General features: G+C 56.8%; 94 protein-coding genes and 2 pseudogenes (2 of these 96 cut by a window edge). 47 read left to right on the forward strand and 49 right to left on the reverse strand.

Features of this window, described 5'->3' with window-relative positions; all coding sequences use genetic code 11:
* The 7 genes from PFAS1_RS10980 to PFAS1_RS11015 form a co-directional block, all read right to left on the reverse strand.
* A protein-coding gene (locus tag PFAS1_RS10980; RefSeq protein ID WP_156886715.1) for a hypothetical protein crosses the window boundary here: on the reverse strand, positions 1-135 show its 5' portion. The gene continues 2,400 nt to the left of window position 1, outside the view; the window shows 135 of its 2,535 coding nt (coding positions 1-135); the start codon lies at positions 133-135; its stop codon lies off the left edge, out of view.
* A gap of 3 nt (positions 136-138) precedes the next feature.
* Positions 139-3,735, reverse strand: coding sequence for a hypothetical protein (locus PFAS1_RS10985; protein WP_076029178.1), 3,597 nt, complete (start codon positions 3,733-3,735; stop codon positions 139-141).
* A gap of 1,092 nt (positions 3,736-4,827) precedes the next feature.
* Entirely contained in the window at positions 4,828-5,442 is a 615-nt protein-coding gene (locus PFAS1_RS10995) for an HNH endonuclease family protein (protein WP_076029180.1), read from the reverse strand.
* Positions 5,439-6,881, reverse strand: a complete 1,443-nt coding sequence (locus tag PFAS1_RS29265; RefSeq protein ID WP_083671735.1) for an ATP-binding protein — start codon at positions 6,879-6,881, stop codon at positions 5,439-5,441. The genes PFAS1_RS10995 and PFAS1_RS29265 overlap by 4 nt, the downstream gene beginning before the upstream one ends.
* Positions 6,882-7,040: 159 nt before the next feature.
* A complete protein-coding gene (locus PFAS1_RS11005; protein ID WP_076031519.1) occupies positions 7,041-9,410 on the reverse strand; it encodes a TOTE conflict system archaeo-eukaryotic primase domain-containing protein in 2,370 nt (789 codons plus the stop codon).
* A 179-nt stretch (positions 9,411-9,589) separates the two neighbouring features.
* On the reverse strand, positions 9,590-9,799 hold the full coding sequence (locus PFAS1_RS11010; protein ID WP_076029182.1) for a hypothetical protein: 210 nt from the start codon (positions 9,797-9,799) through the stop codon (positions 9,590-9,592).
* 117 nt (positions 9,800-9,916) lie between these two features.
* Entirely contained in the window at positions 9,917-11,248 is a 1,332-nt protein-coding gene (locus tag PFAS1_RS11015; protein ID WP_076029183.1) for a hypothetical protein, read from the reverse strand.
* A gap of 1,217 nt (positions 11,249-12,465) precedes the next feature.
* Between PFAS1_RS11015 and PFAS1_RS30160 the strand changes: the two genes are divergently transcribed.
* On the forward strand, positions 12,466-12,597 hold the full coding sequence (locus PFAS1_RS30160; RefSeq protein ID WP_257787314.1) for a hypothetical protein: 132 nt from the start codon (positions 12,466-12,468) through the stop codon (positions 12,595-12,597).
* Positions 12,598-12,719: 122 nt separating this feature from the next.
* Here PFAS1_RS30160 and PFAS1_RS11020 read toward each other — a convergent pair whose 3' ends face one another.
* Positions 12,720-13,931: an RES family NAD+ phosphorylase gene (locus PFAS1_RS11020; protein ID WP_232252223.1), complete on the reverse strand. Its 1,212-nt coding sequence runs from the start codon at positions 13,929-13,931 to the stop codon at positions 12,720-12,722.
* A 281-nt stretch (positions 13,932-14,212) separates the two neighbouring features.
* On the opposite strand from PFAS1_RS11020, the gene PFAS1_RS11025 reads away from it, so the two are divergent.
* A complete protein-coding gene (locus PFAS1_RS11025) occupies positions 14,213-15,046 on the forward strand; it encodes a hypothetical protein (RefSeq protein WP_156886716.1) in 834 nt (277 codons plus the stop codon).
* Between the two features lie 12 nt (positions 15,047-15,058).
* On the opposite strand, the gene PFAS1_RS11030 is transcribed toward PFAS1_RS11025, so the two are convergent.
* From PFAS1_RS11030 to PFAS1_RS29905, 8 genes are all read right to left on the reverse strand, one after another.
* Positions 15,059-15,631: a hypothetical protein gene (locus PFAS1_RS11030; RefSeq protein ID WP_076029186.1), complete on the reverse strand. Its 573-nt coding sequence runs from the start codon at positions 15,629-15,631 to the stop codon at positions 15,059-15,061.
* Positions 15,632-15,699: 68 nt separating this feature from the next.
* A complete protein-coding gene (locus PFAS1_RS30220) occupies positions 15,700-16,041 on the reverse strand; it encodes a ubiquitination-like system serine protease family protein (protein ID WP_076029187.1) in 342 nt (113 codons plus the stop codon).
* The gene (locus tag PFAS1_RS11040) at positions 16,038-17,429 is read right to left on the reverse strand and encodes a ThiF family adenylyltransferase (protein ID WP_076029188.1); all 1,392 of its coding nucleotides are present in this window, start codon (positions 17,427-17,429) and stop codon (positions 16,038-16,040) included. Before PFAS1_RS11040 ends, PFAS1_RS30220 begins: the two co-directional genes overlap by 4 nt.
* A complete protein-coding gene (locus PFAS1_RS11045; RefSeq protein WP_076029189.1) occupies positions 17,426-18,532 on the reverse strand; it encodes a multiubiquitin domain-containing protein in 1,107 nt (368 codons plus the stop codon). Before PFAS1_RS11045 ends, PFAS1_RS11040 begins: the two co-directional genes overlap by 4 nt.
* A 267-nt stretch (positions 18,533-18,799) precedes the next feature.
* A complete protein-coding gene (locus tag PFAS1_RS11050) occupies positions 18,800-19,132 on the reverse strand; it encodes a YegP family protein (RefSeq protein WP_076029190.1) in 333 nt (110 codons plus the stop codon).
* A gap of 152 nt (positions 19,133-19,284) precedes the next feature.
* Positions 19,285-19,836, reverse strand: coding sequence for a helix-turn-helix domain-containing protein (locus tag PFAS1_RS11055; protein ID WP_076029191.1), 552 nt, complete (start codon positions 19,834-19,836; stop codon positions 19,285-19,287).
* Positions 19,837-19,845: 9 nt separating this feature from the next.
* Complete coding sequence (locus PFAS1_RS11060) at positions 19,846-20,949, reverse strand: hypothetical protein (RefSeq protein WP_076029192.1); 1,104 nt, start codon at positions 20,947-20,949, stop codon at positions 19,846-19,848.
* A 448-nt stretch (positions 20,950-21,397) separates the two neighbouring features.
* On the reverse strand, positions 21,398-22,534 hold the full coding sequence (locus PFAS1_RS29905) for a hypothetical protein (RefSeq protein WP_232252224.1): 1,137 nt from the start codon (positions 22,532-22,534) through the stop codon (positions 21,398-21,400).
* Between the two features lie 241 nt (positions 22,535-22,775).
* Between PFAS1_RS29905 and PFAS1_RS11070 the strand changes: the two genes are divergently transcribed.
* Together PFAS1_RS11070 and PFAS1_RS11075 are read left to right on the forward strand one after the other, a co-directional pair.
* Positions 22,776-23,198: a hypothetical protein gene (locus PFAS1_RS11070; protein ID WP_076029193.1), complete on the forward strand. Its 423-nt coding sequence runs from the start codon at positions 22,776-22,778 to the stop codon at positions 23,196-23,198.
* A gap of 88 nt (positions 23,199-23,286) precedes the next feature.
* Positions 23,287-23,856, forward strand: coding sequence for a hypothetical protein (locus PFAS1_RS11075; RefSeq protein WP_076029194.1), 570 nt, complete (start codon positions 23,287-23,289; stop codon positions 23,854-23,856).
* Between the two features lie 92 nt (positions 23,857-23,948).
* On the opposite strand, the pseudogene PFAS1_RS11080 reads toward PFAS1_RS11075, so the two are convergent.
* The 12 genes and pseudogenes from PFAS1_RS11080 to dnaA form a co-directional block, all read right to left on the reverse strand.
* Positions 23,949-24,933 (reverse strand): annotated as a pseudogene (locus PFAS1_RS11080) (nuclease).
* Between the two features lie 34 nt (positions 24,934-24,967).
* Positions 24,968-26,641 (reverse strand): restriction endonuclease subunit S, encoded by a 1,674-nt coding sequence (locus tag PFAS1_RS11085; RefSeq protein ID WP_076029195.1) that lies wholly within the window; start codon positions 26,639-26,641, stop codon positions 24,968-24,970.
* On the reverse strand, positions 26,638-28,107 hold the full coding sequence (locus tag PFAS1_RS11090) for a type I restriction-modification system subunit M (protein WP_076029196.1): 1,470 nt from the start codon (positions 28,105-28,107) through the stop codon (positions 26,638-26,640). Before PFAS1_RS11090 ends, PFAS1_RS11085 begins: the two co-directional genes overlap by 4 nt.
* A gap of 88 nt (positions 28,108-28,195) precedes the next feature.
* Positions 28,196-30,559, reverse strand: a complete 2,364-nt coding sequence (hsdR, locus tag PFAS1_RS11095; RefSeq protein ID WP_076029197.1) for an EcoAI/FtnUII family type I restriction enzme subunit R — start codon at positions 30,557-30,559, stop codon at positions 28,196-28,198.
* 264 nt (positions 30,560-30,823) lie between these two features.
* A complete protein-coding gene (locus PFAS1_RS11100; RefSeq protein ID WP_076029198.1) occupies positions 30,824-32,695 on the reverse strand; it encodes a TniQ family protein in 1,872 nt (623 codons plus the stop codon).
* Between the two features lie 79 nt (positions 32,696-32,774).
* Positions 32,775-33,713, reverse strand: coding sequence for a TniB family NTP-binding protein (locus tag PFAS1_RS11105; protein ID WP_198044963.1), 939 nt, complete (start codon positions 33,711-33,713; stop codon positions 32,775-32,777).
* On the reverse strand, positions 33,697-35,667 hold the full coding sequence (locus PFAS1_RS11110; protein WP_076029200.1) for a Mu transposase C-terminal domain-containing protein: 1,971 nt from the start codon (positions 35,665-35,667) through the stop codon (positions 33,697-33,699). The genes PFAS1_RS11105 and PFAS1_RS11110 overlap by 17 nt, the downstream gene beginning before the upstream one ends.
* Positions 35,648-36,106, reverse strand: a complete 459-nt coding sequence (locus tag PFAS1_RS11115; RefSeq protein WP_232252226.1) for a TnsA endonuclease N-terminal domain-containing protein — start codon at positions 36,104-36,106, stop codon at positions 35,648-35,650. The genes PFAS1_RS11110 and PFAS1_RS11115 overlap by 20 nt, the downstream gene beginning before the upstream one ends.
* 1,173 nt (positions 36,107-37,279) lie before the next feature.
* Positions 37,280-39,697, reverse strand: a complete 2,418-nt coding sequence (gene gyrB / locus PFAS1_RS11125; RefSeq protein WP_074872220.1) for a DNA topoisomerase (ATP-hydrolyzing) subunit B — start codon at positions 39,695-39,697, stop codon at positions 37,280-37,282.
* Positions 39,698-39,702: 5 nt separating this feature from the next.
* Positions 39,703-40,805: pseudogene (gene recF / locus PFAS1_RS11130) on the reverse strand (DNA replication/repair protein RecF).
* Positions 40,806-40,825: 20 nt separating this feature from the next.
* Complete coding sequence (gene dnaN, locus PFAS1_RS11135) at positions 40,826-41,929, reverse strand: DNA polymerase III subunit beta (protein WP_008155702.1); 1,104 nt, start codon at positions 41,927-41,929, stop codon at positions 40,826-40,828.
* A gap of 39 nt (positions 41,930-41,968) precedes the next feature.
* A complete protein-coding gene (gene dnaA / locus PFAS1_RS11140; RefSeq protein WP_076029203.1) occupies positions 41,969-43,486 on the reverse strand; it encodes a chromosomal replication initiator protein DnaA in 1,518 nt (505 codons plus the stop codon).
* Between the two features lie 567 nt (positions 43,487-44,053).
* Between dnaA and rpmH the strand changes: the two genes are divergently transcribed.
* The 21 genes from rpmH to glmS all read left to right on the forward strand — a co-directional run bounded on the left by rpmH (position 44,054) and on the right by glmS (position 64,344).
* Entirely contained in the window at positions 44,054-44,188 is a 135-nt protein-coding gene (gene rpmH, locus PFAS1_RS11145; protein WP_003213577.1) for a 50S ribosomal protein L34, read from the forward strand.
* 16 nt (positions 44,189-44,204) lie between these two features.
* Positions 44,205-44,606 (forward strand): ribonuclease P protein component, encoded by a 402-nt coding sequence (gene rnpA / locus PFAS1_RS11150; RefSeq protein WP_031319201.1) that lies wholly within the window; start codon positions 44,205-44,207, stop codon positions 44,604-44,606.
* Positions 44,599-44,844 carry a membrane protein insertion efficiency factor YidD gene (gene yidD / locus PFAS1_RS11155; protein WP_074872215.1) on the forward strand — a complete coding sequence of 82 codons (246 nt, stop codon included), beginning with the start codon at positions 44,599-44,601 and terminating at the stop codon, positions 44,842-44,844. Before rnpA ends, yidD begins: the two co-directional genes overlap by 8 nt.
* 2 nt (positions 44,845-44,846) lie before the next feature.
* Positions 44,847-46,535, forward strand: coding sequence for a membrane protein insertase YidC (gene yidC / locus PFAS1_RS11160; protein WP_076029204.1), 1,689 nt, complete (start codon positions 44,847-44,849; stop codon positions 46,533-46,535).
* Positions 46,536-46,614: 79 nt separating this feature from the next.
* A complete protein-coding gene (mnmE, locus tag PFAS1_RS11165; RefSeq protein ID WP_076029205.1) occupies positions 46,615-47,985 on the forward strand; it encodes a tRNA uridine-5-carboxymethylaminomethyl(34) synthesis GTPase MnmE in 1,371 nt (456 codons plus the stop codon).
* A gap of 550 nt (positions 47,986-48,535) precedes the next feature.
* Positions 48,536-50,434, forward strand: a complete 1,899-nt coding sequence (gene mnmG / locus PFAS1_RS11170) for a tRNA uridine-5-carboxymethylaminomethyl(34) synthesis enzyme MnmG (RefSeq protein WP_008155707.1) — start codon at positions 48,536-48,538, stop codon at positions 50,432-50,434.
* On the forward strand, positions 50,431-51,075 hold the full coding sequence (rsmG, locus tag PFAS1_RS11175; protein WP_008155708.1) for a 16S rRNA (guanine(527)-N(7))-methyltransferase RsmG: 645 nt from the start codon (positions 50,431-50,433) through the stop codon (positions 51,073-51,075). The genes mnmG and rsmG overlap by 4 nt, the downstream gene beginning before the upstream one ends.
* Before the next feature lie 18 nt (positions 51,076-51,093).
* Positions 51,094-51,891: a ParA family protein gene (locus tag PFAS1_RS11180; RefSeq protein ID WP_008155709.1), complete on the forward strand. Its 798-nt coding sequence runs from the start codon at positions 51,094-51,096 to the stop codon at positions 51,889-51,891.
* 9 nt (positions 51,892-51,900) lie between these two features.
* Positions 51,901-52,773: a ParB/RepB/Spo0J family partition protein gene (locus tag PFAS1_RS11185; RefSeq protein ID WP_008027541.1), complete on the forward strand. Its 873-nt coding sequence runs from the start codon at positions 51,901-51,903 to the stop codon at positions 52,771-52,773.
* A gap of 147 nt (positions 52,774-52,920) precedes the next feature.
* Positions 52,921-53,328, forward strand: coding sequence for a F0F1 ATP synthase subunit I (locus tag PFAS1_RS11190; protein ID WP_007948092.1), 408 nt, complete (start codon positions 52,921-52,923; stop codon positions 53,326-53,328).
* A 16-nt stretch (positions 53,329-53,344) separates the two neighbouring features.
* Entirely contained in the window at positions 53,345-54,214 is an 870-nt protein-coding gene (gene atpB, locus PFAS1_RS11195) for a F0F1 ATP synthase subunit A (protein ID WP_074872208.1), read from the forward strand.
* A gap of 133 nt (positions 54,215-54,347) precedes the next feature.
* A complete protein-coding gene (gene atpE / locus PFAS1_RS11200; RefSeq protein ID WP_002555987.1) occupies positions 54,348-54,605 on the forward strand; it encodes a F0F1 ATP synthase subunit C in 258 nt (85 codons plus the stop codon).
* 56 nt (positions 54,606-54,661) lie between these two features.
* Positions 54,662-55,132: a F0F1 ATP synthase subunit B gene (locus PFAS1_RS11205; protein ID WP_008155711.1), complete on the forward strand. Its 471-nt coding sequence runs from the start codon at positions 54,662-54,664 to the stop codon at positions 55,130-55,132.
* A 12-nt stretch (positions 55,133-55,144) separates the two neighbouring features.
* Entirely contained in the window at positions 55,145-55,681 is a 537-nt protein-coding gene (locus PFAS1_RS11210; RefSeq protein ID WP_074872206.1) for a F0F1 ATP synthase subunit delta, read from the forward strand.
* Positions 55,682-55,702: 21 nt separating this feature from the next.
* Positions 55,703-57,247, forward strand: a complete 1,545-nt coding sequence (atpA, locus tag PFAS1_RS11215) for a F0F1 ATP synthase subunit alpha (protein WP_008155713.1) — start codon at positions 55,703-55,705, stop codon at positions 57,245-57,247.
* Positions 57,248-57,297: 50 nt separating this feature from the next.
* Positions 57,298-58,158, forward strand: a complete 861-nt coding sequence (gene atpG / locus PFAS1_RS11220; RefSeq protein WP_074872204.1) for a F0F1 ATP synthase subunit gamma — start codon at positions 57,298-57,300, stop codon at positions 58,156-58,158.
* A gap of 27 nt (positions 58,159-58,185) precedes the next feature.
* Positions 58,186-59,565 carry a F0F1 ATP synthase subunit beta gene (atpD, locus tag PFAS1_RS11225; protein WP_033059678.1) on the forward strand — a complete coding sequence of 460 codons (1,380 nt, stop codon included), beginning with the start codon at positions 58,186-58,188 and terminating at the stop codon, positions 59,563-59,565.
* A 45-nt stretch (positions 59,566-59,610) separates the two neighbouring features.
* On the forward strand, positions 59,611-60,036 hold the full coding sequence (locus tag PFAS1_RS11230; protein ID WP_010465460.1) for a F0F1 ATP synthase subunit epsilon: 426 nt from the start codon (positions 59,611-59,613) through the stop codon (positions 60,034-60,036).
* Between the two features lie 115 nt (positions 60,037-60,151).
* Complete coding sequence (gene glmU, locus PFAS1_RS11235) at positions 60,152-61,519, forward strand: bifunctional UDP-N-acetylglucosamine diphosphorylase/glucosamine-1-phosphate N-acetyltransferase GlmU (RefSeq protein ID WP_074872202.1); 1,368 nt, start codon at positions 60,152-60,154, stop codon at positions 61,517-61,519.
* A 214-nt stretch (positions 61,520-61,733) separates the two neighbouring features.
* The gene (locus PFAS1_RS11240) at positions 61,734-62,510 is read left to right on the forward strand and encodes a DeoR/GlpR family DNA-binding transcription regulator (protein WP_076029206.1); all 777 of its coding nucleotides are present in this window, start codon (positions 61,734-61,736) and stop codon (positions 62,508-62,510) included.
* Position 62,511: 1 nt separating this feature from the next.
* Positions 62,512-64,344, forward strand: coding sequence for a glutamine--fructose-6-phosphate transaminase (isomerizing) (gene glmS, locus PFAS1_RS11245; protein WP_076029207.1), 1,833 nt, complete (start codon positions 62,512-62,514; stop codon positions 64,342-64,344).
* Between the two features lie 108 nt (positions 64,345-64,452).
* Here glmS and PFAS1_RS11250 read toward each other — a convergent pair whose 3' ends face one another.
* Positions 64,453-65,856, reverse strand: a complete 1,404-nt coding sequence (locus tag PFAS1_RS11250) for an MFS transporter (RefSeq protein ID WP_232252228.1) — start codon at positions 65,854-65,856, stop codon at positions 64,453-64,455.
* A gap of 242 nt (positions 65,857-66,098) precedes the next feature.
* Between PFAS1_RS11250 and PFAS1_RS11255 the strand changes: the two genes are divergently transcribed.
* From PFAS1_RS11255 to PFAS1_RS11275, 5 genes are all read left to right on the forward strand, one after another.
* Positions 66,099-67,001: a LysR family transcriptional regulator gene (locus tag PFAS1_RS11255; protein WP_076029209.1), complete on the forward strand. Its 903-nt coding sequence runs from the start codon at positions 66,099-66,101 to the stop codon at positions 66,999-67,001.
* A gap of 131 nt (positions 67,002-67,132) precedes the next feature.
* The gene (locus PFAS1_RS11260) at positions 67,133-67,759 is read left to right on the forward strand and encodes a glutathione S-transferase family protein (RefSeq protein WP_076031521.1); all 627 of its coding nucleotides are present in this window, start codon (positions 67,133-67,135) and stop codon (positions 67,757-67,759) included.
* A 63-nt stretch (positions 67,760-67,822) separates the two neighbouring features.
* A complete protein-coding gene (locus PFAS1_RS11265; protein ID WP_076029210.1) occupies positions 67,823-69,853 on the forward strand; it encodes a pyridoxamine 5'-phosphate oxidase family protein in 2,031 nt (676 codons plus the stop codon).
* A 51-nt stretch (positions 69,854-69,904) separates the two neighbouring features.
* Complete coding sequence (locus PFAS1_RS11270) at positions 69,905-71,101, forward strand: DUF3142 domain-containing protein (protein WP_076029211.1); 1,197 nt, start codon at positions 69,905-69,907, stop codon at positions 71,099-71,101.
* Positions 71,088-73,202 carry a hypothetical protein gene (locus PFAS1_RS11275; protein WP_076029212.1) on the forward strand — a complete coding sequence of 705 codons (2,115 nt, stop codon included), beginning with the start codon at positions 71,088-71,090 and terminating at the stop codon, positions 73,200-73,202. The genes PFAS1_RS11270 and PFAS1_RS11275 overlap by 14 nt, the downstream gene beginning before the upstream one ends.
* A gap of 3 nt (positions 73,203-73,205) precedes the next feature.
* Here PFAS1_RS11275 and PFAS1_RS11280 read toward each other — a convergent pair whose 3' ends face one another.
* Positions 73,206-73,835, reverse strand: a complete 630-nt coding sequence (locus tag PFAS1_RS11280) for a LysE family translocator (RefSeq protein WP_076029213.1) — start codon at positions 73,833-73,835, stop codon at positions 73,206-73,208.
* Between the two features lie 145 nt (positions 73,836-73,980).
* On the opposite strand from PFAS1_RS11280, the gene PFAS1_RS11285 reads away from it, so the two are divergent.
* Positions 73,981-74,457, forward strand: coding sequence for an Lrp/AsnC family transcriptional regulator (locus PFAS1_RS11285; protein ID WP_074872185.1), 477 nt, complete (start codon positions 73,981-73,983; stop codon positions 74,455-74,457).
* A 124-nt stretch (positions 74,458-74,581) separates the two neighbouring features.
* Here PFAS1_RS11285 and lpdA read toward each other — a convergent pair whose 3' ends face one another.
* Complete coding sequence (gene lpdA, locus PFAS1_RS11290; protein WP_076029214.1) at positions 74,582-75,982, reverse strand: dihydrolipoyl dehydrogenase; 1,401 nt, start codon at positions 75,980-75,982, stop codon at positions 74,582-74,584.
* Between the two features lie 212 nt (positions 75,983-76,194).
* Between lpdA and hflK (PFAS1_RS11295) the strand changes: the two genes are divergently transcribed.
* The 5 genes from hflK (PFAS1_RS11295) (at position 76,195) to cfaB (ending at position 83,576) form a co-directional block, all read left to right on the forward strand.
* A complete protein-coding gene (gene hflK, locus PFAS1_RS11295) occupies positions 76,195-78,153 on the forward strand; it encodes a protease modulator HflK (protein ID WP_076031522.1) in 1,959 nt (652 codons plus the stop codon).
* A complete protein-coding gene (gene hflC, locus PFAS1_RS11300) occupies positions 78,150-79,199 on the forward strand; it encodes a protease modulator HflC (RefSeq protein WP_076029215.1) in 1,050 nt (349 codons plus the stop codon). The genes hflK (PFAS1_RS11295) and hflC overlap by 4 nt, the downstream gene beginning before the upstream one ends.
* Positions 79,196-80,254, forward strand: a complete 1,059-nt coding sequence (gene hflK / locus PFAS1_RS11305; RefSeq protein ID WP_074872180.1) for a protease modulator HflK — start codon at positions 79,196-79,198, stop codon at positions 80,252-80,254. The genes hflC and hflK (PFAS1_RS11305) overlap by 4 nt, the downstream gene beginning before the upstream one ends.
* Positions 80,251-82,161 (forward strand): cation-translocating P-type ATPase, encoded by a 1,911-nt coding sequence (locus PFAS1_RS11310; RefSeq protein ID WP_076029216.1) that lies wholly within the window; start codon positions 80,251-80,253, stop codon positions 82,159-82,161. Before hflK (PFAS1_RS11305) ends, PFAS1_RS11310 begins: the two co-directional genes overlap by 4 nt.
* 227 nt (positions 82,162-82,388) lie before the next feature.
* Positions 82,389-83,576, forward strand: coding sequence for a C17 cyclopropane fatty acid synthase CfaB (gene cfaB / locus PFAS1_RS11315; protein ID WP_076029217.1), 1,188 nt, complete (start codon positions 82,389-82,391; stop codon positions 83,574-83,576).
* On the opposite strand, the gene cls is transcribed toward cfaB, so the two are convergent.
* Positions 83,573-85,012: a cardiolipin synthase gene (cls, locus tag PFAS1_RS11320; protein ID WP_076029218.1), complete on the reverse strand. Its 1,440-nt coding sequence runs from the start codon at positions 85,010-85,012 to the stop codon at positions 83,573-83,575. The genes cfaB and cls overlap by 4 nt on opposite strands.
* Before the next feature lie 132 nt (positions 85,013-85,144).
* Between cls and PFAS1_RS11325 the strand changes: the two genes are divergently transcribed.
* Positions 85,145-85,666: a DUF3617 domain-containing protein gene (locus PFAS1_RS11325; protein ID WP_074872171.1), complete on the forward strand. Its 522-nt coding sequence runs from the start codon at positions 85,145-85,147 to the stop codon at positions 85,664-85,666.
* A gap of 23 nt (positions 85,667-85,689) precedes the next feature.
* Here the strand turns inward: PFAS1_RS11325 and PFAS1_RS11330 are convergent, their stop codons facing one another.
* From PFAS1_RS11330 to folE2, 7 genes are read right to left on the reverse strand one after another with little or no spacing between them, the layout of a single operon-like run.
* The gene (locus PFAS1_RS11330) at positions 85,690-86,571 is read right to left on the reverse strand and encodes a His/Gly/Thr/Pro-type tRNA ligase C-terminal domain-containing protein (RefSeq protein WP_076029219.1); all 882 of its coding nucleotides are present in this window, start codon (positions 86,569-86,571) and stop codon (positions 85,690-85,692) included.
* Positions 86,572-86,588: 17 nt separating this feature from the next.
* Positions 86,589-87,926, reverse strand: coding sequence for a dihydroorotase (locus PFAS1_RS11335; RefSeq protein WP_076029220.1), 1,338 nt, complete (start codon positions 87,924-87,926; stop codon positions 86,589-86,591).
* Between the two features lie 2 nt (positions 87,927-87,928).
* Positions 87,929-88,489 carry a gamma carbonic anhydrase family protein gene (locus tag PFAS1_RS11340; protein ID WP_076029221.1) on the reverse strand — a complete coding sequence of 187 codons (561 nt, stop codon included), beginning with the start codon at positions 88,487-88,489 and terminating at the stop codon, positions 87,929-87,931.
* Entirely contained in the window at positions 88,486-89,361 is an 876-nt protein-coding gene (locus PFAS1_RS11345; RefSeq protein WP_076029222.1) for a metal ABC transporter substrate-binding protein, read from the reverse strand. The genes PFAS1_RS11340 and PFAS1_RS11345 overlap by 4 nt, the downstream gene beginning before the upstream one ends.
* A gap of 11 nt (positions 89,362-89,372) precedes the next feature.
* On the reverse strand, positions 89,373-90,239 hold the full coding sequence (locus PFAS1_RS11350; protein ID WP_076029223.1) for a metal ABC transporter permease: 867 nt from the start codon (positions 90,237-90,239) through the stop codon (positions 89,373-89,375).
* Positions 90,239-90,907, reverse strand: a complete 669-nt coding sequence (locus PFAS1_RS11355; RefSeq protein ID WP_076029224.1) for a metal ABC transporter ATP-binding protein — start codon at positions 90,905-90,907, stop codon at positions 90,239-90,241. Before PFAS1_RS11355 ends, PFAS1_RS11350 begins: the two co-directional genes overlap by 1 nt.
* Positions 90,904-91,800 (reverse strand): GTP cyclohydrolase FolE2, encoded by an 897-nt coding sequence (gene folE2 / locus PFAS1_RS11360; protein ID WP_076029225.1) that lies wholly within the window; start codon positions 91,798-91,800, stop codon positions 90,904-90,906. The genes PFAS1_RS11355 and folE2 overlap by 4 nt, the downstream gene beginning before the upstream one ends.
* A gap of 233 nt (positions 91,801-92,033) precedes the next feature.
* On the opposite strand from folE2, the gene zigA reads away from it, so the two are divergent.
* Both zigA and PFAS1_RS11370 read left to right on the forward strand, forming a co-directional pair.
* The gene (zigA, locus tag PFAS1_RS11365; RefSeq protein ID WP_076029226.1) at positions 92,034-93,242 is read left to right on the forward strand and encodes a zinc metallochaperone GTPase ZigA; all 1,209 of its coding nucleotides are present in this window, start codon (positions 92,034-92,036) and stop codon (positions 93,240-93,242) included.
* A complete protein-coding gene (locus PFAS1_RS11370; protein ID WP_076029227.1) occupies positions 93,242-93,892 on the forward strand; it encodes a DUF1826 domain-containing protein in 651 nt (216 codons plus the stop codon). Before zigA ends, PFAS1_RS11370 begins: the two co-directional genes overlap by 1 nt.
* 4 nt (positions 93,893-93,896) lie before the next feature.
* On the opposite strand, the gene PFAS1_RS11375 is transcribed toward PFAS1_RS11370, so the two are convergent.
* Positions 93,897-94,253 carry a hypothetical protein gene (locus PFAS1_RS11375; RefSeq protein WP_008156668.1) on the reverse strand — a complete coding sequence of 119 codons (357 nt, stop codon included), beginning with the start codon at positions 94,251-94,253 and terminating at the stop codon, positions 93,897-93,899.
* Between the two features lie 26 nt (positions 94,254-94,279).
* On the opposite strand from PFAS1_RS11375, the gene PFAS1_RS11380 reads away from it, so the two are divergent.
* Positions 94,280-95,251: a CobW family GTP-binding protein gene (locus PFAS1_RS11380; protein ID WP_076029228.1), complete on the forward strand. Its 972-nt coding sequence runs from the start codon at positions 94,280-94,282 to the stop codon at positions 95,249-95,251.
* A 1-nt stretch (position 95,252) separates the two neighbouring features.
* On the opposite strand, the gene PFAS1_RS11385 is transcribed toward PFAS1_RS11380, so the two are convergent.
* Positions 95,253-95,666, reverse strand: coding sequence for a DUF3301 domain-containing protein (locus tag PFAS1_RS11385; RefSeq protein ID WP_074872152.1), 414 nt, complete (start codon positions 95,664-95,666; stop codon positions 95,253-95,255).
* 119 nt (positions 95,667-95,785) lie between these two features.
* Here PFAS1_RS11385 and pdxY point away from each other — a divergent pair, with 119 nt between their 5' ends.
* Positions 95,786-96,658: a pyridoxal kinase PdxY gene (pdxY, locus tag PFAS1_RS11390; RefSeq protein ID WP_074872150.1), complete on the forward strand. Its 873-nt coding sequence runs from the start codon at positions 95,786-95,788 to the stop codon at positions 96,656-96,658.
* A 162-nt stretch (positions 96,659-96,820) separates the two neighbouring features.
* Here pdxY and PFAS1_RS11395 read toward each other — a convergent pair whose 3' ends face one another.
* Positions 96,821-97,303 carry an acyl-CoA thioesterase gene (locus PFAS1_RS11395; RefSeq protein WP_074872148.1) on the reverse strand — a complete coding sequence of 161 codons (483 nt, stop codon included), beginning with the start codon at positions 97,301-97,303 and terminating at the stop codon, positions 96,821-96,823.
* 58 nt (positions 97,304-97,361) lie between these two features.
* Positions 97,362-97,580 (reverse strand): hypothetical protein, encoded by a 219-nt coding sequence (locus PFAS1_RS11400; protein WP_139273359.1) that lies wholly within the window; start codon positions 97,578-97,580, stop codon positions 97,362-97,364.
* 13 nt (positions 97,581-97,593) lie between these two features.
* Here PFAS1_RS11400 and PFAS1_RS11405 point away from each other — a divergent pair, with 13 nt between their 5' ends.
* Positions 97,594-99,357, forward strand: a complete 1,764-nt coding sequence (locus tag PFAS1_RS11405) for a cation:proton antiporter (protein WP_076029229.1) — start codon at positions 97,594-97,596, stop codon at positions 99,355-99,357.
* A gap of 21 nt (positions 99,358-99,378) precedes the next feature.
* On the opposite strand, the gene PFAS1_RS11410 is transcribed toward PFAS1_RS11405, so the two are convergent.
* The 3 genes from PFAS1_RS11410 to uvrD all read right to left on the reverse strand — a co-directional run bounded on the left by PFAS1_RS11410 (position 99,379) and on the right by uvrD (position 103,220).
* Complete coding sequence (locus tag PFAS1_RS11410; protein WP_008156656.1) at positions 99,379-99,786, reverse strand: SMI1/KNR4 family protein; 408 nt, start codon at positions 99,784-99,786, stop codon at positions 99,379-99,381.
* A 136-nt stretch (positions 99,787-99,922) separates the two neighbouring features.
* Entirely contained in the window at positions 99,923-100,798 is an 876-nt protein-coding gene (locus PFAS1_RS11415; protein ID WP_076029230.1) for a Tim44 domain-containing protein, read from the reverse strand.
* 238 nt (positions 100,799-101,036) lie between these two features.
* Positions 101,037-103,220 (reverse strand): DNA helicase II, encoded by a 2,184-nt coding sequence (uvrD, locus tag PFAS1_RS11420; RefSeq protein WP_074872141.1) that lies wholly within the window; start codon positions 103,218-103,220, stop codon positions 101,037-101,039.
* Positions 103,221-103,478: 258 nt separating this feature from the next.
* Here uvrD and PFAS1_RS11425 point away from each other — a divergent pair, with 258 nt between their 5' ends.
* From PFAS1_RS11425 to PFAS1_RS11435, 3 genes are all read left to right on the forward strand, one after another.
* Positions 103,479-106,352 carry an EAL domain-containing protein gene (locus PFAS1_RS11425; protein WP_076029231.1) on the forward strand — a complete coding sequence of 958 codons (2,874 nt, stop codon included), beginning with the start codon at positions 103,479-103,481 and terminating at the stop codon, positions 106,350-106,352.
* A 135-nt stretch (positions 106,353-106,487) separates the two neighbouring features.
* On the forward strand, positions 106,488-107,354 hold the full coding sequence (gene hexR, locus PFAS1_RS11430; protein WP_008156648.1) for a transcriptional regulator HexR: 867 nt from the start codon (positions 106,488-106,490) through the stop codon (positions 107,352-107,354).
* Positions 107,355-107,490: 136 nt separating this feature from the next.
* Complete coding sequence (locus PFAS1_RS11435; protein WP_076029232.1) at positions 107,491-107,700, forward strand: PA3496 family putative envelope integrity protein; 210 nt, start codon at positions 107,491-107,493, stop codon at positions 107,698-107,700.
* On the opposite strand, the gene PFAS1_RS11440 is transcribed toward PFAS1_RS11435, so the two are convergent.
* Positions 107,642-108,604 carry a LysR family transcriptional regulator gene (locus PFAS1_RS11440; protein ID WP_074872135.1) on the reverse strand — a complete coding sequence of 321 codons (963 nt, stop codon included), beginning with the start codon at positions 108,602-108,604 and terminating at the stop codon, positions 107,642-107,644. The two genes, PFAS1_RS11435 and PFAS1_RS11440, sit on opposite strands and share 59 nt — an antisense overlap.
* 190 nt (positions 108,605-108,794) lie before the next feature.
* Here PFAS1_RS11440 and PFAS1_RS11445 point away from each other — a divergent pair, with 190 nt between their 5' ends.
* Both PFAS1_RS11445 and oadA read left to right on the forward strand, forming a co-directional pair.
* Positions 108,795-110,210 carry an acetyl-CoA carboxylase biotin carboxylase subunit gene (locus tag PFAS1_RS11445; RefSeq protein ID WP_046030798.1) on the forward strand — a complete coding sequence of 472 codons (1,416 nt, stop codon included), beginning with the start codon at positions 108,795-108,797 and terminating at the stop codon, positions 110,208-110,210.
* Between the two features lie 11 nt (positions 110,211-110,221).
* Positions 110,222-112,030 carry a sodium-extruding oxaloacetate decarboxylase subunit alpha gene (oadA, locus tag PFAS1_RS11450; protein ID WP_076029233.1) on the forward strand — a complete coding sequence of 603 codons (1,809 nt, stop codon included), beginning with the start codon at positions 110,222-110,224 and terminating at the stop codon, positions 112,028-112,030.
* Positions 112,031-112,107: 77 nt separating this feature from the next.
* Here oadA and PFAS1_RS11455 read toward each other — a convergent pair whose 3' ends face one another.
* Positions 112,108-114,423 carry an autotransporter outer membrane beta-barrel domain-containing protein gene (locus PFAS1_RS11455; RefSeq protein ID WP_076029234.1) on the reverse strand — a complete coding sequence of 772 codons (2,316 nt, stop codon included), beginning with the start codon at positions 114,421-114,423 and terminating at the stop codon, positions 112,108-112,110.
* Between the two features lie 222 nt (positions 114,424-114,645).
* Positions 114,646-115,343, reverse strand: partial view of an amino acid ABC transporter permease gene (locus PFAS1_RS11460; RefSeq protein ID WP_074872130.1) — the 3' portion only. Its footprint extends 139 nt past the window's final position; the window shows 698 of its 837 coding nt (coding positions 140-837); the start codon falls outside the window, past its right edge — the gene reads right to left on this strand; its stop codon occupies positions 114,646-114,648.

A 115,343-nucleotide genomic window follows, 5' to 3' on the forward strand; every position in this document is an offset into this window, starting at 1 on the left:
AATGCCGGCTTGGGGATCAGCGTCAACCGTCCGCGGCCCGAAGTTTGTTCTATCGATCCAAGACGACGCCTGGATTCTGAACACGGGAGCACAACGTGTAGGAACTGGTTCGTTGCAGAGCAGATGCAGGGTCATCTTCTATTTCTCCCACCAGTCGTCTATGCCGACTGGCTGATCAAGAACCGTGACGATTTCCTCGAAGGTCTGGGTGGGAGCGGCGGCAAGTGTCAGGCGCGGTAACGGATCGCATTCGAGCCGAAAACGTATGCGGAGCAGCAATGCTCCTTTTGGGATACGCACGGGCACGCCCTCGGCGAGAAACAACATTGCGCATTGGCAACCGTCGGGTGACGGCACGATTTTGAGAGAGAAGCGACGGGCAGATTCGTTGTCATAAGAGGTCACAGCGGCAACCTCGACGCGTCGCCAGTCACACGGTTCGGAAGTGCGCAACAGCAGCGCGGCAGGTGCGGCTGCTTGGTCCATAAGGAGGCAGATATCGGAGGGTGTAGGGTGGGCAAACGGCCCCTCGACCAAGGGATAGCATGCACCGGTGAAGATCCGGCACCATTCGAGCAGTTGAAGGAAAGATAAACCGGCTTGCGTGCTCTCGACGCCCACTAAAGACGCGATTGATTTGGGCAAGGCCCAGCCTGTGCCGATCTGCGCAGCGGGCACCGCATCGAGGTCAAACCCGGTGGGGACGGGTGCGGCGACGGCATGTGGCAGACTGCGGCTGCCGAACGGTCCGATCGCCCGCGTTAGAGTGGACGTAGTCCAGAGATGGGCAGAAGGGGAACGATAACCCGAGACGCGATAGGTCCATTGGTCTACGACGTCGCCGATGCCTGAGCCATCGGACGCGGTCCGCCTGACCGTGATCTGGTGAAAACCGGCGTTTTGGGAGAAGGGGAAGCTTAACTCTCGCTCAACCACAACGGGATTTGCTTGTCCGGTTTCAACGCGCCACTCGCCGCTCGACTTGGACCCGGCCGGTGTTCCCTGTTGGCATGGGGTCACCGGGACCTCGACATCGATTGCATCGTTGTCGGTGCGGACAAAAAGCGTAGGGTAGATCTGATGGAGATAACTGACTGACGCGCGCAATTGGCAGAGGTGATCGGGATAATGACCAAAGCCTTGGCCGGCGGGGTTCGGATTCCAGCCACCTGCGTCGGTGCCGAACATCCGCTCATCGCCGAGTGTGGAATATCGAAGATAGGGTCGCAGCGGCGGTGGTACGACATCGAACTCGCGTTCTACGGCCCAGTGACTTGTTGCCGGGGCGCGTTTCCCACGGAAGTTGGCAGAACTCTCTCCTGCTATGCGGAGCCGATAATGCCCTGGAGCCAGCACTTGGGTATCGGGCAAGTTAGTCACAATAGTATCGCCCGCGCTGTAGCCAATTGCGCAAACAAGGTTGAGCCTTTCGCTGCTCACGATGAGTGGTAGCGCAACTTCGGCGGATGTGCGCTCGATTGTGAGCGACCATTCGCCCTGATCATTGCTCACCGGACGAAGCAACGTACAGGCTTGGACATTTCCATTTGTGATCCAGACCCCAGGCGCTCGGTTCTGCGATGCGAGGATACGGAGCTCGCAAGTTTGGACTGCGAGCGTAGCGCGCCCGCCGCTTGCCAGCGAGGTCGAGAACTCGACTTTAAACTGGCGAAGGTTAAGTGCGCGCTGATATCCGTCCGCCCAAGGAACAGCGACAAGCCAGAAGGATTCCGCCGCATAGACGGTCACATCCTCGAAGCGGGCGATCGCTTGCCCGCCGTGTGGTGCTAGATAGGGTCTGGTCGGACCCATGCCGAATGTTTGGAGTCGGAAGCTCTCTAGCCGTCGGCTGGTGCTGGGTTGCGCATAATCAAAGCTTTGTAGCCAGCCAAGCGGATCGTTACACGGAATGGCTAGCCGACTAGAAATGAGCGTTGCCCCATCGGCGGCATTGAGCAGCCAACTCGCGCGCACGTCGGGAACTGTAGAGAAGGCCTTCGTGACCGGATCTTGGCGCTCAATCATCAAGGTCGTGAACAGGTGGTACACGTCGATCCCAGCCTCGACGACATGACCGTCGACCGGGTTTACCACAATACCACTGTCGCCAGCGCGTCGCTGGAAGTCGAGCACGAACATCATGTCCGGCCAGACCTCAGGCTTTGAGGGATCGAGCTGCCCAACAATGCCGCTCGGAGGATGCATTCTCGCGAGCGGCGCGTCAGCTGCAAGCTTGAGCGTTGGCTCTGGCGTAGCAGGCTCTTTGTTCTCATATTCGAAGATTTTAAGAGGAACATGGACGGAACCAAACCGACAGCTGAACTCGAAGTCGACATTCATTTTGAAGATGAGCGGCTTCTTAATATAGAGTTCTGTAGTCAATGAGGCGCTAAGGCTCAGTTTGTCTCCAAAAGCCTTAATCCAGAGGGTGCCGAGAATCACCAGCTTGGCTTCGAGTGCGGCGGGATTCCACCCTATGCCTCCCTGAATATCGAACGACAGATTGTAGCCGCCGGTGAATCCGCCAATCTCCAATTGAGACGCGATTGGGCCCTTGGCACGCGCGGCGATGCCTTGGCTCGGAACCACGCGAGCGCCCCCGGCGAGCGTTACGAAGTCGAATAGCTTCACGCTGCAGCCGTCCATTGCGTAGCCGCCAACCGCAAAATATGTCCGTTTTTGGTCGCTAAGGGAGGCACTTAATTCTAGGCTCCCTTTGGCTATAAACGCGCCCGCGGCCCATGGGATCATGTCCAAAGTCTGTGTGGTCCGGCCGAATATGGACTTTGACCGAAGATCAATGACACCAACCGTTTTGCCGACGTCGATAGAATCCAGGAACCATGTTTCGCCACCGAATATGAGAGTCGGGCCATAGGATAGATAAGTGAGGCCATACCGCCTCAACTCTACGAGCTTGCCCCCAGTCGCCATGTCCGCAAGCAGCGCGGACACGCCGTAGAGACGGATGTCCTCTGGCACCGCGAGCCAGGTGCTGAGATCTTTGGCTGACTGAGCCCAATCGGCGTAACTTCCTGCGTCGGCCTTCGCCAGGTGTTCCAACGCATTGCCCGCCACGGCGCCATCCAGTCTCGGGGCAAAATGCTCACCGTAGAGAATCCCGATCCCTTTCAGCCCAAACCCTGTCGCCCCAAGAGGGATCGCGATCGGCGATTCACCTTGGAGGTCGATTAGCAGTCCGCCTTTGTTTGTCTTTCCGAGAAGACCGAGCACACCAAACCTCGGCTCTTCCCACTTGACGCCCACTAGCACGATCCGGGATTGGGTCTGGATGCTGTCATCCTGAGCGTAGCCCAGTCGGATCTCGTAGCTCTTCTCCTTGCGGAGGTTAAGCTCTATTGAAAAACCCTCGACTCCACGCACGTCAATCAGAGGCGCAGTGTTATCTGTGAGATTGATCCGACGGATGACGATAAAATCAGCGGTCGCCTCACCAATCTTAAGTCCGGGCACGAACGGAACGTCAGCATCGGTAACGCGCACCTGCAGGGTTGCAGTATCCGCCAGCTCATCGAAGTTTGTGACTTTCAGACCCAGGAATGTGTCGCCGGGCCTCGCCGCCTTGAGCTCATCAGAAAATTGAAGCTCGTACTTATGCCTGAGTTTATCAACCAATTGCTGAAAAGCTCGGAGCTCTAAGTCGAGTTGGTTACGGAATAGCTCTTTTAGGATCTCAGGGAAGTCGCCCGGTATTTCCGGTAGATCGGTGGACATAGCGGCCCCCGCTGCTTGTTAATCCAGAACTGAGTAACCGGCTAACTCTGTTATGTAGAACTCTATCCTAGGATTTACGGAGACTTAGAGCGTTTCGCGATCAAATATATTATCAGATGGGGCAATCTGATCCCGCGCAAGGGAAAGTTTAAGTCGATTGCCTTATGTAAGTAGTAACCCACTGCTTCTTGGACATGCGCCCGTGGAGAGGTACCCGATCACTCAAATCCTGCTCAACGGCACTCAAGTCGTCCGTTCGCTCGCGCAGTTGAGCATCCCTCTCGACACCTAGCTCATCGTGCTCTCAGCATTCACGATTCCCCTTCGACATCAACAAAACCCAAAAGATCTCAACCCCTAGTAATGGCATATAGCTATAATGATGATCCACATGCATTGAAGACGCTCTAATGAAACGAATGCTTACTGTTGCACTTATTGGGTTGCTCACTGGTTGCGCAACACCGACTGAGGTCAGAGTCTCGGATAAAGCTCACCGAACACTGGAGCCTAAGGTCGGGTGGACCGATCAGAGCACCGTCAACAAATGCGTGTCCAACATGATTAGTGCGGCTCCTGCAGACGAAGCAGTGGATATTCAGGCTCGTCATATTGGTAGTGGCAAGACAATCACGGTAGATGTCGACGCGACACTTCTGAACGTGGGCCGATTGGCCACCAGCATGGCAGTCGGTTACAGGTGTGAATATCAGAACGGACTCATGGCCAAGGGTTACTGGACTCACGGACTTAAGTGATACCCATGTGTACTGAACCGCCTTCGGGCGGTTCTTTGTCGGAACGGATCACTATCGAGCCCTATGGATGGCCATCAAGGTTGAAGGCACTGCCTCAACCAAACGGTTTCAAGGACAAAAATTGGCGACCCAGATAATGCAGCTTCGCAATCAATCAAGAGCAGGAGCAGGATCTGCCTCAATCGATAGAAGGCGATTACCGACTCCGTCTCTAGATTTCCTGCTCTAGCATTCACCTGGATCATAGCCACTTGAAATATGCGATGCAGGATATATAGAAACTATCGCTTTGGAGTTGCTCATGGCAACTCCTCGGCAGCTATTATTAGTCAATTTATTTGCCAAGTGAATCACTAGCTGATTTTAGTAGCCCCTTTTGCGCAGGAGAAAGATCATTCATATACATTTCCAACAGCCGATCTTTAGCACGCTCCATTGTTGCTCCCGCAGTATCTAACTGCAACTTATCAATTGTCCACAGCCCTTTAGGCGTGCGACTCCGGATGGTAACAGATAACGGACTATCTCCAAGAAACTCTAGATGATCAGACGGATCATCTAGATAAGGGTGGACCACGTGAAATATGCAGTTCTCATAAACATCTTCGACCTTACTAACAGTGTTTATTTCACCCTTTACCGCAAAGCCATTACAATATTCGCAAGCGATAATTAAGTTTTTAGCAAAAAATGTCCACTGGGGGTACTTTGCTTTTGGGGCGATATGATCACGATGAGCCGTACGGCGGCCAAGAGTCCCTACGTTAAGAGTACACCACGCACATTTTTGCTCTTGAATCGCCAGCCCCTGCTTCAGCACTTCATCTTTGAATTTTTTTACGGCTTTTGTCTGGCCGTCCCAGCGACTTGGTCGCTTTTCGACGGGGTATTTATCAAGAGTCGCAATTGTATTGGCATCAATTAAAGCCCACTTCTTGAATCGAATCATTGCCGGGCCTCTAAAGCCTCACTGACCTGCCCAAGTATCACGTTCATTGCAGCATTATCCTTTCCTCGCACCTTTTCCAAGCGTCGATAGATAGCGGAGAGTTCATCTAGGTCGATCGGTACTGCGTTGGAAATCATTCTGAGTGCTCGGTATAAATCACTTTCAACATATGCGTTACCTGCTGTGGCCACACCAAACACCCTATAAAGGATATTTTCAGGTGAGCGGCCATATACAGCTCCATCAAACAACGTGATACCGGTGCCTCCCTCATCACTGGTAGTGACTAGTGAAGAATCACCCTCGCCCAAATCAGAAACCATAAAGTGAGAGTGCGTAGCAATCATAATGTGCATTGCGGACATTGCCGATAGGCAATCTCGCAAGGTCGGAATGTACTTAATTTGCCACTCGGGATGGAGGCTTACTTCAGGCTCATCGATGATAACTAATGAATCAGACTCTAATTCCGCTAACAATCTAGCACTAGTTCCAATTAGCTGTTGCTCACCGGAACTCAAATCTGAAAACACCAAGTTCCTTCCTGATTTGCTCATCAATAGATTGATAGAATGGAATAGACGCCATCTCCTTGCAAGGTCATACCCTTCAAGCCAAGCTATTGCACTCTCTGGCTCAGAGAGCAGGTGGCTCAGACGATAGGCACATGAAGGCCGGCGATCCTCCCTCCAATTAAGATGCCGAATAACCCTGAAGAGGTTCCAGACCTTCAAAGCTTCCTCATGAGCAGCTTCAGGGGTTGTTCTAGCCCTTCCCCCCATACGCCGTTTATCGATGTTGACCATCGTGACCTTAAAATCGTCGAAATTATCAGTCAGTAGATCTCTACTGGCCAACACCATATCAATACCAATATCATTGGAAAAACCAGCTAGATTTAACCACGTTTCAAAACGCGTAGAGAAGCCGGATTGACTAAAGCCAAACAGCAAACTTTGTAATACTTTAGTTTCCAGCGCTCGCGTCGTAGTTAAGTTGGTAGACTGTCGCAATCCAAGATAGCGATAGAAGCTGCTATCTTCTCCGTGTGCAAAGCGAAACCTATCGCTAGGAAGATGCGAGACCGCTGCAATGCGTTTTGGGAAGGGAACATCTCCTATATCAACCCATTCATTATCTACAGTGCACTCTGTCTCATAGCCATTACGTATTATTTGACACTCTTTCCCAGCCAGCCGGTAACGGAGCTTAGCTGTATGTGACGGCAGGCGAAGCTTTCTATTATGTGTAACAGCTCCACCCCTAATTCCATTCAGAAGGCAAAACTCATCCACAACTGCGCTTAATATCCTGCTTTTCCCAGAGCCGTTGGGCCCAATAATTACAGTGACGTTGGGATTTCCTCCAGGTATCTTTTCATCAAACAACGGAATGGAGAATATCGGGTCTTCGTACGACAACAAGCAAAACTGTTTCATCTAAAGCCTTCCGTGCCTGGTTGCTCTCGCTCAAGTATCAATTTTTTGCGCACTCCGGATCAGAGGTTATGCGATTGTGCAAACGTATTTTCAGTATTCTATACAGTCGATGGATCGTCAGCGCTTTTTTACGGAAAATCGGAATTCAAAGGAACCGTATTAGAGCAGGTCCATAGTGCCTAGGGAGTCAGCTATTCGGTAACCCATCGCTTTGTACCCCACCTGGCGCTTATCCCACATCCGAAGCAACGCAACATTCCCCGCGTCAACGAAGTCGATCACTCGCACGTCGGCTTTATCAGCATGGACTCGATGCAATCGGCCTGCGTATTGCTGAAGAATACCCTTCCATGAAATGGGCATTGCCAACACCAAAGTGTCCAAAGCTGGATGATCGAAGCCTTCACCAATTAGCTTTCCAGTTGCTACGAGAACACGTGGAGCATCAGCTGGAAGCGAGTCAAGCTCGTGCATTCGAGAGATTCGCTGTTTTTTGGGTACACGCCCATGAAGAGTAAAAAGGTTTTGCACGCGCCCCTGCAATTCCGCCTCGAGAGCGTCCACATGTTCAGTACGCTCAGTCAGTACCAGGATCTTCCTACCTTGGCTAAAGGCTAGCTCAACCTCAGAGACAATTTTGGCTGTACGCTCGATATCGTCGGCTAGGTGTCGAAACACTTCCTGAATCCCTGAGCCGTCGGGGACGACAATAGGCTTGGAAAGTAATCGGGGCACCACAGACAGATCGTGAGGGGCGCTTGCCGGTCGAGCAGCAGAGTGTCGGATCGGTCCGCACTGCATAAAGATAATAGGTTGTTGCCCATCACGGCGTATTGGAGTTGCTGTAAGTCCCACCACATACCGTGCGGCAACGCTCTTCAATAACGCCTCGAACGAAATCGCTGACACGTGATGGCACTCATCAACAATGATCTGGCCATAGTTTTTTACCTTATCGCTAACCTCACCTTTCCGCGATAAGGACTGCATCACAGCGATATCGATAACCCCTGTAGGTTTTGCTTTTCCGCCACCAATGGTTCCCACGACGCCATTGCCGACGCCTAGAAACGCCTGCAAACGTTCTTGCCACTGCCGTAGCAGCTCAGTCCTATGCACAAGCACCAACGTGTTAACACTGCGCTTCGCTATCAACGCAGCGGCACTCACGGTTTTGCCAAATGCGGTCGGGGCACACAGGATGCCGACGTCATGACTAAGCATCGCGCTGACCGCAACTTCCTGATCAGAACGCAAAGTGCCGAGAAAACTCACGTCGATGGAGTCGCCTGCAAAGCGCTCATCTTGGAATTCAGCGGTGATTCCATTTCCCGCCAAAAGCTCCAGCGCAGCATCCAAGCATCCACGTGGTAACGCGATGTGTTTAGGGAAGTTTTGCGCGCAGCTAATGACCCTAGGTTTGTTCCAGACCGATAGCCGCATGGCCTGAGCCTTATAAAACTCAGGGTTTTGAAATGCTGCAAGCCTGACAAGCTGGTTTGCCAAGGGCTGCGGTAATTCCGATTTTTCGAAGTACACCAGGTTGGCCAGTGTGATACGGAGAGACGCAGGTAACGGACAAGTCAATTTACGCGATCTCGAATCACGATCTTTCCAAGGTTCAGCATCCACCTCGTCCTCGACATACGCGACACCTACGGGATCACGGTCACCCATCGCCCGGATAATCGCCGGCTCAATATCCCCAGGGCTCATCCGCTGAATGGAGGCCAGAAAGGCCCATTGATCGGAATGAGGTTCCAGTGAGTCATCTACAAAAATGCTGTTATTTTTGACCCTGGCACGCTTTTGCAAAGGCAGTGCAATAAGGTTCCCAAAGCCACCCTTGGGCATATAGTCCTGGTTTGGAAACAGTCGATCATAGGAGCTGAGTGCCAATTGTCGGGTACGCTCACAGGCATGACTGATGATCGCGGCACCTAGGCGGCGAGCATCGTAAGCAGAAACATTACAGTCGAAAAAAATCCATGCATGAGCACCATTGCCCGAACGCGAAATCTCCAATGCCACAGGGGCATTTAGCTCATGACACGACTGAACAAAAGCTCGGGCATCATCACGCCATTCAGCCTCATCGAAGTCGACGGCAAGAAAGTAACAGGTGTCATCAGGGAGCAAAGGATAGATACCAACAACCACGTCGCCTGCCAGGTGACGAAAAATCACCTCGTCGGTCAGCGGCAGTAATTGACGGTGGCCACAATCGCTACATTTAATTCGCGGCTTCTCACAAACGCCAGGTCGCCATTCGTTAGCACAGGCAGGTGCGTATCCTGACTTGCCTGTCTTACTTTCCCAACGGATGGGATAAACGTCGGCCCTACCACGAAATAGGCTTCTGAATAAAGCAACCTTGCCGTCAGTGTTAAGTTGCTGCGAAGGCTCAATTTGAGCGACCTGAATCCTTACTGGCTCAGGCAGGCGCCAATCAACTCCATGAGCGTCAAGCAAGGCAATTAACCTGGCGTTCTCAGCTTGTAATTTCGCCAGCAGCTTGGCGTCTGTCACAGCTTTCCACCTCAACCATTCAGAACCAGCACTGCTGACTCCGACCCTGCTTGACCTCCCAAGCCATGGCTTGGGAACGGTACCAACGTTGATGCCGGTTTGGAAACCCATAGCTGAAAGCTCAATCGCGAGCAGGAGCCGTCGGGGGTATACGTAAACGCTGTCCGCTTCTGGCGAAATTAATCTGGTGTCATCATCACCGCGAGCGTCATATTGATAAACTCTTCATTTCGGTCTATCGCAGCAAGCGCGCCGCGAATATTGTCCGCCACATCAGCTGATCCGCGTTTCTCTACCCAATTTGAAAGTTCCATGATGGCGGCTTCCAGTGCGAGCTGATTTTCATTGATCTTGAACAGCAGTGAAGGCAATAGGTCTGAGTTAGGCATTGTGCTTCCTCCATGGAGAGGAGAGCGTAGCTCAGCTTTGGAGCAGGGGACATGGGTCACCAATACAACGCCGGCAGCCCGTTCTAGATCAAATTGCAAGCGGCTGATAGATCAGCTCTAGGCCTTCCGATCCGGCGAGACTGTGGCGGATGATGCGGCTTTGAGCCTCTCAAGCTCTGTAGTTGCCGCTGCCAACCGCGCAAGATAATCCTGTTCAGCTGAATTTTGTTGCACTTGGCGCCATTCACGGAAACTACCAGTCAGCCGGAGGATGTTTTGTTCCAATTCTTCCAGAAAGGAAAGGCCATCCTTTTTCGGCCATGACATTTTTCGCCCCAGCAGCTGTGCTTCCATCACTGCAAGCAAGGAATCGGGTGGCGACATGACCGCTGACGTGTCAATACCCGGGACCAAGCTCGGGTCCGGCGTCGGAAAAAAGCTGCTTTCAAGCAAAGCACCGGCGAGCTGCTGCAACGTCAATCTTTCAAAGCGAATTCGTGATCGCAGACGAAATGGCCAGTCTCCAGAACCACTTCCTGGTATCTGAACGGATGCTCCGTCTGCTATCTCAAAGCTCACGCCTCCGATTCTTCCTCGAGTAAATGTCTCTCCAGAACAGTGAAAATCATATAAAGGTTTAGAGTCGCCGCGCTGGTACGATTGAATGGCAAGCCCGGGCAAATATTCCAGATACCCGACCACCCACCCGCCAGGATCCCAGCCAAGGGTCAGATAAACTTGTTCAATCGCGTGGACAGTCCCGCTGACTACCTTCTCGCTTTCTTCAAGAGTGAGAAGGGCAGGCTCACTGGCGCGGCTGACCGCGCAAAGATAAGCCCAAGGCCAGTACGATGTTGAGGGCGCCAAACTCCTATTCTGCTCCCAAACTCCAGGACTCAGAATGTTCTCGTCATAAGATGCCCACACGCTGTAGGCATCGCGGAAAAACTGCTTGAGCTGGTGACGCTCAACGATGACTGCCAGCTCAGCCCTGAGCAGCTCCCACACCGCCTGGACGGGGGGAAATTGCTCTTCATCGATTTTCGCGGTGGCGCTGAAGAGGTTTGATCCCTCCGTAAGCTGACTGATAGCGCGAGGTCGCGCCATTCCGACCAGCTTTGCAGTTGCCAGTGCTAGCTTTAGATAGTTTTGTGGGTGAGCGCACAGCCGCGGCTCGGCCGTACGTTTACTTTTGTTATTAGGCAGGACGCAAAAGGCGTTTAAGGCATTCACCGGCGCATCCGCGTTGTGGGGGATGCACGACTCGACCACAATTGCACTTTTCGTTACCTTCCGGGCTTTGGCTGCCGTGAGCATGACTCCCAAATTGCGAGCTAGGGTCTTACGCTCATAAAGGGGCATCACTCCCTTATGCTCGTTGATTTTCTTCTCAATGATGAGCGCAAGATATGCGCTGTTTTCCTGCGATGAACCGCCTTCCGAGACCATGTGTAGCGCTCCTGCGATCAATAATAAGGGTTACGGTTAGGCTGCTGTGCCCGGATATACCGCGCCCGGCTTGCACGGGCCCTAGAGACTTTCCCGGTTACAGGAGTCTGAACACGCAGCCAGATTTCGCCCCGATCATCGCGTTCGATACCAATGATTCGCCATACGCAGCCGAAATCAGTGCCTTTCAAATGCACCAGCATTCCGATGGTCAACGCGTGCAAGGGGATTGGTGTTCCTTCGTTCAATCGTCTGCGCATCTTGTTCTCCTCAAAAAATGATATTTCGGAAGAAATTGTGGCGATCAAACAAAACGACATCTCTATGAAAATATTAGATATATGAAAAAACCTACATAGATTTGTGTAGATTATTTACATAGATAATATTCAATTCGTTTCTACTCCAATGGCGTACTCACCGCCTGATTTCGGAGGTCGAGCCAAATAGATAATGCGAACGAAGCTTTTGGTCCGCAGCTCATTGCTTGCCATTGGATCAAGCAACGAGCTAATCTCTACCGCGCTCTGCGTAAGCAGAGGCCGGGCGTTTTCAAGCCCCTAAGTCTGGCCGTTAGGCCCATGCCGAGCAGTAGTCCTCATCCAGTTGAGTTTCTGCACACGGAAGACGCCTTAGCTGTCCGTTTGGACGCAAGGAAGACATCACGGCTCGAGCACTTTGGTGCTGCGTTGCCAAATAAAAAAGCTTGTACGCTTCTAAGGACTAGATCGCGTATCGGCAAGCTCAGAGCTCATGAGGCTCGACGCATTGTTGCCCATTGGGGTGTCAGCAGAGCAAAAATACCGCCCCGACACTCATGACCTCGAGGGCAAGACTGGCAAGTACTAGCCAGGAATTGTGGTGTTGGCTTTGTGCACATGAGCCTTCCCATTTTCTGCCTCCCCCCTTACCTTTCAGGTGAGGTACCCGTAACGGTGTTTGTGCGACCTTTAGACGGTCGAACAAGTGGCAGATCAAATATCGGCGCCGGCAATCGAGGCGCAAAATCAGCTCAGGGCGCACATAAGATTTGTGGCGACTGTAGCAGGCTTCATTAGGCGTGGCTTTGATGCACTGGAGCATTGGCCACAGCCGAAGCGCAATCAATGTCACGGGGATTAACGCCCGTGGCGTATCTGGATCCTGCCATCGGTAGGACCAATAAATATTGGCTGAAACACGCCCGCAAAAGAATGCTCGTCTATTGAGGATCTCTTATGAGCGGATTGCGTGGGCAACCTGATTGGCTGAAAAATATTTTCCCTTCGCTTGTGAAGGAAATTCTGCGTCTGATTTTTCGCAAGCTTGTTGAGTGGGCCTGGGAAAAAATGCGCGAGATGATCAGCTAGCCTTAAAAAAGCGGCCCACCGGGTGGGCCGCTTCCGCCAATGTAAAGTTCATCCAGTTTCTGACGGTCAGACGATCGCGACGATTCTATGACTATGCCCAAAGCTGTTTGTCGACTGAAGCGTCAACCTTCCGCCTTCACTTCACTCATTTCGAAGATCGGGCCTAGGCGCTTGCGGTTCAATTCGCTCATAAACAGGCCGTAGATATGGTCGTACTGCTTGGCCTTGGTTTCAATCGCAGTGACTTTGTGGAACCGGATGGAGTCAGCCACGACGACAAGTTTAGCCGACGGCCCATATGGGTTTTCCGCTGGCACGGCCTTCGGGACAGGACCGTCTGCCGGGTCAGGATTGGCCGGAGGCTCGTAGGAGAGTCGGCTGGCTTCGGGGAAGAGAACCACGTTGGTTCCTGCCTCGCCCGTTTGGACAGAGGGGAACACGAGCCCATCCACGTGCTTGCCGAAACGTAACCGCAAGTACTCGAAAACCACCTGCGTCGACAAATAGCTCAACTCGTCATTGCGCGCCTTGGGTCGGGACATTTTCTTGACCAACGAACCCAGGAAAACCTTCCGATGCAGTGAGTCGCGAAAGCCCTCATCTAGCAACGTAAGATCCGGGGGCTCTACGCGATCCAGCACTGTGAGGTCCAGCAGCTTCAGCTCGCCGATGGGTGTCAGGGCGGTACTGACCACGTGGTCGCCGGTAATGGAGCGGATTTCGCTGAGGCAGGTCTCTCGCTCCAATGCGCAATACAGGGCGGAAATGCCATTCGGGGTCATCCGCTGGCTGCTGGCCAGGTGTTTTGGTGTGGGGCCGAATTGGCCGGCGGGATCGGCGATGATTTCCTCCGCCTGCTTTTGGTTCTGGGCGAGGCGTGCGCGGTAGAGCAATTCGCCCTGGGCGATGGTCCGCATCACTTCCGGTTTGAGCTCGCCGCCGTCGGTCACCAGCAGCGAAAAGACGGAATCAAGGAACTTGTCGGCTCCTGAATTGAAGTAGCGGTGCTTGTAGTGGACATCGTCAACGAACTTCTTCCAACGATCCTCGTAGAGGTTCTGCTCCAACGTACCATCATCGCCGTAGAAATGCGTTTCGTCCCCCGCGTCATCAACCCTGAATTCACGCGGAGCTCCATCGCACAGATCTTCAAAGTAGGGCTCTTCACCGAGATCGAACCACTCCATGAGGACGATATCGATATCCGAAACGGCGATCTCGTCCGATCCGCACTCATACAGCAAGCCGAGCTCGTAATGGGACAGATCATCCTTGCCGGCAACATTCTCCGCAACGCGGTCGTAAATGTAGCCGAACAGAAGATTCGAATCCATCGAGTGCCCCAGTCGGCCGCAATACTTGCAGTCAGCCTCTGTCCCGTGCTTGTCGAACAATCTCTTCAATGGAGCCGGTGTTACGCAATCAACGCAAATCATCGATACTTCCCGAATCTCGCTTTTCTTGACCGTCTACAGATGCGGCGGTGTTTACGTAGCGTCTACAGCAGGTCGTCCGCAACTTCAACCCGTCTATCCTTCGATAGGCATGATTAGCTGGCATCTGGAAGAGGCGCTCAAACCAACGCAGTTTGCATGTGATGACGACCGGAACAGATATGCCACCATCGGACAAGACGCCAGCACTTTCTCCGGATGTATCGGAACAATTAGGGCATCCCCAACAACAGCCTGAGTCAGACGCAATGCCAAATTCGAATACCACTTCACCTCAAGCCGATGACGACTTTCGGGATATTGAACAAGATGTCATCAAGCGATTCTCGATCAAGCTGAACGACCTCGCAATCAAGCGAAACGTTACCTCCTACGCGGGAAGCCCTCTGGGCAGTCAGGACAAAGTGTTTGCAGATTACCTGCTGGCCAGCAATACGCGCTTTTGCCTGATTGAGTTCAAAGCCACCAAGGGTAATCTAAGTTCCGAAAACCAGAAGAAGCTGCGCGTCCAGCTATTTGAGTTGCTGGCCCAGCGCAAGGACGTACTGCGTCGCAGCCTAGATCTGCACTACATGTGCTGGGGAACCGAAAAATCCGACTGGCTACCCGGCATGAGCGAGCCGGTCAGCGAAGAAAACGAGATGCTGGGACAATATGCTCCCTGCGTATCCCCGTACATGAAGGTCAAACCTGAGCTGGAGAAAGCGGAGGAATATCTTCCGGAAGTCTTCGTCGAACATTTTTTTGAAAGCAAGCAATTCGGTGGTGACCTGGGCAGGTTCAAACGATATGTAAATGAACTGGCCAAGCTTGCGACCGACAGCAAGCAAGGCGAAGGTACGCTTGAAGGCGTAGTCTGCGTCTACATTGAAGCCGTTAGACAATTCAAATCGTACCGCTTCAAAGGCCTCCAACACCTCCTCGAATTCCTGAACTCTCCAAGCCAGACGCCCGGTCCCCAGAAGCCTGATCGTTCAATAAGCCCAGGTCCATAGACATGTAGTCCGTTACTGAGGTTTACCCTCCACGATACGTTCGAAATCTTGCTTTTGTTTCGAAGTGGCGTGCTTCCAGTATGTGCTCAAGAGCTTGCTCTGATAGCTTTCAACCTTACGCGCTTCGTACTCAGTGCCGATGCCAAATCCAAAACGCGCGACAGCGTAGGTCAATCCGGATCCTGCCAGGAATGCCAACGCCAATGCCGCAAACCGCCACCGCACACTGCGTTGCATCTTGCGCAGTGCTGCGACGGCGTGATTGGCTTCCGACGTCGCCGTGTTGATTTTCGATACCAGCGCATTGGTTGCCTGCTGCACGCCCGAAGTCGCTGCGTTATGTGCGGCTTGCGCGGTCTCTTTCACCAGTGTGGAATTATTCCCCCAAGCGACACGGGCCTTCTCAACCTCTTTTTCAATGTGACCTGCAATGGCGACCAGATTTTGAACGCTTTTATTGGTCTTTTCGGCTTCGCCCTGAATGATATCTGCTTGATCGGTCAGCCGGTCCAGTTCCATGGTGAAACGTGATGCCGTCATCTGGTAGTGCTTGTAGGTGGCGGTAAATTGCACAGGATTATTCATCGAGAAGGACATTTCCTTATATCAAGCGGAGTTCTTTTACTGCTCAATCCGGTCTGCATCTGTTCAACTCATACCCAAGTCACCCTTCCACGCTTAAGCCAAAAATGTGATTTACAGCCGTTTGTCAGCCACACAGAGGGGGTCAAGCTAGGAAAGCCGTCAGCATCAACTTCGACATCCCATCTCGGTTTGGCTTCTTGGATCACTAGCAGCTCAATGGTTCGGCCGCAGCCACATGGGCACTTCATGCCTACCGACCAATTCTCACCATCATCCCGCGCTAAAACGAGGTCACGAAAGGGCATTTTGGTCGGCAAGGAATCCCCTTCCACAATTACCAGACGGCGAGCCGGGCCAAAGCGGTCACACCGCTTACGAAACCATTGAGCTAGCGACCGAAACAGGTTCATTTTTGATCCTTGGCACGAGGCTCTTTCAAAGCCGGCAGTCCAAGCAAAGGCGCAAGACCTCCTCGGGCAAGTGGGGCTTCGCAGTCGATTTCAAAATTCGATTCAGACTCAAACTCTTCTTCAAGAGCAGCCAGACTGAACGTGGTGCGCGCAAATTTTTCGTTTGCCTCATGGCGGTAGGGAAATGCCCGGGCAACGAATTCGTTCACGCATGCGGAAGCAGCTCGCATGTTAAGCGTGATGACCGAGGGCGCCTCCTCGTGGGTGCCCTTGATGTAGCCTTCAGCCAACTCGCGTTGATGGGCCTCTGGGTTGTTGAAGCGGAGGTACTCAGCTCGAAGGCTTTCTGGTGTGTAGAGCCCGCGGCTTCGAAGGGTGGATCGTCCTGGTTGAACGTAATCGATCCTGCCGATGACATCTGCAACCGCGGTGCCCGACTTTGGACATCTCCTGGTCGGTATCACCACACCTACATCGATGACAGGGATCAGAAAAGCCGCACCGATCAGGTCAGCCATATACCGAGCTTCGAGGGTATCGGCGCAGCAGAAAATCACATCCGCTTGAGAAGCAGCGAGCACACCCTCTCTACTGGAAATTGAACGTGCGATTCCTACGGCCGATCCAACCCCGCGAAATTTTTCGATAGCCTCAACCATCACGTCGGTCTTCAGGCGTTTCGAATCAGCATCCGCGAGTGTGGAGTTAAGGATTCTGTTCAGGTTTTTGTGCTCAACCCGATCAAAATCAATCAGCGTAATCTCCCCAAATCCAAGCCTGGCCAACTGCTCAGTGGTGATCGAGCCGGTACCCGACGCTCCGATGACAGCTGCCGACAGACGATTGAGCTCCCGCGTCATCTGTTCCGTGAATGCCATTGGACGTGCGCCCGGAGAACCGTGCCAATAGTAGTGGAGATCATCACCTGCAATGGTCACCAGCTCGATATCTTCAGTGCAATGACTTGGGGTGTAGAGCCGGGCACAGATACGACCGCTTGGGATCATGATGGCGGAGCCATGCAAATCACCATAGGCGGCGAGCAGAGCAGGAATCGTCTTCGCATCACTAGCATCATCCTGTTCCGAAAACCCAAGCAAACCACCTGGGTGAGAGTGGATCAGGATGGCCACCAGATTCTCAGCCTCGCCTTCATCAATGGCCTGCTCGATGTACTTACCAGGCCACGAAAGAAGATCCTCAGCGCGAATCGAACATTCAGCATGAGGAACAAGGATTAACCGCTTGCCGAGAAGCTTCATCCGAGGACCTGGTGTCCTGCTGCACAAGATGATCGCAGCTGCTTCCAGGCCATCGCCAGGGAACAGGTGTTCCCTGGCGGCAGCGTGCATTGATGCCGGCAGCGCTAAGGTCGACCGGGGCTTCATTGGCCTACCTCCTTGTGAAGGGCGCCCTCCACCAAACCGAGGTGGGTGATCATGTTGTCGGTTGCCGGCTTCCAGGGCGACTGAGGACCGCGATGACGAGACCAACCCTGGTAAACGGTCCCGTTGATAGTCGCCGTAATGTGCGTGCTGGGGATGCCGCCACCGCTCGCGAGATCCAGCGGGGGGTTGAAATAGAACATGTCGATCTCAGCGCCCGGGTAGGAAGGCGGAATATCGAGTGCCAACAGAGTGCTGGAACGGTTGAAACCCACTGGCAGCTGGTAGTCGTGAATCAGGAGCCAACGCCGACCGTCGCTTACGACAGTCTCCCATTTGCAACCCAGGCCATCGAGATGCGCCTCATCCACATCAAGCAGAGCAAACGCACGTTGAGGCTGGACTGCAACTTCGCCATTGATGACCTCCTTTGGAGAGAGGCGCAGCTTTTCAACCCCGTCTTTCGTGAGATCGATAACATCATCCAACCCCATTGCCCGCTTAGGCTCATCCTTCACTTTCAGGAAGATTTGCCAACCTTCTTCGGGGTTGAAACCAGCGTTCGTGATGGCCTCACGAACGCCAACTGTCGGCTTATTGAATGTGAGCAGAACACCTTGAACATTCAGTTCCCAGCGCTGAGCACGGCTGATGAAAGACTCAACACCCTCACCTTCCAGGCTCACCCATTGATGGCGATCGATGATGCGATCCGCTTCATCAGTCATCTGCTGCAGCAGCTGCTTGTCGTCAGGGATCTCGCCCAGCCGGCGCAGAACAGCTCCGGTGATCGATTGGCACGGCCAATCGAAGCGTACGCCGTCGACGGTCAAGCGGAACGAGCGATCGCTTTCCACGATGATGAACTTGCGAGAGTGCTGCAGGCTCGCCACTTCTTCTGGCCTGATGTCTTCAAGCTCACCATTTTCGAGGAACTGGAGCACAACCGCATTTTGCGAAGGTTTGAAACCCGCAGCAGAAGCAAGTTGGGCACCAGTCGGTGTCTTGTCATGGAGCGTGACGGCCTTAAAATTCAAGGAGAGGTCGCTGACCTCGACCTGGAAAGGACCGTTGTGTTGTGTTGCCTGATGATGATTAGTTTCCACTTGGGGAATCTCCAATACAAAGGCGACAAGCGCCTGGTGTTGACCGAAGCCCTATGCCACGGTCAGTTTCATTGGAGGGGACACAAACCTTACCCACTTGACGTCGAGTAAGGCATCGACAAGAATCACATTTGCTAACGTAACAAGTGCCGATGGTCACTGATCGCTTTGTAGTTCCCGCTACGCCGCGATCCCTCCATTTCACATTCAGCTTTCGCTGAGTGTCCTGCCAGCCGGGCTCACACCCGGCTGTTGCTTTCATCCCCCTTAGGTCAAATCCACGATGCCAGCCGTTGGGCCATGGCGCTTGACCGCCTCAATACCGTTGTCACGAGCTTGTGTGCTCGAATACTCCTCACTTACGCCAATGACCTGGTTGTTCGCTGCGCGCAGAGCGAAGTAGGGCAGGTTGCGGGTGGAGGTATACCGAACGTAGAAGCGGTCATACGGCGAATGCTGTTGAGCGGATTGGATGCCGTTTTGGCAGCTGCTCTTGGCTACGTAGCCCTCGCTCTGGAGGATGATCTCGTTATTCGGGGCTTTCAGGCGGAAGTAGTACTGCTGATTGGTACCGCGGAAGATCTCGTAATGTGCGCTCACTGGTTCGCTCCTGTGCGATGTGGTCTACGCAAAATTTCATTCACAAACCTGCTTCTGTAATCCAGTTTAACCAGAGGCTAAAAAAAGAGGCAGGTCAGCTTGCGAATAAGCGTAACCCACCAAGTCTGATTCTGTAAAGCTGTTTAAGCAGATTAGCGAATCGCCGCGTACACGTACTCGATGCCACCTGACTCAGCAACCTCTTCACGGCGCATGATGTAGCCTTCCTCAACGAGCTTTTTCAGCTTGGTGCTGGCGTTCTGAACGCTGATGTCCAGATCGACGGCGACCTGAGCAGTGGTGACCGAAAGCTTCGAGAGGACCACTTCAAGGAGGGCCATGTTGGAAGCACTTGGCTGAGGTCCGAGAATGGTGTACTCACGGCCGGACCATGCCACGATCGGCTGCTTTTTAGCTTCAGCCGCGTAATGGCAATTGTCCCTTACATCTGGGTCATTAAGATCTTGAATGTAAAAGTATTTTTCACCTCGGTAATGCTTAACTACTGAGATGACGGCTTCACGTATAAAGGACGAGTCAGCACTCACGTCGCCAAAAGATATCGCAACCACATATGCTTTGGGCAATGTGTCTAAATGATTAATGAACTTATTGAACGTCTCCCGGCCCAGTGTGTTGCCATAAGGCTGGGCATCGCCGCTTGTGAATTCAATAAGATCTAGTGTGATGGATTTCTGGTTCATATGTTCAGTTTAAGCAGATATTTTGGGTTTTGTCAAGAAGAAATTAAATGTAACGTGAGTTCCAAGCAACTTTGGTAAATCCAATTTAACTTTCGGCGGTCTGACTTTACCATCCCGGAACTGCATCTCAATTTCGAACTTATCCTGCCTAATAATGACATCAGCATTCAAGTTTGCCGCTGACCTACCACTAGTGTGCAGACCGGTACCGCGCGACTCATCATCCATAACCTGGCTGACCCCACCCTCAGTGAAGGCCTTGAAGATCAGGTTAGGACCCGTATTGGGATCATTTGCACTAAATCGCTTGGCTAGCTCTGGATACTTTGAACCCAGCACAGGCAACAGAGTTCCACAGATTCCCAAACCATTGTCGGACACCACCATCATCACTGCAGGCCTAGGACCACGTTCATAGCACTGCAGTCCCGCGAACCCAGGATATGGCGTCCGGGAATGCTCTTCCACATTGCTGACCAATTCACTGATCGCACACTGTACCGCTGTAATATTTATCTGCTGATCAGGCGCACTTTGCTCAAGGCTATTCCTAATCATTTTAGGAACATTCGTACCTGGTTCGCCGATCTTTTGAAGTTCTACGATCTTATAATTTTTACCGTTAAACTTTTCGTCCGTGCTCTCCGGTCGATATGGCTTAACCGAAACATCTGGATGCAGACGCTCAAAGAAATGCGCTCGATTCAAATATGACAGCGTTTCGGTCGAGCCAACTTCCAAAGATACTATTTTTCCTACTTGCACAGCCTGATTGGCCAGCGCCAAAATTTTTGAAATGGCGTCAAGCAATAAACGGCGATCTTTTTCGATCTCTATATTTAAGTACTTACTAGGGTTTTCAATCGGCGACCCGTACTTTTGCAATGCTTTTTCGACGTGATCACTAACAACCCAAGTCGCTCTTTGGGTAGTGATTACAAATTTTAAGTCCTTCGTACGCGTCCATTTGAAATCTTTATCGACTGCGTATTCAGCTGGCATTGAATACAAAAAGGAATTAACTGCTGTTTTGTCAACCCCAAGCTCTTTTGCTAGGTCCTTCGCCTTTGAGCCAGGCGACCGCTTGAGAATTGTTTCGATTCCTTTCTGCATGATTCAAGTAATCCAACCTAAAATTTTCGTCCACCCTGACGTACTAAGGCAAGAATTTAGAGGTCGGATTCTACCAGAATCTTCGATGATGGCGTTTTGGCGCATTGAAAAAATATGCGTGCTGATGAGTGGTTACGCAGCTTTTCTGAGGTCGTGGCTTTCAATTAGGCTGAGATCGGCCCCGCGAGGGGGGGGCATCCCGAAAAGCGCTGGGGGTAACCCCGTTTTCTTTGTTGTAAACCACTGTAGTTAACAGTTAAAAAAACTAGTTAACAGAGGGCGTAACGAACACCGTTGGTTGGTCCAGCCACCGTGCATCTAACGCTGAATGAAAAACTCGTCAGTGTGATTGCGAGTAAAAGGCCAACGCATAGGCGAGCTCTTTCTCCTCGAGGCACGTTAGGCGCACATCGGAGCGACTAACGTGCCTTGCAGAAACACACCTTGCCTAGCGAGGAATCACAATCTCTTCATCTAACACGTCCGCCACGCCCGGTTTGAGGGGATCAAGCCAGTCCGCTTTGGCGTGTCCCCAACGGAGTAGTTCGAGTTGCTCCGTAGAAAGTTTTTGCTGTTCGGCGCTCTGTTCCAATGCATTGAGATACTCTCGAATGGCTTGCGCCCGCCGCCAGTTCTGCGCATCGACTTCAAGCTTCGCCAGCCGCTGTTTTTCCACGTCTTGTCGACGCTTTCGCTCCAGCACCATGTCGCGAACTCGCTGACGCTCCGCGTCTTCAATCACCTGACGTTCATTGCGAACCAGAAACCCGACCGCTCTGGTGGCCATCAGACCAATGAGTTTGTTGAGCTGTTGCTCCACCGAGTGACGATTCGAATCGGTGATTTTGCCGCCATAACCATCGTCGGCCATCACCTGAAGTCGTCCGGAAGGCGTGAATTGCCATTTCGGCCAGTAGCTCCATTCACCCTTGGCTTTTTCAGCTAATTGCGTGGCCGATGGCACGTAATCCGAACGCAAGGACGGTTCATAAAGACGCAACCGCAGCGCATCGCCAAACATCACGACCTCGACTTGGTGTTTCCCTTGCTGAACGATATACCCACGTTTCTCCAAGGCTTTTAGCAGCGTGTCCGCCACCTTTAGTGCGCGAGTTTGTAATGCGGGAGAGACTGCAATATTCAGCCCATTACCGCGCGTCTGCGGCATGCCGCGCTGATCGATGATCGGTCGCCCTAATGCCTCGCGAGCCGTCGCAACCACGGGATGCCACACCTTGATGCGCTCCGGTACTACAATCTGGTTTTCCGGCTGCTGCTCAAAACTCAGCACGCGCTGAAGTCGGCTGTCGACGACTTCAGTGACCGAATCCTGAACAGAGGGTGGTGCGGCGGGGCGATACAAATAACCGTGATGGCCGGTGTATTCGCGCAGCTTGGGGCGCGGGGGCACGCGCTTACCCGCCTTGACCTTGGCCCAATACCCCCGTGGCGGCGTGGGGAGCTGCAGACGCGAACAGAGCTTTTTCAGCCCCACGTCGGACAGGCCGTGGCGGGGCGCCACCACCTGCACGGGTTCGGACCAAACTTCCTCCAGCAGCTTTGCTCGGTCATAGCGTTCCACCATTTAACTCATCCTCGATTATGCGCAGCGCGGTTCGACTCCACTCACCCCGCGCCCGGCGACGCATCGGGGGTAGTGGTCAGGCCCCCTCGGATCACGTGCTGGGCCCAAGCCTACCTCGCCCGTAACAGGGTAAACATCGTATAGCTGTAAACCAAAGTGTTGATGAACAGACGTTGACAGTCTCACATAGCTCAAGTACCGTGCAGACTATATCAACCGTTTACCTAACAGGACATCCCCCATGGTCGACACCATCCAAGCCGCACTAAACCAACTCACCACCGAGGGTGATCTGATCCACGGCACCGCCGCCTTGGTCGAGAGCATCAAAACCCACACCCACCTCTCCTACAAAAAGATCGGCGACGCCGCCGGCGTGACGGAACAAGGTGTACGCCGCTGGCGTGAAAACAACTCGGGCCAAGCCTCACGCGTTCAAGCCCTGGTGAACTTTGCCCAGACCCTCATCACTGCACCGGCGGGGGCTGCCGTTCGACCCGCAGGCAACGCCGCCGATGCCTTGCGCGCCGTGACCCCGCTGGCGGTCCAAACCTGCGTCAAAGAGGGACTGGAGGCCCTGTTGGGCATCGGCCTCAACGCGTGCACTATCGTAAAGCTTGAGACTTTCAATGGTAAAGTCACTATTGAGCTGGCCCTGGAATAACCCCCCGTCGCTCCCAGCCAGGTGACCCGAACACGCTAAAGCACGGACGAACCGTGCGCCCCCCTCAAGACCCTCAAAGGAATGCGCCATGGCCTGTACATTGTTGGATGTCCAACTCGCCCGACTGCTGTATCCGCAGCTCATTGAACTGGCCACCGCCCGGCAGATCCTGACCTATAGCCAGCTGATCGAACGCGCCCAGGCTCGTTACCCGGAGGATCAACGGGTGGCCAACCTGATTCCGGTGCGGATGGGACGAATTCTTTGGGTGATTTATGACTTCGTGGCAGAGCGCAACCTGCCGCGTTTGACCCTGATCATCGTCAGCGCCGGGGATCAATACCCCGGCAGTGCGATGTGGCAACACGATTGCATCGCCGAACAACAACGCTGTTTTGCTTTCGACTGGTCCACGGTCGATCAGGCGTTTGACCTGTACGGCCAGCACAGCGAAAAAGCCGTCACCCCCCTTCGGCGCGTGCCCCGTGAACAAGCCAAGCAGATGATGACCGCCCACTACCACGACCCAGCGAATGTTTACCCGAGCGGCATTCGCGCCCTGCGGGAAACCATTATCGAAAACATCATGAACGGCCTGTCGGTGGAGAATGCGTTTCAAATCGAAGCGCAGCTGTTGATGGCACTGACCCAAGCGTGAAGTCAGGGAAATTGCCACTACGATTAGAGTGCCTCTCCCTTGTATCGTTACTCCAGTGATAGTTGGAAACGCTCTTTCAACCGCTCAATCGTTCAGCGCCATTTTGGAGTGGTCGGGCGACAGACGGTGTTCTGATTACCGAACATACCGACCTCTTTGATGGCTCGTTCGACCGGGACCGTATGTAGCCATTCGACCGGCACAAAGTATTCGGACAGGTCAGGGTCAGCGATGTACTCGGCATGGTAGGTGCCATGAAGGGCCGTTTGCATAACCGGTACATCGATACCGTTCTGTTTTTCGGTGAAGTCCGCCGCAGCGATGGCCAAACCGGTGACTCGGCCAACACCCACATAGCCTTGCTGCGGGATGTTCACCCATACTCGATCGCCTGGTGCGAGCATCTTCAAGCTTTTGCTGTACCAGGTGCCACCGCCGCCACAGATAAAACCAAACGCCTGGGCATCCTGCCAAGCACGCGTGGCGCTGTGGCCGAAAGAGCAGTAGTACTCGCCATTCCAGGGTTCGCTTTGCCCGCCTGCACTACCACTGCTGGCGTTGACCTGAGTTTCTGCCGGGTCGATCAACAAGGAGCGACTGATCAACTGCTGCTCACCGAGCTGGAACACCTGAAAGCACAGCACGTTGATCGCAATATCCCGCTCACTAAGATAGGCCACGATGCGCTCAGTACTGGCGTCCAGCCCGGAAGCAACGATGATGATCTGGTGGCTCTGGTTGAGCGCATCCTCATCCAACGGCAGGCCGAAGCGCATGCGAAAGTCGATAGCCAGATCCGCTCCTATCTTGAAGCGCTTGTAGATAGCAGCAATGTCCTCGGCCTCCAGGCATTCCACCCAAGAGGCATAGTCCAGCGCCTGAGCCACCACATCCCGAGGTGTGCGGTCGCGCTTGAGCTCAATCAACACCAGCGAGGCGTCCGGGGCGATGGCCAACAGGTCGATGCGGCCTCCCAGCCCGATGCTTTCCTGGCGGCCGATCAGCATCCACTCATCCGACAGCACACGCGGTGCGGGGCTGACCGTTTACCGTCCAGATTTGCGTCTTGATGGGCATGGGGCCTTTACCTGAAATCCTTGATGACCGTGTTTTAGGCGACAGCCTGCTCGACCAGAGTGCTGGCCAGTTGTTCGTTAAGTTGGCGGGCTTGCGTGAGGCGAGCTTTTAGTCGATCGCAGAGAGCCATGAGTTGATTGACTTTGGCGACAATGCGGTGTTGTTCCGCTTGCGGTGCAACCGGTATTACCAAAGAAGAGATTGCGCCAAGAAAAAGATTCGCTTGCGCTGACTTGCGCGATTTTGAAACCATTTCAGCTTGCATAATCGGAGAGCGTAAACATTGTGCTATGAACTCTGGAGAAAGACCGATCGAAATAGGCCGTACCATGGCTGCGCTTCGCACCATCACATATGCGTTATCACGATCAACCAGAGCTACACGACCTACGCTACCTGAGCATGAAATTAAGACATCACCTATATTCGGATCGCAACGTTTTCGAATCCGTTCAAATTCGTCCGGGGGTACAAAGTCTACATCTCCAAGCAATATTCCCTCGTTAGTAACGTTTCTAGCAGACAGCAGGTAGTGACCAGATGAGCTCCTACGTGGTGTGGCATGTTCACCGTCAGTAACTTTTGAGCATATCGTGCCTAGCCGTACCCACTCCCAGCTCGCCGGTAGCTTGCAGGGCTTTTCATCTTCGTGCAGTGGATCTAAGGCTTTTACTTTTTTACACAGCCCTTCTACCTCTAACCGCTCACGCTCTTTATTTAGACGTACAAGCAACTTACTGACTGGCTCATCGCTGGAATCTTGCGGTACTAACTTGCCTACCACGGCTAGCTGTAGCAGCGTTTGCTTGAGTATATCAATGCTAGATTCGGTGGTGAACAGGGTGTGGAAGTGTTCTGACAGGCGCTGCCAGCTATCGGCGAAGTCGGTAGCGTCGCTGGCCTGTGTCAGGCTTTCGAGCAATGCTTGTACCAGTCGGGTGTGCGCGCTTTCGGTGTCGGCCTGCTGGGCTTCCAGCCGATCACAGAGTGCCATAAGCTCAACGACTTTTGCGACTATACGCTCTTGTTCTTCTAGCGGTGGAAGCCCAACAGCCTGGGCGAGAAACGGCCCACGGTTAATATGCGCCATAACTAAACCATGAGCATGATCGCTATTAGCAAGCACGCGAATCGTCCACTTGAGAAGCCAAAAAAGGTACTGGTCAAAAACCAATTCGCTTGGCGAGACGCGAAAAATATGTTGATTGAGAACGCCTTGCTCACCGCTCCATACATATGCTTCAAGAGTGGCAGACCAAGAAACTAGAATATCTCCCTCGTTAACGACTACCGATGCATCGACTTCTCTATCAGTACGGTTAAATTCCGAGTTGCGCCCCGAGAGATTTTGAATTCTGATTATTGGCCTTCCGCTGCCTGACCAATCACTTGGTTTAAACGCCAAGCCGTTGATATAGTCGCCAGTATCTACGACGCGACACCAAGCCCAACCGTTAGGTAGCTTAAAAGACTGTTCTTCAAAAACAATCTCTGCTGCCGCCTTTTCTTTCTTTATTTTTCCCTCTGCCATTGCTTTAGCTCGGGCAATTCGAGATGCATTAAGTAGCGGTTCCATTGGTTTGTCGTTGGAGTTCTGCGGGACCAGCTTGCCGCGCACAGCTAATTCGAGAATTAGCTCGCGCAGTTTTTTGATGCCATTGGGCGCGCCGGCCAAGAGCGGTAGGTGAGCGGTGAGCAGCGCAGTCATACTTGGCGCTCCAGGGCTTCGGTCAGCACAGCCTTGAGCTGGTCACGCAGGTCGCTGATTTCTACCTGAAACTGGGCGTAATCACGAAGCAGTTCGTACGGATCGTGGCTGAACTGCTCACCGATGTGTGGATTCTTGCAGTCCAAATTCCAGTTGCGGGCTTTCATCTCCTCGACGCTGACCTTCCAGGCGAACTCACTTTCTACCCGTGTAGCAAAACCATCGGTCTCGCTGCCCCACCAGGCTTCTTCCACCGCAAACTCTTCAATGCGCATAGGGCGTGTCTTGGAGTAATTCTTCACCCCTGTTGGGTACTGGTGCTCGTAGAACCACACCTGTTTGGTCGGCGAGCCCTTGGTAAAAAACAATAAATTGGTCTTTATGCTGGTGTAAGGGTTGAAAACACCATTGGGCAGGCGAACGATGGTGTGCAGGTTGCACTCGGTCAGCAGCTTTTCTTTGATGCGGCTCTTGATCCCTTCGCCGAAGAGGAAACCATCAGGTAGCACCACGGCCGCGCGACCACCGTCCTTGAGCAACTGCATGATCAGCACCAGAAACAGGTCGGCGGTTTCTCGGGTACGAAAGGCTGCGGGGAAGTTGGTTTCGATGCCATCTTCTTCCATGCCGCCGAACGGCGGGTTGGCAACGATGCAATGCACGCGTTCACTTGGCCCCCAACTGATCAGCGGTTTTCTAAGGGTGTTGTCGTGCCGAATCTGGCTGGGGACTTCGATACCGTGGAGGATCATGTTGGTGGTAGCCAACAGGTGCGGCAGTGGTTTTTTCTCCACACCGAAAATGCTCGCCTGCAGCGTGCGCTCGTCTTCGGCGGTTTTTACATAGCGGCTGCGCTTGTGCTCGATGGTGCAGGTGAGGAAGCCGCCGGTCCCGCAGGCCGGGTCCATGACCTTTTCGTCCAGCTTGGGGTCGACCATGCGTACCATGAACTCGGTGACCGGACGCGGGGTGTAGAACTCACCAGCGTTACCAGCATTCTGCAGGTCGCGCAGCAGCTGCTCGTAAAGGTTGCCAAACTCGTGGCGTTCCTGGGCTTTGTTGAAGTCCACGCCTTCCTGAATCTTGTTGATCACCTGGCGCAGCAGTTGGCCCGACTTCATATAGTTGTAGGCGTCTTCGAACACACTACGCACCACGAATGCCGAGGGTGTGGTGCTATATTCTTGGAGGTTTTGCAGCTGCGGGAATAGGTTATTGTCGATGAAATCCTTCAAGGTGTCGCCGGTCATGCCTTCCGGATTGGCAGCCCAGGTACGCCAGCGGCAGCTCTCGGGGATCGGTGAGAGGTAGTGATCGTCCATCAACTCCCATTCCATCTCACGGTCATCGAAAATTTTCAGGAACAGCAGCCAGACTAACTGGCCGATCCGCTGGGCGTCGCCATCCACCCCCACGTCTTTGCGCATGATGTCTTGGATGGACTTGATGGTGCTGCTGATGGACATGGAATTCTCGCTGGCTTACTGCTAATCGGAAGGGGTCAAGGCACAGGCACGAAGTGCTGCCTGTGCCGAAAATGCGGGGGCAGGCAGCTTAACTGGCGTAGAGCTCATCTTCCAGTTCATGGATGGCTTTGTTGTAACCCGCCTTGCCGCCAAACGCCTTGACCAGCTCGATAGGCGCACCGATCTGGCTGAAGGGATCGAGCTGGAGGATCTTGATGTCTTCGATATGCTCGATGCCGGTGTCGGCATACTTGTCGAGCAATGCTTCGAGCACTTGGCGCGCAGCGCCTGAATACTTACCGAAATAGTTGCGTTTTTTCACCTGCTCGGCGCGCTCCATGCGGGAAAGCGCAGGTTGATCGAAAGCCACATGGCAGACGAGGTCGAACGGGTCGAGAGTCTTGCGCTGTTTCTTTTCCACTTCCTCGGCCAAGGCTTCCCACATCACACCCTGGGCGGCCATTTCCTCGATAATGACCTTCTTCTGATCGGCATCGCTCCAGCGACGCAGAAAGTCGTCCAGCGAGGCGAACTGCTTTTGCACGCAGACACGGGTGTAGTTGTGCAGGGATTCAGTGATCAGCCGGCCATCCGGGCCGTAGTACTGCACACGTTCGGCGATGACGTAGATCGGGACGCTGTCGATGATGTATTTGATGCGCTTTTTGTCATCATCACCGGTGAACTCAAGGTCGTCGATTTCTGCCGTGGTGCCAGCGGTGATGCCATCTTCATCCGTCGCCAGGTCATCAGGTGGTACGGGAGACTCTTCACCTTCCGGGGCATAGATCACGACGGGGTCACCATCGAAAGCCGGATCGGCAAACAGTTCGGTGGCCTTCTTGAAGTCCATGATGGTGAACCAGTACTTGCCGAAGTCTTCATTGATGCGGGTGCCACGCCCGATGATCTGCTTGAACTCGGTCATCGACTTGATGTGCTGGTCGAGCACAATCAGCTTGCAGGTCTGGGCATCAACGCCAGTAGTCATCAACTTGCTAGTGGTGGCAATGACTGGGTAACGCTCTTCTGGGTTGATGAAGTTGTCCAGCTCGGCTTTGCCTTCCTGGTCATCCCCGGTAATGCGCATGACGTACTTGCGGTTCTCGGCAATGCGCTGCGGGTTGAGGTTGACCAGCGCCTGGCGCATGCGCTCGGCATGGTTGATGTCGTCGCAGAAGATGATGGTCTTCTGGAACGGGTCGGTGGCCTTGAGAAATTCGGTGACCTTTTGCGCCACCAGTTGGGTGCGCGCCTCAATGACCAGGGTGCGGTCCATGTCCTTGAGGTTGTAGATGCGGTCTTCGATCAGCTCGCCATTTTTGTCGAGCATGCCCTTGGGTGGCCGCCAGCCTTGGAGATCCTTGTCGAAGTCGATGCGCACCACTTTATAAGGTGCGAGGAAGCCGTCTTCGATGCCCTGCTTGAGCGTATAGCTGAACACCGGCTCACCGAAGTAGGTAATGCTGGACACCTCTTTGGTTTCCTTCGGTGTGGCGGTGAGGCCGACATGGGTGGAGCTGGAGAAGTAGTCGAGAATCTCGCGCCAAGCGGAATCCTCGGCGGCACTGCCACGGTGGCATTCGTCGATCACAATCAGGTCGAAGAAGTCTCGGGAAAACTGTTTGTAGACGTTCATTTCTTCTTCAGTGCCCGTCACGGCCTGATAGAGCGACAGGTAAATCTCGTAAGAGGTATCAATCTGACGCTTGGCGATCTTGGTCATCGCCTGGCCGAAGGGCTTGAAGTCGTTGTTCTTGGTCTGGTCGACCAGGATGTTGCGGTCGGCCAGGAAGAGAATTCGCTTTTTCTGCTTGGACTTCCACAGCCGCCAGATAATCTGGAAGGCGGTGTAGGTCTTGCCTGTACCGGTGGCCATGACCAACAGGATGCGTGACTGCCCCTTGGCCACCGCCTCGACGGTACGGTTGATCGCGTTGGTTTGGTAATAACGCGGCATGCGTCCAGAGCCGTCATCGTAGTAGGGCGACTCGACCTTTTTACGGGCATCACCGTTCAAACCTTTCCATTGGCAATAGCGCTGCCACAGCTCGTCAGGAGAGGGGAACTGGTCAAGGCCCAGCTCAGTTTCGACCTGAGTACCGGTGCCGGTACGGTCGTGGAATAGAAAGCCATCGCCGTTACTGGAGAACACGAACGGTACGTCCAGTGACTCGGCATAACCGAGGGCTTGCTGCATGCCAGAGCCGATATCGTGTTTGTTGTCTTTCGCTTCTATGACAGCGATCGGCAGGTTGGCCTGGTGGTAGAGAATAAAGTCGGCACGGCGGGACTCGCCACGGCTGTGCAATTTGCCACGGACGATGATGCGTCCTTTTGTAAAGCTGACTTCTTCGCGTACTTGCTTCTGGATATCCCAGCCGGCTAACTGGATCGCAGGCGCGATGAACTTGGTGCAAATGTCCCGCTCGGTAAGCGACTTTTTGTCCATACCTCAATTCCCTTTCAAGCCGGCATGATCGCTCGATCCCAGCAGTGCTGATCTTATTGATAGGCGTAAATGTACCTTGAATTGCATTGCTAGTGGGCGCTGCGGCTGATCGCCATCCCATGGTGCTTTAAGGTGCCATTTGATCTCTTTGATAATTACCCCAAGCTTGTCGAGGTAGTAGCCCGTGAATCACCAAAGTCCCCTCGGGCATCTGGCTGCATGCACCAACGCGTGGCTATTGGCCGAGGGCTAAGGTGAATCGCTTTACGGACTTACAAATGTGGCAGGAGGCACATCGCCGCCAGCTAGTGGATTATCACTTTCAATAGTTACCCAGTGAACCAGTTTGATGCTTCGCTTCCAAATGTACTGTCTACATGGCGATCTAATAATCGTCGGCCCAGCAACGGGTTTGAAACCGTTGTTCCGAAGCTTTTCCAGAACGTGCTTTGGCGATATTTTCAGCAGATTTGACAGCTCGGTACCCAAAACGTAACCGCGCTTGAATCGCATTACAGCGCGCAACCTGACCATTTTGGCAATGGATCTTCCCGTTGGACAGGTAACGGTGGGCAAAATACTTTCGCGCACCAATGCATAGGCGACCTCTTGTTTGACACCTAGAAGTTCAGCAGCCTCGCAAATCGTCACCAACGATCTTGCGAAGGGGCGCCGGAGGTCATTAGGAATCCAGTTCGCTAAGTCTGCTTTCCGGATAAGCCACTGCCCAACAGATATCTCGTCCAAGTGTTCGCCATATACCTGAACCTCACCCGCTTGAACCGCCTTGATCAACTCAACCAAGCCGCGGCCAGTCGGCAAATAGTGCTTGGCCGCATACGCAAGCGTCAGATAATCATCATCCGTTGGTACTCGGATGGATGGTGGACGTAAAGCGACTAGTGAATCTTGGTCAACAAGCCACTTTTCGCCACGGACTGGAGGCCCGCCGTAAAATTTGATCGTCGACGCGGACAATAATTGGCGAACTCTACTCTCGCTCAGACACAACGTTTGCGCCGTATCCTTCAAGCACTGGGCTTTTTCCATGCGATCAGAAATGGCACGAACCTGGTGTATGTCCACAATCTTTGAAACGCGACCGCTAGGATGAGTAAAAGCCCTGCTATCCAACTTTCCAGATGCCAGCATTCTCTCCACATAAGATTTATGTGTTCCTGCCAAGGCCGCAGCTGCTCCCATCGAAACCCACCGGTGCTGTAAAACTGTCTGTTCACTCAACAAACGATTCCTCTTCGCTAACGGCGCGTCCCAGCTTTTTTGCAAATAATTCTCAAATTCTGCACGAACAAAATCAAAACACTTTGCCTTCAACCCAATGAAAATGTCGCCGTAGAGCGGACCAAGAGCAGAGGTTAGCTTCCAACCGAGCTCGCTTGTCCTGGTTAGGCGCAAATCGTTGAGCAAGTCCCAAAAGCCTTGAGGCCAGTTCATCAAAATCTCACCAGCCGCTTTTGCTAATGGTTGTGCAACTTCAATCGCTCCGGTGCCCGCAACCTTCATCGGCTTCGCACGTTCTGGTCTGACGCTGCGCACGGCGAGCCGTGTCGCTAAAGCATGAAGCTTCTCCAAAGACAATCCTTCTAAACCCTCTGCTTTGGGAGTATCTGGAGAGATTCGCGCCATAAGAGCCGACGTCAGCCATAGGCTTCCTTCATCGGCAGGTGCTTCAATCTGACGAAGCTGGGTCAGTGAGTGGGTACAGGTACTGCAACTGTGGCCCTGCATCGCATCTGAGTTAAGTCGACCGCCACATTCGGGACAGGTACTTTTCAGGACTAGGTTGTGCACTGTGCACGTTGTCACCAATGTCAGATCCCAAGCCTCCCTCCAATAGCCGTGCTCGGCTAAACAGTTCGGGCAGTATTTCTTATCATTTAACGACCAGACCTTAAGGGCTTTAGCTGTAGGACGCCTGAGTTCCGAAGAAACCGGAGCCCAACTTGGAGGAAACCCACCTTGCTCAATCCAGTCGTTTACACATTCATCTTTGCCCCCCAGGAATGCCGCGAATAGGTCTTTACCAAGCAAACCGTTGACTCCTGCCAGTCGGCTTAAATACCCCTGGAGACTTTCATCGGGGGAAGGTTTGAGATTTATCAACAGACCAAACATTTTTCAAAACCCAGAAGTTCGAAACTACAGATTCGTATAGCCGCCCAAGGAGCGCCCGTAGGGCGCTCCTTGGGCGCTTTTATTTATCGTAGTCTTCGAACGGCTCGAAATGACCGATCAACGGTTTGAAGTCGAAACGTGCGCTGAACGGATTACGATCTTCGGGAGCGTTGTTCCACACCTCATCCTGAAAGGCTTCAGAAAGCACCGCCATGGTGATGCCTTGCTCCCCCTTGTCCTTGACCAGCCAAGTGGCCCGATCCAGGATTTTGTCCAGGTAATCGATGACTCCAAATGAAGCATGGTGCAGCCGCTGTACCATCTGCTCAGTCGTGAAATCAATTGCCGGAACCGGCAACAAACCATGAAGCACCTTCAACAGTGTGTAAAAGTGAACCCATTTTGATTCGGTTAATTGAAAGCGATCGTAGTCCAGCGCCGCCGAAAAACGCCTTCTGAACTGTTCGTTAGCCCGTGGCAGTCGCTCAAGTGTCCTTAAACCAACAAGCACATAGGCGATGCTAGTTCGGTTCATCAGACTTTTGACCCAGTCTGCTGCCTCATGAACCCCTGTACTGGTTCGTTTGTGATCAACCAGGTGCTGCGCCTCATCCAAAATCACCATCTCAACGCGAAGGGTCGATAACAGGGAGACGACTCGAGAAAGTTTGAATTCGGCAGAGTGACTTTGTGCATCAGCAAACGGATCATTCAATGCCTTTAGCAAGGCAGCGGCCACCGTCTTTTTGGTCGGCTCGGCTGGGATTTCTACGACCAGTATTGGCAGCTTTTTGCCCGGGACGAATTGATCGCGGGAAACGGCTTTTACGAACTCGTCGATCACGGTGCTTTTGCCCACACCACTCGGGCCCAAGATCAGCAAACCTCTGCTCGTATTCGTCCCTAGCGGATCCTCGTAAATCTCAGTCAACCGTTTGAGTGTCCGATCGGCCTGGGGACTCATTACAAAATGCTGGCGAAGGGACAAGGGCATATGGGAACTAGCTTCGAGGATCATGACCATTCTCCTTGCGAGATACCCGATTGCTCACAGCAAATCCTGCTACTGCCGGAGCGTCGTCGAACAATTTGAGCCAAGACAATTGCGAATCAACGCTGGGGACAAATGAGACATTGGCCGAGCGACCTTCTTTATCCAGTCTCGCCTTTGCCGCTGCACGGCGTTTACGCAGCTTGTGCGAATGCCGAGCCCCTTCTATATCCGTCATGATGTCGCGATAGGCTTGGTGAATCGCGTCGAAGTCAGGCTGGGTGTTACCGCTTTCACGGAGATTCTTTTTGGCCGCTACGTACAGGTCGCGGCTCATACCTATCAGCCGCTTGTCCTTCGCCGAGACTTGGATAAAGACATTCCTCATCTGATCGTGAACCCAAATGTGCCCGAGTTCGTCACGGTAACGAGCCTGGATTTTTTCTCCAGGTTTTAAACGAAGCCGTAGCTCAGCCAATTCAGGGGAGTGGTACATATGCCCTGCGAGCTCAATGCCGTAATGGTGAACATTCACCGATTTTCGACGAGCCAGAACACACTCAAGAGAATCTAGATCAGTGGGTAGCCTAACTTGTCGGCGCGCCTCTTTTGCTAACCAAATCAGGGCTGGTGTACTGTTTGAGAGACCGCGATGGGGACGTTGATGGTAGATATCCACAATCCAACGAACCAATTTCTCCTCTAGATCCGGCAGCGTAAGACATGCGTTGGCTTCAGAAGGGTAATCGCCTCGCTGCTGTACATTAGAAAAGGTCGTCCCTGGGATCTGATGTATCAATCCTGTGTTCAGCGTTCCAAAGAACCGCTCAACGGCTCCTTTCATCTCAGGTCCCCTGGAGCGCGGATACATGATCTCGATCCCTAGCTCATTGAAGCCCGAAATTACATCGTCAGCGTGAAACTCAGCGGCATTATCCGGAACGATGCGCAATGGCATTCCGTGAGCACGCCATTCACTTTTGACCTTGGGGAAACGAGCCACCCATGCAGCTTTAGGTCGAATGGCACGCTCAATGACCCTCAGCACGCTTTCCGTATTGGGCGCCGAGAAGTGCAGCAAAAAACTCATGATCATCCTGGAACACCTGTCCAGAACAACAGTGAGGTAGGGGCGGCCTATAACCAGCCCAGTTTCGGGATCAGTTAGCAACACATCCAAAAGGGTATGGTCGATTTCCCATCGATCGAGAATTCGAGAAACCATGAGCTCTCCCATGGCAATGCGGTGCTTCTTGTTTGCGGCATGCTTGCCGAGGCGAGCCACATCCACCTCATAAGGATCTAGCTTGTCTACGTATCGGCGGATGGTCATCTCACAAGGTTTGCGCATCCTTTGAGACGGAAGACGCTGCGCATTAATAGCATCAATCCTATCGTGGAACTCGGACACTACCTTAATGACGGGCGGACGTTCTAGCTTGAGATATTCCGTGTTTATTACATCCTGAAGCAACTCTTCTAACTCATTAACAAGAAGACTCTTTCTTCCTTTTTTATTATGCTTTGGCACCAACCGTATAACATCATTTCCAATATACCGTGCAAACCACCTTCTGACAGTACTGACGGACGGGGTTCGCGGTTCTCCTAGTTCCAGTGCGACTTTTTTTACTGCTTCAGCAATCACTTCCCGACTAGGTAGTTTTTTCCCGTTTGCTTCCACCAAACAATCCAAATACTTGCGTCGCCTCATCGCTTCGTCTGCATGTAACACAGGAAAGCATGTTAGGTCCGCTTGGACATTTCTGAAATAAGGGATCTCTCCCAGATACGGTTGCTCAGCGCTTATTTCAATCTCTTGATTTTCATAGCCTAGATAAAATTCGCTTTCAGTGAGCTTTAAATACTCGCCGTATTGATCAACAAACAGCAAGCGTCGATCGATTAAGCGTCTATGTAATGTCATCGGATTGCCGTTGATAGCAATCGACAACTGTAATTTAAGAGAGAAAGTCTGCATGACGGTGCCCTCCTGTTAGGAATATCTCTGTCTGAGGCGTGATCGACTGTTCGAGGTCGACACCAACAACACCCAATCCAAGCAAACGCCACGCAGCCGCGTCACCAAAAACCGAGCAAAGCTCACTCAGATCCTTTGGCTGGCTCATCTCAAGCTTTGATTGAGTCTCCAACCGTTCTGGCTGAGTAAGGAAGGGACCTCGACGGTGATAAAGGACCTCTTGCAGGTTCTCTGACAGCGTATCTGCCCAGATCAATTCATCTGTAACGACGGAAAAATTACGATTCGTTTCAGCAAAATGTGCGGTGGCAGCAGCGATTTTTGCCTTAACACTGTGTACGAGCAGACGCTTTTCGGGCTTTACCTCAAACCACCATTCACGACCATCCTCAAGGACCGCACAAATATCAGGAAAGTATTTCACGTAGGAACCATCCATCCTGATCTTCTCTCGGCTAGGCTGAACGCTGTAACTACGGACTAGCGGAGACAGCTCAAGCAAGCGAAAAAAACCGCCTTCAAGCTGAGATTCCCAGGGAACGGGATGGCCATTTTTCAGGGAAGGGAAGTACCCCCTGAAGTGACATGAACTGCGTGTAACAACCGTACGGACTGCCATTGCAACCTCCACAGACGAGCGCCACCGCTGCGCTTGGAATACCAAGCACACTGTGGAACTCAGGGGCTCAATCGACAGGCAACACTGTCCCGTCGAGAGGCCTCGCTAAAGTCAAAGTGATGAGGGAGGATTGACAAGCGCCAAAAAAAAGCAGAAATTGCGGATTCCAAGCCAGCAACATCGCATTTGTAGGCGCGGTCAAAACCCTCAGGTTTTGATCGCGTTTTTACATTTCACACCTCCGATTTTCATTACCCTTATCCTATCCAGTAACCAGGCATCATATGCTTGGCAGCTCACGCTAGTTTTAATTTTCGATATCCTGGACCTCGTACGGTCAACCGTTCACGACGCCTGCTGTACACAGGGGGTTGATGACCTCTACAAGTACTCTAAGACGTTTTTTTTAATTCCGTAGCCCTATAAAAATAACCCTAATTAACCGAGAAATACTAAGCCAGTCAGAAACCAAAATCCACAAAAAACAGCACAAAAACAGCTAAAACTCCTCACCCTCATAACACCAAAACATAATACAAACAGCGAACAAAGTTGCAGCTCCGGTATTATCTTTACGTGTGATGCTGTTAATATAGATCCGCTAGTTATGCGCGGAGCTTCTTAAAAGAAAATAGGTCTCTCTCATATAAATAAAACGAAAAGCTAATATGTATTATTTATATTATGAAAACAGTTTATTTTCGCAATGAAGTCATCGACTGGACACTTAATCGCCGCCCGGTGATCTTGACTATGCCGCTAGCAATTTACCTTTACCGATAGTAGTGACGCCTATTGCATCCTCCAACTCCGGCAAGCAGTTTCATGAATTTGTGAGAGACGTAGATTCTTCCGAGAATCAAATAGGTATTTACAAAATTTGTGCAAAAAAAAGCCAGCGCTCTGCGCTGGGCTCCGGCAGACCCACCGTTATGGTGGGCCTGACTCATTTATTTGTGAGATTTTGCATCTATTTTGTGAGCCGACACTGGATCAGAAGTCCAGGTTGGAAACCGCCAGGGCGTTGCTTTCGATGAAGTCACGACGAGGCTCGACCGCATCACCCATCAGGGTGTTGAAGATCTGGTCCGCGCCAATGGCGTCTTCGATGGTCACTTTGAGCATCCGGCGCTGACTTGGGTCCATGGTGGTTTCCCACAGCTGATCCGGGTTCATCTCACCCAGACCTTTGTATCGCTGGATGGTGTGACGCTTGGTGCTTTCGGCCATCAGCCATTCAAGGGCTTCCTTGAACTCGGTGACCGGCTTCTTGCGCTCGCCACGCTGGATATACGCGCCGTCGTCCAGCAAGGTGCTCAGCTGAGCGCCCAGAGAAACAACAGTCTTGTAATCGTTGCTGCCGAAGAAGTCGCGGTTGAAGGTGACGTAGTTCGACAGGCCATGGGAGATCAGTTCGACCTCAGGCAACCAGACGTTACGTTCACGGTCTTCACGCAGGCTGGCTTTGTAAACCAGGCCGGACTTCTCGACGGTGCGCAGGCGCACTTCGTACTGGGCCATCCAATCCTGCATCGCTGCGTGATCGGAGAGTTGCTCCAGGCTGACGGCAGGCAGGTAGATGAAGTGCTCGGTCAGCTCCTGTGGATACAGGCGCGACAGACGCTTGAGCGTCTTCATTACCAGACGGAAGTCATTCACCAGACGCTCGAGGGCCGGTCCGGAAATGCCCGGTGCTTCCTCGTTCAGGTGCAGGCTCGCATCTTCCAGGGCCGACTGCGTCATGTACTCTTCCATGGCGTCGTCGTCTTTGATGTATTGCTCTTGCTTGCCTTTCTTGACCTTGTACAGCGGTGGCTGGGCGATGTAGATGTAGCCGCGCTCGATCAGCTCCGGCAACTGACGGAAGAAGAAGGTCAGCAGCAGGGTACGGATGTGCGAACCGTCGACGTCAGCATCGGTCATGATGATGATGTTGTGATAACGCAGCTTCGCGATGTTGTACTCATCGCGGCCAATGCCACAGCCCAGCGCGGTGATCAAGGTGCCCACTTCCTGCGAAGAGATCATCTTGTCGAAGCGCGCCTTCTCGACGTTCAGGATCTTGCCCTTGAGAGGCAGGATGGCCTGGGTCCGACGGTTGCGTCCCTGCTTGGCGGAGCCGCCAGCAGAGTCACCTTCCACGAGGTACAGTTCGGAAAGGGCAGGGTCTTTTTCCTGGCAGTCAGCCAGTTTGCCAGGCAGGCCGGCGATATCCAGCGCGCCTTTACGACGAGTCATCTCACGGGCTTTACGCGCCGCTTCACGAGCGCGAGCCGCGTCGATCATCTTGCCGACGACAAGCTTGGCTTCGTTCGGGTTTTCCAGCAGGAAGTCGGAGAAGTACTTGCCCATTTCCTGTTCGACCGCGGTCTTCACTTCGGAAGAAACCAGCTTGTCTTTGGTCTGGGAGCTGAACTTCGGATCCGGCACTTTCACCGAGATGATCGCGGTCAGGCCTTCACGGGCATCGTCACCGGTGGTCGCGACTTTGTGCTTCTTCGCCAGACCTTCAGCTTCGATGTAGGTGTTCAGGTTACGCGTCAGCGCGGAACGGAAACCCACCAGGTGAGTACCGCCATCGCGCTGTGGAATGTTGTTGGTGAAGCACAACAGGTTCTCGTTGAAGCTGTCGTTCCACTGCAAGGCGATTTCCACGCCGATGCCGTCTTCGCGCTGGATGTTGAAGTGGAACACCTGGTTGACCGGGGTCTTGTTGGTGTTCAGGTATTCAACGAACGCACGCAGGCCGCCCTCGTACTTGAACAGCTCTTCCTTGCCACTGCGCTCATCCTTGAGGACGATGCCGACACCGGAGTTGAGGAAGGACAGTTCACGAATCCGCTTGGCCAGGATGTCCCAACTGAAGTGGATGTTCTTGAAGGTCAGGTCGGACGGTTTGAAGTGGATCTGGGTGCCGGTGGTTTCACTCTCGCCGACGATTTTCATCGGCTCTTTTGGAACACCGTGAATGTAGGTCTGTTCCCAGATTTTGCCGCTGCGGCGAACGGTCAAGACCAGTTCTTCGGACAGGGCGTTCACAACCGAGACGCCTACACCGTGCAGACCGCCGGATACTTTGTAGGAGTTGTCGTCAAATTTACCGCCGGCGTGCAGCACGGTCATGATGACCTCGGCTGCCGAGACGCCTTCTTCTTTGTGCACGTCTACCGGGATACCACGACCGTTGTCGCGAACGGTGATGGATTCGTCCGGGTGGATGATGATGCTGATGTCGTCACAGTGGCCAGCGAGCGCTTCATCGATGGAGTTGTCGACTACCTCGAAGACCATGTGGTGCAGACCGCTGCCATCGTCGGTGTCACCAATGTACATACCGGGACGTTTGCGTACGGCATCCAGGCCTTTCAGCACTTTAATGCTCGTTGAGTCGTACGTATTTTCTTCGCTCAATGCCTTCACTCCCGATGGTCGTGGGTCTGGGTGATACGGCCCTGTTCCACGTGGAACAGAGCGACTGGCGTTTCCGTCTGCCAGCCTTCCCTCAATAATTCGTGATCTACACAGGTGATAAACACCTGGCAGCGTAAGTCTTCCAGCAAGCGGCAAAGCGCGCGGCGGTGGTGCTCGTCCAGTTCGGACGGCAGGTCATCCACCAGATAAATACACTGGCCGCGTCGGGCCTGGCTGACCAAGTGCCCTTGGGCAATCCGCAATGCACAGACCACCAGCTTCTGCTGACCGCGAGACAAGATGTCCGCGGCGTTGTGTGCGCCCAATCTAAGACGCAAATCAGCACGCTGTGGTCCGGCCTGGGTATGGCCCATTTGCTGATCCCGCTGAAGGGACCCGGCGAGCACTGCACTCAGCTCTCGGTCTTTGTCCCAACCTCGGTAATAGCTGAGCGTTAAACCCTCGAGCTCAACCAGTTCGCTCAAGGTCTGTTCAAAGACTGGTTTCAAGGCTTTGATATAAGCGCGGCGGTATTCATCAATTTCAGCGCTGGCCTGGCACAGTTCCCTGTCCCAAACTGCTTGCGAAACGGCGTCAAGTGTACCATGCCGCAGCCAAGAGTTTCTCTGGCGCAGGGCCTTCTGCAAGCGCTGCCAGGTAGACATGAATCGTGGTTCCACGTGGAACACACCCCAGTCGAGAAACTGTCGGCGAATCTTGGGAGCGCCTTCCAACAAGCGGAAACTGTCGGGGTTGATCAACTGCAGTGGCAGGATTTCCGCCAGTTGCGCTGCGCTCCGGGCGTTCTGTCCATCGATGCGAATCTGGAACTCCCCTTGGCGGTCGCGGGAGATTCCCAAAGCACTGTGCCCACCCTCGGCCAGCTCCACCTGACCGAACACCGTACAGGCGAGCTGCTCGTATTGGATAACCGGTAACAGGCGGGTGCTACGAAACGAACGGGCAAGCCCCAGCAGGTGAATGGCTTCCAGAACACTGGTTTTGCCGCTGCCGTTGGCGCCGTAAAGAATGTTGATTCGGGGGAGGGGGAGAAGGTCACCGGGTGCAGATTGCGCACCGCGGTGACCGAGACGCGACTTAAGGACATCTAGCTTCTGCTGAGCATGATTACAGACGCATCGGCATGACAACGTAGGCCGAGTCGTCGTTGTCGGACTCTTGCACCAGCGCGCTGCTGTTGGAGTCGGACAGGATCAAACGAACCTGCTCAGTGGTCATCACGCCCAGTACGTCGAGCAGATAACTCACGTTGAAGCCGATTTCCAGATTGCCGCCGTTGTACTCAACGCCGACTTCTTCTTCCGCTTCTTCCTGTTCCGGGTTGTTCGCCTGGATCTTTAGCTGACCATTGGCCAGCTGCAGACGAATGCCGCGGTACTTCTCGTTGGACAGAATTGCGGTACGGCTGAAGGCTTCACGCAGGGCCTGACGATCGCCGAGAACCAGCTTGTCGCCACCTTTGGGCAGAACACGCTCGTAATCCGGGAATTTGCCATCGACCAGTTTCGAGGTGAAGGTGAACTCGCCAGTGGTCGCACGAATGTGGTGTTGACCCAGGACGATGCTGACGATGCCGTCCGGCTCGGTCAGCAGGCGCGCCAATTCAAGGATACCTTTACGTGGCACGATGACCTGGTGACGGTCCGGTTGACCGATATCAGCCTTCATCGAGCACATGGCCAGACGGTGACCATCGGTGGCCACGGCGCGGATGATGCCTTCGGAAACTTCCAGCAGCATGCCGTTGAGGTAATAACGCACATCCTGCTGGGCCATGGCGAAGCTGGTGCGTTCGATCAGGCGACGCAACTTGCTTTGCTCGAGGCTGCACGTCAACGAGCCTGGGCCTTCTTCCACCGTCGGGAAGTCATTGGCCGGCAGGGTCGACAGGGTGAAGCGGCTACGGCCGGCCTTCACCACAAGCTTCTGCTCGTCGACCTTGATGTCGATCAGCGCATCGTTGGGCAAGCTTTTGCAGATATCCATCAGCTTGCGCGCAGGCACAGTGATGGAACCTGGATCGGCAGGCTCTTCGAGTTGTACACGACCGACCAGCTCGACTTCCAGGTCGGTACCGGTCAGCGACAATTGCTGGCCTTCGACAACCAGCAGCACGTTGGAGAGCACCGGCAAGGTCTGTCGGCGCTCGACGACGCCTGCGACCAGTTGCAGGGGTTTCAACAGGGCTTCGCGTTGAATGGTGAAATGCATGGTCTAGTCCCTTGCCTTAATAAGCTGCGCTGGTGTTCATCAAGTGGTCAGTGTACGCAGCAGGTTCTTGTAGTCCTCGCGGATGTCCGCGTCGGATTCCTTAAGTTCGTTGATCTTGCGGCAGGCGTGCAAAACAGTCGTGTGGTCCCGGCCGCCAAACACATCGCCGATTTCCGGCAGGCTGTGGTTGGTCAGTTCTTTGGACAACGCCATGGCAACCTGACGCGGACGAGCGACCGAACGCGAACGACGTTTGGACAACAAGTCGGAGATCTTGATCTTGTAGTACTCGGCGACGGTGCGCTGAATGTTATCCACAGAGACCAGTTTGTCTTGCAGTGCCAACAGATCTTTCAGGGATTCGCGAATCAACTCGATGGTGATATCGCGGCCCATGAAGTGCGAGTGGGCGATCACGCGCTTGAGCGCGCCTTCCAGCTCACGAACGTTGGAACGAATACGCTGGGCAATGAAGAACGCAGCGTCATGGGGCAGATCGACTTTGGCCTGGTCGGCCTTTTTCATCAGGATCGCCACGCGGGTTTCCAGTTCCGGCGGCTCGACGGCTACCGTCAGGCCCCAGCCGAAGCGGGATTTGAGGCGCTCTTCAAGGCCTTCGATTTCTTTCGGGTAGCGGTCACTGGTGAGAATGACCTGCTGGCCACCTTCAAGCAGAGCGTTGAAGGTGTGGAAAAATTCTTCCTGTGAACGTTCCTTGCGGGCGAAGAACTGAATGTCATCGATCAGCAACGCATCCACCGAACGGTAGAAGCGCTTGAACTCGTTGATGGCGTTCAGCTGCAAGGCCTTGACCATGTCGGCCACGAAACGCTCGGAATGCAGGTACACAACCTTGGCATTCGGATTTTTCTTTAACAGGTGGTTACCCACAGCGTGCATCAAGTGGGTTTTACCCAAGCCGACGCCACCATAAAGGAAGAGCGGGTTGTAACCGTGCTTTGGATTGTCCGCCACTTGCCAGGCCGCAGCCCGGGCCAGTTGGTTGGACTTGCCCTCGACGAAGTTTTCGAAAGTGAAGGTGCGGTTGAGGTAGCTGGTGTGCTTGAGCGCGCCTTCCACTTGCACCGTACGCTGTTCGGCACGAATCGGAGCTTGTTGCGAACTGGCTCCGGCCATCGGGTCGAAGCTGTCGCGCGATGGCTCTTCATTAACCTCGGCAACTTTTTGTGTCGCACGCTTGGTCGGAGCGGCGTGGGATGGCGCCGGGGCGCTGACAGGTGCTTGAACGGCTTGCGCCTGAGAAGCAGCAGCGGCCAGCGGAGCATTCGGGGCGGCACGTGGTGCCGAACTGCGTTTGCTTCCTATTAATAAGGACAGCGCCGGCGCCAGGCCATTGCCATGCTCATCCAGAAGCTCAAGAACGCGGCCCAGATACTTTTCGTTGACCCAGTCGAGAACAAAACGATTCGGTGCGTAGACACGCAACTCGTCGCCTTCGGCTTCGACCTGTAGTGGACGGATCCAAGTGTTGAATTGTTGGGCAGGCAGCTCATCGCGCAAAAGCTCCACGCACTGCTGCCAAAGTTCCACTGACACGGATATCCCCTAAGTTGAAAGCCGGTGAGGCAAAAACAAGCGGCCATTGTAGCCGACCAAGCCCCGACTTATCCACACGAAGGTTGTGCACCTCCTATGAAGAATCGGTGATTTATACGAAAAAAAGACGACCAGCGGTCTGTGCATAAGCTCTGTGGATAACCGGGTCTAAGGTCGTTGCACAACTGGGGGGGAAACTCGGTGGATAACCGCCTTGTGGATAAGTAGCTCTTTCACACACAGCTTATCCGACAGCGCAGCACAGGGTTACCACCGTTTTCCACCGTAGTTGTCATTCTCTGTACATCACGGCTTTAAAGGGCTGATGGCAGTTATCCACAGATGATCGTGCCCCTAGCTTTTATAAGCTTTACAGAAAAGCTTTAAATACTTTCCTTCTTAATTTCTATATCTAGCCAAGGAGCTCGACAGGAAAAACGCCCAGAGATCTATTTATAAGGAAACGCTGGTTGGAAATTGACCTAGAGGCTTGCTTTCTCTAGAATCCCCGGTCTCTTAAAACGGGGGCCATTCCGGCCCGTTGTGGACGAACCAGGTAACACGACAATGAAACGTACTTTCCAACCAAGCACTATCAAACGCGCTCGTACCCACGGTTTCCGTGCTCGCATGGCTACCAAGAACGGTCGTGCCGTCCTGTCGCGTCGTCGCGCCAAAGGTCGTGCGCGTCTGGCAGTTTGATAATCCGGCACTGGAGGTGAGTCAGGACTTCAGTCGGGAAAAGCGTCTGCTTACTCCCCGGCATTTCAAGGCCGTCTTTGACTCCCCTACCGGCAAGGTTCCGGGGAAAAATCTCCTGCTCCTTGCGCGCAACAACGATCTTGATCACCCCCGTCTCGGGTTGGTTATCGGGAAAAAGAGCGTAAAGCTCTCCGTCGAGCGCAATCGCCTCAAACGTCTGATGCGCGAATCGTTCCGTCTGAACCAGGACTCACTGGCCGGCTGGGACATCGTTATCGTCGCGCGCAAAGGTTTGGGTGACGTAGAAAACCCCGAATTGATTCAGCATTTCGGCAAACTCTGGAAGCGTCTGGCACGCAGCACGCCGGTACCAGCAGTCAAAACCGAAACTGTAGGGGTAGACAGTCCCGATGCGTAAACTGGCACTCGTTCCGATCCAGTTTTATCGCTATGCCATTAGTCCTCTGATGGCCAGTCACTGTCGTTTCTACCCCAGTTGTTCCTGCTACGCGTATGAAGCCATAGAAAATCATGGTCTTCTGCGCGGTGGCTGGCTGGCCTTTCGTCGTTTAGGTCGCTGTCATCCGTGGAATCCCGGTGGTTATGACCCGGTTCCATCTATCCCTACCTCCCGTTCTTCTTCGATGGCCGAGTAATCATGGATATCAAACGCACGATCCTGATCGTCGCCCTGGCAATCGTGTCCTACGTTATGGTTCTTAAATGGAACCAGGACTATGGCCAGGCTGCCCTGCCGACTCAGAATGTTGCTTCCAGTACTACCGCACCGGGCCTACCGGATACGGCGACTGGCAATAATGCTTCTGTCAGTGACGACATTCCCCGCGCCCCAAGCGATACCAGTGCAACTGCACCTGCTGAAACACCAGTAGCTGCAAGCAAAGACCTCATCCAGATCAAAACGGATGTGCTCAACCTGGCAATCGATCCACAAGGTGGTGATGTTGCGCAGTTGACGCTGCCGCTGTATCCACGTCGCCAGGACCATCCGGAAATTCCATTCCAGTTGTTCGATAACGGCAACGAGCGGACTTATCTGGCTCAAAGCGGTTTGATCGGCACCAACGGTCCGGACGCCAGTCCTGCCGGTCGCCCGGTTTACTCCTCGGAGAAGAAGATTTATCAACTGGCTGACGGTCAGGACCAATTGGTCGCAGACCTGAAGTTCAGCAAGGACGGCGTCAACTACATCAAGCGTTTCACCGTGAAACGTGGCCTGTACGACGTAACCGTTTCCTACCTGATCGACAACCAGAGTGCGCAGCCCTGGTCTGGTGCGATGTTCGCGCAACTCAAGCGTGACGCAAGCGGCGATCCTTCCTCGACCACCGCCACCGGTACCGCGACTTACCTCGGTGCTGCCCTGTGGACAAGTAACGAGCCGTACAAGAAAGTGTCGATGAGCGACATGGACAAGGCTCAGCTCAAGGAAACCGTCACCGGTGGTTGGGTTGCCTGGTTGCAGCACTACTTCGTGACCGCATGGATCCCGGCCAAGGGCGAAAACAATATCGTCCAGACCCGTAAAGACAGCAAAGGCAACTACATCATCGGTTATACCGGCCCGGCAATGAGCGTTGCGCCAGGTGCAAAAGCCGAAACCAGTGCTGTTCTGTATGCGGGTCCGAAAAGCCAGGCTGTGCTGAAAGAATTGTCCCCAGGTCTGGAACTGACCGTCGATTACGGCATTCTTTGGTTCATCGCCCAACCCATCTTCTGGCTGCTGGGACACATCCACGCAATCGTCGGTAACTGGGGCTGGTCGATCATCTTCCTGACCATGCTGATCAAAGGGATTTTCTTCCCGCTGTCGGCTGCCAGCTACAAATCCATGGCGCGCATGCGTGCAGTGGCACCGAAACTGGCCGCGCTGAAAGAGCAACATGGCGACGACCGGCAGAAAATGTCGCAATCCATGATGGAGCTGTACAAGAAAGAAAAGATCAATCCGCTGGGTGGTTGCTTGCCAATCCTCGTGCAGATGCCGGTTTTCCTTTCGCTGTACTGGGTTCTGCTGGAAAGCGTCGAAATGCGCCAAGCGCCGTTCATGCTGTGGATTACTGACCTGTCGATCAAGGATCCGTTCTTCATTCTGCCGATCATCATGGGCGTAACCATGTTCATCCAGCAGCAGTTGAACCCGACTCCTCCGGATCCGATGCAGGCGAAGGTCATGAAAATGATGCCAATCATCTTCACCTTCTTCTTCCTGTGGTTCCCGGCCGGTCTGGTGCTGTACTGGGTAGTGAACAACGTATTGTCGATCGCCCAACAGTGGTACATCACGCGTAAGATCGAAGCGGCTGCCAAAAAAGCCGAGGCGTAACTTACTCTGTGGATAACCACTCAAAACGCCCCCTAGTGGGGCGTTTTGCTATCTGTCACTTTTGTCTGGATACCGCTTTATGAGCGTTCCTCGTGAAACCATCGCAGCCGTCGCCACCGCTCAAGGTCGCGGCGGTGTGGGCATCGTCCGTATTTCCGGGCCACTGGCAAGTGTTGCGGCCAAGGCCTTCAGCGGTCGTGAACTCAAGCCAAGATTTGGCCACTACGGCCCGTTCCTCAGTGAAAACGATGAGGTGCTGGATCAAGGCATCGCCCTGTATTTTCCGGGGCCGAACTCGTTCACTGGCGAAGATGTGCTTGAACTGCAGGGGCACGGAGGGCCGATCGTTCTGGATATGCTGCTCAAGCGTTGCCTGGAACTGGGCTGTCGTCTGGCCCGGCCGGGTGAATTCAGCGAGCGCGCGTTCCTCAATGACAAGCTCGATCTGGCTCAGGCCGAGGCCATCGCCGACTTGATCGAGGCGAGTTCTGCACAAGCTGCACGAAATGCCCTGCGTTCCTTGCAAGGCGCATTTTCCGAGCGTGTGCATAACCTCACCGAGCAACTGATTGGCCTGCGCATCTATGTCGAAGCGGCGATCGACTTCCCGGAAGAAGAAATCGATTTCCTCGCCGATGGCCACGTACTGAGCATGCTCGACAAAGTGCGCGACGAATTATCCACAGTGCTGCGTGAAGCCGGGCAGGGTGCCTTGCTGCGAGACGGGATGACCGTGGTGATCGCCGGGCGGCCAAATGCCGGTAAATCCAGCCTGTTGAATGCACTGGCCGGTCGTGAAGCCGCTATCGTGACCGAGATTGCCGGCACTACCCGGGACATTCTCCGTGAACATATCCACATCGATGGCATGCCGCTGCACGTGGTCGACACCGCAGGTCTTCGAGACACCGATGACCAGGTGGAAAAAATCGGCGTCGAACGGGCGCTGAAAGCGATTGGTGAGGCTGATCGAGTCCTTTTGGTAGTCGATGCCACCGCTCCTGAGGCTCTTGATCCGTTCGCGTTATGGCCTGAATTTCTGGAAATCCGTCCCGACCCGGCGAAAGTTACGCTAATCCGTAACAAGGCAGACCTCACGGGCGAAGCCATTGCCCTGGAAGTCAGCGAGGATGGCCATGTCACCATCAGCCTGAGTGCCAGGTCTGCAGGTGAAGGGTTGGAGTTGCTGCGGGACCACCTCAAGGCCTGCATGGGCTACGAACAGACCTCGGAAAGCAGCTTCAGTGCTCGCAGGCGGCACCTTGAAGCGTTGCGTCACGCCAGTGCTTCCCTTGAGCACGGCCGTGCGCAGCTGACCCTGGCGGGTGCCGGCGAACTGTTGGCCGAGGATTTGCGCCAGGCCCAACACGCTTTGGGTGAAATCACCGGTGCATTCAGCTCCGATGATCTGCTGGGGCGGATCTTTTCCAGCTTCTGTATCGGTAAATAAGACTCTCCGTTGTCCACAGACAGGCCATTCGTGCCTGTCTGTTCCCTCCTTTCTTGAATTCTCTTCCAGTGCCGAGCCGATTCTTTCTGCTTGAGCGGATTTTCCGTGTCCTGGATTTGCTCATTTAGCAGTTTTCTGTGGATTAAGCCCTGTGAATAACTGGCACTAAGGGCAGTTGATAACAGGGCCTCAAAACTGAAGATAACCGCCCCTGTGGATAAGCACCCCTTTCATCCACAGGCTTAAACCGGTTATCCAAGGGCCTCATTGGTACATGACCACAGGGTTTTGAATCTCTGTACACATTGAATATAGAGGCTTGTAGCGATCTATCCACAGAAAGGTGGCTCAGTAGAAATAAACATAAAAACAAAGATTTAATAAATTTCTCTCTTTTTAATTTCTATAAACGCGACTTCTCCACAGCTGGTTAAATTTTGTGCAAAGGGTTCTTTAGGAAGGGCGAAGTCCCTATACTTGCCGACCAGGTCCAAAAACCTGAGACCAACCTATTCCGGATTACCTAACTGAAGCAGGCACGAGGTGCGTGGTGGATTTCCCTTCCCGTTTTGAAGTGATCGTCATCGGCGGCGGTCATGCCGGTACCGAGGCAGCACTGGCCTCAGCACGCATGGGTGCGAAAACCCTGTTGCTGACGCATAACGTGGAAACCCTCGGTGCCATGAGTTGCAACCCCGCTATCGGTGGGATCGGCAAAAGCCATCTGGTCAAGGAAATCGATGCCCTCGGCGGCGCGATGGCCATGGCTACCGATAAAGGTGGTATTCAATTTCGCGTATTGAACAGCCGCAAAGGCCCGGCCGTGCGTGCTACCCGCGCTCAGGCTGACCGGGTTCTGTACAAGGCCGCTGTCCGCGAAATTCTCGAAAACCAGCCGAACCTGTGGATATTTCAACAGGCTGCGGACGACCTGATCGTCGAGCAGGAACAAGTGCGCGGTGTTGTCACCCAAATGGGCCTGCGTTTCTTCGCGGATTCCGTGGTGTTGACCACTGGCACCTTCCTCGGTGGACTTATCCACATCGGAATGCAGAATTTTTCCGGTGGCCGTGCCGGTGATCCGCCGTCGATCGCCCTGGCTCACCGTTTGCGTGAGTTGCCATTGCGCGTCGGTCGCTTGAAAACCGGTACGCCGCCGCGTATCGACGGTCGTTCGGTGGATTTCTCGGTGATGACCGAGCAAGCCGGCGATACACCGATCCCGGTGATGTCGTTCATGGGTTCCAAAGAGCAGCATCCGAAACAGGTCAGCTGCTGGATTACCCACACCAACGCCCGCACCCACGAAATCATTGCCGCCAACCTGGATCGGTCGCCGATGTATTCCGATGCCGGGTTGATCGAAGGCATCGGTCCGCGGTACTGCCCGTCGATCGAAGACAAGATTCATCGCTTTGCCGACAAGGACAGCCATCAGGTCTTCATCGAGCCGGAGGGCCTGACGACTAACGAGCTGTACCCGAACGGGATATCCACATCGCTGCCATTCGACGTGCAACTGCAGATCGTGCAATCGATTCGCGGCATGGAAAACGCGCACATCGTTCGTCCGGGCTACGCCATCGAATACGACTACTTCGACCCGCGTGACCTGAAGTACAACCTGGAAACCAAAGTCATTGGCGGTCTGTTCTTCGCCGGGCAAATCAACGGCACCACCGGTTACGAAGAAGCCGGCGCCCAGGGTTTGCTGGCCGGGGCCAACGCCGCACTGCGTGCTCAGGGCAAAGATGCCTGGTGTCCGCGTCGCGACGAAGCGTACATCGGCGTATTGGTCGACGACCTGATTACCCTGGGTACCCAGGAACCGTATCGGATGTTCACATCCCGCGCCGAATACCGCCTGATCCTGCGCGAAGACAACGCCGACCTGCGCTTGACCGAAAAAGGTCGCGAACTGGGTCTGGTGGATGACGCGCGTTGGGCTGCGTTCTGCACCAAACGCGAAAGCATCACGCTGGAAGAGCAACGCCTGAAAAGTACCTGGGTTCGCCCGGGCACCGAACAAGGCGATGCGATTTCCGAGAAGTTCGGCACGCCGCTGACCCACGAATACAACTTGCTCAACCTGCTGAGTCGTCCGGAAATCGACTACGCTGGTCTGATCGCCGTGACCGGTGGCGGTGCAGAAGATCCACAAGTCGCCGAGCAGGTCGAAATCAAGACCAAATACGCCGGCTACATTGATCGCCAGCAGGATGAAATCGCTCGTCTGCGGGCCAGCGAAGACACAAAACTGCCTGTGGATATCGATTACACGAATATTTCCGGTCTCTCCAAAGAGATCCAGAGCAAGCTCGGTGCGACCCGTCCAGAGACTTTGGGCCAGGCGTCGCGCATCCCGGGTGTGACGCCGGCAGCGATTTCGCTGTTGATGATTCATTTGAAAAAACGCGGCGCGGGCCGTCAGTTGGAGCAAAGCGCTTGAGTTCGTTGGTCACCTCGCAACACGCAGAAGAGTTATCCACAGGTGCTCGCCAGCTCGGTGTCACGCTGACAGAAACCCAGCATGCTCAACTGCTGGGTTATCTGGCCCTGTTGATAAAATGGAACAAGGCTTACAACCTGACCGCCGTACGCGATCCGGATGAAATGGTTTCCCGTCACTTGCTCGATAGTTTGAGCGTGATGTCGTTCGTCGAAAACGGCCGCTGGCTGGACGTTGGCAGCGGTGGGGGCATGCCGGGTATTCCGTTGGCCATCCTGTTTCCTGAGTCCCAGGTGACTTGCCTGGACAGCAACGGCAAGAAAACCCGCTTCCTGACACAGGTCAAACTCGAACTCAAACTGGATAACCTGCAAGTTATCCACAGTCGCGTCGAAGCTTTTCAACCTGCTCAGCCCTTCAACGGGATCATTTCCCGGGCGTTCAGCAGCATGGAGAACTTCAGCAACTGGACTCGCCACCTCGGCGACACCGAAACACGTTGGCTGGCAATGAAGGGCGTTCATCCCGCCGATGAGCTGGTAGCATTGCCGGCAGACTTCCACCTCGATAGCGAACACGCCCTGGCCGTACCCGGTTGCCAAGGCCAACGCCATCTGCTGATACTGCGCCGCACGGCATGATTGGGAACACAAGCAAGAATGGCTAAGGTATTCGCGATAGCGAACCAAAAGGGTGGTGTGGGCAAGACCACCACCTGCATCAACCTCGCAGCTTCCCTGGTCGCTACCAAGCGTCGGGTGCTGTTGATCGATCTCGATCCACAGGGCAACGCCACCATGGGTAGCGGTGTGGATAAACACGGCCTGGAAAACTCGGTCTACGACCTGCTGATCGGCGAATGCGATCTGGCCCAGGCCATGCACTACTCCGAGCACGGCGGTTACCAACTGCTGCCGGCCAACCGCGACCTGACCGCGGCCGAAGTGGTCCTGCTGGAAATGCAGATGAAGGAAAGCCGCCTGCGCAGTGCGTTGGCGCCGATCCGTGAAAACTACGATTACATTTTGATCGACTGTCCGCCGTCATTGTCGATGCTCACGCTCAACGCTTTGGTCGCCGCTGATGGGGTGATCATCCCCATGCAGTGCGAGTACTTCGCGCTCGAAGGCTTGAGCGACCTTGTGGATAACATCAAGCGCATCGCTGAGTTGCTGAACCCGAACCTGAAAGTCGAAGGCCTGTTGCGGACCATGTATGACCCGCGCCTGAGCCTGATGAACGATGTTTCGGCCCAGCTCAAGGAACACTTCGGCGAGCAGCTCTACGACACGGTGATTCCGCGCAACATCCGCCTGGCTGAAGCACCAAGCTATGGCATGCCGGCGCTGGCGTACGACAAATCATCCCGGGGCGCCATTGCCTATCTGGCATTGGCGGGCGAGATGGTTCGTCGTCAACGCAAAAACTCACGCACTGCCGCTGCTCAGGCAACTTAAGGAATCCCCATGGCCGTCAAGAAACGAGGTCTCGGACGTGGACTGGATGCACTGCTGAGTGGTCCGACTGTCAGCTCGCTGGAAGAACAAGCGGTGCAGGCCGATCAGCGTGAACTGCAGCATCTGCCCCTGGACCTGATCCAGCGCGGCAAGTACCAGCCGCGCCGGGATATGGATCCTCAGGCGCTGGAAGAGCTGGCGCAGTCGATCAAGGCTCAGGGGGTGATGCAGCCGATTGTGGTTCGTCCGATTGGCAGCGGTCGCTTCGAAATCATCGCCGGCGAACGCCGCTGGCGCGCCAGCCAGCAAGCGGGCCAGGAAACCATCCCGGCGATGGTTCGCGATGTGCCGGATGAAACCGCGATCGCCATGGCGTTGATCGAGAACATCCAGCGCGAAGACCTCAATCCAATCGAAGAAGCGGTTGCGTTGCAGCGTTTGCAGCAGGAATTCCAGCTGACTCAGCAACAAGTGGCCGAAGCCGTGGGCAAATCCCGCGTGACCGTGGCCAACCTGCTACGCTTGATCGCGTTGCCGGAAGTCATCAAAACCATGCTGTCCCACGGCGACCTGGAAATGGGTCATGCACGTGCTTTGCTCGGTTTACCGGAAAATCAACAGGTTGAAGGGGCGCGACACGTTGTCGCACGGGGGCTGACTGTTCGCCAGACTGAAGCACTGGTTCGCCAGTGGTTGAGCGGTAAACAGGAACCTGCTGAACCGGTAAAGCCGGACCCGGATATCGCTCGACTCGAACAGCGTCTGGCTGAGCGCCTAGGCTCTGCGGTGCAGATTCGCCACGGGAAAAAGGGGAAGGGACAGTTGGTGATCGGTTACAACTCCCTCGACGAGCTTCAAGGTGTACTTGCGCACATTCGCTGAAACATTTCCTCATGTAGCGTGCAGTCGGAAATACTACCTGACAGTTGAATAGGGGCAGAACCGCCCCTATACTCTGCGCGCATTTTGTCGGCACAAATTATGCCAAGTTATTGAATTCCGGCAGCCGATCATTGGGGAGCAAAAACGATGGAGAGCCGCACGCCAAACCGCTTGCCGTTCCATCGCCTGGCAGTTTTTCCGGTCCTACTGGCTCAATTTGTCGTTTTGGTACTGGCCGCTTTGGCGCTTTGGTACTGGCATGGAGTCGTAGCCGGGTACTCAGGACTCTGCGGAGGCCTGATAGCCTTGCTACCCAATGTTTATTTCGCTCACAGGGCTTTTCGGTTTTCCGGCGCCCGAGCAGCTCAAGCCATCGTCCGGTCTTTTTATGCCGGCGAGGCGGGCAAACTGATTTTGACGGCAGTGCTCTTTGCATTGACGTTTGCAGGTGTGAAGCCATTGGCGCCGCTAGCTGTATTCGGCGTCTTCGTGTTGACCCAACTGGTCAGCTGGTTCGCGCCCCTGCTGATGAGAACAAGACTTTCGAGACCTTAGGGCGTTTGAGGCAACCATGGCAGAGACAACCGCTTCGGGCTATATCCAGCACCACTTGCAGAACCTGACCTTCGGTCAGCACCCAACTGGCGGGTGGGGTTTTGCCCATACCGCAGCAGAAGCCAAAGAAATGGGCTTCTGGGCTTTCCACGTCGATACTCTCGGCTGGTCGGTCGCGTTGGGTCTGATCTTCGTTCTTCTTTTCCGCATGGCGGCAAAGAAGGCGACTTCCGGTCAGCCTGGTGCTTTGCAGAACTTCGTTGAAGTATTGGTCGAATTCGTCGATGGCAGCGTGAAAGACAGCTTCCATGGCCGTAGCCCGGTGATTGCACCGTTGGCACTGACCATCTTCGTCTGGGTCTTCCTGATGAACGCCGTCGACCTGATCCCGGTCGACTGGATTCCTCAGCTGGCCATCCTGATCACTGGCGATTCGCACATTCCGTTCCGTGCCGTATCGACCACTGACCCGAACGCTACCCTGGGCATGGCCCTGTCGGTGTTCGCGTTGATCATTTTCTACAGCATCAAGGTCAAGGGCATCGGCGGCTTCATCGGCGAACTGACCCTGCACCCTTTCGGCAGCAAGAACATCTTTGTTCAAGCCCTGCTGATCCCGGTGAACTTCCTGCTGGAGTTCGTGACACTGATCGCCAAGCCAATCTCTCTGGCACTGCGTCTGTTCGGCAACATGTACGCCGGCGAACTGGTCTTCATTCTGATCGCTGTGATGTTCGGCAGTGGTCTGCTCTGGCTTAGCGGCCTGGGCGTAGTTCTGCAGTGGGCGTGGGCTGTGTTCCACATCCTGATCATCACCCTGCAGGCGTTTATCTTCATGATGCTGACCATCGTTTACCTGTCGATGGCGCACGAAGAGAACCATTAAGACCAGTCTCGACTAGTCTGATGTCCCACTCGGTCAAACGAGTGGGTGCCCGAACAGGGCTATGAAACGATTTGTTTTACCGCTTTAAAATCTAAAAAACCTAAACCATACGACGTAAAAGTCGGGAGGAAAGATGGAAACTGTAGTTGGTCTAACCGCTATCGCTGTTGCACTGTTGATCGGCCTGGGCGCACTGGGTACCGCAATTGGTTTCGGCCTGTTGGGCGGCAAGTTCCTGGAAGGCGCAGCGCGTCAGCCAGAGATGGTTCCAATGCTGCAAGTCAAAATGTTCATCGTTGCCGGTCTGCTCGACGCCGTAACCATGATCGGTGTTGGTATCGCTCTGTTCTTCACCTTCGCGAACCCATTCGTTGGTCAACTCGCTGGCTAATTGCTCGAACCTTCGAGTAATTGGTGTGATGTGCAACGAACGAGCGAGGTGTTGGCGTGAACATTAATGCAACCCTGATTGGCCAGTCCGTTGCGTTCTTCATTTTTGTACTGTTTTGCATGAAGTTCGTGTGGCCTCCGGTCATCGCGGCTTTGCACGAACGTCAGAAGAAGATCGCGGATGGACTGGATGCTGCCAGCCGAGCAGCTCGCGACCTGGAGTTGGCCCAAGAGAAAGCGGGTCATCAACTGCGCGAAGCAAAAGCTCAGGCAGCTGAAATCATTGAGCAAGCCAAGAAACGCGGTAACCAGATCGTTGAAGAGGCTGTTGAAAAAGCCCGTATCGACGCTGACCGTGTGAAGGTTCAGGCTCAGGCCGAGATCGAGCAGGAACTGAACAGTGTCAAAGACGCGCTGCGTGCCCAATTGGGTGCACTGGCCGTTGGCGGCGCCGAGAAGATCCTGGGTGCCACAATCGATCAAAACGCGCACGCGGAGCTGGTAAACAAACTGGCTGCTGAAATTTAAGCGAGGGCGATCATGGCAGAATTGACCACGTTGGCCCGACCTTACGCTAAGGCAGCCTTCGAGCACGCCCAGGCCCACCAGCAACTGGCCTCTTGGTCAGCCATGCTCGGCCTGGCTGCAGCAGTGTCGCAAGATGACACCATGCAGCGCGTGCTCAAGGCCCCGCGACTGACGAGCGCAGACAAGGCCGCCACGTTTATTGACGTGTGCGGCGACAAGTTTGATGTGAAGGTACAGAACTTCATTAACGTCGTTTCCGAAAACGACCGTCTCCCGCTGTTGCCGGAGATCGCCGCTCTGTTTGACCTGTACAAGGCCGAACAAGAGAAATCGGTAGACGTTGAAGTCACCAGTGCTTTTGCATTGAACCAAGAACAGCAAGACAAACTCGCCAAGGTTCTCAGTGCACGACTCAACCGGGAAGTGCGCCTGCAAGTCGAGGAAGACAAATCCCTTATTGGGGGCATTGTCATCCGCGCCGGCGACCTGGTAATCGATGGCTCGGTTCGCGGAAAACTCGCAAACCTTGCCGAAGCATTGAAATCTTGAGTTTGAAGGGGCAGCAGAGCAATGCAGCAACTCAATCCTTCCGAAATAAGTGAAATTATCAAGGGCCGCATCGACAAGCTCGATGTGACCTCCCAAGCCCGTAACGAAGGCACTGTCGTCAGCGTATCTGACGGTATCGTGCGGATTCACGGTCTGGCCGACGTCATGTACGGCGAGATGATCGAGTTTCCGGGCGGCGTCTTCGGTATGGCTCTCAACCTGGAGCAAGACTCCGTAGGTGCCGTTGTATTGGGCTCCTACCAGTCTCTGGCTGAAGGCATGAGCGCCAAGTGCACCGGCCGCATCCTCGAAGTTCCGGTTGGTAAGGAACTGCTGGGTCGCGTAGTCGACGCACTGGGTAACCCAGTTGACGGCAAAGGTCCGCTGAACAACACCGAGACCGATGCGGTCGAGAAAGTTGCTCCAGGCGTGATCTGGCGTAAGTCGGTAGACCAGCCTGTACAGACTGGCTACAAGGCTGTCGATGCCATGATCCCTGTCGGCCGTGGCCAGCGTGAGCTGATCATCGGTGACCGTCAGATCGGTAAAACCGCTCTGGCGATCGACGCGATCATCAACCAGAAAAACAGCGGCATTTTCTGCGTCTACGTAGCGATCGGTCAGAAACAATCGACCATCGCCAACGTGGTTCGCAAGCTGGAAGAAAACGGCGCGCTGGCTAACACCATCGTCGTGGCTGCGAGCGCTTCGGAATCTGCAGCACTGCAGTTCCTGGCACCGTACTCCGGTTGCACCATGGGTGAATTCTTCCGCGACCGCGGTGAAGACGCACTGATCGTTTATGACGATCTGTCCAAGCAAGCAGTGGCTTACCGCCAGATTTCCCTGCTGCTGCGCCGTCCACCAGGCCGTGAAGCTTACCCAGGCGACGTGTTCTATCTCCACTCCCGTCTGCTGGAGCGCGCATCCCGCGTTTCGGAAGAGTACGTAGAGAAGTTCACCAACGGCGCAGTGACCGGCAAAACCGGTTCCCTGACCGCACTGCCGATCATCGAAACCCAGGCTGGCGACGTTTCCGCGTTCGTTCCGACCAACGTGATTTCCATCACCGACGGTCAGATCTTCCTGGAATCGGCCATGTTCAACTCCGGGATCCGTCCTGCTGTGAACGCCGGTGTTTCGGTATCCCGTGTGGGTGGTGCCGCTCAGACCAAGATCATCAAGAAGCTCTCCGGTGGTATCCGTACCGCTCTGGCTCAGTACCGTGAACTGGCGGCATTCGCCCAGTTCGCTTCTGACCTGGACGAAGCGACCCGTAAGCAACTTGAGCATGGTCAGCGCGTTACCGAGCTGATGAAGCAGAAGCAATACGCACCAATGTCGATCGCTGACATGGCGCTGTCGCTGTATGCCGCTGAGCGTGGGTTCCTGACTGACGTTGAAATCGCCAAGATCGGCAGCTTCGAACAAGCGCTGATTGCTTTCTTCAACCGCGATCACGCCGATTTGATGGCGAAGATCAACGTGAAGGGTGACTTCAATGACGAAATCGACGCTGGCATGAAAGCCGGTATCGAGAAGTTCAAGGCCACCCAAACCTGGTAAGCCGCAGCGGGAGCCGCAAGGCTCCCGCTTGCTAACCTGATAGGTGTTACATGGCAGGCGCAAAAGAGATTCGCAGTAAGATTGCGAGCATCAAAAGCACGCAAAAGATTACCAGCGCCATGGAAAAAGTGGCGGTCAGTAAAATGCGCAAGGCACAAATGCGCATGGCTGCTAGCCGTCCTTACGCGGAGCGCATCCGCCAGGTTATTGGTCATTTGGCCAACGCCAACCCGGAATATCGCCACCCCTTCATGATCGAGCGTGAAATCAAGCGCGTCGGTTATGTCGTAGTGAGCAGTGACCGTGGTCTGTGTGGTGGCTTGAACACCAACCTGTTCAAGGCCCTGGTCAAGGACATGGCGGTAAACCGCGAAAACGGCGTCGAGATCGACCTGTGTGTTGTTGGTAGCAAGGGTGCGGCTTTCTTCCGCAACTTCGGCGGCAACGTCGTTGCAGCTATCAGCCACCTGGGCGAAGAGCCGTCGATCAATGATCTGATTGGCAGCGTCAAGGTGATGCTGGATGCCTACCTGGACGGCCGTATTGATCGCCTGTCCGTGGTGTCCAACAAGTTCATCAACACCATGACGCAACAGCCTACTGTGGAGCAGTTGATTCCACTGGAGGCGACCGCGGATAAATCGCTCAAGCATCACTGGGACTATCTCTACGAACCGGATGCCAAAGAGCTGCTTGACGGCTTGATGGTCCGTTACGTCGAGTCGCAGGTCTACCAGGCGGTGGTCGAGAACAACGCGGCTGAACAAGCTGCGCGGATGATCGCGATGAAGAACGCTACCGACAACGCCGGTGATTTGATCAGCGATTTGCAGCTGGTCTACAACAAGGCGCGTCAGGCTGCGATCACCCAAGAGATCTCGGAAATCGTCGGCGGCGCTGCCGCGGTTTAACGGTTCAAATATTCAGAGGATCCAGCTATGAGTAGCGGACGTATCGTTCAAATCATCGGCGCCGTTATCGACGTGGAATTTCCACGCGACAGCGTACCGAGCATCTACAACGCGTTGTTGGTACAAAGCGCGGCCGGGACTACTCTCGAAGTTCAGCAACAGCTGGGCGACGGCGTGGTTCGTACCATTGCGATGGGTTCCACCGAAGGCTTGAAGCGCGGTCTGGAAGTCAAGGATTCTGGCGCAGCCATCTCCGTACCGGTCGGTAAAGCGACCCTGGGCCGGATCATGGACGTACTGGGCAATCCGATCGACGAAGCTGGCCCGATCGACACCGAAGAGCGCTGGGGCATTCACCGTCCTGCGCCAACCTTCGCTGAACAAGCGGGCGGCAACGACCTGCTGGAAACCGGCATCAAGGTTATCGACCTGGTTTGCCCGTTCGCCAAGGGTGGTAAAGTCGGTCTGTTCGGTGGTGCCGGTGTAGGCAAAACCGTAAACATGATGGAACTGATCCGTAACATCGCCATCGAGCACAGCGGTTATTCCGTGTTCGCCGGTGTGGGTGAGCGTACTCGTGAGGGTAACGACTTCTACCACGAGATGAAGGATTCCAACGTTCTGGACAAAGTGGCACTGGTTTACGGTCAGATGAACGAGCCGCCGGGTAACCGTCTGCGCGTAGCACTGACCGGCCTGACCATGGCCGAGAAGTTCCGTGACGAAGGTAACGACGTTCTGCTGTTCGTCGACAACATCTATCGTTACACCCTGGCCGGTACTGAAGTATCCGCACTGCTGGGCCGTATGCCTTCCGCAGTAGGTTACCAGCCGACCCTGGCCGAAGAGATGGGTACTCTGCAAGAGCGTATCACTTCGACCAAAAACGGTTCGATCACCTCGATCCAAGCGGTATACGTACCTGCGGATGACTTGACTGACCCGTCGCCAGCGACCACTTTCGCCCACTTGGACGCCACCGTCGTTCTGTCCCGTGATATCGCTTCCCTGGGTATCTACCCAGCGGTCGATCCACTCGACTCGACTTCGCGCCAGCTGGACCCGAACGTAATCGGCCAGGACCACTACGACACCGCTCGCGGCGTACAGTATGTTCTGCAGCGTTACAAGGAACTGAAGGACATTATTGCGATCCTGGGTATGGACGAGCTGTCGGAAGCCGACAAGCAGTTGGTAAACCGTGCTCGTAAGATCCAGCGTTTCTTGTCGCAGCCGTTCTTCGTGGCTGAAGTCTTCACCGGTGCTTCGGGTAAATACGTTTCCCTGAAAGACACCATTGCTGGCTTCAAAGGCATCCTCAACGGTGACTACGACCACCTGCCAGAACAAGCGTTCTACATGGTCGGCGGCATCGAAGAAGCGATCGAGAAAGCCAAGAAACTGTAATCCCGGCGCCCGGCAACGGGCGCTAATTTAGGTTGAGGCAATCAGATGGCTATGACAGTCCATTGCGATATCGTCAGCGCGGAAGGGGAAATCTTTTCCGGCCTGGTCGAGATGGTGGTTGCGCACGGTGCACTGGGTGATCTTGGTATCGCCCTGGGTCACGCGCCGCTGATCACTAATCTCAAGCCGGGTCCTATCCGCCTGATCAAGCAGGGCGGGGAAGAGGAGGTGTATTACATCTCCGGCGGTTTCCTCGAGGTTCAGCCGAACATGGTCAAGGTACTTGCCGACACTGTGCAACGTGCTGCCGACCTGGACGAAGCCTCCGCTCAGGAAGCCGTTAAGGCTGCCGAGAAGGCCTTGCATGAACGAGGTGCAGAATTCGATTACGGTTCTGCTGCCGCACGTCTGGCCGAGGCTGCAGCTCAGCTGCGCACCGTCCAGCAGATCCGCAAGAAGTTCGGCCACTAATAGGCCACCGCTTGTTGTGCGATTGATTAAAAAGGGTAGCCTCGGCTACCCTTTTTTCTTTTTAGAATTCAAAACCTGGTCGCAGCCGCTGACCACCCAGGATTGGTAGCCAGTCATGTCTTTAGAAATCGTTATCCTCGCTGCTGGTCAAGGCACTCGCATGCGTTCGGCACTGCCGAAAGTGCTGCATCCGATTGCCGGCAACTCGATGCTAGGCCATGTTATCCACAGCGCCCGGCAACTTGATCCACAGCGCATCCACGTGGTGATCGGCCATGGCGCCGATGCCGTGCGCGAGCGTCTGGCCGCTGATGATCTGAATTTCGTCCTGCAGGACAAACAGCTTGGGACTGGCCACGCCGTTGCTCAAGCGGTGCCTTTCATTGAGTCCGACACCGTCCTGATTCTTTACGGCGACGTGCCATTGATCGAAGTCGAGACCCTGCAACGTCTGCTCAAGCAAGTAGCGCCGCAGCAATTGGGTTTGTTGACAGTAGAACTGGATGATCCGACGGGCTATGGCCGCATTGTCCGCAACGCCGAGGGCAAAGTGACAGCCATCGTCGAGCAGAAAGACGCCAACGAAACCGAACGTGCGATCACTGAAGGCAACACCGGCATTCTGGCCCTGCCGTTCGCGCAATTGGCTGGCTGGATGAGCCGTCTTTCGAACAACAACGCTCAGGGCGAGTACTACCTGACCGACGTGATCGAGATGGCAGTCAGTGACGGTCTGGTGGTGGCCACCGAGCAACCGCATGACGCCATGGAAGTGCAGGGCGCCAACGACCGCAAGCAGCTTTCCGAGCTTGAGCGTCACTATCAACTGCGCGCTGGTCGTCGGTTGATGGCTGAGGGCGTGACCCTGCGTGATCCTGCTCGTTTCGATGTACGCGGTGAAATCACCGTCGGCCGCGACGTGCTGATCGACATCAACGTGATCCTCGAAGGCAAGGTCGTTATCGAGGATGACGTGGTGATCGGCCCGAACTGCGTGATCAAGGACAGCACCTTGCGCAAAGGTGTGGTGATCAAGGCTAACAGCCACATCGATGGCGCGGTGCTCGGTGAAGGCAGCGACGCCGGCCCGTTCGCGCGTTTGCGTCCAGGTACTGTGCTGGAAGCCCGCGCCCATGTGGGTAACTTTGTCGAGTTGAAAAACGCTCACCTGGGCGAAGGCGCAAAAGCCGGTCATCTGACCTATCTGGGCGATGCCGAGATCGGCGCACGTACCAACATCGGCGCGGGCACCATCACTTGCAACTATGACGGCGCCAATAAGTGGAAAACCGTGCTGGGTGAAGATGTGTTCATCGGTTCCAACAACTCGTTGGTTGCGCCTGTGGATATCTCTTCCGGGGCAACCACTGCGGCTGGTTCGACCATTACGCAGAATGTGGATAACTTGCAGTTGGCCGTGGGCCGTGCGCGGCAGAAGAATATCGACGGTTGGAAACGACCGGAGAAGATTAAGAAAAGCTGAGTTATCCACATATTTGTGACCTGCTTAAGTTATTCACAGGCAGCACCATCGAATTCGCGGGCAAGCCCGCTCCCACATGGATCTCGCAAAACCTGTGGGAGCGGGCTTGCCCGCGATGCTTTTATCCACAGGTCTTTTTATCGCCCCGCGCTTGACGTTGTTTCGCCAATAGGTTTTGATTGCTTCCGCTATCTTTCGAATCGAAACTTAAGCTATGTCGAAACGCAATACACCTCAACGCCGTCACAACATCCTCGCCTTGCTCAATGAGCAGGGCGAAGTCAGTGTGGATGAGCTGGCCAAGCGCTTCGAAACGTCGGAAGTCACGATCCGCAAAGATCTCGCCGCGCTTGAGAGCAACGGTTTGCTGCTGCGCCGTTATGGCGGAGCGATCACCTTGCCTCAAGAACTCGTAGCCGACCTCGGTCAGCCGATATCCAAATACAAACAAGCCATCGCTCGCGCCGCCGTTGGGCGGATTCGCGAGCATGCGCGGATCATCATCGACAGCGGCAGCACGACGGCGGCGATGATCCCGGAACTCGGCCAGCAACCGGGCCTGGTCGTGATGACCAACTCCCTGCACGTCGCTAATGCCTTGTGCGAACTTGAGCATGAGCCGGTCCTGTTGATGACCGGCGGCACCTGGGATCCGCACTCCGAGTCTTTTCAGGGGCAGGTGGCCGAGCAGGTACTACGCTCATACGATTTCGACCAGTTGTTCATCGGTGCCGATGGCATCGACCTGGTTCGCGGCACCACCACCTTCAACGAACTGCTTGGGCTGAGCCGGGTCATGGCAGAAGTCGCCCGGGAAGTGGTTGTCATGGTGGAGGCCGACAAGATCGGCCGCAAGATTCCCAACCTGGAGCTGCCCTGGAGCAGCGTCCATACCCTTATAACCGATGATCGCCTGCCGCTCGAGGCACGGGATCAGATACGGGCCCGCGGAATCAACTTGATCCTAGCGGCTGTCAGTCAGGAGAAATAGCATGTGTGGAATTGTCGGCGCAGTCGCAGAACGTAACATTACCGCCATCCTGCTCGAGGGCTTGAAACGCCTGGAATACCGTGGCTATGACAGTGCCGGTGTGGCGGTCTACACCAATGACGAACAGCTTGTGCGCCTGCGTCGCCCGGGCAAGGTCAGTGAATTGGAACTGGCGCTGGCCGAAGAGCCGCTGGTCGGCCGCCTGGGTATTGCCCACACCCGCTGGGCCACCCACGGTGCGCCGTGCGAGCGCAACGCTCACCCGCATTTTTCCAATGATCTGGCGGTGGTGCACAACGGCATCATCGAGAACCACGAAGCCCTGCGCGAGCAACTGAAAGCCTTGGGTTACGTGTTCACCTCGGACACTGACACCGAAGTCATTGCTCACCTGTTGCACCACAAACTCAAGGATCTGCCTGATCTGACCGTGGCCCTGAAGGCTACTGTCAAAGAGCTGCACGGTGCTTACGGTCTGGCGGTGATCAGTGCTCGGCAACCGGATCGTCTGGTCGCCGCCCGCAGCGGCAGCCCGCTGGTCATCGGTTTGGGGATGGGTGAAAACTTCCTGGCTTCCGATCAGTTGGCTCTGCGCCAAGTCACTGATCGCTTCATGTACCTGGAAGAAGGCGATATCGCCGAAATTCGCCGTGACAGCGTGCAGATCTGGGACGTGAGCGGCCAAGTGGTCGAGCGTGAGTCGGTGCAGTACCGCGATGGTGCCGAAGCCGCTGATAAAGGTGAATTCCGCCACTACATGCTCAAGGAAATTCATGAGCAACCGGTGGTGGTGCAGCGCACCCTGGAAGGTCGCATCAGCCACAATCAAGTGCTGGTGGAAGCGTTCGGTCCACAGGCTGCCGAGCTGTTCGCCAAAGTGCGTAACGTGCAGATTGTCGCGTGCGGCACCAGCTACCACGCCGGCATGGTTGCCCGTTACTGGCTCGAAGAACTGGCCGGCATCCCGTGCCAGGTCGAAGTCGCCAGCGAGTTCCGCTACCGCAAGGTGGTCGTACAGGCCGACACGCTATTCGTGACCATTTCCCAGTCCGGCGAAACCGCCGACACCCTGGCTGCACTGCGTAACGCCAAAGAGTTGGGTTATCTCGCGAGCCTGGCGATTTGCAACGTCGGCATCAGCTCATTGGTGCGTGAATCCGACCTGACTTTGCTGACCCAGGCCGGTCGCGAAATCGGTGTGGCTTCGACCAAAGCGTTCACCACTCAATTGGTCGGTCTGCTGTTGCTGACCTTGTCCCTGGGCCAGGTTCGCGGCACGTTGGCCAACGGCATCGAAGCCACGTTGGTCGAAGAGTTGCGTCGCCTGCCAACCCGCCTCGGCGAAGCCCTGGCCATGGACGGTACCGTCGAAAAAATCGCCGAGCTGTTCGCCGAGAAAAACCACACCCTGTTCCTCGGTCGTGGTGCGCAATTCCCGGTGGCAATGGAAGGGGCGCTCAAGCTCAAGGAAATCTCCTACATCCACGCCGAAGCCTATCCGGCCGGTGAACTGAAACACGGCCCGTTGGCGCTTGTGGATAACGACATGCCAGTGGTCACCGTGGCACCAAACAACGAGCTGCTGGAGAAGTTGAAATCCAACCTCCAGGAAGTCCGCGCCCGTGGCGGCGAGTTGATTGTCTTCGCAGACGAACAAGCAGGCATGACCAATGGCGAAGGCACTCATGTTGTGCAAATGCCGCACATCCACGACATCCTGTCGCCGATCCTCTACACCATTCCGCTGCAGTTGCTCTCGTATTACGTTGCCGTGTTGAAGGGAACTGACGTTGACCAGCCGCGTAACCTGGCGAAGTCGGTGACGGTGGAATAAACGATTTACGCAGGAGCACAACAGGTGCTCCTGCGTAGTTGTTCCAGTGCTGTGCTTTAGTTCTGTGTGAAAGGCAACTCCCGTTTGTAAGTGGCGTACGGGGGCGCGTCAGTGCGCAAACGCTTCAGGGTATTTGTCCAGGTAGGCATCATTGAGCTGCGTATCCGGGGAACGCATGAAAGTTTTGAAATCGGGTACCAGAAAGACCAGCAGAGACAACAGCAGCACCATGACACCCAGCAGCGTGATTGTCAGTGCAACCCCCAGATCGGCGATCAGGGTGTTCATCGCAAAACTGCCCAAGGGGCTGGCCGCCGCAGACAGAAATGAAACCGTGGCAAAAATCCGGTTGCGATGGAGCTTGGGCGTCGCCAGCAGCCTCACTGCGGAGGTGGGGATGTTGATCAACATCAGGCCTACACCGCCGCAGAAAAAGGCCGCGGGTACGATGAACGACGATGAAACGGTGCCGACCACAACCAGATTGCACCCCAGTAATGCAAAACCTGCGGACACACACATGTCACGGGGAACCCGGTCGGATAACCAGCCGATGATCTTGTAACTACCCGCCAGAATGCCCAGCCCGAAACACGAATCCAGCAGACCAATGTATGTGACCGGGTAATGGATGACGTCCTTTACGTACAGTGGAATCAGAATAGTGAAGAACGGAAACAGGGCAAAGTTGATCAACATTGCAATGATGGCCAGGTAAAACTCGACTTTCACTCCGTAAACCACTTTGAAACCGGAATAGATCATGCTGAAGCTGCTGGCATCCCGGGCTTTTTCGCCTTTTCCTGTCGCGCCGATATGGCTCGGGATGGTCGCGATCAACATCCCGGCGATGAGAATCGCAAAAAAATCGGCAGCAAAGGCGAACGTGATACCGAACCCGTAAATCAACCCGCTGGCCAGTAGCGGCCCCAGCAGAATAGAAAAGGACGACATCACGCTTTTGGTTCGAAAGGCCAGGGAGACTTTATCGTCGTTTGCGAACAAAGGAATGATCGAAGCCTGGAGAGGATCGCGCACGCCAACGATCGCACTGCTGATCATCATCAGCGCGCCCACCGCCCAGGGGTTGAACGACCCCGTGGCGGACAGCATCACCATCAACAGCGCTGTCAGCAGGCTGATCCATGAGGCCAGCTTGATGATCAGGACTTTGTTGTACTTGTCCCCCAGCCATCCCAACAGGGGTTTGGCTAACACCTCCGCTGCAATGGAACAGGCAATCATGTTGGCGAAGTAGAGCGCAGAGCCTGTTTCCTGCAAGGCCCACCACGCCACCGCCAGTTGATTGCACCGTCCCCCCAGAACCATCAACAAAAAACTGAATTGCACTTTCAGCAGACGCCGGTCGATGCCGGGAAAGCCCCACGTAATGCCTGAAAAATTTGCACTCATTGACGAACCTTTGATCCAGATAGGGCGACTGTGCAAGTAGAGGCATTCGCCAGATATCGCTCGAACCACCCTTAAGGCGGGCAGTACCGAGTTCTTCATCGTGCTTGATGAAGACTTTGAGCAGAATTAGTTATCCACAGCCACCTGCAGGTGCTCTAGATACTCTGATGACGGTCAGGCTTTAGCGAGATGTTTTTCGCGAGACGCTTTGCAGTATCAAATTTGTCTGCAGAGCGCATGCATTTCTAAACCTAAGCGTAATCTCTGGCTTTGGAATCAGGGCCAACATACTAGGCGCTGGTGCAGGCTGCGAACTTCCGATTTTTACTGAGGACACACCCATGGACCGATTCCAGGAAATGCAGGTCTTCGCTGCCGTCGCCCAAGACCAAGGCTTCTCGGCGGCGGCGCGGCGTTTGGGCCTGTCGGCTGCCAGCGTCACTCGCGCGGTAGCAGCGCTGGAGAAACGCATCGGCACGGTGCTGCTGACACGCACCACCCGCAGTGTGCATTTGAGCGAGGCGGGTCAGCGTTACCTGGAAGACTGTCGGAGGATTCTCGCCGAGGTGCAGGAAGCCGAGGATTCGGCGGCGGGCAGTCATACCCAACCGCGTGGGCAACTGACGATTACTGCGCCGGTGTTGTTCGGTGAGCTGTTTGTCACGCCCGTAATGGTGAATTATCTGACGCAGTTTCCTGAAGTCAGCATCAATGGGTTGCTGGTCGATCGAGTGGTCAGCATGGTCGAGGAGGGGATCGATGTCGCTGTGCGGATCGGTGAATTGCCCGACAGTAATCAGCATGCGATTCGCGTGGGTGAGGTTCGGCGGGTGATTTGCGGCTCGCCGGGGTTCCTGACGGCCCACGGTCGACCTCGACATCCTCAGGATCTGGCTCAGGCGCCGGTTGTTGCGACGTCTTCTATCGGTCAGTCGAGAACCTGGCCGTTCCTCGAAGGGGGAGAGCCGCTGACTGTTCGACCCACGCCGCGCCTGGTGGTGACGGCCAATCAGGCGGCGATTACGGCGGCGTGCCTGGGCTTGGGGTTGACCCGGGTTCTGTCTTATCAGGTCGCGAGCAAAGTCGCTTCCGGTGAGCTGGAAATCGTTCTGGCGGACTTCGAACTGCCGCCATTGCCTATCCATGTGGTCTATCAGGGCGGGCGCAAGGCCCCTGCGCGGATTCGCAGTTTTGTGGATTTTGCGGTGAGCGCGCTGCGTGAGCATCCGTCCTTGCAGGCCTGATGGTTTATTTCGCTGGGTGAAATAATGGATTGCGTTGGCTGGTTATTCTGTTGTTTTGGGTGCAGGTGGAAGATAGCGCCCCATCGGTGCTGAACACTGTTCAACAGCGCCACCACCCAGCGGAGTCGACCATGCAAGCGATCAAACTCTACAACTTCCCACGTTCCGGCCACGCTCACCGCGTAGAGCTGATGTTGTCCCTGCTGCATTTGCCCACCGAGCTGGTATTTGTCGACCTGGCCAAGGGCGCGCACAAACAGCCGGACTTCCTCGCGCTCAATGCGTTTGGCCAGGTTCCGGTCATCGATGATCAAGGCGTGGTGCTGGCCGATTCCAACGCGATTCTGGTTTATCTGGCGCAAAAGTATGGCGACGGACGTTGGCTGCCAACCGATCCGGTCGGGGCGGCCAAGGTTCAGCGCTGGTTGTCGATTGCCGCAGGGCCGATTGCCTTTGGCCCCGCCAGGGCGAGGCTGATCACGGTGTTTGGGGCGGCTTACAACGCTGAAGAAGTGATCGCTTATTCCCACACCGTGCTCAAAGTGATCGATCAGGAACTGGCCGCAACGCCTTATCTGGCTGGCACCGAGCCAACCATTGCCGACGTTTCTGCCTACAGCTATATCGCCCATGCGCCAGAAGGCAACGTGTCGCTGGAGGACTACGCCAACATCCGCGCCTGGCTGGCACGGATCGAAGCCTTGCCAGGGTTTGTCGGCATGCCGCGCACTGTGGTCGGTCTGCAAAAAACCGCCTGATGCTTACGGCCCGTCATTGTCGGGTTGTTCACACTGCGCCGATGGCGCAGGGGAGAAGTCGTTGTGGATCGTTCACCCTGGCACGCCGGCGAAAAACAATTGCAGGTTCATGTGGGCATTGCCGAGCGAATGGAGGTGCTCGGTCGTAAGGTGATTTGTCGCGAGATGCCGGATCAGCACCGCACGTTTTATGAGCAATTGCCGTTCATGCTGTACGGCGCGGTGGATGCCGACGGTAATCCCTGGGCCAGTATTCTTGAAGGGCCACCGGGTTTCGCTCACTCGCCAACGCCGGGTGCGCTGCAATTTAGCAGCCTGCCGGGGGCTGATGATCCGGCGCAATTAACGGACGGCTCGGCGATCGGCCTGCTGGGGATAGAACTGCACACCCGGCGCCGCAATCGTCTCAACGGCCGAGTCGGCGCGATGACGGCGAGCGGCTTCGATGTGGCGGTTGAACAGTCTTTCGGCAATTGCCCGCAATACATCCAATTGCGGCAGTTTCGCTCGGTGCCGTTGGCGGAGCCGTCGACTCGCATCGCGCAACGCCTCAACGGGCTGGATGAAGCGGCCAAATCCCTGATCGCGGGAGCCGATACATTCTTTGTCGCCAGTTATGTCGACGTTGATGGCCAGCGCTCGGTGGACGTTTCCCACCGCGGCGGCCAGGCCGGTTTCGTACAGGTAGAAGGCAATCGCCTGACCATTCCGGATTTCGCCGGCAACCTGTTTTTCAACACCTTGGGCAACCTGCTGCTCAATCCCCGGGCCGGTTTGCTGTTTATCGATTTCAATTCGGGAGACCTGCTGCACCTCAGCGGCCGCACCGAAGTCATTCTTGAAGGGCCGCAGGTCGCGGCGTTTCAAGGGGCCGAGCGCTTGTGGACATTCGAGGTGGAACGCGTTGTGCGTCGGCCCGCCGCGCTTGCTCTGCGCTGGCGCTTCGACGGCGTGTCACCCACCAGTTTGCTCACCGGCACCTGGGAGCAGGCCAACGCCCGTCTGCAAGCCCAGGCCTTGGGCGATCGTTGGCGGCCGCTGCGGGTGGCGCGCATCAAAGAGGAAAGCCACAACATCCGCTCGATTTATCTGGAGCCTGCCGACGGCGCGGGGTTGCCAGTGTTTCAGGCCGGACAGCATTTGCCGCTGCGTTTCAACATTGCTGGCGAGGTGCACATCCGCACGTACAGCCTGTCGAGTGCGCCGTCCGATGATTTTTTCCGCATCAGTGTGAAGCGTGAAGGCTTGGTGTCTTCGCACCTGCATGAACAGGTGCGCGTCGGTGATCTGTTGGAGGCCCGTGCGCCTCAGGGGCATTTCACCGTGGCACCTGATGAGCGTCGGCCGCTGGTGCTTCTGGCGGCCGGTGTCGGCATCACGCCGCTGCTGTCGATGCTGCGCGAGGTGGTTTACCAGGGCCTGCGCACCCGCCGCATCCGGCCGACCTGGTTTTTCCAGAGTTCGAGCACGTTGGCCGATCAAGTGTTTCGTCCTGAGCTGGATCGTTTGCTCGAGGGCACAGGGGATGCGGTCAGGGTATTGCGTCTGGTGAGTCAGCCGGAAGCCGGGGCCTTGGAGGGTGAGGATTTTGACCTGACAGGGCGGATCGACACTGCGCTGCTCACGACCCTCCTTGAAGTGGAAGACTACGACCAGCTGGATTTTGTCCTATGCGGTCCGGGCAGTTTTACCCAAGGGCTGTATGACGGCCTGCGGGAACTGCACATCCGTGATGCAAGGATTCACGCCGAAACCTTCGGCCCCTCGACCTTGCGCCGGGTGCCGGACTCCGACGCGGTGGTCATCGAGCAACCGCCCGCTGCTACCACCTCGGTACCGGTGGTGTTTCAGCGCTCGGCCAAGGAGGCTCGCTGGCAACCGGACGGCGGCAGTTTGCTGGAGTTGGCGGAAAGCCGTGGATTGCGCCCGGAATTCAGTTGCCGCGGCGGTTCCTGCGGGACCTGCAAAACTCGCCTGATCAGCGGCCAGGTGAATTATCCACAGCCGCCAGCCGAAGTGCCGGACGACGGACAGGTGCTGATTTGCTGTGCGATTCCGGCGCAGGGGTCGCAGTCTTTGGTCCTCGACCTGTAGCATCTGCCGAACGCAGCTTCTGGCCGCTGCGACAAAGGATCAGATTCGGTTATGTATTTTTTCGCTCGTCTGTCGGCGTTGATTGCCGCGGTAGTGCTGCTCAACGGTTGCGAACGACAGGACGCGCCACCGCTCGATCAGCAACTCTACGTCTGGCAACGGCAATGGACACCGGCCCACGAATCAGCGCTGAGGGACAGCCGCGCTGACTTTTCCACCCTGCGGGTGCTGGCCTTGCAGGCATTCCCCGAGGCGGGTTGGAGCCGGGCGCGGATTGACCCGGCGCTGCTCAAACGCGATGGGCGACCGCTGATCGCGGTGATTCGTCTCGACGGTCAGCTCAAGTCGCTGGATCGGGACGCAGTCACCGCGCAGATCCGGCAAGTCCTCGGCGATTGGCAAGGGCAGGGGTTGAATCTCTCCGGTGTGGAAATCGACCACGATGCCGGTAATGCCCGGCTACCGGCCTACCGCGAGTTTCTTACGCACCTGCGCGCAGTTCTGCCTGCCTCTCTGCCATTGAGCATTACCGCGTTGCCGGCCTGGCTCGACAGCCCCGAGTTGCCGGCATTGTTATCCACAGTCGACAGCAGCGTGTTGCAGGTACACGCGGTGAGCGATCCGCGTCTTGGCTTGTTCGACCCGGATCAGGCTCGGCAATGGACCAAGGCCTGGAGCCGCATCACTGCCAAACCTTTCTATCTGGCGCTGCCGGCTTATGGTGTGGCGTTGTTTCCGGGAGATGGTGGTGCGCCGGTAGTGGAAAGCGAAGTGCCGATCGAACGAGGCGGCAAGCGCCAGGAATTGCTGGCCGATCCGCAGCAACTAAGCCGGCTCGCGGCCGAGTTGCGCAACGATCCGCCCGCTCATCTTGCGGGCCTGATCTGGTTTCGTTTGCCGCTGGCCAGCGACCGCCGGGCCTGGAGCCTGACGACCCTGGGCGCCGTGGCGCGTGGCGATGCACTCGACAGTCGGCTGGCGCTGAAACTCTCTGTGCAGAACGACCTTTACGACATCAGCCTCAGCAATCAGGGCAACCTCGACAGCGCCTGGCCCGAACGCCTGACACTCGCGGTGCAGGGCTGTGACGGTGCCGATGCGCTGGCCGGTTATGCATTGCAACAGCGGCCGGATCTGCTTACCTTCACCCGCCTGCGCGACGGTCGAATACCGGCGGGTGGGCAGCGCGCCATAGGTTGGGCTCGTTGCGCACATATTGATCAAGGAGGTTCGAATGTTGACCCGTAACTGGCCCCGCCATCTGCTTTGCCTGAGCCTCAGCCTGCCGCTGGGTTCGGCGCTGGCCTGTGGGCCGGATTTCCCGATGCGTCTGCTGGACAACCGCGGCCAGTCGCTGGCGGAACTGCCGGAAGGCAACTTCAGGTTTGAAATCAGTCGCCTCGGACATGCGGTCGCCGGGCTGAAGAACGTCACCGAAACTGCCTATAACATGGAGGCGCCCGACTACGCAGAACAGCGGGACAAGGCTGAACAATCCGGTTTGACGGCTGAGCAGCAAATACTGGTGAAACAGTTACGCAGCCTGACCGATGCGCATCAGGTCGAGATTCAGGGCGCGAGCCTTCCGCCGGAGCTCAAGCTCTATCTGGCCGGCGCGGCGGCATTCAATGCCGGCGATCATGGACTGGCCGCCGAGTACTTCCAAAAGGTGCTGGCATTGCCGGCGGATCAACGGGCATTGCGCAGCACTTGGGCTGCTTATTCGTTGGGTCGGGCGCTGTTTGCCATGAGCTTCGAAGCGGGCGCTGGCCCTGACGTGTTGGCTCAATCGGGAAAGGCCTTCGAGCAGGCCCGTCAACTGAGCATCGACGGCTTTAGCGATCCACTGGAACTGGGCGTCGCCAGCCTTGGCGAAGAGGCCCGCGTCGTCCGCACGGCCGGCGACTGGAACCGCGCCATCGAACTTTATGCCACGCAAAACCTGCAGGGTTCGGCGGTGGGTTACACCTCGCTGAAACTGCTGGTCGCTGATCTGGCGGTGCTGCCGGAGGATCAACTGGCCGTGTTGCTCAAGGGCAAACCAGTGCAGCAATTAGTGACCGCGTCGTTGATCAGCCGACTGGGCTGGTCGTTCGGTGATCAGCCACCGAACGAATTGAAACTGATCAAACTGCTGCAAAACAGCACCCGCGGTAGCCTCGATAACGCTGATCGCCTGGCGGCAGTGAATTATCAACAGGGTGATTACGCCAGCGCCAAGGCGTTCCTCGAACACGCCGGTGATGGCGGACTGGCGTGGTGGCTGCGGGCCAAACTGGCCGTGCGCGATGGCGATAAAAACGCGGCTGCCGCAGCGTACGCCAAGGCTGCCCAGGCCTTCCCGCAGAATGAGTCGTGGGGCGAGCGGCGCACGCCAGACTGGGACTTCGAAACGCTTCAGCCCAAGTGCCGGGTCGAGGGTGAAAGCGCGATCCTGGCGTTGCAACGCGGGGATTACCTGCAAGCGTTCGATCAGCTTTATCGCAGTAAGGATATCTACTGGTTCGACGCCGCCACGGTCGCCGAGCGGGTGTTGACCGTCGATGAGCTCAAGCAATACGTCGACACTCAAGTACCGGCGCCGCCTCCTCTGACTCAGCAGGATCGCGATAACTACGTGCAGTTACCGGTGGCGGCGAAACTGCGCAATTTGCTCGGGCGGCGCTTGCTGCGCGAAGAGCGGTACGAAGAAGCGCCAGCCTATTTCGATAACGCCGAGTTGCAATACAAGGCCACGTGGTACGGGCAATTGCGCCACGACGCCGAAACCAAATGGTGGCCGACCAAACGGGCATTCGCTTACTACCATGCCGCGACACTGGCGCGTTTCGACGGAATGGAGCTGTTGGGCTACGAGCTGTCGCCGGATTACGCGACCTTCGGTGGCAATTACAGCCTCGAAAGCGCTGACCTCAAGGTCGGACCGCTGATGGCCGAGGGTGAAGTGCAGCGCCAGCAAGCCACGGTGGCGCAGCCTGATGAGCGCTTCCACTACCGTTTTGTCGCCACGGCGTTGGCGAGCAAGGCCGCTGATCACCTGCCCCACAGCAGTCAGGCGTTTGCTGCGGTGCTGTGCAAGGCTTCGTCCTGGGGCACCAGCCTGCAAGAGCAGAGCGCGTTCTACCGTCGTTATGTCGAGGAAGGCCCGTATGTGGTTTGGGCTGGCGATTTTGGTCATCAATGCCAGGAGCCGGACTTTCAGAACGCCGATAAGCGCTATGTGACCCAGGTTACCGACGCCGTGCGCTCGCAGCTGCGGCCCTATAAAACACCGTTGCAGATTGGCGGTGTGATCGCGGTCACGGCAGCGGTGCTGTTGCTGGTCAATCGCCGCCGCAGGACTCGGTAAGGTTCAAGCCTGTTGCACAAAGGTCAGCCGCACGGCGAAGCCGATCAACAAGCTGCCGAACAGCCACTGCTGCACGCGCTGGGCTGAAGGACTGCGTTGCAGCCAACGGCCCAGCGCTGCGCCGGTCAGTGCGTAAGCGCTGTCGAACAGCAAACCGACACCGACCAGCACTATCCCGAGGGTCGCAAATTGGGCGAGCACTGGTCCGGCATTTGGATCGATGAACTGCGGCAGCAGCACCGAGCAGAACAGCAAGGCTTTGGGGTTGAGCAGGTTAGTCAGCAAACCGCGCTGGATCGCTGCGCGCCAGCGAGGTTTCTCGGGGGTGGCGTCTGCTCCGTGCAAATTCGGCAGCATGGTGGTTCGCAGGCATTGAATGCCGATCCACAGCAGATACGCGGCCCCGGCCAGGCGTACCACGTCGAACGTCCAAGGCGCAGCCTTGAACAGTGCCGCCAGACCCAACGCTGCCAACGCCACATGGCAACCACGGGCAATGCCCAGACCCACCGCAGTCGCCAGCGCCGCGCCTTTGCCCTGACGAGCGCCGGTCTGCAACAGCAGGATCATGTCCGGGCCCGGCAACAGATAAACCACCGCCAGCGCCATGAAAAACACCCAGAGTCCTGCCACGTTGCACCCCCTTCGTTGTCGATTCGGTACGGCCAGTCTAGGGCCGAAGGGCAGGGGAGGTGGTTGCGTAGTTCGCTTCTAAACTGCTTCGGGTTGGCATAACCTGCCACTCAATTGCATTTGAACCATCAGGATCTGCCAAACCATGAAACTCGACGCCTACGACCGCAAGATTCTCGCCGCCCTGCAACGGGACGGTCGCCTGAGCAATGTGCAACTGGCTGACGAGATCGGCCTGTCCGCCTCGCCTTGCTTGCGCCGGGTACGGATGCTTGAAGAGGCCGGGGTCATACGCGGTTACCAGGCCAATCTTGATCGCGACGAAGTGGGGCTTGGGTTGACGGTGTTTGTCGGGGTCAAGGTCGAACGGCACAACGATGAACAGGCCGAAGCCTTTCGCCTGGCCGTGACCGCGTTGCCCGAGGTGATTTCGGCTTTTCTGGTGTCAGGGGAATCGGATTTTCTGCTGCAAGTGGTGGTGCCGGACCTGCGCGCCTATGACCGTTTTCTCACGGGGCGGTTGCTGAAGTTGCCGGGCGTGAGCGACATCCGCAGCAACTTTGCGATTCATACGGTGAAGACCCCGGGGGCGTTGCCGCTGGAGCATTTACCCGCGAACTAAGATCGTTCCCACGCTCTGCGTGGGAATGCCTCAACGGACGCTCCGCGTTCGGCTTCGGAAGGGACGCGGAGCGCCCCGGGCTGCATTCCCACGCAGAGCGTGGGAACGATCAGGGGCAACACCATTACATCTGCGTCGCCATCCCCTCCACATTCATCGCCGCCTGACGCAAGGCCTCGGAGCGGGTCGGGTGTGGATGGCAGGTCAGGGCGATGTCTTCGGCGGAGGCGCTGAACTCCATGGCCACGCAATATTCGCCGATCATTTCACTGACGCTTGGACCCACCAGGTGCACGCCGAGAATCTCGTCAGTGCGCTCATCGGCCAGCACTTTGGCGAAGCCTTCGGTTTCGTGATTGATCTTGGCCCGACTGTTGGCGGTGAAGGGAAACTTGCCAACCTTGTAGGCGCGGCCTTCGGCCTTGAGCTGCTCTTCGGTCTTGCCGACGCTGGCCAGTTCGGGTTTGGTGTAGATCACGTTGGGGATCAGGTCGTAGTTGACCTCGGCCGCTTTGCCGACAATCTGCTCGATGCAGACCATGGCCTCGTCTTCGGCTTTATGGGCGAGCATCGGCCCGGAGGTCACGTCGCCAATCACCCAGACGCCAGCCGCTTCGGTGCGATGACCCTTGTTGGCGAGCATGCCGCGTTTATCCGTGGCGAGGCCGACGTTCTCCAGCCCCAGGCCTTGGGTGTAAGGCCGGCGTCCGATGGATACCAGCACGTAATCCGCTTCAATCGTTTCGGCCGTGCCACCAGCCGCGGGCTCGACGCTGAGTTGAACGCCGGTGGCGGAGGTTGTGGCGCGGGTGACCTTGCAACTCAATTTGAAGTCGATGCCCTGTTTGCTCAACGAACGTTGCAGGGTTTTGCCGGCTTCACTGTCCACACCGGGGCAGATCCGGTCGAGAAACTCGATCACCGTCACCTGAGCGCCCAAACGCCGCCACACCGAACCCAGCTCCAGACCGATCACCCCAGCGCCGATCACCACCAGATGCTTGGGCACTTCAGCCAGCGACAGCGCGCCCGTCGAATCGAGGATACGTTTGTTGTCGATGTCTACGCCGGGCAGGGGAGTGGGCTCGGAGCCGGTGGCGATGATGATGTTCTTCGCGGTCAGTTCGGTCTTGCCGCCCTGGCTGTCGGTCACCGTGACTTTGCCGGGCCCGTCGATGTGGCCCCAGCCCTTGATCCAGTGGACCTTGTTTTTGCGAAACAGAAACTCGATGCCTTTGGTCAACCCGGCAACGCTTTCATCCTTTTGTTTCATCATCTGCGCGAGGTTGAGTGTGGGTTTGACTTCGATCCCCAGGTTGGCGAATTCCGTGCCCATGGCAGCGTCGTAGAGTTCGGAAGCATGCAGCAACGCTTTTGACGGCATGCACCCGACGTTCAGGCAGGTGCCGCCGAGTGTGGCGCGTCCTTCTATGCAGGCTGCTCTGAGGCCCAACTGACCGGCGCGGATCGCCGCGTTATAACCACCGGGGCCTCCGCCCAGAATCACGACGTCATAGATGCTCATGGTGTACTCCTGGAGTGAATCGGATCGGAATGGGTAACCGTAGTTCCTGGATAAAATTACGAACGTAATATGTGCGTTCCGCAGCGTTCCGGTCAAGGCTTCAGCCAAGCGACAGGTTGAGCCCCTTTAGATGCAGCATTTAAGAACGGAAATTTCACGGCTTTCGTTATATCGTAACGAATTGCGATATGAGCAACGATAACTGGGGTGGTATGCAAGTCGATCTCGATGTCGATGGGACGCAAGTAGCCGGGCTGCCGCGTTTCCAGCAGGCGGTTTTTCAAGGGCGAAGATTGCGTCAGTTCGCAATCGGTCTCGGCGCTCTGGCGGCGATTGGTTGGTTGCTGGCGTTTTTTGTCGGGTTGTTTGCGCCGCAGTCTCTGTGGCCTGCGTTGCTGGTCAATCAGAGTGCCGGTTTGCTGGTGTTGGTCGCCGGTTTGCAATCGGCCTGGTGGGTGACGCAGTGGCGCGCGCGGGCGTTGAACCCGGTTGTGCAGGTCGTCGTTGCTGACGAAGTCGTTGCCCCGGTGGGCTGGTACGAACGGCTGCTGGATCGGCTCAGCCAGCGATGGCTGCGAATGCTGGTGCAGATCGGCGCGCCGACATTGTGGCTCGCGGGTTGGTCGCTGTTGACGTTGGTGAGCATCGAACAGGTCTGGAACCTTGCTCTGCCGCCGGCCACACTGGGAGTGTCCGCCAGTGTCGGTGCGGCGCTGTCCTTGTTGCTGGCCTTCGGTTTGTTGGTGCTGGAGCGACAGCTGGCACAGGAAAACGTCGCGCAATGGCCCGAAGCAGCGTCGTTGGCGCAGCTGACTCGGGTGGCGATCATTTGTCTGGTGCTCAGCGCTTTGTGCCTGTTGCTGGGTGGCGAAACCTCGGTCTGGCCGGTGCGTCTGGCGGTGCTGATCGGCCTGCTGCCAGGGTTGGTCGCCGCCGAGCTGCTGTTGCGCGCCTTGCTGTCGTTGTTCAGTCCGCAGCGCGAGCAACTCGAACCTGCCTTGTTGGCGCGCAGCTTCGTCGCCGACATGCTGCGCTGGCCGCCGCAACCCTTGTTGGCGTTGCAGCATGAATTGCACAACCGCTTCGGCATCGATCTGCGGCAGATCTGGGCCCTCACCTACATGCGCCGGGCATTTTTTCCGGTGCTGCTGGTGGTGGCAATTGTCGGTTGGTCACTCACCGGCATTCACGAAATCCCCCTGCAAGGGCGAGGCATCTACGAGCGATTCGGCAAACCGGTGGAGGTGTTCGGTCCTGGTTTGCACGCGGGTTTGCCTTGGCCGCTGGGTCGAGTGTTGAGTGTCGAGAACGGTGTGGTCCACGAGTTGGCCACCAGTGTTGGCGACACACCGGCGCCGGTCGTGGCCGATCCCGCCGAAGGCCCGGCGCCCGCGATTGCCAATCGCTTGTGGGACGCGAGCCATGTGAATGACAAATCCCAGGTTATCGCCAGCAGTCGAGCCGACAAGCAGAGCTTTCAGATCGTCAACATGGACGTGCGTTTCGTCTACCGCATCGGCCTGAGCGATCATGCGGCGTTGGCGGCGACCTACAACAGTGCCGATGTCCCGACGCTGATCCGCAGCACCGCCAGCCGGATTCTGGTCCACGATTTTGCCTCGCGCACCCTCGACGGTTTGCTCGGCGAAGACAGGGTAGGGCTCGCCGAAGAGATTGGTCGGGCGGTACAGGCTGACCTGCACAAACTCGACAGCGGCGTGGAAATTCTCGCCACCGTGGTCGAGGCGATTCATCCGCCGGCCGGTGCCGCCAATGCTTATCACGGCGTCCAGGCTGCGCAGATTGGCGCCCAGGCATTGATTTCCCGCGAGCGTGGGGCGGCGGCGCAAGCGACCAATCAGGCGCAATTGCAGGCCAGCATCGCTCGCGATCAAGCGACGGCCAGCGCACGTGAAATCAACGCCACCGCCCAAGCGGCTGACCTGAAATTCAGCGCCGAGCAAAAAGCCTACGCCAGCGCCGGCCAGGCCTTCGTGCTGGAGCAGTACTTGAGTCAACTGTCCCAAGGCTTGGCCAATGCCAAATTGCTGGTGCTCGATCATCGTCTGGGCGGCAGCAGTAACGCGCCGACCATCGACCTCCGTACCTTCACGCTGCCGGCTGACCCTGCGCCGGCGCGTAAAAACGCTCAGCCAGGAGCTGCCAATTGAGCCAGTCGCACACACACGATCACGATGACCACACTGGCCACGATCACGGCCACGGCGGGCATCACCACGGCCATCACCACCACGGCCATCACCACCACGGTGATCCCCAAGAAGCGGGCCCGTTCCCATGGCGGCGAATGGGCTGGGCAGCGTTGCTGGTGGCGTTCGCCATCGCGGCAGCGAGCCTGGTGCAAGTGCGTTCGGGGGAGGCGACGGTGATCACGCGTTTCGGTAATCCGTCGCGGGTATTGCTGGAACCAGGTCTTGGCTGGCGTTGGCCTGCTCCTTTTGAAGCGGCGATTCCTGTCGATCTGCGACTGCGCACGACCTCGAGTGGTTTACAGGATGTGGGTACGCGGGACGGTTTGCGCATCATCGTTCAGGCGTATGTGGCCTGGCAGGTTCAGGGCGATCCGGACAACGTGCAACGTTTCATGCGCGCCGTACAGAACCAGCCGGACGAAGCGGCGCGGCAAATTCGCACGTTTGTGGGGTCGGCTTTGGAAACCACGGCCAGCAGTTTTGATCTGGCTAACCTGGTGAACACCGACGCCAACCAAGTACACATCGCTGATTTTGAAGCGCAGTTACGTCAGCAAATCGATCAGCAGCTGCTCACCACTTATGGCGTGCGGGTGCTGCAAGTCGGCATCGAGCGTCTGACGTTGCCGTCGGTAACCCTCACCGCTACGGTCGATCGCATGCGTGCCGAGCGTGAAACAATCGCCACCGAACGCACAGCCATCGGCAAGCGCGAAGCGGCGCAAATCCGTTCTGCCGCCGAGCGTGATGCACGAATCGTACAAGCCGATGCGACGGTGAAAGCGGCCGATATCGAAGCGCAATCGCGCGTCGAAGCCGCACAAATTTACGGTCGCGCCTACGCTGGGTCTCCTCAGCTCTACAACCTGCTGCGTTCGCTCGACACGCTAGGCACGATCGTCACGCCTGGCACCAAACTGATTCTGCGCACCGACGCCGCGCCGTTCCGGGTGTTGGTTGACGGTCCGCCGACCCTCGATAACAAGTCCGGGTCGCAGCCATGAAATTAGTTCCACGTGGAACAAACGAGTTAAGCAGTCCCTGGATTCAGGCGGGGCGATTGGCTTTTTTGGCCCTTTACGCCGTGACAGTGCTGGCCGCTTTGGTGTGGGCATTTTCCAATGTGCGGCAGATTGATCCGCAAAATCGCGCGGTGGTTTTGCACTTCGGCGCACTGGATCGCATCCAGAATGCGGGTCTGCTATTGGCCTGGCCCCGTCCGTTTGAGCAGGTGATTTTGTTGCCCGCGGCGGATCGGGTGATGGAGCGTCGGGTGGAAAACCTGTTGCGCACCGATGCAGCATTGCAGGCAGACCGAGTGGCGAGTTTCGCCACACCGATCAGCGATGCACTCGCCGGCTCCGGTTATTTGCTGACCGGTGACGCGGGCGTGGTGCAACTGGATGTGCGGGTTTTCTACAAAGTCACCGAGCCCTATGCCTTCGTCCTGCAAGGCGAACATGTGTTGCCGGCATTGGATCGATTGGTGACTCGCAGCGCGGTGACCCTCACTGCCGCACGAGATCTGGACACCATTCTGGTGGCGCGCCCAGAACTCATCGGTGCGGATAAACAGGCTGCCGAACGGCGCGAACGGCTACGCGGTGATCTGGTGCAAGGCATCAATCGGCGCCTGGCTGACCTGACCGCGACCGGGCAGGGGTTAGGCATTGAAGTGGCACGAGTCGACGTGCAATCGAGTCTGCCCGGGCCCGCGGTCAACGCTTTCAACGCTGTTCTGACCGCCAGTCAACAAGCCGACAAAGCCGTGGCCAATGCTCGCACCGAAGCGGAGAAACTGACTCAGACCGCCAACGAACAAGCCGATCGCACGCTGCAAGTCGCTCACGCCCAAGCGAGCGAACGGCTGGCCAAAGCCTCGGCGGACACGGCCACGGTGTTGAGCCTGGCCAAGGCGCAACAACAAGGGACCGACCCGCAAATGCTGCTGCGCATCTACCGCGAACGGATGCCGAAGATTCTCGGTCAGGCCGGTTCGGTGACCACGGTCAATCCGAAAGACGATTCCCGCCTGATCATTCAGGGAGCTGCACAATGACCACTCCAACCGCCGCCGCACCGAGCATGTTGTCCTCGGCTGAACAACGCAGCGCCGCGCGTCAATTGACCCTGGCCATGCTCGCACTTGGCCTGCTCGCGCTCGGCCTGACCTGGCGCTGGTTGTCGCCGGAGCAGACGGGCGTCAGTCAATTGCTGCTGGGCTTTGCTTCGTTATTGGTCGCGGTGCCCGTGATGCGTTCAGCCTGGTACAGCCTGCGTTATCCGAGCCTGCACGGGATCACCGATCAATTGATCGCGCTGGCCATGCTCGGGGCGTGGGCCACGGGGGATCTGCTGACCGCGGCGTTGCTGCCGATCATCATGATCTTCGGTCACGTACTGGAAGAGCGCAGCGTGATCGGCTCGCAGGAGGCGATTCGCGCCCTCGGCAAACTGACGCGCAGCCACGCGCGCAAAGTTCAGGCCGACGGCTCTATCGTCGAAGTCGATAACGGCACACTCAAGGCGGGCGATCTGGTCGAGGTGCGCGCAGGTGATCGAGTGCCGGCGGATGGTCAGGTGTTGTCGGGTCAGGCGAGCCTGGACACCGCTTCGATTACTGGCGAATCGGTGCCGATGGAGGCGGGCGTCGGCATGCAAGTCTTCGGCGGCGCGATCAACCTCGACGGTCTGCTGCGTATCGAGGTGACTCGCACCGGCAATGAATCGACCCTCGGCAAAGTCATCGCGCTGATGCAAAGTGCCGAGCGTTCCAAACCACCGATCACGCGTTTGCTGGAGCGCTACGCCGGCAGCTACATGGTGCTGGTGTTGCTGCTGGCCGCCGTGACCTGGTTCGTCACTAACGATGCCCAGGCCATGCTCGCCGTGTTAGTGGCGGCCTGTCCTTGCGCACTGGTGTTGTCGGCACCGGCCACGGCGATTGCCGGGGTGGCGGTGGCCGCTCGGCACGGGATTCTGATTCGCAGCTCCGCGTTCCTCGAAGAGTTGGCAGACCTGACGTCACTGGTGGTCGACAAGACCGGAACGCTGACCTTTGGCACCTTGCGTTTGCAATCCATCGACAGTCCGCTCGAGGATCGCAGTCACGTCCTTAAACTCGCTGCCAGCCTCGGTTCAGCCAGCAGTCATCCGGTCAGCCGCGCGCTCGCCGGGTTGGTCACCCAGGAACATTTCCTGCTGCTCTCCGACATCCACGAGCGTCAGGGGTTGGGCATGGTGGCGATGACGGAGCAGGGCGAGGCGGCGCTCGGTCGTCCGGAGTTGTTCGTGCAATTGGGTATCGCCACTTCAAATGTCCCCGACCACGATGGCCCGATTGCCGGGCTGGCGCTCAACGGCGAATTCCTCGCCTGGCTGTTGCTGGCCGACAGCGTCAAACCCGAGGCTCGATTTGCCTTGAGCGAGCTACGTGAATTGGGGTTGGGCCGGCAGTTGCTGCTGACAGGTGATCGGCAAAGCGTCGCACACACCTTGGCGCGTAATGTCGGGATCAGCGACGTTGAAGCTCAAGCGTTGCCCGAGGACAAACTCAATCGCGTGCTGAAGGAAATCGGCAGCGGCTTCCGGCCGATGGTCGTGGGAGACGGGATCAACGATTCGCTGGCGCTCAAGGCCGGGGTGGTTGGCGTCGCCATGGGCGCAGGCGGGGCGGACATTGCGCTGGCTTCGGCCGACATCGTCCTGATCGGCAGCGACCTGCGTCGACTCGGCACGTGTGTGCGCTTGAGTCGCCAATGCCGGCACACCTTGCAGGTTAACGTGATCATCGGTCTGGGCTGGACGCTGGCGATTGTAGCCTTCGCCGCCTTCGGCTGGCTTGGCGCTGCGGGTGCGATGATTGCTGCGCTGTTGCACAATTTCAGCACGCTGCTGGTGTTGGGGAACGCCGGGCGTTTACTGCGTTTTCAGGAACCCTTGCTCAAGCTTGAGGATGAAGATTGAGGCCGCCGGGGGAATGCTCTAAATAGCGCGATTACGGGCGGTTTGAAGTTTTCAGAACTGTACGACGAATTCGTAGTCATCTACGTGAGGGCAATCACTTTCGTGAATTCGCGACGGTGGGTTCGAGCGTTACGAATCATGGAAAAAGGGCGATCAATTCGATAGCCAGCTATTTTTCAAGGATGGTCTACCCTCACATCAGACGTCTGAAACTAGAGGGACTCTCCATGCTCGCGCACCTTCCTCCGGCCTTACAGAATCTGCAGCTACCGCTACGCCTGCGACTCTGGGACGGCCATGAATTCAATCTGGGGCCGACGCCCAGCGTCACTATTGTGGTCAAGGACCCACAAATGGTTACCCAGTTCACTCACCCAAGCCTGGACGCGCTCGGAGCGGCGTTTGTCGAAGGTAAACTTGAGCTGGAAGGCTCCATCAGCGATGTGATCCGCGTCTGCGATGAATGGAGCCAGGCGTTGCTGAGCGAGGACGACGACAGTCAGCCGGTGCGCACTGTCCACGACAAGGAAACCGACGCCAAGGCGATTTCCTACCACTACGACCTATCCAACGCGTTTTATCAGCTATGGCTCGACAGTGACATGGCGTATTCCTGCGCCTATTTCGAGACCGGCAGCGAAACGCTGGAACAAGCCCAGCAAGCCAAATTCCGCCACCTGTGCCGCAAGCTGCGGCTGCAACCGGGGGAATATCTGCTGGATGTCGGCTGCGGTTGGGGCGGGCTGGCACGCTATGCCGCCCGGGAGTTTGGCGCGAAGGTATTCGGGATCACGCTCAGTAAAGCGCAACTGGAACTCGCCCGTGAACGGGTGACCGCCGAAGGCCTGGACGACCTGATCGAACTGCAACTGTTGGACTACCGTGACCTGCCTCAGGACGGGCGCTTCGACAAAGTGGTCAGTGTCGGCATGTTCGAACACGTCGGCCACGCCAATCTGGCCAAGTATTGCAAGACCTTGTTCGGCGCGGTGAAGGAGGGTGGCCTGGTGATGAACCACGGGATCACCGCCAAACACATCGACGGTCGTCCGGTGGGGCGCGGTGCCGGCGAATTCATCGAGAAGTATGTGTTCCCTAATGGCGAGCTGCCGCACCTGTCGATGATCTCTGCCGAGATCAGCGAAGCAGGGCTGGAGATTGTCGACGTCGAAAGTCTGCGCCTGCATTACGCGCGTACGCTGGACCATTGGAGCGAACGCCTGGAAGACAATCTGGAAGCGGCTTCCAGGCTGGTGCCAGAGCAGGCGTTGCGGATCTGGCGGCTGTACCTGGCGGGATGCGCCTACGCATTCGCCAAGGGCTGGATCAATCTGCACCAGATTCTCGCGGTAAAAACCCACCCCGATGGCAGCCATGAACTGCCATGGACGCGAGACGATATCTACAACCCTTAAAGGATCGGGGAAATAAGCCGGGCGACCCGCATGCCGATTTGTTGCAGGCGGCGGGTCTCCCGGCTTTCTTCTTTGGCGATCTCGTGAGCCTGAGCGAAGTCATCGTTGAGCATCTGTTCTACTTCGGCGGCAAACGCGCTGTCGACCGTCAACAACATCACTTCAAAATTCAGCCGGAACGAGCGGTTGTCCAGATTGGCACTGCCAATGGCGCTGATTTCGCTGTCGATCAACACCACTTTCTGATGCAGGAAGCCCGGCTCGTAGCGGAACACCCGCACACCGGCGCGCACGGCTTCGAAGGCATAAAGGCTGGAGGCCGCATAGACGATGTGGTGATCGGGCCGTGAAGGCAGGAGCAGCCGCACATCAACACCGCGCAGTACCGCCAGCCTCAATGCTGCAAATACCGCTTCGTCAGGGATGAAATAGGGGCTGGTGATCCACACCCGTTCGGTGGCGGCGTGGATGGCTTCGACGAAGAATAACGAACAGGTTTCGTAGGAATCCGCCGGCCCGCTGGCGAGCAATTGGCAGAGCACGCCATCGTCCGGGTAAACGTCCGGCAAAATCAGCGGCGGCAATGAGCGGGCAGCCCAAAACCAGTCTTCGGCAAAAGATTCCTGCATGCAGGCCACCACTGGCCCGCGGACTTGCACATGGGTATCGCGCCACGGTGCCAGCGGAGGTTTCTCGCCCATGTATTCGTCGCCGACGTTGTGCCCACCGACGAAACCCAGAACGCCATCGACCACCACAATTTTGCGGTGGTTGCGGAAGTTGACCTGGAAGCGGTTGAGCCAGCCGCTGCGGGTGGCGAAGGCTTTAACCTCGACGCCAGCATCGCGCAGTGGCTGCACGTAACTGTGAGGCAGGGAATGGCTGCCGATGCGGTCGTACAACAAATAAACCGCCACGCCTTCGGCGGCTTTCTTCAGCAGCAAGGTTTGCAGGCGTTGCCCGAGGCGATCGTCGTGGATGATGAAAAACTGAATCAGTACCGCTTCCCTCGCGTTGCTGATGGCTTCAAATATGGCGTTGAAGGTGGCCTGGCCGTCGATCAGCAATCGCACTTCGTTGTTCGCCAGGCACGGCATCCGTCCCAGTTTCGGCATGGCCCTCAAGGACGCGTAGGCACTTGAGGCGCGAGCGGTCAGCGCCTCTTCAACCCAAGGACGCCAGTTGAGCTCGGAGATCGCCTTGCGCATTTCTTCGTTGGCCTGGCGCCGGGCCTTGATGTAGCCATCGAAGGTACTGCGGCCGAAGACCAGATAGGGGATGAGCGTGAGGTAAGGAATAAATACCAACGACAGGGCCCAGGCGATTGATCCCTGGGCGGTCCGGACGGTGAGCACGGCGTGGAGGGCAGCGACCAGGCCCAGCGTGTGAAGCAGTGCAATCATGTAGCCGAAAATATGCGGTCCAAAGTAATCCATGGGGCATGCCTTGCTCCTGAAGATTCAATGCTTAACAGACCATGTTCCGTGCAGAATGTCGCTATTTAATTGGCCCATGAACCGAAGCCACTGGCTGACGTCTAACGGCCACAACTGATCAGGAGTTACTCGATGAACGTTCGTCTGCTGGGTTTGGCCATGGCTGTTGGTTTGTCACTTCCTGTGGCCGCTCAGGCGCAGATGTTGCAGCCCGGTTTGTGGGAAATGACCACAAGCAACATGAAGGTCGATGACCAGAACCTCCCGGATTTGCAGCTGATCCTTGGCCAGATACAGAGCCAGATGACCCCTCAGCAGCGCGCGCAGCTCGAAAAACAGGGCATCACCATGGGCGGTAAAGGGATTCGGGCGTGCTTGACGCCGGAACAGGTAAAGACCGACGACATTCCGCTGACCGATCCGCAGTCGGGCTGCAAGCAGGAAATCACCGACCGCACCGGCAATCAGTGGAAATTCCGCTTCAGCTGTCCGAAAGCGCAGGGCGCTGGCGTCGCCACTTTCCTTAGCGATCGTGAGTTCACTACCAAGGTTAACGGCACGTTCAACGCTACCGGTATTCAGCAGAAGGGTAGCCTCGAAAGCCGCGCCGTGTGGTTGGGGCAGGATTGCGGGACCGTCAAGCCGAGAGCTTAAAAACTCGTCAGCAGGCCCGCGCCCTACACGACCGTGTGGGAGCGGGCCTGATTCAACCACTCACACACCGTCTCAACGCTCATCCTTCCGAAATCCTCTCCAGCGCGACTGCGCACACTGACAAACTTACCTACTTTTTCTTTCTCCCCGATCACCAGCAGATACGGCACGTGCCGACTGTGCTCGCGAATTTTTTGGCGGACTTTCTCGTGACGCAGGTCCGCACGGGCGCGCACGCCACTTCTGCGCAATGCCTCGGTTACCGACTGCGCGTAATCCGCCTGACGTTGGTCCATGCTGACGATCATGACGTGTGGCGGTGTCCGCCAGTTATCAAGCTCTTGTTGGCAGGACCAGCACGTACCGTAAATTCGTTGCGGCAACGTACTGCTGATGTGATCGAGGGTGAACGCTTGCAGCACTCTGGTCGCGGGAACATGCGGGTCGGCAGTCGTAGATTCGACGTTCCCCAGGCGGTACAGCGGCGTCTTTTCTTGACGGCGAATCGAGTGATTGGTCGCCGCCAGCGTCTGCATACGGGCTTCGATTAGTGGCAGGTCTGTTTGCGTTAAGGGTTGCTCGGCAGATAACTCATGAAAGAACCCGTCGCCTAGCGCCGTTCCAGCGTGCAATTGCACCTGGGGATGGAGTTGTTTCACGGCCATGGCCAGCATCAGTACACAGGAGCGTCGCAGGATCTCCAGCCCGTCGGGCTCTTGAGGCGTGACGATGCTGACCCGGGCATCGGTTTCGATCATGTACTCACAGTCCACCAGGATGCCGTCTACCCGGCCGGCTACCGCCGCTTTCGCCAGTCCCGGTCCGATACTTGCGGCGAGCTCGTACACCGACAGTGGCTGGTCGTATTCACGCAGTGAACCATCGCTCAGGGTAATGTGGATCATGACGGTGCTCCCGAGTGCTAGCGCATAAACCGTAGTGGTAAACCCTGACAGTTGTCATTAAGACGTTGGTCGTGCCAGGCAATTTGCCCCGACACGATCGTGGTGCTGACGCTGTGGCGAAAACGCTGTCGGGCAAAAGGTGTCCAGCCGCATTGAGACAGGATCGGCTGCTGGGAAACGGCGACGCCGCCGGGTTCGGGTTTGATCATTACGAGGTCAGCCCAATAGCCTTCGCGCAGATAACCGCGGTCGGGAATGGCGAACAGATCGGCAACCCGGTGACTGGTTTTTGCGACGAGCGTAGTGATCGGCACAACCTCATCCGCGACCAATTCCAGCAGGGCGGGCAGGGCGTGCTGCACCAATGGCAAACCGGAAGGCGCCTGGCTGTACGGCCGCTGTTTCTCGGCCCAGGTGTGAGGCGCGTGATCGCTGCCAATCACGTCGAGGCGATGGCTCAGCAATGCTTCGCGCAAGGCATCGCGGTCGGCCTGGGTTTTGATCGCCGGGTTGCACTTGATCAGGTTGCCGAGGCTCGGGTAATCCCGATCATCGAACAACAAATGGTGCAGACAGACTTCGGCGGTGATGCGTTTCTGGGCCAGCGGCTTGTCTTCAAACAACGCCAGTTCGCGGGCAGTGGTCAGGTGCAGAACATGCAGTCGGGTGCCGTGACGCCTGGCCAGGTCTACCGCCATTGAGGAGGAGCGAAAGCAGGCCTCGGCGTTACGGATCAGCGGGTGGGCCGCCGCTGGAAGGTGTTCGCCGAACAAGTCACGCAGGTTCGCGGCATTGGCGTCGATGCTGGGCGTGTGTTCGCAGTGGGCCAACAAAAGGGTCGGGACCTCGGCGAATAATCGCTCGAGAATCTGTGGGTCATCGACCAGCATGTTGCCGGTGGAGGCGCCCATGAACACTTTGACGCCCGCTACTTCACAAGGATTGAGCCTGGCGACGGTGTCGAGATTGTCGTTGCTCACGCCGAAATGAAAGCCGTAATTGGCGACGGAGTTAGTTGCCGCTCGGCGCTTTTTGTCGGCCAGTGCGCTGAGGGTCAGAGTCGCCGGATGGGTGTTGGGCATGTCCATGAAGCTGGTGATGCCACCGGCCACCGCAGCCCGGGATTCGCTGTAGAAGCTGCCCTTGTCCGGCGAGCCTGGATCGCGGAAATGCACTTGGTCGTCGATCATTCCGGGCAGCAGCCATTGCCCTTGTGCATCGATTTCCACGTCGGCATTTTCACCGTGGATGCTGCTGGCGATCTTCACGATTCGCCCGTTGCTCACCAACAGATCACCGTCAAACTCCCGGCCTTCGTTCACCAGCCGGGCATTGCGAATCAGCACACTGCTCATGGTCAGAACTCGTTCTGCAGGGCTTTGTAGCCGCGCACCAGATCGACGTTGGTGCGCGCCACGTCCTCGGAAAACTCCGAGGCGCTGACGCTCACCGGTGGGAACTGCGACAGATCTGTCTTCGGGCCGATGCGGGTGGTGGAGGGCACATAGAAGTCTTCGGGCAAGTCGCGACCGTCGACCACCGAGTTGTGCCGCACCACGCAACCGTCACCCACTACGCAGTTGAACAGCACGCTGTTGAACCCGATAAACACCCGGTCGCCAACCTTGCACGGACCATGAACGATCGAGCGGTGGGCAATGGAACTGAATTCGCCGATGGTCACTGCCGCCCCGGACTTGGAGTGGATCACCACGCCATCCTGGATGTTCGAGTTGGCGCCGATGGTGATCGGCTCCATCTCGCCCGAGGCATCCACTTCGTCGGCCCGAATCACCGCGTAAGGACCGACGAAGACGTTCTCACCGATTACCACTTTGCCGCAGATGATGGCGGTTTTATCCACGTAGGCAGATTCCGCGATCAGCGGCAAATCACCGGAAGGGTTCTTGCGGATCATGGCTTGCCCAACGCGTTGTACAAGGTGTTGAGGTTGTACTCGAACAACCCGATGAAGGTGCTGGCCGGCCCGTTAGCTGCGAGCGCATCGGAGTACAACGTGCCACCGATGTGCGCGCCGCTTTCATCGGCAATCTGCTTGAGCAGGCGGGCATCCTTGATGTTTTCCATGAACACCGCTTTGACCTTGGCCTGGCGAATCTGGGTGATCAGTGCAGCGACTTCGGCGGCTGACGGTTCACGTTCAGTGGACAGGCCTTGAGGCGCCATGAAGTCGATGCCGTAAGCCTGACCGAGGTAACCGAAGGCGTCATGGGACGTCACGATATTGCGATTGCCCGGTGGCAGCGAGCCGAGTTTGGCCTTGGCTTCGGCAAGCAGCGCGTAGACCTTTTTCAGGTAAGCCTGGCTGTTGCGTTCGTAGTCGGCTTTATTCGTCGGGTCGGCGGCGGTCAGCGCCTTGGTGATGTTGCCGATATACAGCTCAGCGTTCGCCAGATTGTGCCAGGCATGCGGGTCGGGAGTCGTCTCGCCATCTTCATCCAGGGCGCGCGGGATCACGCCGCGGCTCGCGCTGATCACTGGCGCTTGGGTCTCGGTGCTGGTCACCAGGCGGTCCAGCCATGGCTCGAAACCCAAGCCGTTTTTGATGATGAGCTTGGCTTTGAGCAACGCCTTGGCGTCGTCCGGTGTCGGCTCGTACGTGTGAGCATCGGCATCAGGGCCGACCATGTTGGTGATCTGGATATGGTCGCCGCCGACTTGATGGGTCATGTCGGCGAGGATGCTGAAACTGGTGACTACCTGAAGTTTTTCCGCCGCAGACAACGACATCGACAGCAACAAACTGAACAGCACGAGTAAAGCGCGCATCGGGTAACACCTCATTGGGATGTGAACAAAGGCGGGCGGCGCAGCAAACCGTGCACCGGTCCGAACACCACGGACAGCAAATACAAGCCGCCGGCCACCAGGACGATCGCCGGGCCACTGGGCAGCGAGAAGTAGAACGACAGCAACAGTCCGAGCCACACCGAGAGGCAGCCGAGCAGGGCGGCGATGGCGATTAATGTCGGCAAGCGACGACTCCAGAAGCGCGACGCGGCGGCGGGCAACATCATCAAACCGACCACCATCAGCGCGCCGATGGCTTGAAAACCGATGACCAGGTTCAGCACCACCAGGGTCAGAAATACGCCATGAGCAAAGGGGCCGAGTCGACTGACGGTTTGCAGAAAGAGTGGATCGAGGGTGTCCAGCAACAGCGGTTTATAGATGAAGGCCATGGCGATCAGGCTGAATGCCGAGACCCATACCATGCCGGTCAACGTCGGGCCATCGACGGCCAGCGCCGACCCAAACAACAGGTGCAACAGGTCCAGACGTTTACCGGCGATGCCGAGGATCAGCACACCGCAGGCCAGGGAAATCGGGTAGATCGCGGCGAGGCTGGCGTCTTCCCGCAGGCCGGTGCGACGGGTGATCCAGGCAGCGAGTCCGGCCATGCCGAGACCGGCACCGAGGCCGCCGATGGTCAGCGCCGGCAGACTCAATCCGGCAAACCAGAAGCCCAACGCCGCACCCGGCAGAATGCCGTGAGCCACCGCGTCGCCGATCAGACTCATGCGTCGCAGGATCAAAAACACGCCCAACGGTGCGGTGCTGCATGCCAGGACCAACCCGCCGAGAAGCGCTCGCCGCATGAACACGAACTCGTGGAACGGTTGCCAAAGATGAGAGGCCGCGAGCATCAGGCCACCCGCGTATGGGGTTGTTGGTGGATCAGATCAACGCTCGATCCGAGGACGCAGCCGGAACTTTTGATCAGCAACGTTTCAGGGATGTGTTGGCGAACGGCGGCCAGGTCATGGCACACGATCAACTGGGTTCGGCCTTCGGCATGCCAGGCGTGAATGTGTTTCCAGAGCAGTGCCTGACCGAGCTCGTCGAGGGCTGCGTGGGGTTCGTCGAGCAATAGCAATGGAGCGTCGGCGAGGCTCAAACGGGCGAGCAGGGCACGTTGTAATTCACCGCCGGACAAGGCCATCAATGGGCGTTGTTCCAGTCCGCTCAGACACCAGTTTTCCAGCACGGCTTTGAGGCGTTGTCTGCGTATCTCGGGAGTCTGCGTGCTACCCCAGAAACCGGCGGCGACTAACTCTTGCAAGCTGATGGGGAATTGCCGGTCCAGGTGTTGTTGCTGGGGCAGGAACGAGAGGCTTCCCTTGCGTGGAACATCCAGGATGACTTTGCCGGTCAGCGGTTTTTGCAAGCCGGCGATGACTTTCAGCAGGCTGCTTTTACCCGAACCATTGGCACCGATGACCGCGGTCAGGCTTCCTTTGGCCAGTTCGAAATCCACGGGCGGAGTCAGTGGCTGGCCGGGTGCACCCCAACGCAAGGCTTGGCAATGAATCATGCGGCCTCCCAATTCCAGCGGCTTTCGGCGACCGCATCGTGGGCGTGGAGGCTTTCCGCGTGGACGACTCGTATGTGGAAGGCGTTGATGCCGGGGGCGCGTTTCAAGGCCAGGTTCAAACGTCGTGCGGCGTCTTCGCAGAACATCAGGTTCTGACCGTTGGCCAGCGCGAAGGCTTGTTCATCGGCGCGTTTTACAGCGGTTTGCACGGCGGTGCCGAGAGCCGCTTCGGCGTCGTTGATGATCGCGATCAGCGGCAAGTCATCCAGATAGTCGTCCAGTCGAAGCCGCAATCTCGCAGTGCTCCGTTGGCTGTGAGGCGTTGCGACGATGCCTTTTGTCGAGCCAAGCCAAGACAAAACATCGGCATGTTGCAGCGGCTTGTTGGCGAAGTCATCGACGAATTGCTGCTGAATCAGCTGCCGGGAAAGCGCGGCCGAACACGGACAAGTCGAGGAATAAGGCACGTCGATTTTTAGTTCCACGTGGAACATCGCGTTTTTCAAACGAGCTTCGATGCTCACTGGATAAGTTTTCCAGCCGGCCAATGGGCTAACCAGCGCTGGTCTTTTGAGCAGTAAATCAGTGTGGATTTTTATGTACGCGCTGTTGGACAGTCCTTCATGAGTCTCGAGAAAACGCTGCAACACTTGCCGCAACAAAGCGGGTGTCAGGTTTTCTTGCTCGAGCATTTCCAGCGCCAAGTACAGCCGCGACATATGAATCCCGCGCGCCTCGCCATCGTCGAGGCTAACGCCGGCGTCGGCCATTGCGCTCAATCGTTGGCCATCGAACAAAACAGGAAGAGCAATGCCGCACATGCCTACCCAGTCGAGTGGCAGGGCTTGGCGTGATGCCTGCGCGGCAATATCCGGCAGAGTCAGCGCATTCATGAGCAGGTCCGTCGTGAGAGTCAAACGCCAATGTTATGTTATTACATTGAAATCGACCACGCCTTTTTCATGAACAAGCTTTCATCATGCACAGACGTCACTTGTTCAACTTGATCCTGGCCAGCGTGCCCTTTGTCATCGTGGGCAAGAGGAGAGTGGCTTGATTGTGTTGTTATACTATAACATCAGGTAAGCCCGACACTGCGACCGGGCATCTCTGTGAGGAATACCTGATGCCCAATCGTCTCCCCGTAACCGTCCTGTCGGGCTTTCTCGGCGCTGGCAAAAGCACGCTGCTCAACTACGTGCTGCGCAATCGCGACAACCTGCGCGTCGCTGTGATCGTCAATGATATGAGCGAAATCAACATCGATGGCGGCGAGGTCCAGCGCGATGTCACCCTCAATCGTGCCGAAGAAAAACTGGTGGAGATGAGCAATGGCTGCATCTGCTGCACCTTGCGCGAAGACTTGCTGGAAGAGGTGAGCAAACTCGCCAAAGAGGGTCGCTTTGATTATTTATTGATCGAGTCCACCGGCATTTCCGAGCCGCTGCCCGTGGCGGAAACCTTCACCTTCCGCGATGAAGAAGGACAGAGCCTGGCCGACATCGCCCGGCTCGACACCATGGTCACCGTGGTCGATGGCATGAACTTCCTGCTCGACTATCAGGCCGCCGAAAGCCTCGCATCCCGTGGTGAAACCTTGGGTGAAGAGGACGAACGCTCGATCACCGACCTGTTGATCGAGCAGATCGAATTCGCCGACGTGATTCTGATCAGCAAGATCGACTTGATCAGCAGCAGCGAACGCCAAGAGTTGATCGCGATCCTCGAACGGCTCAATGCCCAGGCCGAAATCATTCCGATGGTCATGGGTGAAGTGCCGCTGAAGAAAATCCTCAATACCGGTCGTTTCGACTTCGAAAAGGCCGCCCAGGCACCAGGCTGGCTACAGGAGTTGCGTGGCGAACACGTGCCCGAAACCGAGGAATACGGCATCGCCTCGACAGCCTACCGAGCACGCCGACCGTTTCATCCGCAGCGCTTTTACAGGTTCATCGACCGCCCGTGGGTGAACGGCAAACTGCTGCGTTCCAAGGGGTTCTTCTGGCTGGCCAGCAAGCACATGGACGCCGGTAGCTGGTCCCAGGCCGGCGGATTGATGCGCCATGGTTTCGCCGGGCGCTGGTGGCGTTTTGTGCCAAAAACCCAGTGGCCGCAGGACGAAGAAAGCACCGCCGGGATCATGGAAAACTGGACCGCAACCACTGGCGATTGCCGCCAGGAACTGGTGTTCATCGGCCAGAACATGGACTTCGCGCAACTCACCGACGAACTCGACAATTGCCTGCTGACCGACGATGAAATGGCGTTAGGCGTCGAGGGCTGGCGATTGCTGGCAGATCCATTTGGCCCGTGGCACGACGAGGAGGCAGCCTGATGTTGGCACCCAGTCTGAAGCTACGGCCGATCATTTATCAGGTTCAAGGTGAGGCGCCGCGAACGCTGGCCAAAATCCTGGATGACGGCGTTAACCTAGCCGTTTGGCAGCGCCAATTGCCGGCGCACATCGCTGATTTCGGGCGTTTGCTGCTGTCACTGAATGAGCCGTTGGCCGAGTCGCTGGTCCTGGAGCTGCCCAGCGATGACACCGAACCCAATCTTCACGGATTGGCCTCAGGTTTCAGCGATCTCGAAGGTTACGAAGGTTTCATCGCCGACATCTCCTGGCTGGTCAGTGCATTCGCCTGTTTGCTGGGCGCCAAGCGTGTCGGCCTGCGCCTGCGGGTCCTGGACAAGGCCATGTGCCCGCGTTTCCACGTCGATCACGTGCCGGTGCGGCTGATCACCACGTATTGCGGGATCGGCAGCCAGTGGCTGAAGGAAGGTGCGATGGATCGCCGACAACTGGGCAAGCCCGAAGCCGAACCCCAGGACGGGCCGCTGATCGAGCAGATCGCCAGCGGCGCAGTCGCGCTGCTCAAAGGCGAGAAATGGCATGGGAACGAAGGCTTCGGCCTTATTCACCGCTCGCCACAGCTTGCGTCCGGTGAGCGGCGGCTGATCCTGACACTCGACTGGTTGAGCTAGCGGCTCACGGCTTGAGCCAGGTGCCCTGGCTCTGGGCTTCGCAAAACGGCTTCAAATACGCCGCATCCGTGGCTACGCCGTAATAGTGAATATCCTGCCGGTAAGGCATATTGGCGACTTGGGCGTTGCTGCACACGCCGAACGCGCCGGTGGGGCATTGATCGACGTACTGCACCTCGACTTTCTGGCCAGGAAGGTTCGGCTGGCAGAAACCGTCGGCGAACAGTTTTTCCGGGATGTTGCGGTTCTGCTGGCAGACTTTCACGTCGAGTCGCGCAGCCGTGCTATGTACCACGCAAGCTTGAGCCAGCGCTTCACCTGAAGTGAGTGCCAGGAGCAACGACAATCCCATCAACCGCATCCTTACCTCCTCAGAAACTTTCGACCATGTTGCAGAACATTCCCACGCACGTCATTGCAGGCCCTTTGGGTGCCGGCAAGACCAGTCTGATCAAGCACCTGCTGACGCAGCGGCCGGCGAATGAGCGTTGGGCGGTGCTGATCAACGAGTTCGGCCAGATCGGCCTCGACGCTGCGTTGCTGACCCAGGACGCCGATGGTATCGCACTGGGCGAAGTGGCCGGGGGCTGTTTGTGTTGCGTCAATGGTGCGCCGTTTCAGATCGGCCTCGGACGTTTGCTGCGCAAGGCGCGCCCGGATCGGCTGTTTATCGAGCCCTCCGGGTTGGGGCATCCGGCGCAATTGCTCAGGCAGTTGAGTACGGCGCCATGGCTAGGTGTATTGGCTGTACAACCCTGCGTACTGGTGCTGGACGCCCTGGCGCTTGCCGCCGGTAAACCGCTGCCGGTGGCGCAACAGGAAGCACTGAGCAGCGCCGGTCTGTTGCTGATGAATAAAGCCGAAAATCTCGACGACGCCGATCGCCAGCGAATCGCTGCACAGTTGCCGACGCGTCCGTTGTACTGGACGCAGCAAGCTGCGTTGCCATTGAGTGAGTTACCTGGGCTTGGGGTTCAGGCTGTAGCGGGTGTGGATAACTTCGTTGCGCCCAAAGGATTGGCGCAGCTGCCGGCCATCTGGACCGAACTTGCGCTGCCAATTTGCTTGAGCCAGGAGCAGGAGGGCGGCTGGAGCGTGGGGTGGCGCTGGCATCCGAGTCAGACTTTCGATGCGACGCTCGTTGGTCGTTGGCTTGAAAGCCTTGCCTGGCGGCGGGCGAAGCTGGTTATCCACAGCGTCAACGGTTGGGTTTCGGCAAATGCGCTGGAAAATTCGATGCTGGATTGGCAGCCCAGCGAATGGCGGCGTGATTCGCGTATCGAGCTGATTTTCAGTGAGCCGCAGGATGTTGATTCATTGCAAAGTAATCTAGCCGACTGCCGGTCGAGCAAGACGTGAATCAAGGACGCCATTTAGTGTGTTCTTGCCGCCACTGGCTCATCTCGATCACCTCGGCGCGCGGTTTCACCACATCGTCTACCGCAGGCGTGTCGTCGAACGGCATCGGGTAGGGCGCCAGCTCAATCTGCGCACTGTGGGCACCGAACTGGGTGATGGTGCCGTTGTGACGGCTTTCACCGGTGACGGTGAATTCGAAGTTATACACACGGGCGAGGCGCCGCCGGCCGTTGGCGTCTTTAATGAACGCAATCTTCTTCAAGGCCACGTTGCCGTCCAGCAGCTCGATTCCGAGCTTGGTGCAATGCAGCTTGACCCGTTCCAGCGCTCGCTCGCGCAAGCCGTGGTTGTGCCATAACCACGCGCCACCGGTGGCAAGCAGCATCAGGACGAAGATATTTCCAAGGGTCAGCATCAACACGTGCTCCAACAAGATGGTGTCAGCTTAACTGCGTCGCCGGTCTGTCGTACAGGCTGCGTTTAGTCGCATACTGCGCGGCTTGAATTTCAATCGTTTGACGGAAAACCCACCGCATGAAACGTACGCCTCATCTGCTCGCCATCCAGTCCCACGTGGTGTTCGGCCACGCTGGCAACAGCGCCGCGGTTTTTCCGATGCAGCGGGTCGGGGTGAATGTCTGGCCGCTCAATACGGTGCAGTTCTCCAACCACACCCAGTACGGCCAATGGACCGGTGAAGTGCTGGCGCCGCATCAGATTCCCGACCTGGTCGAAGGCATCGCGGCGATTGGCGAGCTGGGCAACTGCGACGCCGTGTTGTCTGGCTATCTGGGCAGTGCTGCCCAGGGCCGGGCGATCCTGACGGGAGTGGCGCGGATCAAGTCGATGAATCCCAAAGCGCTGTATCTGTGTGACCCGGTGATGGGCCATCCGGAGAAGGGGTGCAGCGTGCCCGCCGAAGTCAGCGACTTTCTGCTGGAGGAGGCGGCTGCCGTGGCGGACTTCATGTGTCCGAACCAGCTGGAACTGGACAGCTTTTCGGGGCGCAAGCCGCAATCATTGTTCGATTGCCTGGCCATGGCGCGAGCGTTGCTGGCGCGTGGTCCGAAGGCTGTGCTGGTCAAGCATCTGGACTATCCGGGCAAACCGGCGGATGTTTTCGAGATGTTGCTGGTGACGGCCGAAGACAGCTGGCATTTGCGCCGTCCGCTGCTGGCGTTCCCGCGTCAGCCGGTGGGCGTCGGGGACCTGACCTCCGGACTGTTTCTGGCTCGCGTACTGTTGGGCGATAGCCTGGTGGCGGCTTTCGAATTCGCCGCGTCGGCGGTACATGAAGTGCTGCTGGAAACCCAGGCTTGCTCCAGCTATGAGCTGGAACTGGTACGGGCTCAGGACCGGATTGCCCATCCACGGGTGCGGTTTGAAGCGACAGCAATCAGCCTCTGAGTTCCGCGTTGAACCCATTCGCGAGCAAGTCCGCTCCCACATGGGTTCTCCTGTGAACACAGAATTTGTGTACGACGGAGGCCAAATGTGGGAGCGGCGGTGCGGCGATCCGACTTGCTCGCGAAGACTATCTAACGAACGACATCAAACTGACTGAACAGCTCAGGCGTCGCCCTTGATGTCCTGATAGCGCTTTTCCAGCTCCTGACGAATCTGCCGACGTTGCTGGGCCTGCATGAAGCGGCGTTTGTCTTCGCTGTTCTGCGGTTGCAGTGGCGGGACAGCAGCCGGTTTGCGGTCGTCATCCACGGCGACCATGGTGAAGAAGCAGCTGTTGGTGTGGCGCACCGAGCGCTCGCGGATGTTCTCGGTCACCACCTTGATGCCCACCTCCATGGAGGTGTTGCCGGTGTAGTTCACCGAGGCCAGAAAGGTCACCAGTTCGCCGACATGGATCGGCTCGCGGAAAATCACCTGGTCCACCGACAGTGTCACCACGTAGCGACCGGCATAACGGCTGGCGCACGCGTAAGCCACTTCGTCGAGGTATTTGAGCAAGGTACCGCCGTGGACATTGCCAGAGAAGTTGGCCATGTCGGGGGTCATCAATACCGTCATCGACAGTTGTGCGTTTCCGGGTTCCATAGCGTTCTCACGGTTCAAGGCAGAATTTCGGGAGGGCGGCACCTCTGCGGGGGCCTTGTCAGCTTTTCAAACCAACCGTTATCGGGACGCCGGGCGGGTGGCTGCCGTCACGCCCGGATCGATCTGTTTCCATATATTGCGCCGCCTTTGTGCCAGAAGTCGCGGTGTTACCCTTCAAAAGCCCTTTCTCAAGGGTAATTTCCCACGCGGAAAGTGGTTTTTTTACCTTGCCCGAACAGACCTTTCCCACGTCTGTCGATTGAGCAATGTCAGCCAAGGAGCCCCACACCATGCACGCCATCAGTTTCATTCAAGACCTGGCAGTGATTATGTTGATCGCGGGTGTGGTGACCGTGCTGTTTCATCGCTTCAAACAACCGGTGGTGCTCGGCTACATCGTCGCCGGCTTCATCATCGGCCCGCACACTCCTCCGTTCAGCCTGATCCACGACGAAGACACCATCAAAACCCTCGCCGAACTCGGGGTGATTTTCCTGATGTTCTGTCTGGGCCTGGAGTTCAGCCTGCGCAAGCTGTTCAAGGTTGGCGCCACAGCGTTCATTGCGGCGTTCCTGGAAATCGTGCTGATGATCTGGATCGGCTACGAGATCGGTCGCTGGTTCGACTGGAACACCATGGACTCGCTGTTCCTCGGCGCGATCCTGGCGATTTCCTCAACCACCATCATCGTCAAGGCGCTCAACGACCTGAAGATGAAGAACGAGCGCTTCGCACAGCTGATTTTCGGCGTGCTGATCGTTGAAGACATCCTTGGCATCGGCATCATCGCCTTGCTGTCGAGCATCGCGGTCAGCGGCACGGTCAGTTCCGGCGAGGTGTTTTCAACGGTCGGCAAGCTCTCGCTGTTCATGGTTGTCGCACTGGTCATCGGCATCCTGCTGGTGCCGCGATTGCTGGCTTACGTGGCGAAGTTCGACAGCAATGAAATGCTGCTGATCACTGTATTGGGGCTGTGTTTCGGCTTTTGTTTGCTGGTGGTCAAGCTTGAGTACAGCATGGTGCTCGGCGCCTTCCTGATTGGCGCGATCATGGCTGAATCCCGGCAATTGCTGAAAATCGAGCGCTTGATCGAACCGGTTCGCGATCTGTTCAGTGCGATCTTCTTTGTCGCCATTGGCCTGATGCTCGATCCGATGATCCTGCTGCAATACGCGTGGCCGATTGCGGTGATCACCGTGGCCGTGGTGCTGGGCAAGATGTTTTCTTGTGGCCTTGGTGCCTTTATCGCTGGCAATGATGGGCGCACCTCACTGCGAGTCGGGATGGGGCTTTCGCAGATTGGCGAATTTTCTTTCATCATCGCCGCGCTGGGCATGACGCTGCAGGTCACTAGCAACTTCCTTTACCCGGTCGCCGTTGCCGTCTCGGTGATCACCACATTACTGACGCCTTACTTGATCCGCGCGGCTGATCCGCTGTCGATCAAGCTTGCCGCGGTGATGCCGAAGCGACTGGGCAGGGTATTGGGGATGTACGGCGAATGGCTGCGCAGCATCCAGCCCCAGGGCGAGGGCGCGCTGCTGGCGTCGATGATTCGGCGGATTCTGTTGCAGGTGGGCGTCAATCTGGCGCTGGTGATTGCGATCTTTTTCTCGGGTGCTTTTTTCGCCGAACGCATGTCCGCTCACCTGCAAGACTGGATCAGCGACCCGAGCTGGCAGAAAGCGTTGATTTGGGGCGGGGCGTTGCTGTTGTCGCTGCCGTTCCTGATCGCCGCCTATCGCAAGCTCAAGGCGCTCTCGATGCTGTTGGCGGAGATGGGCGTGAAGCCGGAGATGGCCGGCCGCCATACGCAGCGTGTGCGTCGGGTGATCGCCGAAGTGATCCCGATCCTCTCGCTGCTGGTGATTTTTCTGCTGCTGGCAGCCTTGTCGGCCAGTATTCTGCCGACCAACAAGTTGCTGGTCCTGATCGTCGTCGTCGCGGCCGCTGTGGCGGCGCTGCTCTGGCGCTGGTTCATCCGCGTGCACACGCGGATGCAGGTGGCGTTGCTCGACACACTGGACAACCACAAGGATTCGTCCGGGCATTAACCCTGTAGCGCGTCAGGCGTCTCAGCTTTCCAGCCAGACGTCCCGCGCCCAGTGCCATACCGATTCCCAGGTTTCTTCGGCGATCAGCTCTTCTTCGGCCAACCACAGCACCACGGTGCCGTCTTCTTCGACCAGGTAGTAGTTGTCACCGTCCTGGCAGATCGGAATCATGCTGCGATCAACACCCGCATCCCAGGCGTTGGCGGCAACGTCCGGCAGGTAGGTGTGGGATTGCGGGTCGGTAACGGTTACCGGCTCCAGGCTGCCGTAGACGACGTCGCTGACGGTCAGCAAAAACTCCCTGAAGACAAACGGAATGTCGATGAACAGCTGTTCTTCGATTTCCACCAGTTGATCTTCGTCGGGTAACTCCAAGGGGACCGGTACCGGTTCGTTGGCTTCACGCAGTTGTTCGATGATTTCTTCCACGTCCGGGATCCTCTTGCTTGATGGCGCGGTTTAGTTGGGGCGGTTTATACAGTAGCTCGCTATAGATGCAACCGCGAAATAGAAAAACCCCGGCAAGGCCGGGGTTTTCGTTACAGCATACTTAACGCAGTGGGGATCAGCCGTTCTGGCGGATACCGGCGACCAGCCAAGGCTGGTTCTCGCCCTGCGGACGTTCCATGTTCCAGCTTTCGCTGAACACTTCGCCCTGGTCGAAACGCGAGGTCTTCGACACACCGGTGAAGGTCAGGGTGGCGATGGTCTTGTCGGCACGGTCATCCACGCCGTCCAGTTGAACATTGAGGTTATCAATGTAGGTGGACTGGAAACCGTCGCCCAGATCGGCACGTTCGCGCTTGAGGAACTCCAGCAGTTGCGGAGTCACGAACTCGGCGATCTTGTCCATTTCGTTAGCGTCCCAGTGTTGCTGCAGGGACTGGAAGTGGTTGCGGGCCGCTTCAATGAAGTTCTTCTCATTGAACCAGGCCGGAGCATTGATTACCGGACGAGCGGCAACCGGTGCTGCCGAGCCGCCGAAGATCGAGCCCATGGCCGTTGGCTTCTGCTCGAACACTTCACGCTGCATCGGTGCGCCAGCTGGAGCCATGTGCTCCTGCTGCTTGCGACGACGAGCGGCGATGAAACGGAAGACCAGGAAGGCGATGACCGCCATGATCAGGATGTCGAAGATCTGCATGCCCTGGAAGCCGTCGCCCATGAACATGGAGGCCAGCAGACCACCGGCCGCGATGCCGGCCAGAGGGCCGAGCCAGCGCGAAGCGCCGCCGGCCTTGGCGGCAGCGCCCGCGGCACCGGCCGCGCCCGCAGTGGCGGCAGCACCACCTGCGGCAGAAGAAGGAGCCATTTGGCTGGTCTGGTGAGTCGGCGCAGCGCCGGAGCTCTTGCCGCCACCAAAGCGCTTGGCGGCATTGGCGTCGAGGCTCATCGTCAGGCCAATGCACAACGCCATGGCGATGCTAAGAAAACGTTTCATAAAGGGAATTCCCATTTGTGGAAGGCACGCGCGCCATGTTGCACAGCTGGAGTGTTACTGGCTAGCGGCAGAGTGTTTCGGGCTTTTGCCTGACAGGTTGTGTTCAGCTTCAGTCAGCGCAATAAGACCTGTTAGTTTTGGTCTGTAGGACGAGTGGATTAGTTCTGTAGGAATGGCCGCAGCGGGCGGAGCGCAGATAGATCGTTCCCACGCAGAGCGTGGGAACGATCAGGCCTGACTAGATCGCTTCCAGCTTCGCGTAACCCAGCATCAGCCATTTGCTGCCTTCGCTGAAGTTCACCTGCACCCGAGCCTGGGCCCCGGCACCTTCGAAGTTCAGGATCACACCGTCGCCAAACACCGAATGCCGTACGGTCTGGCCGAGGCTGAACCCAGTGTCCGGGATCTCGCTACCGCCAAACAGGCTGCTGGAGCTCTGCTGCTGGCCGCCGCCGAACGGACGGCTGACACTGTTGGACAGCCGCACTTCCTGGATCAGGCCTTTCGGCACTTCACGTACGAAACGCGACACCTTGTTGTAAGTCTCGCTGCCGTACAGGCGTCGGGTTTCCGCATAGGTCATCACCAGGTTCTGCATGGCCCGGGTGATTCCGACGTAGGCCAAACGGCGCTCCTCTTCAAGACGACCCGGTTCTTCAAGGCTCATCTTGTGCGGGAACAGGCCTTCTTCCATGCCCACCAGGAACACGTAAGGGAATTCCAGGCCCTTGGCACTGTGCAAGGTCATCAGCTGAATGCTGTCTTCGTGCTCGTCGGCCTGAGTATCTCCGGCTTCCAGTGACGCGTGACCGAGGAATGCCGCCAGTGGCGACAGGTCTTCGTCTTCTTCAGCGTTTTCGAAGTTGCGCGCGGCGCTGACCAGTTCCTCAAGGTTTTCTACCCGTGCCTGGCCTTTCTCGCCTTTTTCCGCTTCGTGATAGGCGATCAGCCCGGACTGCTCGATGACAGTCTGGGTCATCAGGTGCAGCGGCATGTCCATGCACTTGGCGGCGAGGTTCTCGATCAACTCGATGAACGCCCCAAGAGCACCGGCCGCACGGCCGGTCAGGCCTTTGTTAGCCACCAGCAAGCGCATGGCTTCCCACATCGACACATCGCTGTGGCGGGCATGGTCGCGGATCGCTTCAACGGTTTTCTCGCCGATACCGCGAGCCGGAACGTTGATCACCCGCTCCAGCGCTGCATCGTTGCCGCGACCTTCCAGCAAGCGCAGGTAGGCCATGGCGTTTTTGATTTCTGCCCGTTCGAAGAAGCGCTGACCGCCGTAGATGCGGTACGGAATGCGCTCACGCAGCAAGGCTTCTTCCAAAACGCGTGATTGGGCGTTGGAACGGTACAAAATCGCGATATCGCTGCGGGCCAAGCCGGTTTTCAGCGCGCTTTCGATGGTTTCCACCACGTAGCGTGCTTCATCGTGTTCGTTGAACGCGGCGTATAGATTGATCGCTTCGCCTTCGCCGCCGTCGGTCCACAGCTCTTTGCCCATCCGTCCCGTGTTGTTGGCGATCAGGGCGTTGGCAGCCTTGAGAATCCCGGCAGTGGAGCGGTAGTTCTGCTCTAGACGAATGGTTTCGGCATCCGGGAAGTCGTCGGAATACTGATAAATGTTTTCGATTTTCGCGCCGCGCCAGCCGTAGATCGACTGATCGTCGTCGCCGACCACCATCAGGCTGTCGCCGCCCTTGGCCAGCAGCCGCAACCAGGCGTATTGCACGGCGTTGGTGTCCTGGAACTCGTCCACCAGAATGTGCCGGAAGCGTTTCTGATAATGGGCGAGCAGGCCCGGATGATCGCGCCACAGATCGAGGGCGCGCAGCAGCAGTTCGGAGAAGTCGATCACGCCAGCGCGCAGGCAAGCGGCCTCGTAGGCCTCATAAATGCTGCGCATGGTCGCCAGGAACAGGTCGCCGCTGGCTTGAATGTGTTGTGGACGCAGACCTTCGTCTTTCTGCCCGTTGATGAACCACTGGGCCTGACGGGCCGGCCAGCGCTGCTCGTCCAGGCCCAGCTCGCGGATCACCCGCTTGACCAGTCGTTGCTGGTCGTCGCTGTCGAGAATCTGGAACGTCTGGCTCAGGCCGGCTTCCTGCCAGTGCGCCCGCAACAAGCGGTGCGCCAGGCCGTGGAAGGTGCCGACCCACATGCCGGCCGGGTTGATACCCATCAGTTGCTCGATGCGGTGACGCATCTCCGCAGCGGCCTTATTGGTGAAAGTCACCGACAGGATTGAGTGGGGCGAGGCGTTTTCGACCTGGATCAACCAGGCGATACGGTGCACCAGCACTCGGGTTTTACCGGAACCAGCACCGGCCAGGACCAACTGACGACCCACGCGGGCAGCTACGGCCTGGCGTTGGGCATCGTTGAGGGAGTTCAGCAGAAGGGAGAGATCATCGCGCATCGGGGCATTCTAGGGGGCGGCGTCACACCGGGCAAACCCTGCATTGTTTTAGCCGATGAAAGATAAGTGCAGGACGACCGGTCAGTCACTGGCTGCAAGCGTTGGCGGGGCTCGCTTGGCTGCTTTTACACGGGAGCCAGGCAGTCGATACTTTGGTCTATTTATGATCCGGGGCGGTTTGGCCGGGGCATTTGCTTGTGTATGCTCCGTCGACGTTTCGGGCTCATGCTCACCATTATAAGAACAAGAACATTGCCTATGACCCTCAGCACCGACCTGTCGGGCCCCGTTGTGGAACCCCGGGTTATCCGCAAACAGTACGCCATGGAAATGGCGGTCGAACGCACGCGTCTGCTTTATCAGGGCTCGTTGCTGCCCACGTTATTCATGTTGATCAACGGTCTGGTCTGCGCTGGCTTGCTTTGGAGCCCGCAGCGCTACTTCCTGGTCAGCGTCTGGCTGGTGTGGCTGTTGTCGCTGGTGGCGCTGCGGGTGATTCAGGTCGCGGCCTTCGATTCGGCGATACCCAACCGTCAGGCCCATCCGATCTGGCGCCGCATGTTTTTGCTGGGTTCGGCCATGACCGGCCTGACCCTGGCCGGCGCCGGCATTGCGCTGGTGCCCGTCGATAACTTCATGCAACAAGCCTGGGTGTTCGGCCTGATCGGCGCCGCCGCCCTTTCGGCCAGCGTTGCCTATGCCGTCAGTCTGCCGGCGTTCCTGTCCTTTACCTTGCCTTGTCTGTTGCCGGCCATTGGCTATCTGTTCTGGGGCGGCGATGAACAAAGTCAGGGCTGGGGCTGGTTTGGTCTGATTTTGCTCGGCGCGTTGAGTGTGGTCGCCTGGCAGGTCAATCGGCTCATCAATAACGGTCTGTTACGGCGCTTCCAGAATCAGGCGTTGATCGAACACTTGCAGCAGGCTCAAAACTGCAGCGACCAGCTCAATCAAAAGCTGGCCAAGGAAATCGACCAGCGTCGTCGTGCCGAAGACGAGTTGCGGCAAATTCAGATCGAGCTGGAAAGCCGCGTCGCCCAGCGCAGCCTGGAACTGGATGCCGCCAACCAGGCCCTGAGCAAGAGTGAAGCGCGTCTCGCCCTGGCGTTGAAGGCCAGTGAGTTGGGCTTGTGGGACTGGAACCTGCAAACCGATGAAGTTCATCACACCCAGCTTCAGGAGCTGTTTGGCCTGGAACCGGAACTCGTGACGGCAATGCTTCGCCACCTCAAGCCGCGGCTGCACCCCGATGACTTGCCGTCGCTCAAGCGCGCGCTGGTCGAGCATTTGAAAGGCCGCAGCGACGACTATCAGATTGAGTACCGCGTCCGCCACGGCGATGGCCACTGGGTCTGGATCGAAGACCGAGGTCGGGCAGTTGAGCGCGGTGAGAATGGCCGGGTGATCCGCATGGTCGGCACCCGTCGCGACATCAGCGTCAGCAAGGCTCTGGAAGAGCAACAGCAACTGGCCGCAACGGTGTTCGAAGCCGCCAGTGAAGGCATCGTGATTTTCGATCCGAATTACGCGTTGATCGCGGTCAATCAGGCCTTCAGCCGGGTCACCGGCTATGACACTGACGACATGATCGGACGCAACGTGGTCGAGTTGCCTTGCAGCCGCGATGCTCGCCGACACTACGCTGCGATTCGTCAGGCGCTGGAGCAGCACGGCAGTTGGCAGGGCGAGTTGGTCGAAACCCGCAAGAATGGCGAGTTGTATCCGCAATGGTTGCAACTGAACGCGGTGCGCGATGCTCGGGGAAATGTAAGCCATATCGTAGGCTTCTTCGCCGATCTATCGGCCCGGCGCGAATCCGAGGAGCGCATGCGTTACCTGGCGCATTACGATGAATTGACGGGGCTGGCTAACCGTTCACTGTTCCGCGAGCGGCTAAACGAGGCTCATCAGCGGGTGCGCCAGGGCGGTTACCGCAGTCTGGCGTTGCTGCACATCAATCTGGACCGTTTCAAGCTGCTCAACGACAGCCTTGGCCATGAAATCGCCGACCAGCTCTTGCAGAAAATGGCCCGGCGGCTGGTCAATGCGTTGCCTGAAGCAGACACCATCGCTCGCTTGTCCGGCGATGAGTTTGCCGTGTTGTTCAATGCCTACGGCAACCTGTCGAGCCTGGCGCGGGTGGCGACCCGACTGTCGTCCAAGCTGCGTTTGCCGATCACTGTCGAGGGCCATGAACTGGTGGTTAGCGCGTCCATGGGCATCAGTCTGTTGCCGGACAACGCGCGAGAAATCTCCGCGCTGGTTCATCAGTCCAACATGGCGATGCAGCATGCCAAGCACTTGGGCGGAAATAACTTCCAGTTTTACACCGACAGCCTGCAAGCCAGCACGCTGGAGCGTTTGCAGCTGGAAAATCAGCTGCGTAAGGCCATCGAAGAGAAGCAGTTGAAGGTGTTTTACCAACCGAAGCTGTGCCTCGCCACGGGGCGGTTGAATGCCGCCGAAGCGCTGGTGCGCTGGGATCATCCAACGATGGGCCGTGTGCCGCCAGGGGACTTCATCGGCCTGGCCGAGGAAACCGGGTTGATCGGCCCGATCGGCGAGTTCGTGTTGCGTCAGGCCTGCTGGCAAGCCTGCGAGTGGCAGCGTCAGGGACTTGCGCCGATTCGGGTGTCGGTGAATCTGTCGGTGCATCAATTGCGTCAGGGCAAACTGGTTAGCCTGGTGCGTCAGGTGCTGGAAGAAACCGGTCTGGCGCCGCACTACCTCGAGCTGGAACTCACCGAAAGCCAGTTGCTGGACAGTGTCGAGCACATCATCGCGACCTTCCAGCAATTGCGTGATTTGGGGGTCAAGTTGGCGATTGATGACTTCGGCACCGGGTATTCGTCCCTGAGTTACCTCAAGCGCATCCCTGTGGATTACGTAAAGATCGATCAGGCATTTATTCGCGGTCTGGGGGAGGGGAGCGAGGATGCGGCGATCACCCGGGCAATCATTGCCATGGCGCACGGCTTGTCGCTCAAAGTGGTGGCCGAGGGTGTGGAGCGGGCAGAGCAGTTGGCGTTTTTGAAAGCCGAGCACTGCGATGAAGTGCAGGGCTATTTGATTAGCCGCCCGGTCGAGGCCGATGGCCTGGCGGCGCTGTTGCGTGCGGACGCGAAACCCTTGTAAGGGCTACATGGAGCGCATGTGGCGTGAAATGGGGACATCGAGTTACGCATTGAGCAGGCAAAAAGCCGATTCATGTAGTATAACTACAAGCGTGCTACATCCCCGGCACCTGCCAATAACAAAGAGTCCAGCCCTTTGAATCTGCTGCAACACATCGCCCAGTCACGCCACCTCTTACGCAAGTCGGAGCTCAAGGTCGCCGACCACGTGCTGCTTGATCCTGCGGCGGTGATGCACAGCTCCATGGCCGACCTGGCCCACAACGTGGGCATCAGCGAGCCGACCATCGTGCGCTTCTGTCGCGCCATCGGTTGCTCCGGTTTCCAGGACTTGAAGCTGAAACTGGCACAGAGCCTGGCTGCCGGCGCGAGCTTCGGACAGTTTGCCATTCATGAAGACGACTCGGTCGCTGACTACAGCCTGAAAATCTTCGACACCACCCTGCACACGCTGATGGAGGTTCGCGAGAAGCTTGATCCGGTGGAATTGCAGCGTGCGGTGTCGCTGATGTCGCAGGCCCAGCGGGTCGAGTTCTATGGCTTTGGCGCGTCGGGCGCAGTGGCAGCTGATGCCCAGCATAAGTTCTTCCGTTTGCTGCTGACGGCGGCGGCGTATTCCGACCCGCACATGCAGGCGATGTCGGCGGTCACGTTGAAACCGACCGACGTGGCGATCTGTATTTCCCAGTCCGGGCGTTCCAAAGATTTGTTGATCACCGCCAATCTGGTGCGCGAAAGCGGCGCGTCGCTGATTACCTTGTGCCCAAGCCAAACACCGTTGGCCGAACTGTCGACCGTCAACCTGGCGATCGATGTGCACGAAGACACCGAGATCTATACGCCGCTGACCTCGCGCATTGCCCACCTGGTGGTGATCGACGTGTTGGCAATGGGCGTGGCCATGGCGCGCGGGCCGAGCCTGGTCAATCACCTCAAGAGCGTCAAGCGCAGCCTGCGCAGCTTGCGGCTGTCGCCCAAATCGGTAAAAGCGCTGGATGATTGATTCTTCTGGAATTGTGGCGAGGGGATAAATCCCCTCGCCACAGAACAACGTTCATCTCCCTGTAACCCGCCCGCCGCCAAACCGTCATCCCTCGCGCCTATCTTGAAACTCCCGTAAACGCCTTGGGAGACTCGAAATGGCCCAGCCCTACGAAGAACGCAACAGCGCCGTCAGAACCCGTCGTCAGCAGGAGGACCAGCGCCGCATGGAATTTCGCCGCGCCATCGAAGATCGCTGCGAACGTCGCCAACTGCTGGCCGAGATCGGTGATTTCCCTGAGCTGGAACTCAACTACTGGCAGGCGGCACCGGCAGCTTCCCGTCGAAGCGCTCAACCAGCGCGCTGATCTGCACCCGCTCACTGCGAATAAACGCAAGGAATGCGTGCGCCACTGGTGACAGCCGTTTTGCCTTGGCTTGCACCAGGCACCAGCTGCGGTACAACGGCAGCTCTTCGACTGGCAACTCGACCAATCCGCCGGTCGCCAACTCAAGGTTCAGGGCGTGACGCGTCAACAGCGCCACGCCCAGACCCGCCACCACACATTCACGCTGAGCCTCGGCTGACGAGACTTCCTGGGTCTGGTTGAAGTGCACGCGCTTCTCTTTGAAATATTCTTCGCAAGCCAGCCGCGTCCCGGAGCCGGATTCGCGCATCAGCAGTGTGTAGGGTTCAAGATCCTGCAAGCGCAGCGGGCCCATGTGGCACAGCGGATGATCCGGTGGCGCCACGGCAACGATCGGGTTGTTGAGGAATGGCAAGAACTCCAGCCCCATGTCCTGCGGCACCATGGACATGATCACCAGGTCGTCGCGGTTGTCCGACAGGCGTCGAATGACCTGTCCGCGATTGACCACCGTCAGTTGCAGGTTCACTTCCGGATGCTGGCGCTTGAACGCGGCAAACAGATGCGGCACGAAATACTTGGCGCTGGATTCCACCGCCAGCTTCAGCTGTCCTTGCAGCGATCCCTGCATGTCTGAAAGCTGCATATCGAGGTTTTCCAGCCGCCCGAAAATATCCCGGCTGGCGCGTTGGAGGGCTTCGGCTGCCTCGGTCATGTAGAGCTTTTTGCCGACATAATCGAACAAAGGCTGACCAATCAGCTCTTCAAGTTGACGAATCTGTAGGCTCACGGCAGGTTGTGTAAGAGACATTTCATCGGCTGCTCGGCTGTAGGACCGCAAATCACAGACTTCATTGAAGATCTGTAATTGACGCAATGTCATACGCATCAATGACTTACGCATTTTATTGGCTCTCTCGACGCAGGCTGATGGCTCAACTATAAGTCTTTACTTATGACTGACCCAATAATTAATCATTTTTGTTAATCCCTTGTGGGGGCTAGTGTGGGGCTGCGACTGAATCGAAACATTTGGTCACGCGTCGACCTGGTCTAGCAGGTCGTGGGTACCACCGGCTCAAGGGAACCTCCAAGTGATAAAAAAGATCCTGATCGCCAACCGTGGTGAGATTGCCGTACGAATCGTGCGTGCCTGCGCCGAGATGGGCATTCGCTCGGTCGCGATCTATTCCGACGCCGACCGCCATGCGCTGCATGTGAAGCGTGCGGACGAGGCCCACAGCATCGGTGCCGAGCCACTGGCCGGCTACCTGAATGCGCGCAAGCTGGTGAATCTGGCTGTGGAAACCGGTTGTGATGCGCTGCATCCCGGCTACGGCTTCCTTTCGGAAAACGCTGAACTGGCAGATATATGCGCCGAACGCGGCATCAAGTTCATCGGTCCATCGGCTGAAGTGATTCGCCGCATGGGCGACAAGACTGAAGCCCGTCGCAGCATGATCAAGGCTGGCGTACCCGTTACCCCAGGCACCGAAGGCAACGTCGCGGATATCGCGGAAGCTTTGGTCGAAGGCGACCGCATCGGTTATCCGGTGATGCTCAAGGCGACTTCTGGTGGCGGTGGCCGCGGTATCCGTCGCTGCGACAGCCGGGAAGAACTTGAACAAGCATTCCCGCGAGTCATTTCCGAAGCCACCAAGGCTTTCGGTTCGGCGGAAGTGTTCCTCGAAAAATGCATCGTCAATCCGAAGCACATCGAAGCGCAGATCCTCGGCGACAGCTTTGGCAACGTGGTGCATTTGTTCGAGCGTGACTGCTCGATCCAGCGTCGCAACCAGAAGCTCATCGAGATCGCCCCGAGCCCGCAACTGACCCCTGAACAGCGCGCCTACATCGGCGACCTGTCGGTGCGCGCAGCCAAGGCCGTGGGTTACGAGAACGCTGGCACCGTGGAGTTCCTGCTCGCCGAGGGCGAGGTGTACTTCATGGAGATGAATACCCGGGTGCAGGTGGAACACACCATCACCGAAGAAATCACCGGCATCGATATCGTTCGCGAGCAGATCCGCATCGCCTCCGGCCTGCCGCTTTCGGTGAAACAGGAAGACATCCAGCACCGCGGTTTCGCGCTGCAATTCCGGATCAACGCCGAAGACCCGAAAAACAACTTCCTGCCGAGCTTTGGCAAGATCACCCGTTACTACGCACCCGGCGGTCCCGGCGTGCGTACCGACACGGCGATCTACACCGGTTACACCATTCCACCGTTCTACGACTCCATGTGTCTGAAATTGGTGGTGTGGGCGCTGACTTGGGAAGAGGCGATGGACCGTGGCTTGCGCGCCCTCGACGACATGCGTCTGCAAGGGGTCAAGACCACCGCCGCGTACTACCAGGAAATCCTGCGCAACCCGGAATTCCGTAGCGGCCAGTTCAACACCAGCTTCGTTGAAAGCCACCCTGAACTGACCAACTACTCGATCAAGCGCAAACCCGAAGAGCTGGCCCTGGCCATCGCCGCCGCCATCGCCGCCCACGCAGGCCTGTGAGGAATAGAACAATGAGCAAGAAAATCCACGTTACCGACACAATCCTGCGCGACGCCCACCAATCGCTGCTCGCGACCCGCATGCGCACCGAAGACATGCTGCCGATTTGCGACAAGCTCGACAAAGTCGGCTACTGGTCGCTGGAATGCTGGGGCGGCGCGACCTTCGACGCCTGCGTACGCTTCCTCAAGGAAGACCCGTGGGAGCGTCTGCGCCAACTGCGCGCGGCCTTGCCTAACACTCGCCTGCAAATGCTTCTGCGTGGCCAGAACCTGCTGGGCTATCGCCACTACAGCGACGACGTGGTCAGAGCCTTCGTCGCCAAGGCCGCGGTCAACGGCATCGACGTGTTCCGCATCTTCGATGCGATGAACGACGTGCGTAACCTGCGAGTCGCCATCGAAGCGGTGAAAGCGGCTGGCAAACACGCCCAGGGCACCATCGCCTACACCACCAGCCCGGTGCACACCATCGAGGCGTTCGTGGCGCAAGCCAAGCAAATGGAAGCCATGGGTTGCGACTCGGTGGCGATCAAGGACATGGCAGGCCTGCTGACTCCGTACGCTACCGGCGAACTGGTCAAGGCATTGAAATCCGAGCAATCGCTGCCCGTGTTTATTCACTCGCACGACACCGCTGGTTTGGCCGCGATGTGCCAACTCAAGGCCATCGAAAACGGTGCCGACCACATCGATACCGCGATCTCCAGCTTCGCCTCGGGCACCAGTCACCCAGGCACCGAGTCGATGGTCGCCGCCCTTAAAGGCAGCGAGTTCGACACCGGACTGAATCTGGAGCTGCTGCAAGATATCGGTCTGTACTTCTACGCCGTGCGCAAAAAGTACCACCAGTTCGAAAGCGAGTTCACCGCCGTCGACACCCGTGTTCAAGTCAACCAGGTACCGGGCGGGATGATTTCCAACCTGGCCAACCAGTTGAAAGAGCAGGGCGCCCTGAACCGCATGAGCGAAGTGCTGGCCGAAATCCCGCGCGTGCGTGAAGACCTCGGCTTCCCGCCGCTGGTGACCCCGACCTCGCAGATCGTCGGCACCCAGGCGTTCTTCAACGTGCTTGCCGGTGAGCGCTACAAGACCATCACCAACGAAGTGAAGCTTTACCTGCAAGGCGGTTATGGCAAGGCGCCGGGCACCGTGAATGAAAAACTGCGTCGTCAGGCGATCGGCAGTGAAGAAGTGATCGACGTGCGTCCGGCTGACCTGCTCAAGCCGGAAATGACCAAGCTGCGTGCCGAAATCGGCGCCGTGGCCAAGTCTGAAGAAGACGTGCTGACCTATGCCATGTTCCCGGACATCGGGCGCAAGTTCCTCGAAGAGCGTGCCGCCGGCACCCTGACTCCAGAAGTGCTGCTGCCGATTCCTGAAGCAGGCGGTGTGACCTCGGCCGGTGGCGAAGGCGTGCCGACCGAGTTCGTCATCGACGTCCACGGCGAAACTTACCGCGTCGACATCACCGGTGTGGGCGTCAAGGCTGAAGGCAAGCGTCACTTCTACCTGTCTATCGACGGCATGCCGGAAGAAGTGGTGTTCGAACCGCTCAACGAATTCGTCAGCGGCGGCAGCAGCAAGCGCAAGCAAGCCACTGCACCGGGCCACGTCAGTACCACCATGCCGGGCAACATCGTCGACGTGCTGGTCAAGGAAGGCGACACCGTGAAGGCCGGCCAGGCCGTGCTGATCAGCGAAGCGATGAAGATGGAAACCGAAGTGCAATCGGCCATCGCCGGCAAAGTCACCGCCATCCATGTGGCCAAGGGCGACCGGGTTAACCCGGGCGAAATCCTGATCGAGATCGAAGGCTGAGTTAACAGCCTCGATACACCGCTTTAAACCTCGGGGGGGCATGTGCTCCCCTTTTTTTCGCCCCGGGTTTTTGGCTGTCAGAAACTCATTCGCCACTGACCCGTGACGCCGTGGTTTCGGCTGTCGGTGCCGACCTCGCCAGTGAGGCCGACGCCCAGGGTGTGTTTTGCTGACAACCCCAGGTCCAGTCCGGCATCGACCAGCAGACTGTCACGATCCAGCGACGCGCCGGAAACGCTGAAGTTTTTTCCGCCCGTCACCAATCGTTGGCGGGTATCGCTGTAGATGTCCCCGTACGTGTGTTTCCAGCCGGCACTGAACCGCGGTGTCAGTTGCATGCCGTTATCCAGCGTGTTGAGTTTCGCCAATCGCAGGCCGAATGTGCTGTTCAAATTGTTCTGCGTTTGACCCTGTACCTTCAGCGCCGCTGCGCCACCTTTTTCTGTGTAGGTGTCGCGCTGATAGCGTTGGTAGCCCAGGCTGGCAAACGGTTCGATGCTGACGTTCGCCCGGCCCAGGTTGTAACCCAATTCCGCAAAGGCCTGCTGGGTGTTGGCATCGTAACGGCCTTCGGGGCGGTCGCTGAAACCTTTGAAGGCAACTCGGCGTTTAGTGCTGCCGTCGTGGTTGCTATAGGTCGCGCCCAGGCGCAGGGACATTGGTCCGTTTTGCCGCAGGGCATAAGCACCCAAATGCCAGCTGTCGAGATCGCCGTCGAGTCCTCGGCTATCCAGGCGCGTCTCGGACTTACCGCTCATTACACCGATGCGCCATTCCTCATCTATGCCCCAATCCGCTCCCAGTACCAGGCCGTGGGTTGTGTGTTTCAGAGCGTCGTAGTCGCGATCCAGCGTCCCGCCGTGACCCAATGCTTGCAGCCAGCCCCGGCCATTGTCTTCACTGCCGGCGGCCAGGCGTGGTGCATTGCGCTTGCTGGAATTGCTGTAGCTATTGGCGCTGTCCAGCTGACGCATGGCCGAGAGCATGGTGGCGCTGATTGGGCTGTCACTGTTCAGGGTCGCTTTTGCAAGGTTGGCGTTTTGGCCGCCAGCCAGCTGTTCGATGGCAATAGATGCCGTTTGTTTGTCAGCGCTGAGCAGGGCGACGACAGCTGCGTTTGTTGGGCTGGATGCCTTTGGCACTGTGGCGACGGGATTGGTAACAGGAGGTTGAGTTGCGGCTGCGACGGGCTGGTCGGTGATGGGTGGCGAAGCGGCTGTGACGGGCTGTTCGGTGGTATGCGGCGTTGCGGCTATCGAAGGTTTTTCAGCGGTAGTTGTTGGTGTGGTGACCTGAACGGATGTGTCGGGACTCGCAGGTGGATTCGGAGCTACAGCAACGGAGGATGCTTGAGGTATGTGCGTTGGCTCTTCAATGCTTTGGGCGACTTCCTTCCCGTTATCCGTGGTTGCGAAATTTTCGATCGGCACATCGTTACGGAGGAGGATCAGGTCGACCTTCTTTTCTTGGTAGTCGAGCTTGGGCGTTAAGAAGGCAAGGTTATTGATGACTTTCCCAAATTCCCCTTCGACTTTACTGGCAGCAAGGATGGTGTTTTCGCTGAGTAACGGGTAGTCACCCGGCGCTGCAACGATATTCAGTGTGGCGCCGCCGAGGTCGGCGGTGCCATCGACTAATATCGTTTCACTTTTGCGGTTGGCATTGACCTCGTAGGTTAGCTCGGCAGTTTTGGAGAGATTCAAGTCACCTTTAACTTTCGGTGCGCCGTGCAAACCGTCAACAGAAAGCTTTCCGTTTACCTTCAGGGAACCCGTTACACCGTTGCCCGCAAAAGCACCTTTTTCATTGATTACTACGTCGCCTTCGATCATTCCAGGATTGTTCAGGGTGCCTCCTGATTGCACGGTGGCGCCGCCGCCAATCTTGCCGTTGTTGACAAGCGTTCCTTGGGTCAACGCCCCACCCTGGATATGTCCGTTATTTATGAGGGTTGCTTTTGAACGTATCAAGACACCGGTATTGAAATCACCGGAACCATTCATGGTCCAAGTGCTTCGTTTGAGTTCCAGGCCTTCAAAACGACGACTCTCACCTAGCGTGCCACCGCTCGCGGTATCGAGTTGCAGGAAGTTGATGCCGCCACCACCGTCAATCAATCCTGCAAGGGCTCCGCGGCCAGACACAATGACCAGATCATCTCCATCGCCGAATGTTCGATCAATACCATCCGCTGCTTTGCCAATGGTGTTTTTGTCGGTGGCGGGATCATTGATAAATGCGTCCATCGCCGCGATGAGCTGCTCTGGCGTTGCACCCGAAGGAATGGCGTCATCGAAGGACAATTGCTGGGCAAGCGAAATTTGAGTGCAACCCAGCGCAAGCGCAACGGCCAGCGCCAGGTGTTTTGGTCGGTATTTGTGTTGAACGGACATCGAGTACGGCCTCGTTTGAAGGGAGGCCAAACTCTAAGAGGCGGGCTATAGGTACCGATGTCAGCTGCTTCCCGCAGGCTTGCGGGGGTTGTCAGAAGGTTGTGTAGAAAATTGCCAGCCTCCTGAGGAAGGTGGTTTTTACCCGTTCGGGTCGACGCTTTTTCTTACAACAAATAGAGACATGGTCGGCTATCGCAAACTCGGAAACTCATCTGCCTCTCACTAACTACGGCTCAAATACGCCTTCCCATAATGCCGCTCCATCCGCGCCTGAATCAGCTCCAGCCCGATCGACATCAGCCAATAAATCACCGCCGCCGTCGTCAGCATCTCGATGTAGCGATAGCTCGAGCGTCCATATGATTGCGCCAGAAACATCACCTCCCAAACCCCCATCACCGAGATCAGCGACGAGTCTTTGAGCATTGAGATGAATTGGTTGGTGGTGGGCGGGATGATGGTGCGCATGGCCTGGGGCAGGGTGACACGCCAGAAGATCACGGTTTCGCGCATGCCCAGGGCCAGGGATGCTTCGCGTTGGCCGTGGGGGACGCCGAGGATGCCGGCGCGGAAAATTTCGCTCAGGTACGCGCCGTAGTTCAGCGACAGGGCGATGATGCCGGCGGCGATGGCGCCCGGGACGATGCCAAGTTGTGGCAGGCCGAGGTAGATCAGCAGGATCTGGATCAGCAGCGGTGTGCCACGAAAGAACGAGGCATAGAAGCTCGCAATGCCGAAGGCCACGGCGCTTTTCGACAGCCGCGCCAGGGCGGTGATGAAGCCCAGCAGCGAAGAGGTCACGATCGAGCACAGGCACAAAAACAACGTCAGTGCCGCGCCCTGCAGGAAGCCGTTGGGCGCCAGGTGCAGGCCGATCAGGTTCGGCAGTTTGTCGAGGATGATCGAGAACTTCAGGTCGA

Origin of the sequence: Pseudomonas frederiksbergensis (assembly GCF_001952935.1) — a bacterium.
Lineage (GTDB): Bacteria > Pseudomonadota > Gammaproteobacteria > Pseudomonadales > Pseudomonadaceae > Aquipseudomonas > Aquipseudomonas frederiksbergensis.

Bases quoted from the DNA above. Each gene is read 5' to 3' on its own strand.
- PFAS1_RS10985 (WP_076029178.1), bottom strand. From the start codon at position 3,735: ATGTCCACCGATCTACCGGAAATACCGGGCGACTTCCCTGAGATCCTA.
- PFAS1_RS10995 (WP_076029180.1), bottom strand. From the start codon at position 5,442: ATGATTCGATTCAAGAAGTGGGCTTTAATTGATGCCAATACAATTGCG.
- PFAS1_RS29265 (WP_083671735.1), bottom strand. From the start codon at position 6,881: ATGAAACAGTTTTGCTTGTTGTCGTACGAAGACCCGATATTCTCCATT.
- PFAS1_RS11010 (WP_076029182.1), bottom strand. From the start codon at position 9,799: ATGCCTAACTCAGACCTATTGCCTTCACTGCTGTTCAAGATCAATGAA.
- PFAS1_RS11015 (WP_076029183.1), bottom strand. From the start codon at position 11,248: ATGGTCTCGGAAGGCGGTTCATCGCAGGAAAACAGCGCATATCTTGCG.
- PFAS1_RS30160 (WP_257787314.1), top strand. From the start codon at position 12,466: ATGAGCGGATTGCGTGGGCAACCTGATTGGCTGAAAAATATTTTCCCT.
- PFAS1_RS11020 (WP_232252223.1), bottom strand. From the start codon at position 13,931: ATGGATTCGAATCTTCTGTTCGGCTACATTTACGACCGCGTTGCGGAG.
- PFAS1_RS11025 (WP_156886716.1), top strand. From the start codon at position 14,213: ATGCCACCATCGGACAAGACGCCAGCACTTTCTCCGGATGTATCGGAA.
- PFAS1_RS11030 (WP_076029186.1), bottom strand. From the start codon at position 15,631: ATGAATAATCCTGTGCAATTTACCGCCACCTACAAGCACTACCAGATG.
- PFAS1_RS30220 (WP_076029187.1), bottom strand. From the start codon at position 16,041: ATGAACCTGTTTCGGTCGCTAGCTCAATGGTTTCGTAAGCGGTGTGAC.
- PFAS1_RS11040 (WP_076029188.1), bottom strand. From the start codon at position 17,429: ATGAAGCCCCGGTCGACCTTAGCGCTGCCGGCATCAATGCACGCTGCC.
- PFAS1_RS11055 (WP_076029191.1), bottom strand. From the start codon at position 19,836: ATGAACCAGAAATCCATCACACTAGATCTTATTGAATTCACAAGCGGC.
- PFAS1_RS11060 (WP_076029192.1), bottom strand. From the start codon at position 20,949: ATGCAGAAAGGAATCGAAACAATTCTCAAGCGGTCGCCTGGCTCAAAG.
- PFAS1_RS29905 (WP_232252224.1), bottom strand. From the start codon at position 22,534: ATGGTGGAACGCTATGACCGAGCAAAGCTGCTGGAGGAAGTTTGGTCC.
- PFAS1_RS11070 (WP_076029193.1), top strand. From the start codon at position 22,776: ATGGTCGACACCATCCAAGCCGCACTAAACCAACTCACCACCGAGGGT.
- PFAS1_RS11075 (WP_076029194.1), top strand. From the start codon at position 23,287: ATGGCCTGTACATTGTTGGATGTCCAACTCGCCCGACTGCTGTATCCG.
- PFAS1_RS11085 (WP_076029195.1), bottom strand. From the start codon at position 26,641: ATGACTGCGCTGCTCACCGCTCACCTACCGCTCTTGGCCGGCGCGCCC.
- PFAS1_RS11090 (WP_076029196.1), bottom strand. From the start codon at position 28,107: ATGTCCATCAGCAGCACCATCAAGTCCATCCAAGACATCATGCGCAAA.
- hsdR (WP_076029197.1), bottom strand. From the start codon at position 30,559: ATGGACAAAAAGTCGCTTACCGAGCGGGACATTTGCACCAAGTTCATC.
- PFAS1_RS11100 (WP_076029198.1), bottom strand. From the start codon at position 32,695: ATGTTTGGTCTGTTGATAAATCTCAAACCTTCCCCCGATGAAAGTCTC.
- PFAS1_RS11105 (WP_198044963.1), bottom strand. From the start codon at position 33,713: ATGATCCTCGAAGCTAGTTCCCATATGCCCTTGTCCCTTCGCCAGCAT.
- PFAS1_RS11110 (WP_076029200.1), bottom strand. From the start codon at position 35,667: ATGCAGACTTTCTCTCTTAAATTACAGTTGTCGATTGCTATCAACGGC.
- PFAS1_RS11115 (WP_232252226.1), bottom strand. From the start codon at position 36,106: ATGGATGGTTCCTACGTGAAATACTTTCCTGATATTTGTGCGGTCCTT.
- dnaN (WP_008155702.1), bottom strand. From the start codon at position 41,929: ATGCATTTCACCATTCAACGCGAAGCCCTGTTGAAACCCCTGCAACTG.
- rpmH (WP_003213577.1), top strand. From the start codon at position 44,054: ATGAAACGTACTTTCCAACCAAGCACTATCAAACGCGCTCGTACCCAC.
- yidD (WP_074872215.1), top strand. From the start codon at position 44,599: ATGCGTAAACTGGCACTCGTTCCGATCCAGTTTTATCGCTATGCCATT.
- yidC (WP_076029204.1), top strand. From the start codon at position 44,847: ATGGATATCAAACGCACGATCCTGATCGTCGCCCTGGCAATCGTGTCC.
- mnmE (WP_076029205.1), top strand. From the start codon at position 46,615: ATGAGCGTTCCTCGTGAAACCATCGCAGCCGTCGCCACCGCTCAAGGT.
- PFAS1_RS11180 (WP_008155709.1), top strand. From the start codon at position 51,094: ATGGCTAAGGTATTCGCGATAGCGAACCAAAAGGGTGGTGTGGGCAAG.
- PFAS1_RS11185 (WP_008027541.1), top strand. From the start codon at position 51,901: ATGGCCGTCAAGAAACGAGGTCTCGGACGTGGACTGGATGCACTGCTG.
- PFAS1_RS11190 (WP_007948092.1), top strand. From the start codon at position 52,921: ATGGAGAGCCGCACGCCAAACCGCTTGCCGTTCCATCGCCTGGCAGTT.
- atpB (WP_074872208.1), top strand. From the start codon at position 53,345: ATGGCAGAGACAACCGCTTCGGGCTATATCCAGCACCACTTGCAGAAC.
- atpE (WP_002555987.1), top strand. From the start codon at position 54,348: ATGGAAACTGTAGTTGGTCTAACCGCTATCGCTGTTGCACTGTTGATC.
- PFAS1_RS11210 (WP_074872206.1), top strand. From the start codon at position 55,145: ATGGCAGAATTGACCACGTTGGCCCGACCTTACGCTAAGGCAGCCTTC.
- atpA (WP_008155713.1), top strand. From the start codon at position 55,703: ATGCAGCAACTCAATCCTTCCGAAATAAGTGAAATTATCAAGGGCCGC.
- atpG (WP_074872204.1), top strand. From the start codon at position 57,298: ATGGCAGGCGCAAAAGAGATTCGCAGTAAGATTGCGAGCATCAAAAGC.
- atpD (WP_033059678.1), top strand. From the start codon at position 58,186: ATGAGTAGCGGACGTATCGTTCAAATCATCGGCGCCGTTATCGACGTG.
- PFAS1_RS11230 (WP_010465460.1), top strand. From the start codon at position 59,611: ATGGCTATGACAGTCCATTGCGATATCGTCAGCGCGGAAGGGGAAATC.
- glmU (WP_074872202.1), top strand. From the start codon at position 60,152: ATGTCTTTAGAAATCGTTATCCTCGCTGCTGGTCAAGGCACTCGCATG.
- PFAS1_RS11240 (WP_076029206.1), top strand. From the start codon at position 61,734: ATGTCGAAACGCAATACACCTCAACGCCGTCACAACATCCTCGCCTTG.
- glmS (WP_076029207.1), top strand. From the start codon at position 62,512: ATGTGTGGAATTGTCGGCGCAGTCGCAGAACGTAACATTACCGCCATC.
- PFAS1_RS11250 (WP_232252228.1), bottom strand. From the start codon at position 65,856: ATGAAGAACTCGGTACTGCCCGCCTTAAGGGTGGTTCGAGCGATATCT.
- PFAS1_RS11255 (WP_076029209.1), top strand. From the start codon at position 66,099: ATGGACCGATTCCAGGAAATGCAGGTCTTCGCTGCCGTCGCCCAAGAC.
- PFAS1_RS11260 (WP_076031521.1), top strand. From the start codon at position 67,133: ATGCAAGCGATCAAACTCTACAACTTCCCACGTTCCGGCCACGCTCAC.
- PFAS1_RS11270 (WP_076029211.1), top strand. From the start codon at position 69,905: ATGTATTTTTTCGCTCGTCTGTCGGCGTTGATTGCCGCGGTAGTGCTG.
- PFAS1_RS11275 (WP_076029212.1), top strand. From the start codon at position 71,088: ATGTTGACCCGTAACTGGCCCCGCCATCTGCTTTGCCTGAGCCTCAGC.
- PFAS1_RS11285 (WP_074872185.1), top strand. From the start codon at position 73,981: ATGAAACTCGACGCCTACGACCGCAAGATTCTCGCCGCCCTGCAACGG.
- lpdA (WP_076029214.1), bottom strand. From the start codon at position 75,982: ATGAGCATCTATGACGTCGTGATTCTGGGCGGAGGCCCCGGTGGTTAT.
- hflK (WP_076031522.1), top strand. From the start codon at position 76,195: ATGCAAGTCGATCTCGATGTCGATGGGACGCAAGTAGCCGGGCTGCCG.
- hflK (WP_074872180.1), top strand. From the start codon at position 79,196: ATGAAATTAGTTCCACGTGGAACAAACGAGTTAAGCAGTCCCTGGATT.
- PFAS1_RS11310 (WP_076029216.1), top strand. From the start codon at position 80,251: ATGACCACTCCAACCGCCGCCGCACCGAGCATGTTGTCCTCGGCTGAA.
- cfaB (WP_076029217.1), top strand. From the start codon at position 82,389: ATGCTCGCGCACCTTCCTCCGGCCTTACAGAATCTGCAGCTACCGCTA.
- cls (WP_076029218.1), bottom strand. From the start codon at position 85,012: ATGGATTACTTTGGACCGCATATTTTCGGCTACATGATTGCACTGCTT.
- PFAS1_RS11325 (WP_074872171.1), top strand. From the start codon at position 85,145: ATGAACGTTCGTCTGCTGGGTTTGGCCATGGCTGTTGGTTTGTCACTT.
- PFAS1_RS11330 (WP_076029219.1), bottom strand. From the start codon at position 86,571: ATGATCCACATTACCCTGAGCGATGGTTCACTGCGTGAATACGACCAG.
- PFAS1_RS11335 (WP_076029220.1), bottom strand. From the start codon at position 87,926: ATGAGCAGTGTGCTGATTCGCAATGCCCGGCTGGTGAACGAAGGCCGG.
- PFAS1_RS11340 (WP_076029221.1), bottom strand. From the start codon at position 88,489: ATGATCCGCAAGAACCCTTCCGGTGATTTGCCGCTGATCGCGGAATCT.
- PFAS1_RS11345 (WP_076029222.1), bottom strand. From the start codon at position 89,361: ATGCGCGCTTTACTCGTGCTGTTCAGTTTGTTGCTGTCGATGTCGTTG.
- PFAS1_RS11350 (WP_076029223.1), bottom strand. From the start codon at position 90,239: ATGCTCGCGGCCTCTCATCTTTGGCAACCGTTCCACGAGTTCGTGTTC.
- PFAS1_RS11355 (WP_076029224.1), bottom strand. From the start codon at position 90,907: ATGATTCATTGCCAAGCCTTGCGTTGGGGTGCACCCGGCCAGCCACTG.
- folE2 (WP_076029225.1), bottom strand. From the start codon at position 91,800: ATGAATGCGCTGACTCTGCCGGATATTGCCGCGCAGGCATCACGCCAA.
- zigA (WP_076029226.1), top strand. From the start codon at position 92,034: ATGCCCAATCGTCTCCCCGTAACCGTCCTGTCGGGCTTTCTCGGCGCT.
- PFAS1_RS11370 (WP_076029227.1), top strand. From the start codon at position 93,242: ATGTTGGCACCCAGTCTGAAGCTACGGCCGATCATTTATCAGGTTCAA.
- PFAS1_RS11375 (WP_008156668.1), bottom strand. From the start codon at position 94,253: ATGCGGTTGATGGGATTGTCGTTGCTCCTGGCACTCACTTCAGGTGAA.
- PFAS1_RS11380 (WP_076029228.1), top strand. From the start codon at position 94,280: ATGTTGCAGAACATTCCCACGCACGTCATTGCAGGCCCTTTGGGTGCC.
- PFAS1_RS11385 (WP_074872152.1), bottom strand. From the start codon at position 95,666: ATGCTGACCCTTGGAAATATCTTCGTCCTGATGCTGCTTGCCACCGGT.
- pdxY (WP_074872150.1), top strand. From the start codon at position 95,786: ATGAAACGTACGCCTCATCTGCTCGCCATCCAGTCCCACGTGGTGTTC.
- PFAS1_RS11395 (WP_074872148.1), bottom strand. From the start codon at position 97,303: ATGGAACCCGGAAACGCACAACTGTCGATGACGGTATTGATGACCCCC.
- PFAS1_RS11405 (WP_076029229.1), top strand. From the start codon at position 97,594: ATGCACGCCATCAGTTTCATTCAAGACCTGGCAGTGATTATGTTGATC.
- PFAS1_RS11415 (WP_076029230.1), bottom strand. From the start codon at position 100,798: ATGAAACGTTTTCTTAGCATCGCCATGGCGTTGTGCATTGGCCTGACG.
- uvrD (WP_074872141.1), bottom strand. From the start codon at position 103,220: ATGCGCGATGATCTCTCCCTTCTGCTGAACTCCCTCAACGATGCCCAA.
- PFAS1_RS11425 (WP_076029231.1), top strand. From the start codon at position 103,479: ATGACCCTCAGCACCGACCTGTCGGGCCCCGTTGTGGAACCCCGGGTT.
- PFAS1_RS11435 (WP_076029232.1), top strand. From the start codon at position 107,491: ATGGCCCAGCCCTACGAAGAACGCAACAGCGCCGTCAGAACCCGTCGT.
- PFAS1_RS11440 (WP_074872135.1), bottom strand. From the start codon at position 108,604: ATGCGTAAGTCATTGATGCGTATGACATTGCGTCAATTACAGATCTTC.
- oadA (WP_076029233.1), top strand. From the start codon at position 110,222: ATGAGCAAGAAAATCCACGTTACCGACACAATCCTGCGCGACGCCCAC.
- PFAS1_RS11455 (WP_076029234.1), bottom strand. From the start codon at position 114,423: ATGTCCGTTCAACACAAATACCGACCAAAACACCTGGCGCTGGCCGTT.